78 protein-coding genes, 8 tRNA genes, 2 rRNA genes and 1 pseudogene (1 of these 89 cut by a window edge) are annotated in these 94,464 nt (G+C 59.2%); 54 read left to right on the top strand and 35 right to left on the bottom strand.

What is annotated here, in order from left to right:
- Nucleotides 1–74: 74 nt before the first annotated feature.
- The 4 genes from CLU80_RS05730 to rrf all read left to right on the top strand — a co-directional run bounded on the left by CLU80_RS05730 (nucleotide 75) and on the right by rrf (nucleotide 3,665).
- Nucleotides 75–151, top strand: a tRNA-Ile gene (locus tag CLU80_RS05730).
- 30 nt (nucleotides 152–181) lie between these two features.
- Nucleotides 182–257 (top strand) — tRNA-Ala (locus CLU80_RS05725).
- A gap of 246 nt (nucleotides 258–503) precedes the next feature.
- A 23S ribosomal RNA gene (locus CLU80_RS05720) occupies nucleotides 504–3,397 on the top strand.
- Between the two features lie 152 nt (nucleotides 3,398–3,549).
- Nucleotides 3,550–3,665: ribosomal RNA gene (rrf, locus tag CLU80_RS05715) — 5S ribosomal RNA — on the top strand.
- Nucleotides 3,666–3,839: 174 nt separating this feature from the next.
- Here rrf and CLU80_RS05710 read toward each other — a convergent pair.
- Nucleotides 3,840–5,189, bottom strand: coding sequence for a lysozyme inhibitor LprI family protein (locus CLU80_RS05710; protein WP_099756944.1), 1,350 nt, complete (start codon nucleotides 5,187–5,189; stop codon nucleotides 3,840–3,842).
- Nucleotides 5,190–5,399: 210 nt separating this feature from the next.
- Between CLU80_RS05710 and CLU80_RS05705 the strand changes: the two genes are divergently transcribed.
- The 4 genes from CLU80_RS05705 (at nucleotide 5,400) to CLU80_RS05690 (ending at nucleotide 10,584) form a co-directional block, all read left to right on the top strand.
- A complete protein-coding gene (locus CLU80_RS05705) occupies nucleotides 5,400–7,004 on the top strand; it encodes a tetratricopeptide repeat-containing response regulator (protein ID WP_093442081.1) in 1,605 nt (534 codons plus the stop codon).
- The gene (locus CLU80_RS05700) at nucleotides 7,001–7,693 is read left to right on the top strand and encodes a sensor histidine kinase (protein WP_093442086.1); all 693 of its coding nucleotides are present in this window, start codon (nucleotides 7,001–7,003) and stop codon (nucleotides 7,691–7,693) included. Before CLU80_RS05705 ends, CLU80_RS05700 begins: the two co-directional genes overlap by 4 nt.
- Nucleotides 7,694–7,893: 200 nt before the next feature.
- A complete protein-coding gene (locus CLU80_RS05695) occupies nucleotides 7,894–9,135 on the top strand; it encodes a glutamine synthetase family protein (RefSeq protein ID WP_286079814.1) in 1,242 nt (413 codons plus the stop codon).
- A 69-nt stretch (nucleotides 9,136–9,204) separates the two neighbouring features.
- A complete protein-coding gene (locus CLU80_RS05690) occupies nucleotides 9,205–10,584 on the top strand; it encodes an MFS transporter (RefSeq protein WP_099756942.1) in 1,380 nt (459 codons plus the stop codon).
- Nucleotides 10,585–10,657: 73 nt separating this feature from the next.
- Here the strand turns inward: CLU80_RS05690 and CLU80_RS05685 are convergent, their stop codons facing one another.
- The 4 genes from CLU80_RS05685 to flgA form a co-directional block, all read right to left on the bottom strand.
- The gene (locus CLU80_RS05685) at nucleotides 10,658–11,404 is read right to left on the bottom strand and encodes a flagellar brake protein (protein ID WP_093442101.1); all 747 of its coding nucleotides are present in this window, start codon (nucleotides 11,402–11,404) and stop codon (nucleotides 10,658–10,660) included.
- 88 nt (nucleotides 11,405–11,492) lie between these two features.
- Nucleotides 11,493–11,960, bottom strand: a complete 468-nt coding sequence (locus CLU80_RS05680; protein ID WP_099756941.1) for a flagella synthesis protein FlgN — start codon at nucleotides 11,958–11,960, stop codon at nucleotides 11,493–11,495.
- Between the two features lie 48 nt (nucleotides 11,961–12,008).
- Nucleotides 12,009–12,335, bottom strand: coding sequence for a flagellar biosynthesis anti-sigma factor FlgM (gene flgM, locus CLU80_RS05675; protein ID WP_077574151.1), 327 nt, complete (start codon nucleotides 12,333–12,335; stop codon nucleotides 12,009–12,011).
- Between the two features lie 148 nt (nucleotides 12,336–12,483).
- Nucleotides 12,484–13,245 (bottom strand): flagellar basal body P-ring formation chaperone FlgA, encoded by a 762-nt coding sequence (gene flgA / locus CLU80_RS05670; RefSeq protein ID WP_099756940.1) that lies wholly within the window; start codon nucleotides 13,243–13,245, stop codon nucleotides 12,484–12,486.
- Nucleotides 13,246–13,327: 82 nt separating this feature from the next.
- Between flgA and CLU80_RS05665 the strand changes: the two genes are divergently transcribed.
- The 7 genes from CLU80_RS05665 to CLU80_RS30135 all read left to right on the top strand — a co-directional run bounded on the left by CLU80_RS05665 (nucleotide 13,328) and on the right by CLU80_RS30135 (nucleotide 24,213).
- Nucleotides 13,328–14,260, top strand: coding sequence for a chemotaxis protein CheV (locus CLU80_RS05665; protein ID WP_007917585.1), 933 nt, complete (start codon nucleotides 13,328–13,330; stop codon nucleotides 14,258–14,260).
- Between the two features lie 46 nt (nucleotides 14,261–14,306).
- Nucleotides 14,307–15,134 (top strand): protein-glutamate O-methyltransferase CheR, encoded by an 828-nt coding sequence (gene cheR / locus CLU80_RS05660; RefSeq protein WP_016983976.1) that lies wholly within the window; start codon nucleotides 14,307–14,309, stop codon nucleotides 15,132–15,134.
- A 372-nt stretch (nucleotides 15,135–15,506) separates the two neighbouring features.
- The gene (flgB, locus tag CLU80_RS05655; RefSeq protein WP_007917581.1) at nucleotides 15,507–15,914 is read left to right on the top strand and encodes a flagellar basal body rod protein FlgB; all 408 of its coding nucleotides are present in this window, start codon (nucleotides 15,507–15,509) and stop codon (nucleotides 15,912–15,914) included.
- 3 nt (nucleotides 15,915–15,917) lie between these two features.
- Nucleotides 15,918–16,361, top strand: a complete 444-nt coding sequence (gene flgC / locus CLU80_RS05650; RefSeq protein ID WP_099756939.1) for a flagellar basal body rod protein FlgC — start codon at nucleotides 15,918–15,920, stop codon at nucleotides 16,359–16,361.
- 15 nt (nucleotides 16,362–16,376) lie between these two features.
- Nucleotides 16,377–17,102: a flagellar hook assembly protein FlgD gene (gene flgD, locus CLU80_RS05645; protein ID WP_093442110.1), complete on the top strand. Its 726-nt coding sequence runs from the start codon at nucleotides 16,377–16,379 to the stop codon at nucleotides 17,100–17,102.
- A gap of 30 nt (nucleotides 17,103–17,132) precedes the next feature.
- Complete coding sequence (flgE, locus tag CLU80_RS05640; protein ID WP_093442114.1) at nucleotides 17,133–18,464, top strand: flagellar hook protein FlgE; 1,332 nt, start codon at nucleotides 17,133–17,135, stop codon at nucleotides 18,462–18,464.
- Nucleotides 18,465–19,068: 604 nt separating this feature from the next.
- Nucleotides 19,069–24,213: a beta strand repeat-containing protein gene (locus tag CLU80_RS30135; protein ID WP_286079701.1), complete on the top strand. Its 5,145-nt coding sequence runs from the start codon at nucleotides 19,069–19,071 to the stop codon at nucleotides 24,211–24,213.
- Between the two features lie 169 nt (nucleotides 24,214–24,382).
- Here CLU80_RS30135 and CLU80_RS05625 read toward each other — a convergent pair whose 3' ends face one another.
- On the bottom strand, nucleotides 24,383–27,277 hold the full coding sequence (locus CLU80_RS05625) for a ribonucleoside-diphosphate reductase subunit alpha (RefSeq protein WP_093442118.1): 2,895 nt from the start codon (nucleotides 27,275–27,277) through the stop codon (nucleotides 24,383–24,385).
- 856 nt (nucleotides 27,278–28,133) lie between these two features.
- Between CLU80_RS05625 and CLU80_RS05620 the strand changes: the two genes are divergently transcribed.
- Nucleotides 28,134–28,856: a response regulator gene (locus CLU80_RS05620; RefSeq protein WP_099756938.1), complete on the top strand. Its 723-nt coding sequence runs from the start codon at nucleotides 28,134–28,136 to the stop codon at nucleotides 28,854–28,856.
- Complete coding sequence (locus tag CLU80_RS05615) at nucleotides 28,853–30,463, top strand: ATP-binding protein (protein ID WP_099756937.1); 1,611 nt, start codon at nucleotides 28,853–28,855, stop codon at nucleotides 30,461–30,463. The genes CLU80_RS05620 and CLU80_RS05615 overlap by 4 nt, the downstream gene beginning before the upstream one ends.
- A gap of 116 nt (nucleotides 30,464–30,579) precedes the next feature.
- Here the strand turns inward: CLU80_RS05615 and CLU80_RS05610 are convergent, their stop codons facing one another.
- Nucleotides 30,580–31,305 (bottom strand): 4'-phosphopantetheinyl transferase family protein, encoded by a 726-nt coding sequence (locus CLU80_RS05610; protein WP_099756936.1) that lies wholly within the window; start codon nucleotides 31,303–31,305, stop codon nucleotides 30,580–30,582.
- Nucleotides 31,306–31,454: 149 nt separating this feature from the next.
- Nucleotides 31,455–32,246 carry a dienelactone hydrolase family protein gene (locus tag CLU80_RS05605; RefSeq protein WP_093442135.1) on the bottom strand — a complete coding sequence of 264 codons (792 nt, stop codon included), beginning with the start codon at nucleotides 32,244–32,246 and terminating at the stop codon, nucleotides 31,455–31,457.
- 143 nt (nucleotides 32,247–32,389) lie between these two features.
- Between CLU80_RS05605 and CLU80_RS05600 the strand changes: the two genes are divergently transcribed.
- The 3 genes from CLU80_RS05600 to CLU80_RS05590 all read left to right on the top strand — a co-directional run bounded on the left by CLU80_RS05600 (nucleotide 32,390) and on the right by CLU80_RS05590 (nucleotide 35,162).
- The gene (locus CLU80_RS05600) at nucleotides 32,390–32,992 is read left to right on the top strand and encodes a putative outer membrane beta-barrel protein (RefSeq protein WP_095051104.1); all 603 of its coding nucleotides are present in this window, start codon (nucleotides 32,390–32,392) and stop codon (nucleotides 32,990–32,992) included.
- A 149-nt stretch (nucleotides 32,993–33,141) separates the two neighbouring features.
- Complete coding sequence (locus tag CLU80_RS05595; protein ID WP_093442145.1) at nucleotides 33,142–33,819, top strand: response regulator transcription factor; 678 nt, start codon at nucleotides 33,142–33,144, stop codon at nucleotides 33,817–33,819.
- Complete coding sequence (locus CLU80_RS05590) at nucleotides 33,816–35,162, top strand: ATP-binding protein (protein WP_095051103.1); 1,347 nt, start codon at nucleotides 33,816–33,818, stop codon at nucleotides 35,160–35,162. The genes CLU80_RS05595 and CLU80_RS05590 overlap by 4 nt, the downstream gene beginning before the upstream one ends.
- A 234-nt stretch (nucleotides 35,163–35,396) precedes the next feature.
- Here CLU80_RS05590 and CLU80_RS05585 read toward each other — a convergent pair whose 3' ends face one another.
- Nucleotides 35,397–36,395: an AraC family transcriptional regulator gene (locus tag CLU80_RS05585; RefSeq protein ID WP_099756935.1), complete on the bottom strand. Its 999-nt coding sequence runs from the start codon at nucleotides 36,393–36,395 to the stop codon at nucleotides 35,397–35,399.
- 352 nt (nucleotides 36,396–36,747) lie between these two features.
- Between CLU80_RS05585 and CLU80_RS05580 the strand changes: the two genes are divergently transcribed.
- Together CLU80_RS05580 and CLU80_RS05575 are read left to right on the top strand one after the other, a co-directional pair.
- Nucleotides 36,748–38,082, top strand: a complete 1,335-nt coding sequence (locus tag CLU80_RS05580; RefSeq protein ID WP_016987435.1) for a dicarboxylate/amino acid:cation symporter — start codon at nucleotides 36,748–36,750, stop codon at nucleotides 38,080–38,082.
- A 145-nt stretch (nucleotides 38,083–38,227) separates the two neighbouring features.
- Nucleotides 38,228–39,409 (top strand): CaiB/BaiF CoA transferase family protein, encoded by a 1,182-nt coding sequence (locus CLU80_RS05575; protein ID WP_099756934.1) that lies wholly within the window; start codon nucleotides 38,228–38,230, stop codon nucleotides 39,407–39,409.
- Between the two features lie 109 nt (nucleotides 39,410–39,518).
- On the opposite strand, the gene CLU80_RS05570 is transcribed toward CLU80_RS05575, so the two are convergent.
- Nucleotides 39,519–40,013: a SprT family zinc-dependent metalloprotease gene (locus CLU80_RS05570; protein WP_007917517.1), complete on the bottom strand. Its 495-nt coding sequence runs from the start codon at nucleotides 40,011–40,013 to the stop codon at nucleotides 39,519–39,521.
- A gap of 127 nt (nucleotides 40,014–40,140) precedes the next feature.
- Nucleotides 40,141–40,743, bottom strand: a complete 603-nt coding sequence (locus CLU80_RS05565) for a Yip1 family protein (protein WP_007917515.1) — start codon at nucleotides 40,741–40,743, stop codon at nucleotides 40,141–40,143.
- Nucleotides 40,744–41,031: 288 nt separating this feature from the next.
- On the opposite strand from CLU80_RS05565, the gene ttcA reads away from it, so the two are divergent.
- Both ttcA and CLU80_RS05550 read left to right on the top strand, forming a co-directional pair.
- The gene (ttcA, locus tag CLU80_RS05560; RefSeq protein ID WP_093442168.1) at nucleotides 41,032–41,856 is read left to right on the top strand and encodes a tRNA 2-thiocytidine(32) synthetase TtcA; all 825 of its coding nucleotides are present in this window, start codon (nucleotides 41,032–41,034) and stop codon (nucleotides 41,854–41,856) included.
- A gap of 150 nt (nucleotides 41,857–42,006) precedes the next feature.
- Entirely contained in the window at nucleotides 42,007–42,681 is a 675-nt protein-coding gene (locus CLU80_RS05550; RefSeq protein ID WP_093442173.1) for a DNA-3-methyladenine glycosylase I, read from the top strand.
- A gap of 99 nt (nucleotides 42,682–42,780) precedes the next feature.
- Here CLU80_RS05550 and CLU80_RS05545 read toward each other — a convergent pair whose 3' ends face one another.
- The 3 genes from CLU80_RS05545 to arsC are packed head-to-tail and all read right to left on the bottom strand — an operon-like array spanning nucleotide 42,781 to nucleotide 44,154.
- Nucleotides 42,781–43,206: a DUF2069 domain-containing protein gene (locus CLU80_RS05545; RefSeq protein WP_093442178.1), complete on the bottom strand. Its 426-nt coding sequence runs from the start codon at nucleotides 43,204–43,206 to the stop codon at nucleotides 42,781–42,783.
- A gap of 1 nt (nucleotide 43,207) precedes the next feature.
- Complete coding sequence (gene wrbA / locus CLU80_RS05540; RefSeq protein ID WP_093442184.1) at nucleotides 43,208–43,804, bottom strand: NAD(P)H:quinone oxidoreductase; 597 nt, start codon at nucleotides 43,802–43,804, stop codon at nucleotides 43,208–43,210.
- Entirely contained in the window at nucleotides 43,801–44,154 is a 354-nt protein-coding gene (gene arsC, locus CLU80_RS05535) for an arsenate reductase (glutaredoxin) (RefSeq protein ID WP_093442189.1), read from the bottom strand. The genes wrbA and arsC overlap by 4 nt, the downstream gene beginning before the upstream one ends.
- 113 nt (nucleotides 44,155–44,267) lie before the next feature.
- On the opposite strand from arsC, the gene CLU80_RS05530 reads away from it, so the two are divergent.
- Nucleotides 44,268–44,735 (top strand): TlpA disulfide reductase family protein, encoded by a 468-nt coding sequence (locus CLU80_RS05530; protein ID WP_007917494.1) that lies wholly within the window; start codon nucleotides 44,268–44,270, stop codon nucleotides 44,733–44,735.
- Between the two features lie 403 nt (nucleotides 44,736–45,138).
- Here CLU80_RS05530 and CLU80_RS05525 read toward each other — a convergent pair whose 3' ends face one another.
- Together CLU80_RS05525 and CLU80_RS05520 are read right to left on the bottom strand one after the other, a co-directional pair.
- The gene (locus tag CLU80_RS05525; protein WP_093442194.1) at nucleotides 45,139–45,543 is read right to left on the bottom strand and encodes an META domain-containing protein; all 405 of its coding nucleotides are present in this window, start codon (nucleotides 45,541–45,543) and stop codon (nucleotides 45,139–45,141) included.
- Nucleotides 45,543–45,977 carry a hypothetical protein gene (locus tag CLU80_RS05520; RefSeq protein ID WP_099756932.1) on the bottom strand — a complete coding sequence of 145 codons (435 nt, stop codon included), beginning with the start codon at nucleotides 45,975–45,977 and terminating at the stop codon, nucleotides 45,543–45,545. Before CLU80_RS05520 ends, CLU80_RS05525 begins: the two co-directional genes overlap by 1 nt.
- A 133-nt stretch (nucleotides 45,978–46,110) precedes the next feature.
- Between CLU80_RS05520 and CLU80_RS05515 the strand changes: the two genes are divergently transcribed.
- Nucleotides 46,111–46,569, top strand: coding sequence for a hypothetical protein (locus CLU80_RS05515; RefSeq protein ID WP_099759342.1), 459 nt, complete (start codon nucleotides 46,111–46,113; stop codon nucleotides 46,567–46,569).
- 12 nt (nucleotides 46,570–46,581) lie between these two features.
- Here CLU80_RS05515 and CLU80_RS05510 read toward each other — a convergent pair whose 3' ends face one another.
- Both CLU80_RS05510 and CLU80_RS05505 read right to left on the bottom strand, forming a co-directional pair.
- Nucleotides 46,582–47,571, bottom strand: coding sequence for a 2-hydroxyacid dehydrogenase (locus tag CLU80_RS05510; protein WP_099756931.1), 990 nt, complete (start codon nucleotides 47,569–47,571; stop codon nucleotides 46,582–46,584).
- Between the two features lie 82 nt (nucleotides 47,572–47,653).
- On the bottom strand, nucleotides 47,654–50,407 hold the full coding sequence (locus CLU80_RS05505) for a response regulator (RefSeq protein ID WP_093442290.1): 2,754 nt from the start codon (nucleotides 50,405–50,407) through the stop codon (nucleotides 47,654–47,656).
- Between the two features lie 219 nt (nucleotides 50,408–50,626).
- Between CLU80_RS05505 and CLU80_RS05500 the strand changes: the two genes are divergently transcribed.
- The 7 genes from CLU80_RS05500 (at nucleotide 50,627) to CLU80_RS05470 (ending at nucleotide 59,169) form a co-directional block, all read left to right on the top strand.
- A complete protein-coding gene (locus CLU80_RS05500) occupies nucleotides 50,627–51,349 on the top strand; it encodes a response regulator transcription factor (protein ID WP_099756930.1) in 723 nt (240 codons plus the stop codon).
- Entirely contained in the window at nucleotides 51,336–52,760 is a 1,425-nt protein-coding gene (locus CLU80_RS05495) for a sensor histidine kinase (RefSeq protein ID WP_099756929.1), read from the top strand. The genes CLU80_RS05500 and CLU80_RS05495 overlap by 14 nt, the downstream gene beginning before the upstream one ends.
- Nucleotides 52,761–52,996: 236 nt before the next feature.
- A complete protein-coding gene (gene cysM, locus CLU80_RS05490; RefSeq protein WP_175559687.1) occupies nucleotides 52,997–53,899 on the top strand; it encodes a cysteine synthase CysM in 903 nt (300 codons plus the stop codon).
- Nucleotides 53,899–55,275: a 23S rRNA (uracil(1939)-C(5))-methyltransferase RlmD gene (rlmD, locus tag CLU80_RS05485; protein WP_093442221.1), complete on the top strand. Its 1,377-nt coding sequence runs from the start codon at nucleotides 53,899–53,901 to the stop codon at nucleotides 55,273–55,275. The genes cysM and rlmD overlap by 1 nt, the downstream gene beginning before the upstream one ends.
- 101 nt (nucleotides 55,276–55,376) lie before the next feature.
- Nucleotides 55,377–57,620: a GTP diphosphokinase gene (gene relA, locus CLU80_RS05480; RefSeq protein WP_099756928.1), complete on the top strand. Its 2,244-nt coding sequence runs from the start codon at nucleotides 55,377–55,379 to the stop codon at nucleotides 57,618–57,620.
- Between the two features lie 147 nt (nucleotides 57,621–57,767).
- Nucleotides 57,768–58,601: a nucleoside triphosphate pyrophosphohydrolase gene (gene mazG / locus CLU80_RS05475; protein ID WP_007917475.1), complete on the top strand. Its 834-nt coding sequence runs from the start codon at nucleotides 57,768–57,770 to the stop codon at nucleotides 58,599–58,601.
- 25 nt (nucleotides 58,602–58,626) lie between these two features.
- A complete protein-coding gene (locus tag CLU80_RS05470) occupies nucleotides 58,627–59,169 on the top strand; it encodes a DUF2058 domain-containing protein (protein WP_016987455.1) in 543 nt (180 codons plus the stop codon).
- A 70-nt stretch (nucleotides 59,170–59,239) separates the two neighbouring features.
- Here the strand turns inward: CLU80_RS05470 and CLU80_RS05465 are convergent, their stop codons facing one another.
- The 6 genes from CLU80_RS05465 to CLU80_RS05440 form a co-directional block, all read right to left on the bottom strand.
- On the bottom strand, nucleotides 59,240–59,428 hold the full coding sequence (locus CLU80_RS05465) for a hypothetical protein (RefSeq protein WP_077574113.1): 189 nt from the start codon (nucleotides 59,426–59,428) through the stop codon (nucleotides 59,240–59,242).
- A 389-nt stretch (nucleotides 59,429–59,817) separates the two neighbouring features.
- Nucleotides 59,818–61,038 carry a beta-ketoacyl-ACP synthase I gene (fabB, locus tag CLU80_RS05460; RefSeq protein WP_007968959.1) on the bottom strand — a complete coding sequence of 407 codons (1,221 nt, stop codon included), beginning with the start codon at nucleotides 61,036–61,038 and terminating at the stop codon, nucleotides 59,818–59,820.
- A gap of 11 nt (nucleotides 61,039–61,049) precedes the next feature.
- A complete protein-coding gene (gene fabA / locus CLU80_RS05455) occupies nucleotides 61,050–61,565 on the bottom strand; it encodes a 3-hydroxyacyl-[acyl-carrier-protein] dehydratase FabA (RefSeq protein WP_003227150.1) in 516 nt (171 codons plus the stop codon).
- A gap of 247 nt (nucleotides 61,566–61,812) precedes the next feature.
- Nucleotides 61,813–63,717, bottom strand: a complete 1,905-nt coding sequence (locus tag CLU80_RS05450; protein WP_093442229.1) for an ATP-binding protein — start codon at nucleotides 63,715–63,717, stop codon at nucleotides 61,813–61,815.
- Nucleotides 63,714–64,646, bottom strand: coding sequence for an ABC transporter substrate-binding protein (locus tag CLU80_RS05445; RefSeq protein WP_099756927.1), 933 nt, complete (start codon nucleotides 64,644–64,646; stop codon nucleotides 63,714–63,716). Before CLU80_RS05445 ends, CLU80_RS05450 begins: the two co-directional genes overlap by 4 nt.
- Nucleotide 64,647: 1 nt before the next feature.
- The gene (locus CLU80_RS05440) at nucleotides 64,648–66,771 is read right to left on the bottom strand and encodes a TonB-dependent receptor plug domain-containing protein (protein ID WP_099756926.1); all 2,124 of its coding nucleotides are present in this window, start codon (nucleotides 66,769–66,771) and stop codon (nucleotides 64,648–64,650) included.
- A 196-nt stretch (nucleotides 66,772–66,967) separates the two neighbouring features.
- Here CLU80_RS05440 and CLU80_RS05435 point away from each other — a divergent pair, with 196 nt between their 5' ends.
- From CLU80_RS05435 to CLU80_RS05395, 9 genes are all read left to right on the top strand, one after another.
- Complete coding sequence (locus CLU80_RS05435; RefSeq protein ID WP_090285290.1) at nucleotides 66,968–67,993, top strand: NAD(P)H-dependent glycerol-3-phosphate dehydrogenase; 1,026 nt, start codon at nucleotides 66,968–66,970, stop codon at nucleotides 67,991–67,993.
- 18 nt (nucleotides 67,994–68,011) lie between these two features.
- Nucleotides 68,012–68,359: a DUF4389 domain-containing protein gene (locus CLU80_RS05430; protein WP_008087808.1), complete on the top strand. Its 348-nt coding sequence runs from the start codon at nucleotides 68,012–68,014 to the stop codon at nucleotides 68,357–68,359.
- Nucleotides 68,356–68,808 (top strand): phosphohistidine phosphatase SixA, encoded by a 453-nt coding sequence (sixA, locus tag CLU80_RS05425; protein WP_099756925.1) that lies wholly within the window; start codon nucleotides 68,356–68,358, stop codon nucleotides 68,806–68,808. Before CLU80_RS05430 ends, sixA begins: the two co-directional genes overlap by 4 nt.
- A gap of 204 nt (nucleotides 68,809–69,012) precedes the next feature.
- Nucleotides 69,013–70,668, top strand: coding sequence for an AMP-binding protein (locus tag CLU80_RS05420; RefSeq protein ID WP_099756924.1), 1,656 nt, complete (start codon nucleotides 69,013–69,015; stop codon nucleotides 70,666–70,668).
- Nucleotides 70,669–70,699: 31 nt separating this feature from the next.
- The gene (locus tag CLU80_RS05415; RefSeq protein WP_093442258.1) at nucleotides 70,700–71,143 is read left to right on the top strand and encodes a hotdog fold thioesterase; all 444 of its coding nucleotides are present in this window, start codon (nucleotides 70,700–70,702) and stop codon (nucleotides 71,141–71,143) included.
- Nucleotides 71,144–71,418: 275 nt separating this feature from the next.
- Nucleotides 71,419–72,225, top strand: a complete 807-nt coding sequence (locus tag CLU80_RS05410) for an alpha/beta fold hydrolase (protein WP_095051071.1) — start codon at nucleotides 71,419–71,421, stop codon at nucleotides 72,223–72,225.
- Nucleotides 72,222–73,076: an alpha/beta hydrolase gene (locus CLU80_RS05405; RefSeq protein ID WP_093442267.1), complete on the top strand. Its 855-nt coding sequence runs from the start codon at nucleotides 72,222–72,224 to the stop codon at nucleotides 73,074–73,076. Before CLU80_RS05410 ends, CLU80_RS05405 begins: the two co-directional genes overlap by 4 nt.
- Before the next feature lie 115 nt (nucleotides 73,077–73,191).
- Nucleotides 73,192–73,998: a DUF4892 domain-containing protein gene (locus tag CLU80_RS05400; protein WP_099756923.1), complete on the top strand. Its 807-nt coding sequence runs from the start codon at nucleotides 73,192–73,194 to the stop codon at nucleotides 73,996–73,998.
- A 69-nt stretch (nucleotides 73,999–74,067) separates the two neighbouring features.
- Entirely contained in the window at nucleotides 74,068–75,120 is a 1,053-nt protein-coding gene (locus CLU80_RS05395) for an AI-2E family transporter (protein ID WP_099756922.1), read from the top strand.
- A gap of 679 nt (nucleotides 75,121–75,799) precedes the next feature.
- Here the strand turns inward: CLU80_RS05395 and xopAW are convergent.
- The 3 genes from xopAW to CLU80_RS05380 form a co-directional block, all read right to left on the bottom strand.
- Nucleotides 75,800–76,498, bottom strand: a complete 699-nt coding sequence (xopAW, locus tag CLU80_RS05390) for an EF-hand domain-containing protein (protein ID WP_099756921.1) — start codon at nucleotides 76,496–76,498, stop codon at nucleotides 75,800–75,802.
- A gap of 233 nt (nucleotides 76,499–76,731) precedes the next feature.
- Nucleotides 76,732–77,781: a sensor histidine kinase gene (locus CLU80_RS05385; protein WP_099756920.1), complete on the bottom strand. Its 1,050-nt coding sequence runs from the start codon at nucleotides 77,779–77,781 to the stop codon at nucleotides 76,732–76,734.
- Nucleotides 77,781–78,530, bottom strand: coding sequence for a response regulator (locus tag CLU80_RS05380; RefSeq protein ID WP_016983639.1), 750 nt, complete (start codon nucleotides 78,528–78,530; stop codon nucleotides 77,781–77,783). Before CLU80_RS05380 ends, CLU80_RS05385 begins: the two co-directional genes overlap by 1 nt.
- A gap of 296 nt (nucleotides 78,531–78,826) precedes the next feature.
- On the opposite strand from CLU80_RS05380, the gene pyrF reads away from it, so the two are divergent.
- Entirely contained in the window at nucleotides 78,827–79,525 is a 699-nt protein-coding gene (gene pyrF, locus CLU80_RS05375; protein ID WP_175559628.1) for an orotidine-5'-phosphate decarboxylase, read from the top strand.
- A 125-nt stretch (nucleotides 79,526–79,650) separates the two neighbouring features.
- Here pyrF and CLU80_RS05370 read toward each other — a convergent pair whose 3' ends face one another.
- Complete coding sequence (locus CLU80_RS05370; RefSeq protein WP_099756919.1) at nucleotides 79,651–80,655, bottom strand: NADP-dependent oxidoreductase; 1,005 nt, start codon at nucleotides 80,653–80,655, stop codon at nucleotides 79,651–79,653.
- Nucleotides 80,652–80,789, bottom strand: coding sequence for a hypothetical protein (locus CLU80_RS30125; protein ID WP_158561679.1), 138 nt, complete (start codon nucleotides 80,787–80,789; stop codon nucleotides 80,652–80,654). Before CLU80_RS30125 ends, CLU80_RS05370 begins: the two co-directional genes overlap by 4 nt.
- 103 nt (nucleotides 80,790–80,892) lie before the next feature.
- Here CLU80_RS30125 and CLU80_RS05365 point away from each other — a divergent pair, with 103 nt between their 5' ends.
- From CLU80_RS05365 to CLU80_RS30570, 4 genes and pseudogenes are all read left to right on the top strand, one after another.
- Complete coding sequence (locus CLU80_RS05365) at nucleotides 80,893–81,654, top strand: SDR family oxidoreductase (protein ID WP_007917441.1); 762 nt, start codon at nucleotides 80,893–80,895, stop codon at nucleotides 81,652–81,654.
- 190 nt (nucleotides 81,655–81,844) lie between these two features.
- Nucleotides 81,845–83,245, top strand: a complete 1,401-nt coding sequence (locus CLU80_RS05360; protein ID WP_099756918.1) for an aminotransferase-like domain-containing protein — start codon at nucleotides 81,845–81,847, stop codon at nucleotides 83,243–83,245.
- Nucleotides 83,139–84,461: pseudogene (locus tag CLU80_RS30575) on the top strand (HAMP domain-containing protein); the annotation flags it as partial. The gene CLU80_RS05360 and the pseudogene CLU80_RS30575, both read left to right, overlap by 107 nt.
- Complete coding sequence (locus CLU80_RS30570) at nucleotides 84,441–85,322, top strand: methyl-accepting chemotaxis protein (protein WP_371748316.1); 882 nt, start codon at nucleotides 84,441–84,443, stop codon at nucleotides 85,320–85,322. The pseudogene CLU80_RS30575 and the gene CLU80_RS30570, both read left to right, overlap by 21 nt.
- A 1,115-nt stretch (nucleotides 85,323–86,437) precedes the next feature.
- On the opposite strand, the gene CLU80_RS05350 is transcribed toward CLU80_RS30570, so the two are convergent.
- Nucleotides 86,438–87,196, bottom strand: coding sequence for a hypothetical protein (locus tag CLU80_RS05350; protein WP_016986536.1), 759 nt, complete (start codon nucleotides 87,194–87,196; stop codon nucleotides 86,438–86,440).
- A gap of 383 nt (nucleotides 87,197–87,579) precedes the next feature.
- On the opposite strand from CLU80_RS05350, the gene CLU80_RS05345 reads away from it, so the two are divergent.
- From CLU80_RS05345 to CLU80_RS05320, 6 genes are all read left to right on the top strand, one after another.
- Nucleotides 87,580–87,655: transfer RNA gene (locus CLU80_RS05345), tRNA-Glu, on the top strand.
- A 2-nt stretch (nucleotides 87,656–87,657) separates the two neighbouring features.
- A tRNA-Gly gene (locus CLU80_RS05340) sits at nucleotides 87,658–87,733 on the top strand.
- Nucleotides 87,734–87,837: 104 nt separating this feature from the next.
- A tRNA-Glu gene (locus CLU80_RS05335) sits at nucleotides 87,838–87,913 on the top strand.
- Nucleotides 87,914–87,916: 3 nt separating this feature from the next.
- Nucleotides 87,917–87,992 (top strand) — tRNA-Gly (locus tag CLU80_RS05330).
- A 57-nt stretch (nucleotides 87,993–88,049) separates the two neighbouring features.
- Nucleotides 88,050–88,125, top strand: a tRNA-Glu gene (locus tag CLU80_RS05325).
- 2 nt (nucleotides 88,126–88,127) lie between these two features.
- Nucleotides 88,128–88,203, top strand: a tRNA-Gly gene (locus tag CLU80_RS05320).
- A 125-nt stretch (nucleotides 88,204–88,328) separates the two neighbouring features.
- Here the strand turns inward: CLU80_RS05320 and CLU80_RS05315 are convergent.
- From CLU80_RS05315 to CLU80_RS05305, 3 genes are all read right to left on the bottom strand, one after another.
- The gene (locus tag CLU80_RS05315; RefSeq protein ID WP_093435497.1) at nucleotides 88,329–88,967 is read right to left on the bottom strand and encodes a LysE family translocator; all 639 of its coding nucleotides are present in this window, start codon (nucleotides 88,965–88,967) and stop codon (nucleotides 88,329–88,331) included.
- A 1-nt stretch (nucleotide 88,968) separates the two neighbouring features.
- Complete coding sequence (locus tag CLU80_RS05310; protein WP_093435492.1) at nucleotides 88,969–89,739, bottom strand: 2OG-Fe(II) oxygenase; 771 nt, start codon at nucleotides 89,737–89,739, stop codon at nucleotides 88,969–88,971.
- An 88-nt stretch (nucleotides 89,740–89,827) separates the two neighbouring features.
- The gene (locus CLU80_RS05305) at nucleotides 89,828–90,454 is read right to left on the bottom strand and encodes an alanyl-tRNA editing protein (protein ID WP_093435488.1); all 627 of its coding nucleotides are present in this window, start codon (nucleotides 90,452–90,454) and stop codon (nucleotides 89,828–89,830) included.
- Between the two features lie 90 nt (nucleotides 90,455–90,544).
- Between CLU80_RS05305 and CLU80_RS05300 the strand changes: the two genes are divergently transcribed.
- The gene (locus CLU80_RS05300; protein ID WP_093435485.1) at nucleotides 90,545–91,543 is read left to right on the top strand and encodes a LysR family transcriptional regulator; all 999 of its coding nucleotides are present in this window, start codon (nucleotides 90,545–90,547) and stop codon (nucleotides 91,541–91,543) included.
- A 108-nt stretch (nucleotides 91,544–91,651) separates the two neighbouring features.
- Here the strand turns inward: CLU80_RS05300 and CLU80_RS05295 are convergent, their stop codons facing one another.
- Together CLU80_RS05295 and CLU80_RS05290 are read right to left on the bottom strand one after the other, a co-directional pair.
- Nucleotides 91,652–92,059 carry a PA2817 family protein gene (locus CLU80_RS05295; RefSeq protein ID WP_093435483.1) on the bottom strand — a complete coding sequence of 136 codons (408 nt, stop codon included), beginning with the start codon at nucleotides 92,057–92,059 and terminating at the stop codon, nucleotides 91,652–91,654.
- Between the two features lie 74 nt (nucleotides 92,060–92,133).
- Nucleotides 92,134–94,464, bottom strand: partial view of an acyl-CoA dehydrogenase gene (locus CLU80_RS05290; RefSeq protein WP_093435481.1) — the 3' portion only. The gene runs 117 nt beyond the window's last position; 2,331 of the gene's 2,448 nt are visible here — the last part of the coding sequence; its start codon lies beyond the right edge, outside the window — the gene reads right to left on this strand; the stop codon is at nucleotides 92,134–92,136.

The raw sequence follows: 94,464 nt of genomic DNA, 5'->3' as shown, positions 1-94,464 counted from the left end.
ACATCAGCTGCTCCATAAGTTCCCACACGAATTGCTTGATTCATTGAAGAAGACGAAAGAAGCAGCCCGAAATTGGGTCTGTAGCTCAGTTGGTTAGAGCGCACCCCTGATAAGGGTGAGGTCGGCAGTTCGAATCTGCCCAGACCCACCAATTTTGTGTGGGAAACGCCTGTAGAAATACGGGGCCATAGCTCAGCTGGGAGAGCGCCTGCCTTGCACGCAGGAGGTCAACGGTTCGATCCCGTTTGGCTCCACCACTACTGCTTCTCTTGTATAAAGCTTAGAAATGAGCATTCCATCAAGATGATGATGAATGTTGATTTCTAGTCTTTGACTAGTTCGTTCTTTAAAAATTTGGGTATGTGATAGAAAGATAGACTGAACGTTACTTTCACTGGTAACGGATCAGGCTAAGGTAAAATTTGTGAGTTCTCTTAATTGAGAAATTCGAATTTTCGGCGAATGTCGTCTTCACAGTATAACCAGATTGCTTGGGGTTATATGGTCAAGTGAAGAAGCGCATACGGTGGATGCCTTGGCAGTCAGAGGCGATGAAAGACGTGGTAGCCTGCGAAAAGCTTCGGGGAGTCGGCAAACAGACTTTGATCCGGAGATGTCTGAATGGGGGAACCCAGCCATCATAAGATGGTTATCTTGTACTGAATACATAGGTGCAAGAGGCGAACCAGGGGAACTGAAACATCTAAGTACCCTGAGGAAAAGAAATCAACCGAGATTCCCTTAGTAGTGGCGAGCGAACGGGGACTAGCCCTTAAGTGGCTTTGAGATTAGCGGAACGCTCTGGAAAGTGCGGCCATAGTGGGTGATAGCCCTGTACGCGAAAATCTCTTAGTCATGAAATCGAGTAGGACGGAGCACGAGAAACTTTGTCTGAATATGGGGGGACCATCCTCCAAGGCTAAATACTACTGACTGACCGATAGTGAACTAGTACCGTGAGGGAAAGGCGAAAAGAACCCCGGAGAGGGGAGTGAAATAGATCCTGAAACCGTATGCGTACAAGCAGTGGGAGCAGACTTTGTTCTGTGACTGCGTACCTTTTGTATAATGGGTCAGCGACTTATTTTCAGTGGCGAGCTTAACCGAATAGGGGAGGCGTAGCGAAAGCGAGTCTTAATAGGGCGTCTAGTCGCTGGGAATAGACCCGAAACCGGGCGATCTATCCATGGGCAGGTTGAAGGTTGGGTAACACTAACTGGAGGACCGAACCGACTACCGTTGAAAAGTTAGCGGATGACCTGTGGATCGGAGTGAAAGGCTAATCAAGCTCGGAGATAGCTGGTTCTCCTCGAAAGCTATTTAGGTAGCGCCTCATGTATCACTGTAGGGGGTAGAGCACTGTTTCGGCTAGGGGGTCATCCCGACTTACCAAACCGATGCAAACTCCGAATACCTACAAGTGCCGAGCATGGGAGACACACGGCGGGTGCTAACGTCCGTCGTGAAAAGGGAAACAACCCAGACCGTCAGCTAAGGTCCCAAAGTTATGGTTAAGTGGGAAACGATGTGGGAAGGCTTAGACAGCTAGGAGGTTGGCTTAGAAGCAGCCACCCTTTAAAGAAAGCGTAATAGCTCACTAGTCGAGTCGGCCTGCGCGGAAGATGTAACGGGGCTCAAACCATACACCGAAGCTACGGGTATCATCTTCGGATGATGCGGTAGAGGAGCGTTCTGTAAGCCTGTGAAGGTGAGTTGAGAAGCTTGCTGGAGGTATCAGAAGTGCGAATGCTGACATGAGTAACGACAATGGGTGTGAAAAACACCCACGCCGAAAGACCAAGGTTTCCTGCGCAACGTTAATCGACGCAGGGTTAGTCGGTCCCTAAGGCGAGGCTGAAAAGCGTAGTCGATGGAAAACAGGTTAATATTCCTGTACTTCTGGTTATTGCGATGGAGGGACGGAGAAGGCTAGGCCAGCTTGGCGTTGGTTGTCCAAGTTTAAGGTGGTAGGCTGAGATCTTAGGTAAATCCGGGATCTTAAGGCCGAGAGCTGATGACGAGTGTTCTTTTAGAACACGAAGTGGTTGATGCCATGCTTCCAAGAAAAGCTTCTAAGCTTCAGGTAACCAGGAACCGTACCCCAAACCGACACAGGTGGTTGGGTAGAGAATACCAAGGCGCTTGAGAGAACTCGGGTGAAGGAACTAGGCAAAATGGCACCGTAACTTCGGGAGAAGGTGCGCCGGTGAGGGTGAAGGACTTGCTCCGTAAGCTCATGCCGGTCGAAGATACCAGGCCGCTGCGACTGTTTATTAAAAACACAGCACTCTGCAAACACGAAAGTGGACGTATAGGGTGTGACGCCTGCCCGGTGCCGGAAGGTTAATTGATGGGGTTAGCTAACGCGAAGCTCTTGATCGAAGCCCCGGTAAACGGCGGCCGTAACTATAACGGTCCTAAGGTAGCGAAATTCCTTGTCGGGTAAGTTCCGACCTGCACGAATGGCGTAACGATGGCGGCGCTGTCTCCACCCGAGACTCAGTGAAATTGAAATCGCTGTGAAGATGCAGTGTATCCGCGGCTAGACGGAAAGACCCCGTGAACCTTTACTATAGCTTTGCACTGGACTTTGAATTTGCTTGTGTAGGATAGGTGGGAGGCTTTGAAGCGTGGACGCCAGTTCGCGTGGAGCCATCCTTGAAATACCACCCTGGCAACTTTGAGGTTCTAACTCAGGTCCGTTATCCGGATCGAGGACAGTGTATGGTGGGTAGTTTGACTGGGGCGGTCTCCTCCTAAAGAGTAACGGAGGAGTACGAAGGTGCGCTCAGACCGGTCGGAAATCGGTCGTAGAGTATAAAGGCAAAAGCGCGCTTGACTGCGAGACAGACACGTCGAGCAGGTACGAAAGTAGGTCTTAGTGATCCGGTGGTTCTGTATGGAAGGGCCATCGCTCAACGGATAAAAGGTACTCCGGGGATAACAGGCTGATACCGCCCAAGAGTTCATATCGACGGCGGTGTTTGGCACCTCGATGTCGGCTCATCACATCCTGGGGCTGAAGCCGGTCCCAAGGGTATGGCTGTTCGCCATTTAAAGTGGTACGCGAGCTGGGTTTAGAACGTCGTGAGACAGTTCGGTCCCTATCTGCCGTGGACGTTTGAGATTTGAGAGGGGCTGCTCCTAGTACGAGAGGACCGGAGTGGACGAACCTCTGGTGTTCCGGTTGTCACGCCAGTGGCATTGCCGGGTAGCTATGTTCGGGAAAGATAACCGCTGAAAGCATCTAAGCGGGAAACTTGCCTCAAGATGAGATCTCACTGGAACCTTGAGTTCCCTGAAGGGCCGTCGAAGACTACGACGTTGATAGGTTGGGTGTGTAAGCGCTGTGAGGCGTTGAGCTAACCAATACTAATTGCCCGTGAGGCTTGACCATATAACACCCAAGCAATTTGCGTCGAAGAGACCAGATTGCGGTGTGTGAAGACGAAACGAACCGAAAGTTCGATGTTCACAAAACACCGAAAGCTGTCACATACCCAATTTGCTGAAGCGAGACCACAAGGTCACGAGTCAGTACCCGAATTTCTTGACGACCATAGAGCGTTGGAACCACCTGATCCCATCCCGAACTCAGCAGTGAAACGATGCATCGCCGATGGTAGTGTGGGGTTTCCCCATGTGAGAGTAGGTCATCGTCAAGATTAAATTCCGAAACCCCAATTGCGAAAGCAGTTGGGGTTTTGTTTTGCCCGCAGGAAAGTTTATCAGGGATAAAAAGTTCGGGAAGACTATCAAGTTCAAATACAAAAGCCGACGAATTGCCACAACGTGCCGCGACTGCATCATTGATCTTCAACATCAGACTGGATACGCGGTTAACCCTCGTTCAGCTCAATTTTACCCATTGAGGTACTGACTTCGGTTATGTGTCGGCGACCGTAGACTTCGTATGTGCGGCTGCCGTCATCGCTGTCCGGTTTACGCAATGCCAGTTGCGCGAACAAACCATTCTTTTCGCTGTAACTGCCGAACCAGTCGATCAAGGCGCCGATGTAACAATCATTGCCAATGAAGACTGGCAGGTCGGCTACTTTTTCAATGCTGTAATGCGCCGGGCCAAAGCTGTAGTAATCGTTTTCACCGGCGCCGGTAGCCGGAATAGGGCAGAGCGGTTCTTTTGAAGGGATAGCAGCGGTTTCATTTACTTTCGCCACTGCCAGATTGAGCGCTCGGTGCAGATCGGGTTCGAGTTCAAACGTGCTGTTGCCGTCATCTTTGTGTTGAAGAACGGGCGCGTCGAGGTCGTAGTGATAACGGATCGTCACCGTAGGCACCTGGACGTTGATTTGCAGCGGGTTGAGCAAGTAGATCCGATCAACGCCGTACTCGCTGTTTCGATAAGCCGCGTAAGTTTTGCCACGCAGGTTTATCCAGTCTACCGACTGATTGGCACCGCGATCGTTGATGTAGAACAGCGAACTTCCGGGCTCAACAGAGCGTTTGACGAACCGTTCTCCATCGCGACGCCAGGTTTCCACATAGGTGAACAGACCTGTGCCCCCAGCGTAGGTATTCACAATCAGATCGCGCTGCCCGTCGCCATCCAGATCCTGCAAAGTGTAAGAGGTCAGGCCGGTTTCGGCAGCGTCAGTGATCCGCGAAGCGGTCAAGGCTCGCCATTCATTTGCAGTAACGCCTTTGGGTTGTGCAGTCGGAAAGTGCGTTATCGACGAATCCTCTTCACTGGCATCGCCGTGAAAACCGCCGGCAGTTGTTTTCACGGCGAGCGCGGCGAGTGCTCGGTCCAGCGCAAATTCGGGATCATCTTTACTGGCGGCTTGAATGCTCTTTTGCAGGTCGTCCAGCGCCTGTTCATCGAGGTCATCCGGTTGATAGGCAACGGCTGCCTGCCACTGTGCCAGCAGCACTTGCAGGCGCTCGCGATAGTGCTGATCCAGGCACGAAATGTCTTCGGCGCATTCGTTGCGGGCTTTCAGCCACAGTCGTTGAGTGCGCCTGAGCTCAGGTTGTGCGGGAGCAGAAACCTTGAATAAATCCCGATAAACCACCTCCATCTGCGCATCCAGTTCATACAGCGACTTGTTCGCGCAAACAGTGTTTTCGACGGCATTCGCCGCTTTTGTGCAATCCATTCCAGCCGCCATTGCCTGCTGAACAAACAGCAGAGCGCAGGCGGACACGATGTAGCGTCCTTTGATGTCCACGATGTAAGCCTTGTAGTGGGAAGTTGTCCTGGTGCGCAGGGTAAATGCTCGCAGAGGAATCTTGAAGCGCTGGCTTCAGGGAACCGCACTTCTGGCCGATAACCCATTCGGTGACTTAAAAGTCGCGCGAAATCGCTTGATAGCATTTTGCCGCCAGCTATCATCTGCGCGCCTGAAATTGCCCTCACTTCAATTGCCTGGAAATCTTCGATGCTGTCGTATCACCAAAAAAGCTTTCTGATCGTCGATGATTTCTCGGATTTCCGCAGTTCCGTGCGTTCGATGCTGCGTGAGCTCGGGGTCAAGGACGTCGACACGGCCGACACCGGTGAGCAGGCGCTGAAGATGTGCGCGCAAAAGTCCTATGATTTCATCCTGCAGGATTTCCATCTCGGCGATGGCAAGAAGAATGGCCAGCAGGTGCTCGAAGATCTGATGTCGGAAAAGCTCATCAGCCATGAAGCGGTGTTTGTCATGGTGACGGCCGAGACCAGTCAGGCGATGGTGCTCAGTGCTCTGGAGCACGAACCGGATGCGTACCTGACCAAGCCGTTCAACCGCTCCGGCCTGGCCCAGCGCCTGGAGCGTCTGGAACAGCGCAAGACGTTGCTCAAGCCGATTCTACAAGCCCTCGATCGCGGCAAACCGGTCGAGGTGCTTAATGCCTGCATCGCCCTGTGCAAGCAGGACATTCGCTATTCACCGCTGTGCCTGCGTTATCGCGCCGATGCGCTGCGCGAGATGAATCAGAACGAAGCGCTGGAACGTCTCTATGACAGCATCATTGCTGACCGGCCGTTGCCATGGGCATTTGCCGGACTTGGCAAATTGCTGTTCAAGCGTGGCCAGGTGGCGCAAGCCAAGGGCGTTTATGAAAAGGCCCTGAAGGTGTTCCCGATGATGCCGGCGCTGTACGACGGCATGGCCGATGTACTGGTCGCCGAAGGCGATAGCAAAGGTGCGCAACGGGTGCTGGAGGAGGCGATTCGCCTGTCTCCCTTGGCGGTGCGTCGGCAGGCGTTGCTGGGCAAACTGGCGATGGCCAACGAAGACTTCGACACCGCGTCTCGCGCCTATCGTCAGGCCGTAGCGCAAGGCGCGCAGTCGCGCTTCAAGGATCCGGAAAGTAATCTCGGCCTGGCTCACGCGCTGATCAGCAAAGGCAGTGAGCGCGGTCTCGACACGCGCACACGCCTGGAGATCAACACCACGCTCAGTGCGGTGGCCAAAGAAAACCCGAGCGACCCCGGCCTGCAGATTCGTGCGCGTCTGATGAAAGCCACCAGTCTGTTGCTCAACGATGCCGAGACCGCTGACAAGCTCACCGAGCAAGCGCTGATGCGCCTCGACGGCATGGAGCAGTTCATGAGTCCGGAAGCTGCGCTGTTGGTCGCCAAGCAATTGCAGATGCTCGGACAGGCCGAGGCGGGCACCTCGATGCTCAAGAGCTGCGCAGAGATCTACGGTGACGATCCGGCAGTAATGAAAGACATCGCCAAGCTCACTGATGACCCGACCATCCTCAGTTCCAGCAACGCCGCTGCTGACCTCAACCGTCAGGGCGTGCGCGTGTACAAGACCGGCAACCTGGTGGAGGCCCGTGAGGTGTTCCGCAAGGCGCTGAAGATGCAACCGAAGAACATCAGTATCGCGCTGAACATGGCCCAGTCGCTGCTCCACGGCACCGACACCAGTGTGCCGTCGGCGGAACTGGAAGAATGTCGGGCCTGCCTGAAAATGGTTGGCCTGATGCCCGACACCGACGCGCGTTTTGCGCGTTATCAGAAGCTGAAAAGCAAGGCGTTTGGCGAATGAACCACGACGAGCAAGCTCTGGATTTTTCTACGGTGATCGCCTCCACCGTCCACGACATGAAGAACTCGCTGGCCATGCTCATGCAGGCCCACAGCCAATGGCTGGCGCGGTTGCCTGAGGCGCAACGGCTAGGCGCGGAACAGGGTGTGATCGACTTCGAGTTTGCCCATCTCAACGGCATGCTGGTGCAACTGCTCGGGCTGTACAAGCTCGGCGTCAACCAGATGCCGCTGCAACCGGCGTATCACGAACTCGATGACTTTATCGAGGCGCAACTGGCGGCGCATCAGGAAGTGTTTGCCAGTCGCGGGATCATCGCCACCTATGAAGTCGATCCGCTGAGTCCGTTGGGTTTCTTCGACCGTGAGCTGATTGCCTCGGTGCTGGGCAACTGCATCAATAACGCCATTCGTTACGCCCGCGAATCGCTGCTGATCACCGTCAGTGACGAGGCCGGGCAACTGGTGCTGAGTATCAACGACGACGGCGACGGTTATCCGGCCGAGATGCTCGAGCGCCAGGCCGATTATGTACAGGGCATCAATCACAGCAGTGGCAGCACCGGGCTCGGTTTGTATTTCGCCAATCGTATCGCGGCGCTGCATCAGCGCAATGGTGTCGAAGGGCGCACCGAAATCCGCAACGGCGGACCGCTTGGCGGCGGGGTGTTCAGCCTTTATCTGCCGTGACACAGGTTTTTGTTTGACGCTGCTTGATATTCCGAACAGCCGGAGCCTATTTTGTGCGGGTCGCCGTTCGCGGCTCGCACAATAACAAGGATTGCGTCATGACAACCGATGGCCAGGGTTCACTCGCGCAGCGATTGACCGGCATTGATGAGATTGAATGTGTTACGCCGGATCTGAATGGCGTGCCGCGCGGCAAAGTGATGACCGCTGAGGGTTTCCTCGAAGGGCGGCGTCTGCAACTGGCCCGTGGCGTGCTGTTGCAATGCATCATGGGCGGTTACCCGGCAGCACGGTTTTACGGCAGCGACGACGGCGATCTCGCCCTGATTACCGACCCGACCCAGATCCATCGATTGCCATGGAGTGACGACCCGCGTGCCCTGGCGATTTGCGATGCCGATGAGTTGAGCGGCGAAAGCTCCAACCTGTCGACTCGCGGTCAGCTCAAGAAAGTCATTGCCCGTTATGCCGCGCGCGGCCTGGCGCCGGTGGTGGCGACCGAGCTGGAATTCTTTGTCTTCGCGCCGAATGCCGATCCGACCCAGCCATTCCGTCCGCCAGTAGGCCTTGACGGGCGTCGCGAGGATGGCCAATCGGCGTTCAGCGTCAGTTCCAATAACGGTCTGCGGCCGTTCTTCAACGAAGTCTATAAGTGCATGGCGGCACTCGGTCTGCCGCGCGATACCTTCATGCACGAGATGGGCGTCAGCCAGTTCGAGATCAATCTGCTGCACGGTGATCCACTGCTGCTGGCCGATCAGACGTTCCTGTTCAAGCACCTGCTCAAGGAAGTCGCGCTTAAACACGGCTTGACCGTGGTGTGCATGGCCAAGCCGCTGGCACACACGCCAGGCAGTTCGATGCACATTCATCAGAGCATCGTCGAGACCGCTAGCGGCAAGAATGTCTTCAGTGATGCGCACGGTGAGCCGACCGCGATGTTCCGTCACTTCATCGGTGGCCAGCAGGCGGGCATGGCTGATTTCACCGCACTGTTTGCACCTAATGTGAATTCCTATCAGCGCCTGTGCCATCCGTACGCATCACCGAACAACGCCTGCTGGTCGCACGACAACCGGGCGGCCGGCCTGCGAATTCCGGCCAGCTCGCCGGTTGCCCGTCGGGTGGAAAACCGTTTGCCGGGCGCCGATGCGAATCCGTATCTGGCGATCGCCGCCAGTCTGGCTGCCGGTTTGCACGGGATCGAGAATGAGCTGGAACCGAGCGAAGCGATTCAGGGCGAGTTCGCGGTGCCGGACAATCTTGCGCTGCCGTGTACCTTGCACGCCGCGCTCGAACGTCTGAAACGTAGCCAATTGGCGAGGGAACTGTTCGGACCGGAGTTCATCGAAGGCTACATCGCTTCGAAGACCATGGAGTTGACCAGCTTCTTTGATGAAATCACTCCCTGGGAACGACGTGTTCTAGCAGCCCAGGCCTGACGTACCGCCGCCATCGGGCTATCGTTCTGGTAGCCCGATATTTACTGCAAGGAGCCGCTCGGAACGCCGATGCGCCAAATCTGGAAATCCTTTCGAGCACTGTATTTCGCCTCGCTGATGATGTTGATCGGCTCGGGCCTTCTATCCACTTATCTGGCATTGCGACTGGCCGCTGACAATGTCGACGGCCTCTGGGTCGGCGCGTTGATGGCGGCCAACTATTTCGGTCTGGTGCTGGGCGGCAAGATCGGTCACCGACTGATTGCCCGGGTCGGGCACATCCGTGCTTATTCGGCCTGTGCCGGGATCGTTGGGGCGGCTGTGCTTGGCCACGGTCTGGTCGATTGGCTGCCGGCGTGGCTGGTGCTGCGGACCATCGTCGGTCTGGGCATGATGTGCCAGTACATGGTGATCGAGAGCTGGCTCAACGAACAGGCGGACGTCAATCAGCGTGGCCTGGTGTTCAGCGGCTACATGATCGCTTCGTACCTGGGCCTGGTCCTCGGCCAACTGATTCTGGTCATGCACCCGGGCCTGGGGCTGGAACTGCTGATGCTGGTCGCGCTGTGTTTCGCCCTGTGTCTGGTGCCCGTGGCATTGACGCGGCGGATTCACCCGGCGCCACTGCATCCGGCGCCGATGGAGCCACGCTTCTTTATCAAGCGCGTACCGCAGTCGTTGAGTACGGTGCTGGGTGCCGGTTTGATCATCGGCTCGTTTTACGGTCTGGCGCCGCTGTATGCCTCGCAGCAAGGGCTTTCGACCGAGCAGGTCGGTCTGTTCATGGGTAGCTGCATCTTTGCAGGTTTGCTGGTGCAGTGGCCGTTGGGCTGGTTGTCCGATCGTTATGACCGGGCGCTGTTGATTCGCTGCTTTGCCGGGTTTCTGGCGGTGGCGGCGTTGCCGTTGGCCGTGCTGCCGCAGGTTCCGCTGGAGGTGTTGTTCGGGGTTGGTTTCCTGTGTTCACTGGTGCAGTTCTGTCTGTACCCACTGGCGGTGGCATTCTCCAATGACCATGTGGAAGGCGATCGTCGCGTGTCGCTGACGGCGATGCTGCTGGTGACTTATGGTGTCGGTGCGAGCATCGGGCCGTTGCTTGCGGGCGTGTTGATGAAGCTGTTTGGCAGCCAGAGCCTGTATGCGTTCTTCAGCTTCTTCGCGTTGGTGCTGGTGTGGCGGATCCGGCCGAAAGCGGTGACCAATCTGCATCAGGTCGACGACGCGCCGCTGCATCACGTGGCCATGCCGGACAGCATGTCCAGCTCACCGCTGGTGGCGGCCCTCGATCCTCGGGTAGACGAGCAGGTGGTGCAGGAGCAGATGGTGCAAGACCCTGTGCAGGCGCCGGCAAGTCCCGAGCCTGAAGCTGATACTCCGTCAGAGCCTGCGGCAGAAGTCGAATCGGATACCGATAAACCCGCGCCTGATCTCAGCGGCGGTAGACCCTGAACTGAACAAAAAACATCGCGCATAAAAAAGGGCAGTCCCGCCAAGGACTGCCCTTTTTATTGGCCGCAACGAATCAGAGATCGTCTTTGTCGAAACGGCGTGCTTCACGTTGCAACTGATACACGAAACGCTCAACGTTGCGCGCAGCCTGGCCACTGATGTTGTGGAAGCGCAGACCGGCAAAGGTAATGTTGAGTTTTTCTTCGAAATGCAGATAGCGCAATTCGACGGAGATCGGCTGGTTGCCGAACAGTGGCGGGGCGATCAAGCGGTCATAAACCTGGCCCAATTGCAGGCGGTCGGTGATATCACCTTCGAAACGCAGTTTGCAGCCGGTCGCGGAGATATCCAGCAGTTTGCCGTTGATTGGCGCCTTGAGTTTTTCGCCGCCCAGTTCAACGCTGACCAGATCGGTCAGTTTCAGTGCCGCGCGGAAGGCATTGCGGCGCTGGTGGTAAACCACTTCAGTCGGCAGTGCGCCGGTGTAGAAACGATCACCCTCGGATTCTTCGATATTCAGCGTGCCGGTGCATTCCCAGGCGATGCGCACGCCTTCATGAAAACCTTCAACCTTGAATGGCTCACCGGCCTGCAGGAAGCGTTCGCCATCACGCGGGATCATCTCGTCCAGTGCGATCGTAGCGCTGTCGCGGTCGACTTTGATCAGATAGCTCTGGAAGCGCTGGCTGCGCTCATGAAAGGTGATGATCAGCGGATCGTGGCTTTCTTGCAGCTGGCGCAGGTTGCTGGAGATTTCCAGTGGCGTGGTAAGCACCTTAGGGGGCTGCGGAGCATCATCCGCGCTGAGGGCGTTGGACACGGTTTATCAATCTCCAGACAAAATATGACGACTAGCCAGCATTTTGCCAGCATGTTTCGCGGGTTGATAGAGCTGGCGCATCAACGGCTCATGCCTGGCTGAGCGGACGCGGTGTGGCGGGTTTGGCAAATGTACCGCTGGCGTTATAAAGCGCTGGCGCTTCACCGCCGGTGAGGATCTTCAGCTGATTGGCCGTGGCGGCCTGCTGGATCTGGATCGACTGGCCGTTCTTGAGGTTGGCGGCCTGGCATTGAGCGATCAGATCGGTCAATGCATCGCCTTGCGCCAACAACTGCTCACCAATGCTCGACTGGCCAGCCAGTTGCTCCAGACCGCTGCGGTCTGTCGGCAAGTTGAGGCTGGCGAGGATTTCACTGCGCTTGCGGCCATGCTGTTCAAGCAGAATGATCAATGCCTGTTTATGCGCCAGAATGTTTTCCAGCAAGGGCATGTCGCGACCGTGCAACGCGAGGGATTCGGTTTGCAGCAACTCCAGCAATTGTTGAGCTGGAGCAAAGTCGTCGTTGATCAATTGCAATAAATTAGTGTCGTGCATGGCTGGCCTTGGGTTTTAAGCGTCCAAAAGCCTGGCGCCGGCAAAAGCCTAGCGCTGGGCTTCGAAGTTGAGCAGTTTGCTGGCTACACGGTTGCTGTCGACTTTATAGCTGCCATCGGCAATCGCGGCTTTCAACTCGGCCACACGGGCTTTGTCGACAGCAGGTTGATCGCGCAGCTTGTCAGTGACCTTCTGCAACTGTTGAGCCTCATTGCTGAGGTGTACCGATTCCCCGCTTTTTGCGGTACTGGCCGGTTCGGCCTGGGTATTCAGCGGCGCAGAGGTACCGGTTTCGGCGGTTTCCTTGGCGTTGCTGGTACGTGTACTGCCCGTAAGTGACGAGGAGCTGTTCAAACGGCTGAAATCGATGACCATGATAAAAACCTCTGGGAATTTGGACGCTTGCCATGTTTTCGGCCATCCCCTGGAAAACTTTAGGCACATTTACAATGAGCCTTGCATGCGCCGGCGCGTGTCCTGCTGCGGCACAGTTTAGGGAACAGCCGGGGTCAGCGCCAGTTTTCTACATCGCCACTTCCACTTGGCCGGGCGCGGTGACTTGCGCCTTGATGACCCGTTGCGAGTTGAGGTTTTTCACCCGGATCTGTTCTTTCAAACCGCCATTGGCCAGCGCTTCACCGGGCATGCGCACGGCGAGTGTGCCGCTGCGGGCAGTGATGACCACTTGATCACCCTTGCGAATGACTTCCGCCTGTTCCAGATGGACCAGAGTAATGACCTGATCGGCTACCGTTGGTCGGGTTAATTTCTGCCCGATCGCTTCGTCTACCGAGGTCAGAAAGCCTTGGTTGATCGTGCTCACGTCGCGTTCACGCAGGGTCACGTCCTGTGGTTCGATGATCCCTGCACGTTTCAGCGGTCGGGTGGTTGTCACAATCTCGCGAAACAGGCGGACTTGAGCGGGCACGAACACAGTCCAGGGCGAGGCGCCCTCACAACGGACCTTCACGGTAACCCGGCCCAGCGGACGTGCCGGACTCTCCAAAGTCGCTGTCAATTCCTTGTCGCACATAGGCATGCGCATACGGGGGTCGAGCTGGTTTACTTCGATCTCGTAGCGGCCTTCCGTTTGACTGGTGGCCAGATAGTCTTCTACGGTGAACTCAAGAAAGCCCTGAGTGACGCCGATAAGCATGTCAGGCAAGGTAACCGCATCAGCAATGGCAGGGCTGCCAGCGAAAAAGCAGCAAATGGCGCACGCAGCACAAAGCCCTCTGCGGAGGGGCGATGTCAGGCGTCGAAAAAATGTCGTTTGAGCGTTCATACGAGTTAAAAAGCAAGCGCCGTGCCGTTTAGCAATGAATGTGCGTCGCAACAACACTTGGCGTTGGTGTAGGAGTCTGGGCATGGCTGGTGTAATGGATTCGGTGAACCAGCGCACGCAACTGGTGGGGCAGAATCGCCTGGAGCTGTTGTTGTTCCGTCTTGACGGTCAGCAGCTCTACGGAATCAACGTGTTCAAGGTGCGGGAAGTGTTGCAGTGCCCGTCGCTGACGTTGATGCCCAAGTCCAGTCCTGTCGTGTGCGGGGTGGCAAATATCCGGGGGGCGACCATTCCGATCCTTGATCTGGCAATGGCCACCGGTTCCGGAGCGTTGAAGGACAAGAACAACCCGTTCGTGATCATCACGGAGTACAACACCAAGACCCAGGGTTTCCTGGTCCGCTCGGTGGAGCGCATCGTCAACATGAACTGGGAAGAGATTCATCCACCGCCCAAGGGCACGGGTCGCGATCACTACCTGACCGCTGTGACTCGGGTGGACAATCAGTTAGTCGAAATCATCGACGTCGAGAAAGTGCTGGCGGAAGTTGCGCCGACACCGGAAGCGATTTCGGTGGGCGTGGTCGATGTCGAGACCCAGACCAAGGCACTGTCATTGCGTGTCTTGACGGTCGATGACTCGTCGGTGGCGCGCAAGCAGGTCACGCGTTGTCTGCAGACAATCGGGGTCGAAGTGGTGGCGCTGAACGACGGTAAACAGGCGCTGGATTACCTGCGCAAGCTGGTCGATGAGGGCAAGAAGCCGGAAGAAGAGTTCCTGATGATGATTTCCGACATCGAGATGCCGGAGATGGACGGGTACACCCTGACGGCGGAAATCCGCGGCGACGCACGCATGCAAAAGCTTCATATCATCCTGCATACTTCGTTGTCGGGGGTATTCAACCAGGCGATGGTCAAGAAAGTCGGTGCAGATGACTTTTTGGCCAAATTCCGTCCTGATGACCTCGCATCCCGGGTAGTCGACCGGATCAAAGCAGCAGATATCAGCTAGGAGCGTTTTGCTCCTGGCGGTCAACACGATTTAAGAGGCGGCATCATTGTCTACGGGTAATTTGGATTTCGAACAGTTCCGGGTCTTCCTGGAAAAAGCCTGTGGCATTCTGCTCGGTGAAAACAAGCAGTACCTGGTCTCGAGCCGTCTCAACAAACTGATGGAGCAGCAAGGCATCAAATCCCTGGGTGAGCTGGTTCAGCGCATCCAGACCCAGCCGCGCAGCGGTTTGCGCGAGCAGGTGGTCGATGCCATGACGACCAACGAAACCCTGTGGTTTCGTGACACCTATCCGTTTGAAGTCTTGAAGAACAAGGTGCTGCCTGAAGCGATCAAGGCCAGCCCCAATCAGCGTCTGCGGATCTGGTCGGCCGCCTGCTCGTCGGGCCAGGAACCGTACTCGCTGTCGATGTCGATCGACGAGTTCGAGCGGACCAACCTTGGTCAGTTGAAGATGGGCGTGCAGATTGTTGCCACCGATCTGTCCGGTCTTATGCTGACCAACTGCAAGACCGGCGAGTACGACAGCCTGGCCATCGGTCGTGGTTTGTCGCCGGAACGCCTGCAGCGTTACTTCGACCCGAAAGGGCCGGGCCGCTGGGTGATCAAGGCGCCGATCAAGAACCGGGTAGAGTTCCGTTCGTTCAACCTGCTCGACAGCTATGCCGCGCTGGGCAAGTTCGACATCGTGTTCTGCCGCAACGTGTTGATCTACTTCTCTGCCGAAGTGAAGAAAGACATCCTGTTGCGCATTCACAGCACGTTGAAGCCGGGCGGTTATCTGTTCCTTGGCGCTTCCGAAGCGTTGAACGGTTTGCCGGATCATTACCAGATGGTGCAGTGCAGCCCGGGGATTATTTACCAGGCGAAATAACCGTATCGGCAACACCAAAAAACGGCAGGTCCCAAAAAGACCTGCCGTTTTTTATGCCCAAAGAAATTCTCCCTGACACCATAAACCCCCTGTAGGAGTGAGCCTGCTCGCGATAGCGGTAGCACATTCAGCAGCATCGGTACCTGACACACCGCTATCGCGAGCAGGCTCACTCCTACAGGGGATCGTGGTGTGTATGAGATGGACGGCAAGCGGCAGAAAAGCGGCATCCGGCGGAAACCGGTTGCCGCTTTTCTGGCATTGCCGCTTTGCCGACTCCCTGCAAAGCCCCGGTTTATGCGGCTTTTGTGGTTTGGCACGGCGCTTGCTAAAGCTCAGTTACGAAAAACCGGTCACCTGAAGGTTCCCGACATGAGCATCAGCTTCGATAAAGCGCTCGGCATTCACGAAAAGGCATTGGGCTTCCGCGCCCAGCGTGCCGAAGTGCTGGCCAACAACATCGCCAACGCCGACACCCCGAACTACAAGGCTCGGGATCTGGATTTCTCCAAAGTGCTTGAAGCACAGACCCAGAAAAATGCGAACGGCACCATCGCCCTGAACATGACCAACAGCCGTCACATCGAAGCTGAAGGCCTGGGCAACGGCGACGAATCGCTGATGTATCGCACGCCGATGCAACCGTCGATCGACCAGAACACCGTGGACGCTCAACTGGAACAGTCGAACTACGCGGAAAACGCCGTCGGCTTCCAGGCCAGCTTCACCCTGCTCAACAGCAAATTCAAAGGGCTGGTGTCAGCCCTGCGCGGAGAGTAATCCATGTCCCTGTCCAGCGTTTTCAACATTGCCGGCAGCGGCATGAGCGCACAAACCACGCGTCTGAACACCGTGGCGTCGAACATCGCCAACGCCGAAACCGTCTCGTCGAGCATCGACCAGACCTATCGCGCCCGTCACCCGGTATTCGCCACCATGTTCCAGGGCGGCCAGAGCAGCGGCAGCAACTCGCTGTTCCAGAGCCAGGACGCGGCCGGTCAGGGCGTACAGGTGCTCGGTGTGGTCGAAGACCAGAGCAACCTCGAAGCGCGTTACGAGCCGAACCATCCGGCGGCCGACGCCAAAGGCTACGTCTACTACCCGAACGTCAACGTGGTGGAAGAAATGGCTGACATGATTTCCGCGAGCCGCTCGTTCCAGACCAACGCCGAAATGATGAACACCGCCAAAACCATGATGCAGAAGGTACTGACCCTCGGTCAGTAATAAGGGGCGACTGCCATGAGTGTTTCCGATACCACCAGCAGCCTGAGCATGAATGACATCCTGGCGAACTCGTCGAAAAAGACCAGTTCGACCACCGGTGGCATTGCTTCGGCGACCAACAGCGCCACTGGCGGCCAGGCACTGGGCAAGGATGCGTTCCTGCAATTGCTGGTCACCCAGCTGAAAAACCAGAACCCGCTTGATCCGCAGGACAACAGTGCCTTCGTTGCGCAGTTGGCACAGTTCAGCAGCCTTGAGGGGATCACCACCCTCAACAGCACTGTCAGCTCGCTGGCTGGCAACTACAACTCCTCGCAGGCGTTGCAGGCTTCGTCGCTGGTGGGCCGCAATGTGATCGTGCAGACCAACTCGGTTCAGCTCGACGATCCGAGCAAAGGCATGACCGGCTCGGTCAGCGTTCCGTCGTCGATTGCCGGCGGCACCGTCAGCATCACCGACAGCAGCGGCACGGTCGTTCGCACCATCGATCTGGGCAGTCGCGCGGCAGGCAGTGCGAGCTTCACCTGGGACGGCAAGGACAAGGACGGCAACGTGGTCAAGACCGGTACCTATACCGTCAAGGCCAACGCATCGATCAATGGCACCTCGACCGATATGGCGACCTACCTGCCGGCCACCGTCACCAGCGTGACGATCAGCCAGACCGGCGGCGAGCTGATGCTCAACCTGTCCGGCAAGGGCACTGTTGCCCTGTCCAAAGTACAAACCATTGGTATATAGAGCCGACTAACCGGCACAAAGGAGTGGAATATGTCTTTCAATATCGGCCTTAGCGGTCTCTATGCAGCCAACAAGCAACTGGACGTGACCGGCAACAACATCGCCAACGTCGCGACCGCCGGTTTCAAATCGTCCCGTGCAGAATTCGAAGACGTCTACTCGGCCACTCGCCTGGGTAGCGGCAGCAAAGTGATCGGCAACGGCGTGCGCCTGGCCAATGTTTCCCAGCAGTTCACCCAGGGTGACATCAACAACACCGGTAACGTGCTGGACATGGGCATCAACGGTTCGGGCTTCTTCACCATGAGCAACAACGGCTCGGTGTCCTACACCCGTGCCGGTACGTTCAAGGTCGACAACGCCGGTTACATCACCAACACCGACTACACCTCGCGCCTGCAGGGTTACGGCGTGGACGCCAATGGCAAGATCATCAACGGTGTGTTGACCGACCTGAAGATCGATACCTCGAACCTGGCGCCGAAATCGACTTCCCTGGTGACGTCGAGCATCAACTTGAACTCGACTGCGCCGGTGATCAACGACACAGTGGCGGCCGGCAAGTTTGATCCGAGCAAGCTTGAGACGTACACGAAGAGCTTCAGCACTCCGATCTACGACTCGCAGGGCAACTCGCACGTCATGGATCAGTACATGGTGAAAACCGGCCAAAACACTTGGAAGGTTTACACCCTGGTGGACGGGCGTAATCCGGATGCAACCGGTAGCAATCCACTCACGACGCCTCCAACTGCTTCGACACTGACGTTTGACAGTTCGGGCAATCTGACTCAGGTCAGCACACCTAATCCGGCGGATCCGGCCAATCCGATCATCAGCAGCGACTTGAAGCTGGCCAATTGGAAGCCGGGCAACGTGGTCAACGGTAACTTTGTACCTAACGGCGCAGCAGCCAACACGGCTGGCGTGACCATCTCCATGTCCAAGACCACTCAGTACAACGCTGACACCGCGCGTTCGATTCCGACTCAGGACGGTTACGCCACTGGCCAGATCACCAACCTGACCATCGACGGCACCGGTACTTTGTTCGCCAACTTCAGCAACAACCAGAGCAAGGCCATCGGCCAGGTTGCGCTGGCCAGCTTCACCAACGAACAAGGCCTGCAGGCTATCGGTGGCACCAGCTGGAAAGAGACGTTTGCTTCGGGTATCCCGGGCTACGATGCACCGGAAACCGGTACCTTGGGTTCGATCGCTTCCAACTCGCTGGAAGAGTCGAACGTTAACCTGACCAACGAACTGGTAGACCTGATCAAGGGCCAGAGCAACTATCAGGCGAACGCCAAGACCATTTCCACTCAGAGCACCATCATGCAGACCATCATTCAGATGACCTGATGTGATCTGAGAGCTGCACTGAAAACCGACGCGCCAATGCGTCGGTTTTTTTTGGCGTAGTATTTGGGACGTGTGTTCAGCTATCTACCGTTTGTCGGTCGCTGTGGTGTGGAACTTGCACTCTCGGGAAGCGGTGGCGGTGCGCGTCAAACTTTCATTCACTCCGCCTGTTTGCAAGCCGGGCCTAAGGTCCGGTGGCTTGGAAGCCATCAGTAGTCACCAGGGATGCGACACTTTGAACAGTCATGATTACGTCAGTGCGCCGATTGCGGTGCCAGCGCTCGACGGCCTCCGGCCGGGCCGTATATGCCCGCACTGCCCGGGCATTGCCGGTTGCCCTGTCAGTGCCCCCTCATCCAAACCGATTGAAATCAATTCTCCTGTTGTCGGGTTCACACAGCAACGTTTGCGCGGCCGATGTCGTGCGCGGTGATTTTTCTGATCGTGTCGAGCATCACCGCCCCCAGCCCAAAGCGGTCGGATTTTTCAAAATGCTCAAGCCTTTTTGCAATCAAGCCTTACGTGCATCAGAGAGGGTGAGTCCTCAGCGCCAGGCGATTTGACGCAGTTTCCAACACAAGCACACTCACACAAGGAAGATGTAATGGCGGTAATTTATGGGTCCAATGGTGCAGATTCGCTGGTAGGTACCATCGGCGATGATCAAATACGTGGTTTGGCGGGCGATGACGTTTTGAATGGTGGGGATGGCAACGACCTTCTCATTGGTGGCGAAGGGGCTGATCAGCTCATTGGTGGCGCAGGTTTCGACACCGCCAGCTACGAAGACGCCAATCAGGGAGTCGGCGTGACGATCAACCTGAAAACCGGCGTTAACTCCGGTCTTGCGGCGGGCGATACGTTCAACGGTATTGAGGCGTTTCGCGGTACCAGTTACACCGACAACTTTGTCGCCGACGCTTCGGCCAACACGTTTGATGGTGTGATCGGCTACGACACCTTGAGCTACGCCACCTCCGAGCAGGCGATCAACCTGACGTTGACCGGCGTCAATGGTACCGGTCTGGGCGGCGATGCGCAGGGTGATGCCTTCAGTAACATGGACGTGGTTATCGGTACCGCGTTCGATGACGTCTTTACCCTGAACTCTGGCAGCACGAGCGTCTATGGTGGCGCCGGTAACGACGTCTACATCATCAATGGTCCCTGGACTGGTGGCATCGGTGAAGGCGCCGGTGGCGGCGATGATGAGATTCGTACCAATCAGATCAAAATAAGCATGAGTGGCGAAATCGAGCGCCTGACGTATACCGGCACCGGCAACTTCACCGGTATAGGCAGTGCAGGCAACAACGTCATCACCGGCGGTGTCGGCAACGATGTGCTGATCGGTGGTGCGGGTGCCGACCAGTTGATTGGCGGCGCAGGTTTCGACACGGCCAGCTACGAAGACGCCAACCAGGGTATCGGTGTGACGATCAACCTGAAAACCGGGGTTCACACCAGTCTGGCTGCGGGTGATACGTTCAACGGTATCGAGGCGTTTCGCGGCACCAGTTACACCGACAATTTTGTCGCCGACGCCACGGCCACCTCTTTTGATGGTGCGGGCGGCTACGACACCTTGAGCTATGCCACCTCCGAGCAGGCGATCAACCTGACGCTGACCGGCGTCAATGGCACCGGTCTGGGCGGTGATGCGCAGGGTGATAGTTTCAGCAACCTGGAAGCAGTTGTCGGCACTGCATTCGATGATGTTTTTACCCTTAACTCTGGTAGCACAAGCGTCAGTGGTGGCGCCGGTAACGACGTCTATATCATCAATGGTCCCTGGGCGGGCGGGATAGGTGAAGGCGCCGGTGGCGGCGATGATGAGATTCGTACCAACCAGCTCAAAATGGGCATGAGTGGCGACATCGAGCGCCTGACGTATACCGGCACCGGTAACTTCACTGGCATCGGCAGTACAGGCAACAACATCATCACCGGCGGCGTTGGCAACGACGTGTTGATCGGTGGTGCGGGTGCCGACCAGTTGATTGGCGGCGCGGGTTTTGACACGGCCAGCTACGAAGACGCCAACCAGGGTGTCGGCGTGACGATCAACCTGAAAACCGGGATTCACACCAGTCTGGCGGCGGGTGATACGTTCAACGGTATCGAGGCATTTCGTGGTACCAGTTACACCGACAATTTTGTCGCCGACGCCACGGCCACCTCGTTTGATGGTGCGGGCGGTTATGACACCTTGAGCTACGCCAGCTCCGAGCAGGCGATCAACCTGACGTTGACCGGCGTCAACGGCACCGGTCTGGGCGGCGATGCGCAGGGTGATACCTTCAGCAACATGGAAGCGGTTATCGGCACGGCGTTCGATGACGTCTTTACCCTGAACTCCGGCAGCGCGAGCGTCGGTGGTGGCGCCGGCAACGATGTCTACATCATCAATGGTCCTTGGACAGGTGGCATCGGTGAAGCCGCCGGTGGTGGTGATGATGAAATCCGTACCAACCAGACCAGTATGGGCATGAGCGGCGAAGTCGAGCGCTTGACCTATACCGGGACGGGTAACTTCACCGGTACTGGCAACGCTGGCGACAACATCATCACCGGCGGCGCTGGCAACGATGTGCTCCTCGGCGGTGCAGGTGCCGACAAATTGATTGGCGGCGCCGGTATCGACGTTGCCAGCTATGAGGACAGCCTTGCTGCGGGTGTCACGGTCAACCTGAAAACCGGTGTACACACAGGCTTCGCTGCAGGCGATACTTTCTCCGGTATCGAAATCATTCGTGGCAGCAAGAACGGTGACACGTTCTTCGGTGACGCGCAGGCCAACATTTTTGATGGCGGCACCGCGGGGGGCGTCGATACCGTCGATTACTCGTTGTCGGCGCAGGCCGTGAACATCACGCTTACCACGCTCGGCGCCGGCAGTGGTCAGGGCGGCGACGCGCAGGGCGATACCTTTACCAATATCGAGAAAGTCGTCGGTTCGGACTTCGACGATGTGTTTGTCAGCGGCTCCGCAGCCTCCCTGTTCCAGGGCGGGGCGGGTAACGATCTGTACATCATCAACGGCTCGCCCAATCAGTCGGTCATTGAATTGGCGGGTGGAGGTGACGACGAAATACGCACCTCGCTGAGCAGCATGACCTTGAGTCCTGAAGTCGAACGCCTGACCTATACCGGCACCGGTAACTTCACCGGTACAGGCAATGCGGGCAACAACATCATCACCGGTGGCGTTGGCAACGACGTACTAATGGGGGGTGCGGGTGCGGACCTCTTCATCGGTGGCGCGGGCCTCGATACCGTCTCCTACGACGACTCCACCGTAGGCGTGACGATCAACCAGAAAACCGGTATTCACACGGGCATTGCTGCTGGCGATACCTTTGAGGGTATCGAAGTCATTCGCGGCTCCAAATACAGTGACACGTTCATGGCCGGCGCCGCTGCCGACAAGTTCGACGGCGGTACGGCCGGCCCGGACAACATGGACGTCATCGACTATTCGCAGTCTGGCGCGGCCATCAACCTGACGTTGGTTTCCGGAGCTGGCACCGGGACCGGTGGTGATGCCGAGGGCGATTCGTTCTCTGGAATCGAAAAGGTGATCGGTTCGGGGTATGACGATGTGTTCACCACTTCCACGTCCGGCTCCTTCACCCTACAGGGTGGTGCGGGCAACGACGTCTACATCGTCAACGCCGGTGCCTCGGCGGTGATCGTCGAAGCGCAGGGCGGCGGCGACGACGAAGTGCGTACCAACCAGCTCAGCATGGGGCTGCACAATAACGTCGAGCGCCTGACTTACACCGGCACGGGCAACTTCACCGGTCGCGGTAATGCCAGCGACAACATCATCACCGGTGGCGCTGGCAACGATACCTTGCTGGGCGGTGCGGGTGCCGACAGCTTTATCGGTGGTGCCGGTACGGACACCGTCAGTTATGACGACAGCACGGTGGCGGTGACGCTCAATTTCAAGACGGGCGTATACAGCGGCATCGCCGCAGGTGACACCTTCACCGATATCGAACTGATTCGCGGCACGCAGTACGCCGATACATTTATCGCCGGCGCGGGTGCCGACAAGTTCGACGGTGCTACGGGCATTGATGTGGCGGATTACTCGCAATCCACTCAGGGCGTGACGCTGACATTGGGTGCTGCCGGTGTCGGCTCTGGCACGGGCACGGGTGGCGATGCCGAGGGAGACAGTTTTTACGGTATCGAATCCATCATCGGCTCGGCTTACAACGACGTCTTTATCGCCAATGCCAACTCGACCGGTTTCACTGTGCAAGGTGGTTTGGGCGACGATGTTTACGTCCTCAACAACGCAAACTATGGCGCTATCATCGAACTGGCTGGCGGCGGTAATGATGAAGTGCGCACCAATCAGTCTTACTACCTCATGAATGCCGGGATCGAGCGCTTGACCTATACCGGTACCGGGATGTTCCAGGCGCGAGGCAATGCGCTCGATAACGTCATCACGGGCGGGGCCGGGGACGACATTTTGATGGGGGGCGATGGCGGCGACACGTTTATCGGTGGCGATGGTTTCGATACGGTCAGCTATAACGACGTCGGGCCGGTAGGCGTGGTCATCAATCTCAAAACTGGCGAGCACACCGCTATAGCCAAGGGCGATACCTTCCAGAGCATCGAGAAGTTCGTCGGCTCGGGACGCGACGACACTTTCATCGGTAATGATCAAATCAACAATTTTGACGGTGCTTTCGGGCGCGACACGGTGAGCTTCGCCTTTGAAAGCTCAGCCATCACGCTTGACCTCACTCAGCCATTGACCGGTGCCGCAGCAGGCGACACCTACACCAACATCGAAAACTGGGAAGGCACTGCATTCAATGACACGTTGATCGGTGGTGCCGGCGCCGAGACGTTTATTGGTGGCAAGGGCGCTGACTTTATCGATGGCGGTGCAGGTGTTTCCGATGAAGCCTGGTACATCGGCAGCTCGGCTGCGGTGCAAATCGACTTGCTGGCCAATACAGTCACCGGCGGTGATGCGAGCGGCGATGTACTGGTCAATATTGAGGGGCTGCACGGCTCGTCATTCAACGACACCCTGACCGGGAACGCTGCCTGGAACACCCTCTATGGTGGCGCAGGGAATGACCTGATCTACGGCGGGGACGGCAACGACTCGATTTATGGCGGCAACTACGAGCCTTACGCGATCAACGGTCCGGATCGCAGCGGTCCGGCCGAGGCGGATCAGCTGTTTGGCGGCAATGGCAACGACAGCATGTTCAGCGCCAACAACGATGTCGGCAGCATCCTGCACGGTGATGCCGGTAACGACGATATTAACGTTTACGCCGGTATTGCCTATGGTGATGACGGCAGTGACTCGCTGGTGGGCAATGGGCCTGAATATCAGCTGTTTGGCGGCGCGGGTTCCGACACCTTGATCATGTTCGGCGGTGGGTATGCCTACGGCGGTGAGGGCAGCGATACCTACAAGGTGTATTCGTCGACCAATGTGATGATCAAGGACGATGGTCTTCAAGGCGGCGATAGAGTCGAGCTGCAGAATATCAAGTCGTATGCCGATGTGATCATCAAGACCGACGGCACCAATGCCTACATCTTCAATGCTGTGGAGTGGAATGCCGGTAAGCAGAGCAACGCGGTGATTCTTGCGGACTGGTATGCAGGCTCGAACACCATCGAAACCTTCGCTACTGCCAATGGTGATACGTTCACCATTCCAGTAGTGGGGCAGGCGATGGCCGAGTCCTTTATGGTCTGATGAGGTACTGAAAGCACAATGAGCGGCGAAACCTGTAACCGGGTTTCGCCGTTTTTTTGCTTCAATATTTACTCCAGCCAAAAGAAAACCCCCGACACACCAGAAGTCTGTCGGGGGTTTCTTTTGCCTGGAAGAATCAGACGTCTCGCAACGCCTGACTCAGCTCAGCTTATTGGCAAGCTTCGCAATCCGGCTCGTCAATCGCGCAAGCCTTTGGCACTGGCGCAGGACCGGCAGGAGCTGCCAGAACCGAATCGTCGCCGTGGTTGCCGCCGCTGGAAACAGCGTTCAGCTTGCCGGTGTTGATGGTCGACTTCTCGGTGCTGGTCGCGGCCAGGGCACGGAGGTAGTAAGTGGTTTTCAGACCACGGTACCAGGCCATGCGGTAGGTCACATCGAGCTTCTTGCCCGATGCGCCAGCGATGTACAGGTTCAGCGACTGGGCCTGGTCGATCCACTTCTGACGACGGCTGGCGGCGTCAACGATCCACTTGGTGTCCACTTCGAACGCGGTCGCATAAAGCTCTTTGAGTTCTTGCGGGATGCGCTCGATCTGCTGAACCGAACCGTCGTAGTACTTCAGGTCGTTGATCATGACCGAGTCCCACAGACCGCGAGCCTTGAGGTCGCGAACCAGGTACGGGTTGATCACGGTGAATTCGCCCGACAGGTTCGATTTCACATACAGGTTCTGGTAGGTCGGTTCGATCGACTGCGATACGCCGGTGATGTTGGCGATGGTCGCGGTCGGTGCGATGGCCATGATGTTGGAGTTACGAATGCCTTTCTGTACACGGGCGCGAACCGGTGCCCAGTCGAGGGTTTCGTTCAGGTCGACATCGATGTACTTCTGACCACGGGCTTCGATCAGGATCTGTTGCGAATCCAGCGGCAGGATGCCTTTGGACCACAGCGAACCCTGGAACGTCTCGTACGCGCCACGCTCGTCAGCCAGGTCGCAGGACGCCTGGATCGCGTAGTAGCTGACCGCTTCCATCGACTTGTCGGCGAACTCGACGGCAGCGTCGGAACCGTAAGGGATGTGCTGCAGGTACAGCGCGTCCTGGAAGCCCATGATGCCCAGACCGACCGGACGGTGCTTGAAGTTGGAGTTCTTCGCTTGTGGCACCGAGTAGTAGTTGATGTCGATCACGTTATCGAGCATGCGTACAGCGGTGTTCACGGTACGTTCCAGCTTGGCGGTGTCCAGCTTGCCATCCACAATGTGGTTCGGCAGGTTGATCGAGCCCAGGTTGCAAACAGCGATCTCGTCCTTGTTGGTGTTCAAGGTGATCTCGGTGCACAGGTTCGAGCTGTGAACCACGCCGACGTGCTGCTGCGGGCTGCGCAGGTTGCACGGGTCTTTGAAGGTCAGCCATGGGTGGCCGGTTTCAAACAGCATGGAGAGCATTTTGCGCCACAGGTCTTTGGCCTGGATGGTCTTGAACAGTTTGACCTTGCCTGGGTATTCGGTCAGGGCTTCGTAGTACTCGTAGCGCTCTTCGAAGGCTTTGCCGGTCAGGTCGTGCAGGTCCGGTACTTCGGATGGCGAGAACAGGGTCCACTTGCCGTCATCGAAGACACGCTTCATGAACAGGTCAGGGATCCAGTTGGCGGTGTTCATGTCGTGGGTACGACGACGATCATCACCGGTGTTCTTGCGCAGTTCGATGAACTCTTCGATGTCCATGTGCCAGGTTTCCAGGTAGGCACAGACAGCGCCTTTGCGCTTGCCACCCTGGTTAACGGCTACAGCGGTGTCGTTCACCACTTTGAGGAACGGCACAACGCCTTGCGACTTGCCGTTGGTGCCCTTGATGTACGAACCCAGAGCGCGAACAGGCGTCCAGTCGTTGCCCAGGCCGCCGGCGAATTTCGACAACATGGCGTTGTCGTGGATCGCGTGGTAGATGCCCGACAGGTCATCCGGCACGGTGGTCAGGTAGCAGCTCGACAGCTGTGGACGCAGGGTACCGGCGTTGAACAGGGTCGGGGTCGACGACATGTAGTCGAAGGACGACAGCAGGTTGTAGAACTCGATCGCACGGTCTTCTTTCTGCTTCTCTTCGATCGCCAGGCCCATGGCCACGCGCATGAAGAAGATCTGCGGCAGTTCGAAACGCACGCCATCCTTGTGGATGAAGTAACGGTCGTACAGGGTCTGCAGGCCCAGGTAGGTGAATTGCTGATCACGCTCGTGGTTGATCGCCTTGCCCAGTTTTTCCAGGTCGAAGGAAGCCAGCACAGGGTTCAGCAGTTCGAACTCGATACCTTTGGCGATGTAAGCCGGCAGTGCCTTGGCGTACAGGTCGGCCATTTCGTGGTGAGTGGCGCTTTCGGCCACACCGAGGAAACCCAGACCTTCGGCACGCAGGGTGTCCATCAGCAGGCGGGCGGTCACGAACGAGTAGTTCGGCTCACGCTCGACCAGGGTACGGGCGGTCATCACCAGGGCGGTGTTGACGTCGGTCAGGGCCACGCCGTCGTACAGGTTTTTCAGGGTTTCGCGCTGGATCAGGTCGCCGTCGACTTCTTCCAGACCTTCGCAGGCCTCGGTGACGATGGTGTTCAGGCGGCCCATGTCGAGCGGCGCCAGGCTGCCGTCGGTACGGGTGATGCGGATCGACGGGTGAGCGTTGACCGCTTCTTCGGCCGGCGCGTGGGCAGCGCGTTCTTTCGAACGACCGTCACGGTAGATCACGTAGTCGCGAGCGACTTTCTGCTCACCGGCACGCATCAGGGCCAGTTCGACCTGGTCCTGGATTTCTTCGATGTGGATGGTGCCACCCGACGGCATGCGACGCTTGAAGGTCGCGGTGACCTGTTCGGTCAGACGGGCAACGGTGTCATGGATTCGCGACGAAGCGGCAGCGGTGCCGCCTTCAACTGCGAGGAACGCTTTGGTGATAGCGACGGTGATCTTGTCATCGGTGTAAGGAACGACAGTGCCATTGCGCTTGATCACGCGCAGTTGACCAGGCGCGGTGGCTGCCAGATCCGAATTCGAATCAGCGGCCTGCGGCAAGGTGCCCTGCGGGTTCTCGCGAGTTGTGTCGGTTTGCATGGGGGGTGGTCTCCACATTCTCTATGTTTGTTTGGGCACCATCATGGTGCCCACCGTTCTGTCCAGAAGCACTACAGCCGACGGGCGTCGGGTATAACAACTTCGGGACAGTAGGAAAAAAGGCTGATGAAGCCGCATCCTTGCCGAAGTTTTTGGCTACGAGCCAGGGCTCGAGCCGGATTCCTTCCCGGGTGACAGTAATGACTGCAACACCCGTACCGTTCTCGCCGCTGCGAGCTAAAAAACGGTGCCATCCGCAAGTGCGGTTTGGGCTTTGAAAAACTTGCTTGGTTCAACCGGAAACAGGCAATAAATCGCTTGAGTTTCAGGTCTGAAATGTGGTTGGGCGTTTAAGCGGAAAACCCTATATGTAGGGTCTCTCCCTGCGCCGTGCTACAAGATAATGCGTTTTACGGGTGCTTGCAACGTACTAGCTGTGGATAAACCTGTGCGTAAATTGTGTAAGAAATCCGGAATTCGCGTGTAGGCCGCGAACCTGCTGAGCTAGACCGTCTGTCACTGTTTTTTCACCGGGAAAAACGCTTCAGCGGATTTTTAAGGGCGCGAACCCTATCACAAAAAACGGCCTTGTCCGAACGCATTTACCGACTTGTGTTCTGGCTGTACGCCGTTTATACAATCGGCCCATGCGCAGGCATTCTTATCCTCCTCAAACATGACAAAAGGTCGGGAGGATCTGAAGCTGTGGGAGCGAGCCTGCTCGCGAATGCGCTATGTCAGCTGACTCAGATGTTGGCTGATACGACGCCTTCGCGAGCAGGCTCGCTCCCACAGGGAATTGTGTTGAGGCAGACGTTCCTCCTTTATTAATAACAATAGAAAGCAGAGGTCAGCGGTGGAGCAACAAGCCTTTGAGGTATTGATCGTCGAGGATGACCAGCGGCTGGCCGAATTGACGCGCGACTACCTGCAAGCCAATGGACTGCGCGTGGATATCGAAGGCAACGGGGCGCTGGCGGCTGCGCGGATCATCCAGGAGCAGCCGGATCTGGTGATCCTTGATCTGATGCTGCCGGGCGAGGATGGCCTGAGCATCTGTCGCAAGGTGCGCAATCAGTATGACGGGCCGATTCTGATGCTCACCGCGCGCACCGACGATGCCGATCAGATCCACGGGCTCGATCTCGGTGCCGACGATTACGTGTGCAAACCGGTGCGCCCACGGCTGTTGCTGGCACGAATCCAGGCGTTGCTGCGCCGTAGCGATACACCTGAACCGCTCGCCGAAAAATCCCGCCGTCTGCAATTCGGCCCGTTGGTGGTCGACAACGCCTTGCGCGAAGCGTGGCTGAGCGACAACGGCATCGAGCTGACCAGCGCCGAGTTCGATCTGCTCTGGCTGTTGGTGTCCAACGCCGGACGGATTCTGTCCCGCGAAGAAATCTTCACCGCACTGCGCGGCATCGGCTATGACGGTCAGGACCGTTCGATTGATGTGCGCATCTCGCGCATCCGCCCGAAAATCGGCGACGACCCCGACCATCCACGCCTGATCAAGACCATTCGCAGCAAAGGTTATCTGTTCGTTCCTGAAGCCTGCGTAGACCTGCCTCTGTGAACTCGATCTTCCTGCGCATCTACGGCGGCATGTGCGCAGCGCTGATTCTGGTGGCGGTGCTCGGCGTGCTGGCGCTGAATCTGCTCAATCAGGTGCGCAGCGAGCAGTATCGCGAGCGGCTGGCCCACGGTACGTTCTCGCTGATGGCCGACAACCTGCAACCGATGAATGAAACCGAGCGCCATCGCGCGTTGCTGGTGTGGGAGCGTTTGCTGGGGATCCCGCTGGCGCTGAAGAAGTCCGCCGAGACCGATCTCGATCTGACCCAGCGCACCCGCGTGCAACGGGGGCAGGCGTTGGTCGAGCAGACCGGTCCGCACGCGGCGAAGGTTTACCGGATGGTCAGCGACAAAGAACAGCTCGTACTGGTGGGTGAAGTTCAGCAGATCAGCGAGCAACTGGCCCGCGCAACCATTTACCTGCTGGCCGATGAACTGGTGCGCGTGCCGGTCGCCGAGCAACCCAAGCGCCTCGCACAGATAAAGGAAGAGAAGGGCTTCGGTTTCGATCTGCGCCTGGTCACGGTGAATGACGCCGACATGGACGAAGACCAGAGCCGCCGCGTGGCCGAAGGCGACACGGTGATGGCGCTGGGCAAGGGCGGCGATTCGATCCGCGTGTTTGCCGGCATGGTCGGCACGCCGTGGGTGCTGGAAATCGGGCCGCTGTATCAGATGAACCCGTACCCGCCGGAATGGCTGGTGCTGATTGCGGCACTCGGTCTGAGCCTGATCGGCCTCATTGTTTATCTGTTGGTGCGCCAGCTCGAACGCCGTTTACGCGGCCTCGAAGCTGCGGCCACGCGGATTGCCAAGGGCAGCCTGGAAACCCGTGTGCCGGCGCGCGGTGCCGACTCGGTCGGGCGTCTGGCGGCGGCGTTCAACGGCATGGCCGAGCACTTGCAGCAGCTACTGGCAATCCAGCGCGAACTGGTGCGTGCGGTCTCTCATGAACTTCGCACGCCGGTGGCGCGTCTGCGTTTCGGTCTGGAAATGATTGGCTCGGCGACCACCCCGCAAGCGCTGGAGAAATACCGCGAAGGCATGGATCACGACATCGAAGACCTCGATAAGCTGGTCGATGAAATGCTCACCTATGCGCGACTGGAGCAGGGTTCACCGGCGCTGACGTTCCAGCGCATCGATCTGGATGCGCTGGTCAATCAGGTGATTGAAGAGCTGGCGCCGCTGCGTGCCGAGGTCACGGTGCAACGTGGTTTGTGCCTGTCTGCGGCGGATAACGATGATGCCTGGGTCGAAGCCGAGCCGCGTTATCTGCATCGGGCGCTACAGAACCTGGTGAGCAACGCCATGCGCCATGCACGCTCGAAGGTGACGGTGAGTTATCAGGTCGGGCAATTGCGCTGTCGCGTGGATGTCGAAGATGACGGCCCGGGCGTGCCGGAAGTAGCGTGGGAGCGGATTTTCACGCCGTTTCTACGCCTGGATGACAGCCGTACGCGGGCGTCGGGCGGGCATGGCCTGGGCTTGTCGATTGTGCGACGGATCATTCACTGGCATGACGGCCGGGCGATCATTGGCAAGAGCAAGAGTCTGGGTGGGGCTTGCTTTAGCCTGAGTTGGCCGCGCAATCAGGAACGCCGGTAATTCTTGTGGTGGCCGCGATGCCGCCTTCGCGAGCAAGCTCGCTCCCACATTTGAAATGCGGTTTCCTGTGGGAGCGAGCTTGCTCGCGAAGAGGCCCTTGCAGGCACCGAAAGATTTCAGGCCTTGATGCTGACCAGACTCAGCAACTGCCCATCCTGCACCCCGAACTGCGCCTCCAGTTCAGTACCGTTGCGCCATTCAGCGGACAAGTCTGTCAACAAGCGCAAATGCACCTGACCCGCCTCCGTCCATTCCAGCACTTCTGCATGCTCGAAATAAAAGCGCTTCTGCACAATCGGGTACAGCGCTTTGAACAGACTTTCCTTCACCGAAAACGTCAGCGTCACCCACAGCGCCAACTGATCCCGCGAGGCGGCCGTCATGCGCTGCATTTCAGGTGGCGTCAGAATCTCCCCAGCCAAGCGCTCGGCCCGTTCGGTGTTGAGCAGATTTTCCAGGTCCATGCCCAAACCGCGCCAGTGCTGTTTGTTGGCGACTATCGCCGCGGCACGACCGGTGCTGTGGGTGATCGAGCCGCAGATATGTGCCGGCCACACCGGCGCGCGGTCTTCACCAATCGCTGGCACCACGCTGCTGCCTTCTAATTGCTGCAACGCCGCGCGGGCGCAAATCCGTCCGGCGAGAAATTCCGCCTGACGTTTGGCCACTGAACGTTGAATGCTTGGCGGTGCAACGACGGCGCTGCGCTGGAAATCATCGCCGAGCAGTTGTGCCGGATCGAAATGGGTGCTGAGCAGCACGGTATCAGGCAACACCGTCGGCAACGGCCAGTGGCTGTTGAGCGCGGTGCAGCAGGCGGGGAAGGCGGGGGTGAGATTCATGGCGGGCATTTTGCCGGTTAGTCGGGCCGAGGTCGAGATAGCGGTGAAGCTATCGCGAGCAGGCTCGCTCCCACAGGGGATCTTCTGGGCGGCATAGATCCGGTGTGGGAGCGAGCCTGCTCGCGAAGGCCGCGGCGCGGTGTCTTTGATCAGCTGAAGATTTTCTGCAAGAACGCTTTCATGTCCGCCCAGGATATTTCGTCTGCTGCTTTGTTGTACCCGATGTCCGGGCCACCGTGCTCGCCATGGCTCAGGCGATCGGCATCCGGATTGGTGAAACCATGCTTGGCACCCTTCAGGCTGACAAACTTGTAGTCAGCCCCGGCATTGTCCATTTCTGACTTGAAGGCAGTGACGTTGTCGGCAGTGACCATGCTATCCAGCGCACCGTGTTCGACCAGAATCTTCGCCTTCACACTGCCGGGTGTCGCCGGGGTCTTGGTCGCCAGCGCACCGTGGAAACTCACCACCCCTGCCAGCGGCTCTCCTTGTCGCGCGGCGTTGAGCACCACGCCGCCGCCGAAGCAGTAACCGATGGCGGCGATTTTGTTGACGTCGGTCTGCGGCTGCTTCTTCAGCAAATTCAGCCCGGCCTCAAAGCGCTTGCTGGAAGCCGCCGCATCCTGAGTCGCCGCCTGCATGAACGCCATCGCGTCTTTCGGGTGCTCGGTGTTCTTGCCTTCGCCGTACATGTCGATCGCCAACGCGCTGTAGCCAAGTGCGGCGAGATCGCGTGCGCGGCGTTTGGCGTAATCGTTCAGGCCCCACCATTCGTGCACCACGACGACACCCGGGCGTTTGCCTTTGATGGCGTCGTCGTAGGCGTAGTAGCCGATCAGTTTCGTGCCGTCGGCGCTCTGATAGGGAATTTCTTCAGTCTTGATCGCAGCGTGAGTGAGGCTGCTGACAGCCAGCAAAGTAAGGGCGAGGAACAGGCGCATGGTCGGGTCTCCTGACAATAAAGGGTCAAAACAGCCTAGTTCATTTGGTTCAGGTCAGGTTCAGAGACGGTTCAGGGGCGGTACAGGGGGCGGTCAGTAACCTTGCGCCATACCCAAACAGCACTGTGAAAGAGGAAATACCCATGACTTTTAACAAACTGTTGCTGGCATTGACCGTAATGAGCGCCAGTATCGCGGCCCAGGCTGACACCACTTCGAACTTCGCCGGCCTGTCCTTTGGCCAGACCAGCGACAAGATTGACAAGTCCCACGCACTGAACAACAACCTCGACCACCCGAACGCCACCGGCGCGATCGACGGTAACAACACCTACGGCGTACGCCTCGGTCAGCAAAACAGCCAGGGTCGCTACTACGCCACCTACGACAACGTGTCGGGCTCGCACAATGGCATTAAACTGCGTCAGGAAAACCTGCTGGGCAGCTACGATCTGTTCTACCCGGTAGGCGGCAGCACCAAGTTGTTCGGTGGCGCGACGGCGGGTTTGACCAAGCTGACTCAGGAATCGCCAGGCTTTAGCCGCGACAGTGATATCGGTTACGCCGTCGGCGGTCAGCTCGGTGTGTTGCAACAAGTATCGCAAAACACTTCGGTCGAACTCGGTTACCGTTACCTGCGCAGCAATGCCAGCACCGAGATGAGCGAACGCGGTGGCAGCAAGCAAGGTTCGCTGGATTTGACCAGCAGCGCGCAGACTTACCTGTCGGCTAACTACAATTTCTAAGGAGTTGCCAGCAGGTTCAGTGTGGGAGCGAGCCTGCTCGCGAAAGTGCCGGTTCAGTCGATGAGATGTCGACTGAACCATCGCCTTCGCGAGCAGGCTCGCTCCCACAGGTGTGTGACTGGAGATTCTGATTTATCCGGGAGAGTTTTATGAAACTGTTGGTCGTCGAAGATGAAGCGCTGTTGCGCCATCACCTGCAAACCCGCCTGACAGAAAGTGGTCACGTGGTCGAGTCCGTGGCCAATGCCGAAGAGGCGCTGTACCAGACCGGACAGTTCAACTTCGACCTGGCGGTGATTGATCTCGGCCTGCCGGGCATGGGCGGTCTCGACCTGATTCGCCAATTGCGCGCGGCTGGCAAGACCTTCCCGATCTTGATCCTCACCGCGCGCGGCAACTGGCAGGACAAGGTCGAAGGACTCGCCGCCGGCGCCGACGATTACGTGGTCAAGCCGTTCCAGTTCGAAGAACTCGACGCGCGCCTGAACGCCTTGCTGCGCCGCTCCAGCGGTTTCACCCAGTCGACCATCGTCGCCGGGCCGCTGCTGCTCGACCTCAATCGCAAACAGGCGAGCCTCGACGAGCAACCGCTGGCGCTGACCGCCTACGAGTACCGCATCCTCGAATACCTCATGCGCCATCACCAGCAAGTGGTGCCCAAGGATCGCTTGATGGAGCAGCTCTACCCGGACGACGACGAGCGCGATCCGAATGTCATCGAAGTGCTGGTCGGTCGTCTGCGGCGCAAACTCGAAGGCCCGGCCGGGTTCAAGCCGATCGACACCGTGCGCGGCCTCGGCTACCTGTTCAATGAGCGCTGCACTTGATTCGTTCCCTTCGCGTTCGCTTGATGCTCGCCGCCACCACGTTGGCGGTGTTGTTCATGCTTGCCTTGCTGCCGGCGATGCAAGGCGCGTTCAGCCTCGCCTTGCAGGATTCCATTGAGCAGCGGCTGGCTTCGGATGTCACCACGCTGATCTCGGCCGCGCGCATTGAAAACGGTCGGCTGGTGATGCCGACGCAACTGCCGGATGAGCGCTTCAATCTCACCGACTTCCGTTTGCTCGGCTACATCTACGACCGCGAAGGGCATCTGGTGTGGCGCTCGAAAGCCACCCAGGAAGAGCAGATCAACTACAAACCGCGTTATGACGGCCTCGGTAACGAGTTCGCGCGGATCCGTGAAACCAACGGCCAGGAATTCTTCGTCTACGACGTCGAAGTCAAACTGCTCGGCGGCAAAAGCGCGGCGTTCAGCATCGTCGCCCTGCAACCGGTGCGCGAGTACGAAACCACCCTCGAAGGCCTGCGTGAAAATCTCTATCTGGGCTTCGGCGCTGCGTTACTCGTGTTGCTGGCGCTGCTGTGGATCGGCCTGACCTGGGGTCTCAAAGCCTTGCGCCGGCTCAGTCAGGAACTCGACGAAATCGAAGGTGGAACCCGTGAGAGCCTCACCGAACAACATCCACGCGAACTGCTGCGCCTGACCGGCTCGCTCAACCGTTTGCTGCACAGCGAGCGTCAGCAGCGCAGTCGTTATCGCGACTCTCTCGATGACTTGGCGCACAGCCTGAAAACCCCGTTGGCGGTGTTGCAAGGTGTCAGCGAAGACATGGCCCAGCGTCCTGAAGAGCGCGATCAGGCCTGGGTGCTGCAAAGCCAGATCGAACGCATGAGCCAGCAGATCAGCTACCAACTGCAACGGGCGAGTTTGCGCAAAAGCGGACTGGTGCGGCACCAGGTGCGCCTGCAACCGGTGCTCAAAAGCCTCTGCGACACGCTGGACAAGGTTTATCGCGATAAACATGTGCGGGTGGCGTTTGATTTACCCGAGCATTGCTATGTGCCGATCGAGCAGGGTGCCTTGCTGGAGATGATGGGCAACTTGCTGGAAAACGCTTATCGCCTGTGTCTGGGCGAGGTGCGCATCAGCGTGCGCGAGACCCTCGCCGGGATCGAACTGTGCGTCGAAGATGACGGCCCGGGCGTGCCGCCGGATCAGCGTGCGCGGATTCTCGAGCGTGGCGAGCGGCTGGATGCCCAGCATCCGGGGCAGGGGATCGGGTTGGCGGTGGTCAAGGACATTATTGAAAGCTACAACGCCAAATTGGCCCTGGGGGATTCGCCGATGGGTGGGGCGGCGTTCAGGATCCATTTTCCGGCGGTGTGATCGGGAGTTGCCCTCACCCCAGCCCTCCCGAAACGTCGGACCGCCCAGAGGGAGAGGGGGCCGACCGAGGTGTCTGGCGTTATACATCGACCTGAAATAGCCAGTCGATTATGGATTCAAACGCGAAGTTTCAGGCAGGCGTACTTCTTGAGCATCCCCCAATCAGTCCCCTCTCCCTCCGGGCGGTCCGACGTTTCGGGAGGGTTAGGGTGAGGGGCTTTTGATTTTTGTGCCTCACTGCTCCTGCGCCCGATAAGCCCCCGGCGTCAGCCCGGTCCACTTCTTGAACGCCCGATGAAACGCCGACGGTTCGGAAAACCCCAACTGCTCGGCAATCTGCTGCAACGACAGATCCGCACGGCCCAAATGATAAATGGCGATATCCCGCCGCAACTGATCCTTCAACTCCTGAAAACTGCTGCCTTCCTCGCGCAAGTGCCGGCGTAGCGTCTGCGGGCTGATGTGCAGATGCGCCGCCACTGCCTCAAGATCCGGCCAGCGTGCCGTGTCGCGACTGAGCAAACGGCGCAGACGGCTACTCAGGCTGTCGCCGTCGTCCGGGCGTGAGAGCAGGTCGGCGGGGGAGCGTTCGAGAAAATGTTTGAGCGTGCGTTCGTCCTGCAACAGCGGCATAGACAGATAGCGGCTGTGGAATAAAAGGCTGCTTTGCTCGGTGCCGAAAGTCAGCGGGCAGGGGAACAACAAGTCATATTCAGCGCCGTGTTCGGGCCGGGAATAGCTGAAAGTCGCCTGTTCGAGGCGAATCCGCTGGCCAATCAGCCAACTGCCCAGACGATGCCAGATCACCAGCAAACTCTCGGTGAGAAAGTGATCCGGGTCCCACATTTGCGAATCATCGAGGTTCAAACGCACCCATTCGTCTTCGCGCGTCAGGCTCAGGCGCGGGGCTTCGGGGAATAGGCTATAAAACAATAAACCCCGTTGCAGCGCTTTCTCCAGATTGCGGCAGTGGATCGAGGCGTGGCACATCATGGCGAAACTGCCGGGTTTGCTCGGGGCGTTGCCGAAACCCAGGTATTCGTCATCCAGCGCCAGCCACAGGCCCTGAATCAACCGGGTGAATTGTTCCGGAGCGATGCGTGCGCGCGGCTCGTCGAGCAGTTCCGGGCTGATGCCCAGTTGCAGCAGCAGGCCCGAGTAATCGAACCCCTGGCGGCGCGCGCCACCGAGGGCGGCACGGGCGAAATGGCTGGCGATGGTGCGTTCGCGCATAAGCGGCAGATCCTTTCTCAGGCGCCGGATGGTAGCCGGCGGCTGGGCGCGCCTACAAGGCGGATTTCCGCCAAATTGTAGGACGAGAAGCGGCGAGTTGGCGGAAATCCGCCACACTTGAGTAACGGGACGGTGACATCCATGCACCTGTAATCCCTGATATCAAAAGGCTTGCAGGCAATTGCACCAAAGTGGCACGAGGTTTGCGATAACAGCGACAGAAGCGTGCATCTATCCCGCCCGGAGAGGCGCCGCTCGAACAACAAATCCCTCCAGTGCAGGAGGGTTCGCAATTCAGGTTTCGCGGCCAACAGATGGATGTTGCCACGCGGGACGCTTGAGGACACTTGCAATGACGACTCGTCAGCCACTGTACAAATCCCTGTATTTCCAGGTGATCATCGCAATCATCATCGGTATTGCGCTCGGTCACTACTACCCGCAGTTCGGTGTCGCGGTAAAGCCGCTGGGTGACGGGTTCATCAAGCTGATCAAAATGATCATCGCCCCGATCATCTTCTGCACCGTGGTCAGCGGTATCGCTGGCATGCAGAACATGAAATCGGTCGGCAAGACCGGCGGTTACGCACTCCTGTACTTCGAAATCGTTTCGACCATCGCTTTGCTGGTTGGTCTGGTCGTGGTCAACGTGGTGCAACCGGGCGCCGGCATGCACATTGACGTCGCCACCCTCGACGCTTCGAAAGTCGCCACCTACGTAGCCCAAGGTGCTGACCAAAGCGTTGTCGGTTTCCTGCTCAACGTGATCCCGACCACCATCGTCGGCGCGTTTGCCACCGGTGACATTCTGCAAGTGCTGATGTTCTCGGTGATCTTCGGTTTCGCCCTGCATCGCCTGGGTGCCTACGGCAAGCCGATCCTCGACTTCATCGATCGCTTCGCCCACGTGATGTTCAACATCATCAACATGATCATGAAGCTTGCGCCGATTGGTGCCTTCGGTGCGATGGCCTTCACCATCGGTGCCTACGGTGTCGGCTCGCTGGTGCAGCTGGGTCAACTGATGATCTGCTTCTACATCACCTGCCTGGCGTTCATCCTCATCGTCCTCGGCGGTATCGCCCGCATGCACGGTTTCAGCGTGCTGAAGATGATTCGTTACATCCGTGAAGAGCTGCTGATCGTCCTCGGCACTTCCTCGTCGGAATCGGTACTGCCACGCATGCTGATCAAGATGGAGCGTCTGGGCGCGAAGAAATCGGTAGTGGGTCTGGTGATCCCGACCGGTTACTCGTTCAACCTCGACGGCACCGCGATCTACCTGACCATGGCTGCCGTGTTCATTGCCCAGGCCACCGACACGCACATGGACATCACCCATCAGATCACCCTGCTGGTGGTGTTGCTGCTGTCCTCCAAAGGTGCGGCTGGCGTGACCGGTTCGGGCTTCATCGTGCTGGCTGCCACCCTGTCGGCGGTCGGTCACCTGCCGGTAGCCGGTCTGGCGCTGATCCTCGGTATTGACCGCTTCATGTCCGAAGCTCGCGCATTGACCAACCTGGTGGGTAACGCTGTTGCGACCATCGTGGTTGCCAAGTGGGTGAAAGAGCTGGACACCGACACGCTGCAAACCGAGTTGGCCTCGGGCGGTCGTGGTATCGCTGATACCCGTCCTGAAGATGATCTGGGTGTGGCTGAAGGCCCAACCCCAAGCAATGTGAAGTAAGCACTGCTTGCCTGGAAAAACCCGCTTCGGCGGGTTTTTTCTTGCCTGCGATTTGAGCGTAACGGTCACACCCGCTGACATTTCCGGTGATTGCCGTAGGCGGTATCGCTGCCTAGGCTGAGTGCATCGCCCAAGGAGTTCGCCCATGTCCGCACCGCTGGCCTCACTGAAGATCCTCGATTTCTCTACATTGCTGCCGGGGCCGTTCGCCTCGCTGTTGCTGGCGGATATGGGCGCTGAAGTGCTGCGCATCGAATCACCAACGCGCATGGACCTGCTGCGGGTATTGCCGCCGCATGATGGCGGAGTTTCGGCCAGTCATGCCTACCTCAATCGCAACAAGCGCAGCCTGGCCCTGGACCTCAAACAGCCCGAGGCGCTGGACGTGGTCAAGCAATTGCTGACCGATTACGACATCGTCCTCGAGCAGTTTCGCCCCGGTGTCATGGAGCGTTTGGGCCTGGGCTATGAAGCGCTGAAGGCGATCAACCCGAAGCTGATCTACGTGTCGATCACCGGTTACGGCCAGACCGGGCCGTACAAGGATCGCGCCGGGCATGACATCAACTATTTGGCGCTGGCGGGGCTGGCCAGTTACACCGGCCGCGCCGATAGCGGTCCGTTGCCATTGGGTATGCAAGTGGCGGATGTCGCCGGTGGTTCGTTGCACGGGGTGATCGGCTTGTTGGCGGCGGTGATTGCGCGGCAGCAAACCGGGCAGGGCACGCACCTGGATGTAAGCATGACCGACTGCGCGTTCAGCCTGAATGCAATGGCCGGTGCCGGCTATCTGGCTTGCGGCGAAGAGCCAGAGTGGGAAGAGCAGATGCTCAACGGCGGCAGCTTCTACGATTATTACCGTTCTCGCGATGGACGCTGGATGTCGGTGGGCAGTCTGGAGCCGGGGTTCATGCAGCAATTGTGTGCGGCGCTGGGGCGGCCGGAGTTGGCCGCGCAGGGCCTGTCGCCCAAGCCTGAACAACAGCGGGCGTTGAAATACGCGCTGACGGTCGAGTTTGAAAAACATGACTTTGCCGAGCTGTGCGAGATGTTTGCCGGGATCGATGCGTGCGTCGAGCCGGTGTTGAGTCTGGGTGAGGCGGTGCGCCACCCACAATTGCAGGCGCGGAAACTGGTGACGCAGGTGCCGCGTGGGGATGGCTCGACGCAGGCGCAGATGGCCTGTCCGTTGAAGTTTTCCGAGGCGTTGTCGGCGCCGCGGCATGTTGGCGCGGCGTTGGGGCAGCATACGGATCAGGTGTTGGGGGAATTGGGGTTTAGTGCTGAGCGGATTGCTGAATTGCGGCGTGCCAAAGTCATTATCTAGTGCCCGTTTGGGCCCCATCGCGAGCAGGCTCACTCCTACAGGGGAATGCATTCCAAATGTAGGAGTGAGCCTGCTCGCGATGGGGCCATTCAGGGCAACACAACACTGACTATTCGACGCGCATCTCGCCACTGAACACCAAGGTGTTGCGGCATCGGCGACACAAATACCGCCGCCCCTGCCGCACCAGACTATGGCGCTGCGCCGAGAACGGGAAATCACTGTCGGCGCAGGGGCATTTGTAGATATAGCGGGTCACGCTGCGGCGCTTGATTGCATAGGTGTGGCAGCGATCCGGCGGCAGTTCGTAAACGCCGCGCATGATCAGTTGCCATTCCTCGCCATGCGGCTGGATACGCTCGCCAAACAACTGATGGGCGATCAGGTGTGCGACTTCGTGGGCCACGGTCTGCTTGAGGAAATGTTCGGTGTTTTCCCGGTACAGCTGAGGATTGAAGCGCAGCAGGTTCTCGTGCAGATGCGCGACACCGGCTTTTTGCCCGCGCAGCTTGAGGCTGACAACAGGGCGAGGGAAGGAGCGTTTGAAAAAGGATTCAGCGAGTTGGTAACAGTCTTCGACGCGGGTATTGAGTTGCTCGGGCATGCTTGATGGATCTCCAGAGGCGTCGAGTATGCCGCAACCCTGTGCACTTGCGAATCGCCAAGCTGCCGAATGGTCATCGCGCAAACGACAAGGCCGCCTTGCGGCGGCCTCTGATTGGCTTATCGAGTCAGTTGGTATAGACGGGACCAACGCCCAGCCCCCAGACAATCACGGTAAACGCCATGATGGCGACCAGTACCACCAGACCCACCGCCAGCACCGAGCTCGAGAACAGAAAACCTTCGTCCGACGGAATATTCATGAACGTCGGCAGCCCCACATACAACAGGTAAACCGTGTAGCAGATGGCCGCCGTGCCGACGATCATCCCCAGCCACATATGCGGATACAGCGCCGCCAGCCCGCCGACAAACAACGGTGTTGCGGTGTAGGTGGCAAATGCCACGCAACGGGCCAGGCTCGGATTGGCGTCATAGGTGCGGGCCATCCAGTGCACAAAAGCACCCATGACCGCGACCCCACCGAGCATGGCCAGATACGACATGACCGTCATCCAGATCGCGCTTTCAACGGTGAGCATCACCGGTGCGCGATTGCCGATTACCCAGCCGACCTGAGTGGTGCCGATAAACGCCGAGACAGCGGGGATCGCCGCCAGAATCAGCGTGTGAGTGAGATACATGTGGCTGATGCTTTCCTCTTGGTCGCCACGGATTTCCTTCCATTCCTGATCGGGGTGGGTAAAAAGTCCCACTACGTGATGGATCATGCCAGTCACTCCTCTTGTTATTGCCATCGCCCCCCAACGGAGCGCCTACGGGCCAAGGTGGCCGAGCAAATTCAGGTCTTCAGATGTGTGCGACCTTATGTCGCAGTATAGAAAGGTCTTACCCGCACAGGTATTAGGGGCTTAGAGCAAATCGCGCTGTAAACAGGGCGGGTAATCGCCTCGGGGTCTGTTAACGCGCCGTCGGCTGGCCGCGACAACCTGTGCCCACAACCCCGGGGTTTTTGCGTAAAATGCCGGCCTTTCGTCACACCTCACGGATTTCGCGTCATGGGCACTCTTACGGTCAACCAGAACAAACTGCAAAAGCGCCTGCGCCGTCTGGCCGGCGAAGCGGTCGCCGATTTCAACATGATTGAAGATGGCGACAAGGTCATGGTCTGCCTGTCCGGCGGCAAAGACAGCTACACCATGCTCGACGTGCTGCTGCACCTGCAAAAGGTTGCCCCGATCAAGTTCGAGATCGTTGCCGTGAACATGGACCAGAAGCAGCCGGGCTTCCCCGAGCATGTGCTGCCGGCCTATCTGAAAGAGCTGGGCGTCGAGTACCACATCGTCGAGAAAGACACCTACTCGGTGGTCAAGGAACTGATCCCGGAAGGCAAGACCACTTGCTCGCTGTGCTCGCGCCTGCGTCGCGGCACGCTGTACACCTTTGCCGATGAGATCGGCGCGACGAAAATGGCTCTCGGTCACCACCGTGACGACATCGTCGAGACGTTCTTCCTCAACATGTTCTTCAACGGCAGCCTCAAGGCCATGCCGCCGAAGCTGCGCGCCGATGACGGCCGCAACGTGGTGATTCGTCCGCTGGCCTACTGCAACGAGAAAGACATTCAGGCGTACTCGGACTTCAAGGAATTCCCGATCATCCCGTGCAACCTCTGCGGTTCGCAGGAAAACCTGCAGCGTCAGGTAGTCAAGGAAATGCTTCAGGACTGGGAACGCAAGACCCCGGGCCGTACCGAAAGCATCTTCCGCAGCCTGCAGAACGTGATTCCGTCGCAACTGGCCGACCGCAACCTGTTCGACTTCACCAGCCTGAAGATCGACGAGACCGCGGCTTCGCGCTTCGTCAACGTCGTCAATCTGTAAACCCATTCCCTGTGGGAGCGAGCTTGCTCGCGAAGGCGTCGTGTCAGCCGGCATCAATGTTGAATGACATGCCGCTTTCGCGAGCAAGCTCGCTCCCACAGTGTTTTGTGTTCAAAGGTAGAATTTCATTTTCAATTCCCAGGAGAGGGCATGCGCGATTACAAGTGGCTGCACGAATACTGTCTGAACCGCTTCGGTTCGGCGGCTGAACTGGAAGCCCATCTGCCCGTTCCCAAGACCCCTGCGCAATTGCGCAAGATCAGCGACGACCGTTACCTCTCGACCATGGCCCTGCGCGTGTTCCGTGCCGGCCTCAAGCACAGTCTGGTCGACGCCAAGTGGCCGGCCTTCGAAGAAGTGTTCTTCAAGTTCGACCCGGAAAAAGTCGTGCTGATGAGCGCCGAACATCTTGAACGCCTGATGCAGGATGCGCGGATTATCCGTCACCTGGGCAAGCTCAAGAGCGTGCCGCGCAATGCGCAGTTCATCCTCGATGTCGAGAAAGACAAGGGCAGTTTTGGCGCGTTGATTGCCGACTGGCCGGTGACCGATATCGTCGGCCTGTGGACGTACCTGAAAAAGCACGGCCATCAATTGGGCGGGCTGTCGGCGCCACGCTTTTTGCGCATGGTCGGCAAGGATACGTTCGTGCCGAGCTACGACGTGGTTGCGGCGCTGAATGCACAGAAGATCGTCGACAAGGTGCCGACCAGTCTGCGCGATCTGGCGATCGTGCAGGATGTGTTCAACCAGTGGCACGAACAGAGTGGCGGGCGGGCCATGAGCCAGATTTCGATGATGCTCGCGTACACCGTCAACCATTAAGACCGCGTCGCCCCATTCGCGAACAGGCTCGCTCCCACAGGGGACTTGTGAACGCCACAGATCCCCTGTAGGAGTGACCCTGCTCGCGATAGCTATTCGTCAGGCGACGCTGATCTCGCCCTCGCCAGCCAGTTTACGATTCAACTGATACCGCCACCGCACATACAGCAGCGCCGAGCAGAACACCGCCAGGCTCGCGATCATCTCCAGCACCCCAAACCAATGTCGGCTCGGGTCATACGCCGCCAGTGCGCCTTTGATGAAATACAGATTCACCACAAAGCACATCCACGAATGCCCACGGGCGCTGCCCATGATCATCGCCGGGGCGAGGACGATCCACGGGATCAGCTCGACCAGCAGAATCACCCATGGCCGCGCGCCGTGCAGGTCGGCGAACAGCAGATAGTAGGCCGCGAGCAGACCGGCGAGGGCGAAAAAGCTCAGCAGGCTGAGCACCCGCATCGCCTTCACCCGTGGCTCAAGCCACTCGACACTCGGCAGAATCTTCGGCTTCTTCGCCATCTCAGCCCACCAGTTTCTGAGCGGTTTTGGCCAGCCGCAGACCCAACGCACGGCACAGCGCCACTTCGTGCTGATCAAGGCCTTTTTTGCCGTCCGCTCCGGCGTGATGACTGGCACCGTAAGGCGTGCCGCCACCCTGGGTTTCCAGCAGCGCCGACTCGCTGTACGGCAGGCCGGTAATGAGCATGCCGTGGTGCAGCAGCGGCAACATCATCGACAGCAGGGTGGTTTCCTGACCGCCGTGCAGGCTGGCGGTGGAGGTGAACACGCCAGCCGGTTTGCCGACGAGGGCGCCGGTCAGCCACAGGTTGCTGGTGCCGTCGAGGAAGTACTTCAGTGGCGCAGCCATGTTGCCGAAACGCGTCGGGCTACCGAGGGCGAGACCGGCGCAGTTCTTCAAATCATCCAGCGTTGCGTACAGCGCGCCTTCGTCCGGGATGGCCGGGGCCACGGCTTCGCACTCGGTGGAGATTGCCGGCACGGTGCGCAGGCGCGCTTCGAGACCGGCCTGCTCGACGCCGCGGGCAATCTGCCGGGCCATCTCGTTGGTCGAGCCGTTGCGGCTGTAATACAGCACCAGAATGTACGGCGCGCTCACGGCAGCAACTCCAGGATATTCTCGGGTGGGCGACCGATCACCGCTTTGTCGCCAACCTCGAGAATCGGTCGCTCCATCAGTTTTGGATGCTGGGCAATAGCGTCGATCAATTGCGCTTCGCTGAGGCTTTCGTCAGCCAGTTGAAGCATTTTGTATTCATCTTCCCCGGTGCGCAGCAACTGACGTGCGCTGATCCCGAGCTTGCCGAGCAGGGCCTTGATTTGCGCTGCATTCAGCGGGGTTTCGAGGTACCGCACGACGTTCGGGGTCAGGCCGCGGGCTTCAAGAAGTTCCAGCGCGCCGCGGGATTTCGAGCAGCGCGGATTGTGATAAAGCGTCAGATCGGTCATGGCGGGTCGCTTCTGGCGTAAAGTGGCGGCTATTCTAACTGTGCAGCGCGCAATCCAGAACCTTCGGAGGCAATGGGTCGCAGGCGCCTTCAAATTTTCACAAGGAACACGACATGACACGGCGATTGGCAGCGGCATTGACGATAATCGGGGCGTTGATGCTGGGGGGCTGCGGCAATGATTACGGGATCGACCAGAACGGTCAGAAGGTCGCGTCCGAACGTCTCGACAAGCAATGGGTGGTGCTCAACTACTGGGCCGAATGGTGCGGCCCGTGCCGCACCGAGATCCCGGAGCTCAACCATCTGGCTGACGAGCTGAAGAGCAAGAACGTCGGCGTGTTCGGGGTCAACTTTGACAATGTGCAAGGTGTGGAGCTGAAAGACGCCAGTGAAAAACTGGGCATCAAGTTCACCGTGCTGGCGCAGGATCCGGCGGAGTTGTTTGAGTTGCCGCGCAGTGAGGCGCTGCCGGTGACGTACATCATCGACAACAAAGGCAAGGTGCGTGAGCAGTTGATGGGCGAGCAGACGGCGGCGGGGGTGATGGCGAAGCTGGAGGCGTTGCAGGCAACCAAGTGAGTTGCCGCTAAAGAGCAACCCTCACCCCAGCCCTCTCCCAGAGGGAGAGGGAACCGACCGAGGTGTCTGGCCAGGTACATCGACCTGAGAGATCGAGTCGATTGTAGATTCGCCAAGGCAAGATCAGGTCGATTATGGGGTCGCCAAAGCAAAATCCGGTCGATTATGGATTCGGCATAGGCCTTTCAGGTCGGCGTAGCTCTCCAATATCCCCCAATCAGTCCCCTCTCCCCCTGGGAGAGGGCTAGGGTGAGGGCATCGGCCGACTCACCGACCTAAAAGACCCAGTCGATTATGGATTCGATGAAGACCTTTCAGGTCGGCGTAGCTCTCCAATATCCCCCATTCAGTCCCCTCTCCCCCTGGGAGAGGGTTAGGGTGAGGGCATCGGCGGACTAGTCAATCAACCCTCTTCCAACCACCAACGCAACGGCTTGCCTTCAGCCGGCCAGAAGCGCATCTGCTCGATCGGCGAGATGTCCCAGCGCTCGACGTGTTCCAGCGCCTGCAGGAAGCGTTGTTCCTGCTCCATCAACGCCGGTGCACAGAGTTTGCGGGTCTTGCCGATCTTGCCGAAGGTCAGCTTGTCGCCGTCCAGCGTATACGGCGCAAACCAATGGTTGCAGCCGCCGTTGCCGTAGGCGCGGCCATCATCGCCCAGGGTCACGGTCAGATGGCTGTAATCCATCAGCGGGCGCTCGCCGATCCACTCCAGAATGTAGCTGCGGTTCTGTTGCAGTTGCACAGGCTCTGCCGCGCAACCCACCAGACCCACACCGACCATAGCGGTCAGGGCAAGCCGTTTCATCACGCAGGCTCCTGGCATTTCGGGCACAGGTGCTTGTCGCCAACGGCTTTCCAGCCCAGCTCGGCGATGCGCGCGGTGGCCGCCGGTTTCTCGGCGGCCTTACCGAGTTTGGCGTCCACGGCAAATTCGAAGCTCAGCTCTTTGGCGCAGCTGTCGCAATTGACCTGCCAGGTGTGGATCGCCAGTTCGCCGAACACCGGGCCAGTGGTCATCGCGGTCCATTGGCCCGGCGGGTTGATCAGGTGGCGGACGGTTTCAACGGTCAGGTGCATGGACAAGTCCTTGCTGCCTTTGAGGGTGACCAACAGCGCGTCACCGATGCGAATCGAGCCACCATTGCCGGTGACCTGATAGCGGCCCGGAACGAGGGCGCGGCATTCGGTGAGGGTGTGTTGCGGGTTCATCAGGGTATAGCGGAAATCGTGTTCGACCATGGGTCCTCCAAATATGCGCGACATGCTAGCACGGGGTTGATTGCAGAATGATGCGCGCGTGCGACCTTCGATCCGGTTCAAATACCGCGACACTCATGGCAAACTGCCGGCCTCGAATCTGAAGGAACGGAACATGGCGCTGATCGAATGTTATGAATGCAAAAAGAGCATCAGCTCCGAAGCCTCGGCCTGCATTCATTGTGGAGCTCCGATAGCGGAGCAAACCGCTCACGCCCAGGCGCAGACAGCCGCGGCCCCGGTTCAGCCTTCGACGATTTCTTTTGGCAGTCTGCCGCGTAACAAGGCTGTGCCCGAAGTCACTGCACCAGCGCCTGAACCGCAACCTTTACCGAAAGTCATGCCGGCCGCCGCGCGGCGTCGACGCCAGCAGCCAACCGAGCAACCGGCCACTGAGCAGGCCAATGCCGATGGCAGTCGTCCGGTGGAAGGCTGGCTGAAAATCATGATCTTCCTGCTGCCGATGGTTTTCGTCTGGTTCCTGCTGCGCTACGGCCACTCGATGAAACAGCGCTTTTTTGGTTTCGGCTGGCTGGCGCTGCTGATTCTGGCGTCTTCGCTTTCACCGAAATAAGCGCAAAAAATCTCAGCCCTCGACCTGGTTCTGTGGCGTTCCCGCCGCCCAGGTCGCGATGTTGTGCAGGGTGGTTGCGGCAATGGCGCCCAGTGCTTCGCGGGTCAGAAAGGCCTGATGCGCGGTAATGATCACGTTGGGAAAGGTCAGCAATCGCGCCAGCACATCGTCCTGCAAAGGCAGGTCGGAGCGATCCTCGAAAAACAGTTGTGCCTCTTCCTCATAGACATCCAGCCCCAGATAGCCGAGTTGGCCGTCCTTCAAGGCATCGATCAGTGCCGGTGTGTCGACCAGCCCACCACGGCCGGTATTGATCAGCATGGCGCCCGCCTGCATGTGCGCCAGTGAGTCGCGGTTGATCAGGTGTTTGCTTTGCTCGTTGAGCGGGCAGTGCAGGCTGATGATCCGCGACTGCGCGAGCAGTTCCGGCAGGCTCAGATAGCGTGCGCCCAACGCCAGCACATCCGGATTCGGGAATGGATCGTAGGCCAGCAACTCACAGCCGAAGCCGTGCATGATTTTCGCGAATGTGGCGCCGATCTGTCCGGTGCCGACAATCCCCACGGTTTTGCCGACCAGGTCGAAACCGGTCAGGCCATGCAGGCTGAAATCGCCTTCACGGGTGCGGTTATAGGCACGGTGCAGGCGACGGTTGAGGGCCAGGATCAGCGCCACGGCGTGTTCGGCCACCGCATGCGGCGAGTAGGCCGGCACGCGCACCACGGCCAGTCCGAGACGTTTCGCTGCGGCCAGATCGACATGGTTGTAGCCCGCCGAGCGCAGGGCAATCAGGCGCGTGCCGCCCGCAGCCAGGCGCTCCAGCACGGGAGCGCTGAGATCATCATTGATGAACGCACAGACCACTTCATGTTTATCGGCCAGCGCTGCCGTATCGAGGCTGAGCCGGGCCGCTTGAAAATGCAGCTCGATACCTGTCGGGCAAGCGGCGGCGAGAAAGCTGTCGCGGTCATAGGTCTGGCTACTGAAAACGAGCGTGCGCATGAAATCCTCCTGGAACATCGACACGGATTGAATCACCCGAACCCACTTTAGCGCTGCCGGTGTTGGCCGGCATTGCCGTGGATCAGGCGCTGATCTTCGCTTGTGCCGCGAGCCGGTTGATCGCGCGCTCCAGTTCTTCCAGCGCTGCCACGGCCTTGGGGTCGTCCTGCTTGAGCAGGGTTTCGCTGCGCTGGCAGGCCGCGCGCAATTGCGGTACGCCGCAATAACGGGTGGCACCGTGCAGGCGATGGACGCGTTCGATCAATGCATTCTGGTCGCGGTTTTCGCACGCCGCGCGGATGGCCTCGCGGTCGGCTTCCAGTGAGGCGAGCAACATGGCCAGCATGTCTGCCGCCAGATCAGCCTTGCCGGCGGCCAGGCGCAAACCTTCCTCATGATCGAGCACCGGCAGTTCATTATTGCCCGCCGCGCTGTCGCTGATCCGCTCCGGCCCTTGATTGCGCAAGGCCAGGCCGGTCCATTTCAGCACCACCTGCGCCAGTTGCCGTTCGCTGATCGGTTTGGTCAGGTAATCGTCCATGCCGCTTTGCAGCAACGCGCGTTTTTCGTTGGCCATGGCGTGGGCGGTGAGGGCGACGATCGGCAGCGGCGTGCAGTGCCGCTCGCTTTCCCACTGGCGAATGGTTTCGGTGCTCTGACGGCCGTCCATGCCCGGCATCTGCACGTCCATCAACACCAGATCGAAGGACTCGCTTTGTACGGCTTTGACCGCCGCGTAGCCGCTTTCCACCGCGAGCACCTTGGCGCCCATGTCTTCGAGCAGGGTTTGCACCAGCAGCAGGTTGGCCGGGTTGTCGTCGACACAGAGCACTTTCGGCGCGCGGCTCGACAGCGGTTCCCCCGGCTCATTGCGCGGCTGGCGCGGGTTGACCAGATCGGCCAGCGCGCGACGCAGTTTGCGTGTGCAGGCCGGCTTGGCTTGCAACTGACTGTGCGGGTTCGGCACCGACAGATGGAACAGCGTCTGTTCGGTGGTCGGGCACAGCACCAGCACTTTGCAGCCCAGATGTTCGAGGTCCCAGATGTGCTGATTCAAACGCTCGGGCAGCATGTCGTTGCTGGTGATGCCAATGACCGCCAGATCAATCGCCTGATCGGTCTGGTGCGCACCGGTGACGCCATTGGTCAAGGTTTCCAGCGTATTGAACGGCGTGACATCGAGGCCGCAATCTTCCAGTTGATGTTGCAAGGCCTGACGCGCCAGTTCATGACTTTCCAGTACCGCCACGCGGCGCCCGAGTAGCGGCGCGGCCGGCAAGTCTTCGGCGTCGTCACGGGTTTTTGGCAGGCTCAGGCTGATCCAGAATTCCGAGCCTTCGCCCGGTGTGCTGTCGACGCCGATTTCGCCACCCATCTGCTCAATCAGACGCTTGGAAATCACCAGCCCGAGGCCGGTGCCGCCCGGTTGCCGCGACAGCGAGTTGTCGGCCTGACTGAAGGCCTGGAACAACGCGCGCACGTCCTGATTCGACAGGCCGATGCCGGTGTCCTGAATGCTGATGCGCAACTGCACGCTGTCCTCGTGCTCATCTTCAAGCATCGCGCGGGCAACGATGGTGCCCTCGCGGGTGAACTTGATCGCGTTGCTGACCAGGTTGGTGAGGATCTGCTTGAGGCGTAACGGGTCACCGACCAGCGACAGCGGCGTGTCGCGGTAGACCAGACTGACCAGCTCCAATTGCTTGGCGTGTGCGGCAGGGGCGAGGATGGTCAGGGTGTCCTGCAACAGATCGCGCAGGTTGAACGGAATATGGTCGAGTACCAGTTTGCCAGCCTCGATTTTCGAGAAGTCGAGGATCTCGTTGATGATCCCCAGCAAGCTGTCGGCAGACTTTTCGATAGTGCCCAGATAATCGAGCTGGCGCGGGGTCAGTTCGCTTTTCTGCAACAGATGCGTGAAGCCGAGAATGCCGTTGAGCGGCGTGCGGATTTCGTGGCTCATGTTGGCGAGGAATTCGGATTTGATCCGGCTCGCCTCCAGCGCTTCTTTGCGCGCCAGGTCCAGTTCGATGTTCTGGATCTCGATGGTTTCCAGATTCTGGCGCACGTCTTCGGTGGCCTGATCGACACTGTGTTGCAGTTCTTCGCGGGCGTTTTGCAAGGTACCGGCCATGCGATTGATCCCGGAGGCCAGTTCATCCAGTTCTTGGCTGCCCAGTGGCGGCAAACGCGTTTCCAGATGGCCATCCTTGAGTTGCGCGACGGCTTGTTTGATCTGGCTCAGCGGCCGGTTGATGGTGCGGCCCATGCGCAATGCCAGCAGTGCGGCCCCCGCCAGGCCCGCGGCAATCAGCAGCAGACTGGCAAACAGGCTGCGATAACCGCGCAGCAACATACCGTTGTGCGACAGCTCCAGTTCGACCCAGCCAAGCAGTCGCTCGGATTCTTCCGGGATCAGTTCGCCGGCGAGGTTGCGATGTTTGCCGAACACCGGCATCAGGTAACGCGTCGCGTCATTGCCGCTGCGCCGTTGCAAATGCGCGCTGTCGCCGCTCGGTGCCTGATTGAGCATGGTCGGGCCGGCATGCGCCAGCGGTGAGCGGTCCGGGGCGAGGAAGGTCACCGCGCGCACGTCCGGCTGTTCAAGGGATTGCGTGGCGATGCGCTCCAGCAATTCGCTGTTGCCATGGCCCATGGCGGGTGCCACCAGCGGGGCCAGTTGCTCGGCAATCATTTCGCCGCGCTGCATCAATTGGGTCTGCAAGTCGGCCTGCTGCGTCCAGGTGAAATAACCACCCAGCACCAGCGCCATCAGGCTGGTCGGCAACAAGGTCAGCAATAACACGCGACCTTTGATTCCCAGTTTCTTGAGCACGCCTATCTCCTGCATCCCGCTGATCTGTTGACTCATGCGTGCATCCGGCACGCGACATTGGCGCAGTGTAGCGATTTGCTCGCGGGCAATCTCCGGAAAAATGCGCTCGCGTCGGGGCAGGGCGTCGCTGCTCGTTGGTCAGCTCGGTCAACCTTGAGTTGCCCGATGCCCGGCAATCTTGAATAATCAGTCTCAACTGAGAATTACTTGCAGATACTCATGACTCCTGTTTCCGCTGGCCAGCCACGCATTCTCTCCATCGAAGACGATCCGGTACTCGGCGCCTATGTTCACGAACATCTGGGCCGCATCGGCTTTCAGGTGACGTGGTGCCAGAACGGCCAGGAGGGCCTGAGCATCGCCACGCGCCAGCCGTTCGACGTGGTGCTGATGGATATCCTGTTGCCGGGCCTGGACGGTTTGCAGGTGTTGACGCAATTGCGCCAGAGCCACACGACGCCAGTGCTGCTGATGTCGGCCCTCGGCGCCGAGGCGGATCGCATCAGCGGTTTCCGTCTCGGTGCTGACGATTATTTGCCCAAGCCGTTCAGCATGGCCGAGTTGCATGTGCGCATCGAAGCGATCCTGCGCCGGGTTGCGCTGGATCGGCGCCCGGCAGCGCTGGCGACGCCAGTGGCGGTCGGTACGCTGCGCTTCGATGACCAACAGTGCGATGTGTTTTTCCGCGAACAACCCGCCGGGCTGACCCGCAGCGAATTCCGTTTGCTCGAAACCCTCAATCGCAACGAAGAGGAAGTGCTGAGCAAAGCCTTCCTTTATCAGCACGTTTTGCAGCGCGGCTACGCGGCCCACGATCGCAGCCTCGACATGCACATCAGCCAGATCCGCCGCAAACTGAAAGCCATCGGTTACACCGAGCGGGAAGTGCGTACGGTCTGGGGCAAGGGTTACGTTCTGAGCGCCGCCGATGAAACGCTCTGAACTGCCGGGGCGGCATTCACTGTTCTGGAAACTGGCGTTTCTGCTGGTCGCATTTTGTCTGCTGATGATCTGGCTGAGCTGGTCGTGGGGACGTTATATGGAGGAGCGCAACCAGTTCCTCTCCGACGACGCGCGCGGCACTCTGACGCGTTACGCCGCGCAAGCGGAACAGGCCTGGCAGCACGGCGGCCGCAGCGGGGTCGATGACTGGTTGCAGAGCATGGAGTTGCGCGAAGCCAGTTGGGTCGGTGTGATCGGTGGCAACTTACAGTCGCTGAGCAATGATCCGCTGAATGATCAGGAAATTCAGCACCTGACCTTCTTGCGCGGTCTCGACTGGCCGATCCACAAGAAAGGCCGGCCGTGGTTGCGCATTCCTTTCCCCAAAGAGCCGTCTGCCGGCAGCCTGGTGATCGAATTGCCCGAACGATTTGTTCCGGGCAAGTACCGGGTGTTCTGGCGCGTCATCACCAACGGCGTGATTCCCGGGTTGTTCACTTTGCTGCTGTGTGTCGGTCTCTATCGTCTTCTGGTAGTGCCGCTGAACAACTTGCGCGAACAGGCCAACGCCTGGCGCGCAGACCAGTTGAATGTGCGGTTGTCGAGCGGCATCACCCAGCGCCCAGATGAACTCGGCGAGCTGGCGCGAGCGTTCGACTCCATGTCCGAGCGCCTGCAATCCACCGTCGCCCTGCAACAGCAATTGCTCCGCGATCTGTCCCATGAATTGCGCACGCCGCTGAGCCGTCTGCGCGTGGCCAGCGAGAGTGAGCAAGATTTGGTGCAGCTACGCGAGCGCATCGGTCGTGAAGTCGACGGTATGCAAAGACTGGTCGAAGACACCTTGCAACTGGCCTGGCTCGATACCGACCGCACGCCGCTGCCGGATGAAGCCATTCAAATTCAGGCCCTGTGGGAAATGCTCACGGACAACGCCTGTTATGAAAGCGGCTGGCCGAGTCTGCAGCTGCAGTGTTCGGTCGAAGCGTCGTGCTGGGTGCGTGGCAACCTGAATACCCTGGCGCAGGCTTTGGAGAACATTTTGCGCAACGCCATTCGGCATTCACCGCCGGGTGGGATCGTGCGACTGGATGGACGGCGCGATGGCGATTTCTGGCACCTGTGGCTGGAAGATCAGGGCGGCGGCGTAGCGGAAGGGGATCTGGAACGGATCTTTTCGCCGTTCACTCGGCTCGACGGCTCGCGGCCCGGTGATGGTGGGTTTGGCTTGGGGCTGAGCATCGCGCGCAATGCCGTGCAGCGTCAGGGCGGAAGGATTTGGGCGGAGAATAGCGGGGCGGGGTTGCGGTTGAATTTGCGCTTGGTCGCTGAGGGTGATTTCGCGCCGCCTGACGCATTCGCGAGCAGGCTCGCTCCCACATTGGATCTCGGTTCGCCGCAGATTGTGTGATCAACAGTTAATAGTGTCATCACTGCTGACACTACTCCCTGTGGGAGCGAGCCTGCTCGCGAAGAGGCCATACGCATCACCGCCAATTAAGATGACCCACCGCAAAAGTCGCACCACTGGTGCGACTTTCAATCCCTTATTCCCATAAACCATAAGCACCGCACTTTGCGTGATATGGCCTGCGCGGGTTTGCCGGTATGATAGGCGCCCCCGCACGTCTGGATTGCGAATACGCCATGACCTTGCAGTACCCAACCATCGCCGATTGCGTCGGCAACACGCCGCTGGTGCGTTTGCAGCGCCTGCCCGGTGCTACCAGCAACACCCTATTGCTCAAGCTCGAAGGGAATAACCCGGCAGGTTCGGTCAAGGACCGTCCGGCGTTGTCGATGATCACTCGCGCCGAGTTGCGCGGGCAGATCCACGCCGGCGATACGCTGATCGAAGCGACCTCGGGTAACACCGGGATCGCGCTGGCCATGGCCGCTGCGATCAAGGGTTACAAGATGATCCTGATCATGCCGGACAACTCCAGCGCCGAGCGTAAAGCGGCGATGACCGCGTACGGTGCCGAGCTGATTCTGGTCAGCCAGGAAGAAGGCATGGAAGGCGCCCGCGACCTCGCCCAGCGGATGGAAGCCGAAGGCCGTGGCAAGGTGCTCGATCAGTTCGCCAATGGCGACAATCCTGAGGCGCACTACACCACCACAGGTCCGGAAATCTGGCGTCAGACCCAGGGCACCATTACCCATTTCGTCAGTTCGATGGGCACCACCGGCACCATCATGGGCGTGTCGCGCTACTTGAAAGAGCAGAGCGACAGCGTGCAGATCGTCGGTCTGCAACCGATGGAAGGCTCGGCCATTCCCGGCATCCGCCGCTGGCCGCAGGAATACCTGCCGAAGATTTACCAGGCCGACCGCGTCGACCGTATCGTCGACATGGCGCAAAGCGAGGCCGAGGACGTCACCCGTCGTCTGGCCCGCGAAGAAGGCATCTTCTGCGGCGTGTCCTCGGGCGGTGCGGTGGCAGCGATGCTGCGCCTGTCCCAAGAAGTTGAAAACGCGGTGATCGTCGCGATCATCTGCGACCGTGGCGACCGTTACCTGTCGACCGGCATTTTCGACGCGCCTAACTGATGGCCAAGCACGAGAGAGGCCTGCGCTTCCAGCCCACGGGCGGGAGCAAGGCCGCGCAAATTCCGACCGGCAAAAAGCAGCGCTTGACCATTGAGCGCCTGGCCAATGATGGTCGCGGTATTGCGTTTTTCGAAGGTAAAACCTGGTTCGTCCTCGGCGCCCTCGCCGGCGAAGAGGTCGAAGCGCGGGTGCTCGGCGCCCACGGCAAAGTGGTCGAGGCGCGCACCGAGCGCGTGTTCAAGGCCAGCGAACTGCGTCGCCCGGCACCGTGTCAGCACGCCGGTCGTTGCGGCGGTTGCAGCGTCCAGCACTTGCCCCACAGCGAACAGCTTGCCCTGAAACAGCGCATGCTCGCCGAGCAATTGTCGCGTGTCGCCGGTGTCGAACCTGACGCGTGGGCAGCGCCGCTGACCGGTCCCGAATTTGGCTATCGCCGTCGTGCCCGCATCGCGGTGCGTTGGGACATGAAGGCGAAGAAACTCGAAGTCGGTTTCCGTGCCGCCGGCAGCCAGGACATCGTCGCGATCAACGAATGCCCGGTGCTGGTACAGCCCTTGCAACCGATCATGACCCGTTTGCCGGAGATGCTCCGTCGTTTGAGCAAACCGCAAGCATTGGGCCATGTCGAGTTGTTCAGTGGCTCGTCACTGGCGGTGCTGCTGCGGCACATGGCGCCGTTGTCGGAAGCGGATCTGACCATTCTCAAGGAATTCTGCCAGTTCCATGAAGCGCAATTATGGCTGCATGGCGAAGGCGAGCCGCAACCGGTCGATGCGACCCAGGCGCTGGGCTATCGCCTGGAACAGTGGGATCTGGATCTGGCGTACCGCCCGGGTGACTTCATCCAGGTCAACGCCGGTGTCAACGAAGCCATGGTTGCGCAAGCGCTGGACTGGCTGAAACCCGGTAGCGACGAGCGCGTGCTGGATCTGTTCTGCGGCCTGGGCAACTTTGCCTTGCCGCTGGCCAAAACCGTTCGGGAAGTGGTGGCGGTCGAAGGCGTGCAGACCATGGTCGATCGCGCCGAAGCCAATGCGGCTAGTAACAATTTGCATAACACAAAGTTTTTTCAAGCCGATTTATCCCAGCCTTTGACCGATGCCCAGTGGATCGGAAACGGCTTTTCTGCGGTACTCTTGGACCCACCGCGTGACGGTGCTTTCGAGGTGGTTCGCAAGCTGGCGACCCTGGGTGCCAAACGGTTGGTGTATGTGTCGTGCAACCCTGCAACTCTGGCGCGCGATACGGTCGAATTGATCAAGCAGGGCTACCGGTTAAAACGTGCCGGGATTCTCGATATGTTTCCTCAGACGGCACATGTCGAGGCCATGGCGTTATTTGAAGCGAGCCAGGATGGCTCGTCTGAATCCGCCTGATCTGTCCGTGCAGCGCTCGCTTTAGCCCCGCGAGCGCAAACGGGCAACAAGGGTCAGCGATTTGACGCATTGAATCTGCGTCGTAGGGAAGGTAAAGCAAGATGGTACAGGTGAGAGCACACCAGCCGATCAACACTGACGGCAGTATCAATCTCGAGGCTTGGCTCGATCACGCGGTCAGTGTCGATCTGGCACTGGATCGCGAAGCCTTGAAAGAAGCCTGCGAGTTCGCTCGCGAGGCCGAACAACAGTCCAATGCCAGGAAGAATCTGTGGGCCGAAGGCTCCGGCAGTTTCAGTACGGGCCTGGAAATCGCCGAGATTCTCGCCGACCTCAAGCTCGATCAGGATTCGCTGGTCGCAGCGGTTTTGTATCGCGGCGTGCGCGAAGGCCAGATCGAACTCGCGGCTGTCGGCCAGCGCTTCGGTCCGGTGGTGGCCAAGCTGATCGACGGCGTGCAGCGCATGGCCGCCATCAGTGCCAGCCTCAGCCCGCGTCAGTCGATGGTCATGGGCACGCAAGGGCAGGTGGAAAACCTGCGCAAGATGCTGGTGGCGATGGTCGATGACGTTCGCGTTGCCCTGATCAAACTCGCCGAACGCACCTGCGCCATTCGTGCGGTGAAAACCGCCGACGACGAAAAGCGTAACCGCGTCGCCCGCGAAGTCTTCGACATTTATGCGCCGCTCGCGCACCGCCTCGGCATCGGTCATATCAAATGGGAACTGGAGGACTTGTCCTTCCGTTATCTCGAGCCGGATCAATACAAGCAGATTGCCAAGTTGCTCCACGAGCGACGGCTGGACCGTGAGCGTTTCATCGCCGATGTGATGACCCAGCTCAAGGATGAATTGCATGCCACCGGCGTCGATGCCGACATCAGCGGCCGGGCCAAACACATCTATTCGATCTGGCGCAAAATGCAGCGCAAGGGTCTGGAATTCAGCCAGATCTACGACGTGCGTGCGGTGCGCGTGCTGGTCCCGGAAATGCGCGACTGCTACACCGCGCTCGGCATCGTCCACACCTTGTGGCGGCACATCCCGAAAGAATTCGACGACTACATCGCCAACCCGAAAGAGAACGGCTACCGCTCGCTGCACACGGCGGTGATCGGCCCTGAGGGTAAAGTGCTCGAGGTGCAGATCCGTACGCACTCGATGCATGAAGAGGCTGAGCTCGGTGTCTGCGCGCACTGGCGCTACAAGGGCACCGACGTCAAATCAGGCTCCAACCACTACGAAGAGAAAATCTCCTGGCTGCGACAGGTCCTCGAGTGGCACGAAGAGCTGGGCGATATCGGTGGTCTGGCCGAACAACTGCGCGTCGATATCGAGCCGGATCGGGTCTACATCTTCACTCCCGATGGCCACGCCATCGACTTGCCGAAAGGCGCGACGCCGCTGGACTTCGCTTATCGCGTGCACACCGAGATCGGCCACAACTGCCGTGGCGCGAAGATCAATGGGCGCATCGTGCCGCTCAACTACAGCCTGCAGACCGGTGAGCAGGTCGAGATCATCACCAGCAAGCACGGTACGCCGAGCCGCGACTGGCTGAACTCGAACCTCGGTTACGTCACCACCTCGCGGGCGCGGGCGAAGATCGTTCACTGGTTCAAATTGCAGGCGCGCGACCAGAACGTTGCCGCCGGTAAAACCCTGATCGAGCGCGAACTGACGCGCCTCGGTCTGCCTGCGGTGGACTTCGACAAGCTGGCCGACAAGGCCAACATGAAAACCGCCGAAGACATGTTTGCCGCCCTCGGTGCCGGCGACCTGCGTCTGGCGCAACTGGTCAACCTCGCGCAGCAACTGGTCGAACCGGAACGCGGCAACGAGCAGCTGGAACTGATTCCACGCAAAGCCACCGGTTACAAACCGGGCAAGCGCGGCGACATTCAGATTCAGGGCGTCGGCAACCTGATGACGCAGATGGCCGGTTGCTGCCAGCCGCTGCCGGGCGATGCGATCGTCGGCTATATCACTCAGGGCCGTGGCGTGAGCATTCACCGTCAGGACTGCGCCTCGGTGCTGCAACTGGGTGGGCGCGAACCGGAGCGGATCATCCAGGTCAGTTGGGGCCCGGTGCCGGTGCTCACCTATCCGGTCGATATCGTCATCCGCGCCTACGACCGTTCCGGTCTGCTGCGTGACGTCTCGCAGGTATTGCTCAACGAGCGCATCAACGTGCTGGCGGTCAACACCCGCTCGAACAAGGAAGACAACACCGCGCTGATGTCCCTGACGATCGAGATCCCGGGGCTGGATGCGCTGGGGCGGTTGCTCGGGCGGATTTCGCAGTTGCCGAACATCATCGAAACGCGGCGTAACCGTACGCCTTGAACATCGACGATTTCGAATGTGAACGCCGATCCAATGTGGGAGCGAGCTTGCTCGCGAAGACGGTATCGCATCCAGCATTGATGTGATTGAAAGTCCGCCTTCGCGAGCAAGCTCGCTCCCACAGGGATCTATGTAGTGAGTGAAATGATGTACAGCCTTGAAGACCTGCTCCACCTGATGAACCGTCTGCGCGATCCGCAATACGGTTGCCCGTGGGACATCAAGCAAACCTACGCGACCATCGTTCCGCACACCCTCGAAGAAGCCTACGAAGTGGCCGACGCCATCGAACGCGGCGACTTTGATCATTTGCAGGGCGAGCTCGGCGATCTGCTGTTTCAGGTCGTGTATTACAGCCAGTTGGCCAAGGAAGAAGGGCGCTTCGAATTTGCCGGGGTGATCGACAGCATCACCCGCAAGCTGATCCGTCGTCACCCGCACGTGTTTCCCACCGGCGATCTCTACGCGCCGCTGGATGTGCCGCGCTTGAGCGAAGAACAGGTCAAGCAGCGCTGGGAAGAGATCAAGGCTGAAGAGCGCGCGGAGAAATCTGCCGCGCCCGAGCAACTGTCACTGCTCGATGACGTGCCGGCAACGTTGCCGGCATTATCGCGTTCGGCCAAGTTGCAGAAGCGCGCAGGCCAGGTCGGTTTCGACTGGCCGGACGCCTTGCCGGTGCTCGACAAGGTGCGCGAAGAACTTGATGAAGTCCTCGAAGCCATGTCCGAAAACGATCCTGTAGCCGTGGCTGACGAGATCGGCGATCTGCTGTTTTCCGTGGTCAATCTGGCCCGGCATCTGAAGGTTGACCCGGAAACGGCATTGCGTGGCGCCAACGGCAAGTTCGAAAGACGTTTCCGATTTATCGAACAGGCATTGCGCGACACCCACCGTCCCATAGAAGATTGCACCCTCGAAGAGTTGGACGCCCTGTGGGGTGAAGCCAAACGTCAGGAAAAGAATTTGCCCGGCTGCGGCTGAGCCACTGCCCAAGTGAGTAAGCACCATGAGTATTTCCCTTCGCGACCAGTTGCTCAAAGCAGGCCTGGTCAACCAAAAGCAGGCCAAGCAAGTCAGCAAGGACAAGCAAAAGCAGCAACGTCTGGCGCACAAAGGTCAGATCGAGCTGGATGACTCGCAGCAGCGTGCCGCCCAGGAAGCCATGGCCGAGAAGGTCAAGCGTGACCAGGAGCTGAACCGTCAGCAGAAAGAGAAAGCCGAAGCCAAGGCGCGTGCCGCTCAGGTCAAACAACTGATCGAAGTCTCGCGTCTGCCGAAGCTGACCACCGAGGACTACTACAACTTCGTCGATGACAAGAAGGTCAAGCGTATCTCGGTCAACACACTGATGCGCAACAAGCTCAGCAGCGGTTCGCTGGCGATCGTGCACCATGCCGGCGGCTACGAAGTGATCCCGCGTGAAGCGGCCCTGAAGATCCAGGAGCGCGATCCACAGCGCATCGTCCAGCTCAACGTGCAGACCGAAGAGGTCAGCACCGAGGACGATCCGTACGCGGCGTATCAGATCCCTGATGACCTGATGTGGTAAATCGATAAAGCTGTAATAACGACAAACCCCGCTCATGGCGGGGTTTGTCGTTTTCAATGCTGTGGTTGAATCAGGAGGAGCGGGTTTCGCGTTGTTGCTCTTGCACTTCGAGTTCGGCCTTGTAGTTGTGGGCATCGATCTCGTTGTGGAACATGCCGACCAGCAAGTCTTGTTGATGCACGTCCCAGATGCGGATACCGGCGGCTACGCCTTCGTGGGACATGTGTGAATCGTCGCGTTCAGTTACTTTTACAGTCATCTGCTAGCTCCAAATCTCAAGTTATCTGCAGCAAGGCGTGTGCAGGACTCTTTTATATGATTTGTTAGCTTGCTAAGTAAACGCTTGATTTGCGCAAGGTGTTATTGCGTTTTTTGCAACAGTGCTGCAGCCCGCGTAATCCGCGACATTCGGTCGCAGGGGGCAAAGTTTCATGACAGAAGTTTCATTTTCAGAAGCGCCGAAACCCATTGTGGGAGCGAGCCTGCTCGCAAATTCAGTGGGTCAGACGACGATAGGATGACTGGAATATCGCATTCGCGAGCAGGCTCGCTCCCACAGGGTTTTGCGGTGTACCTGCTATTTTCTTCGGGCAAAAAAACGCCCCGAACCAGTCGGGGCGTTTTCATGTGTGGCTCAAGCGGGGGGAATTACTTGCCTTCCCAGCGCTTCAGTACCAGCGTGGCGTTGGTGCCGCCGAAGCCGAAGCTGTTGCTCATCACAGTGTTGATGGTGGCGTTTTCGCGGGTCTTGGTCAGCACCGGCAGGTCGGCCACTTCAGGGTCCAGCTCGTCGATGTTGGCGGAACCGGCAATGAAGTTGCCTTCCATCATCAGCATGCAGTAGATCGCTTCGTGAACGCCGGCGGCGCCCAGGGAGTGACCGGACAGGCTCTTGGTCGAGCTGATCGCTGGTGCCTTGTCGCCGAACACTTCACGCACACCTTTCATTTCCGCGACGTCGCCGACCGGAGTCGAGGTGCCGTGGGTGTTCAGGTAGTCGATCGGCGTATCAACGGTGGACATCGCCATCTGCATGCAGCGGATCGCGCCTTCGCCACTTGGGGCAACCATGTCGTAGCCGTCGGACGTTGCGCCGTAGCCAACGATTTCGGCGTAGATCTTCGCGCCACGGGCCAGAGCGTGTTCCAGTTCTTCAACCACGACCATACCGCCACCGCCGGCAATGACGAAACCGTCACGGTCAGCGTCGTAGGCACGGGAAGCTTGTTCCGGGGTGTCGTTACGCTTGCTGGACAGAGCGCCCATCGCGTCGAACAGGAACGACTGGCTCCAGTGCTCTTCTTCACCGCCACCGGCGAAAACGATGTCCTGTTTGCCCATCTGGATCTGTTCCATGGCGGTACCGATGCAGTGAGCACTGGTGGCGCAGGCAGATGCGATGGAGTAGTTCAGGCCTTTGATCTTGAATGGCGTGGCCAGACAAGCGGAAACGGTGCTGCTCATGGTCCGCGTTACACGGTACGGGCCAACGCGCTTGACGCCTTTCTCGCGCAGGATGTCCAGCGCTTCCATCTGGTTCAGCGTGGAAGCACCACCGGAACCAGCGATCAGGCCGGTACGCGGGTTGGACACTTGCTCTTCGGTCAGGCCGGAGTCAGTGATGGCGTCTTTCATGGCCAGGTAGGCGTACGCGGCTGCGTGGCCGACGAAGCGATAGATCTTGCGATCGATCAGTTCTTCAAGGTTGAGGTCGATGGAGCCGGAAACCTGGCTACGCAGACCCATTTCAGCATATTCCGGGTTGAACCGGATGCCAGGGCGGCTTGCACGCAGGTTAGCGGAGACGGTCTCTTTGTCATTGCCCAGGCACGAAACGATGCCCAGACCAGTGATAACGACGCGGCGCATGCGAATAACCCTTAGAAGTTGTCAGTGGAGGTGAACACGCCGACGCGAAGGCCTTCGGCGGTGTAGATTTCGCGACCGTCGACAGTCACCGAACCATCGGCGATGGCCAGGTTCAGCTTGCCCTTGAGGACGCGTTTGATATGAATGTTGTAGGTGACTTTCTTGGCGGTCGGCAGCACCTGACCGAAGAACTTCACTTCGCCTGAACCCAGCGCACGGCCACGGCCCGGCAGGCCTTGCCAGCCCAGGAAGAAACCGACCAGTTGCCACATGGCATCCAGACCCAGGCAGCCCGGCATCACCGGATCGCCTTCGAAGTGGCACGCGAAGAACCACAGGTCAGGGTTGATATCCAGCTCGGCGACCAATTCACCTTTGCCGTACTTGCCGCCTTCTTCGCTGATCAGGGTGATGCGATCGACCATCAGCATGTTCGGGGCGGGCAGTTGCGCGTTACCTGGGCCGAACAGCTCACCGCGACTGCAGCGCAGCAGATCTTCCCGAGTAAAGGCGTTTTGTTTGGTCATGCGAGCTCCTCAATAATCCCATGCGGCAGGTGGGGCAAATCTTCCCGACCGTTCGAAGCGTTCATGCCTCGAACCGGCAGCCTACTCATAGACTATTGCGTTGTGGTGAAAGTCACAGCACCAAGGACATGAATGTACACTTGTGCACTGAAATTTTTATTCAAGCCTCTTTTGAGGCTCGTTCGGGTGCCTAAGACTGCCGCACTTTCGCTTTTCACGCCAGTCGCAGATGGTCGAAAGGCCCACACTACGACACCCAGCGCTGCAGAATCTGCTGCAGATCATTACGTTTGAACGGCTTCGCCAGATAATCGTTCATCCCCGCCGACAGGCAGGTTTCCCGGTCGCCCTGCAAGGCGTTGGCGGTCAGCGCGATGATCGGCACTTCGCTGCGTCCGGGTAGGCAACGGATCTGTCGGGTGGCCTCATAGCCATCGATGATCGGCAAACGGCAATCCATCAGAATCACTTCAAAGTCGCTGCCCTCGGCGCTGCGCACGGCTTGTGCGCCATCGGTAGCAACACTGACAGTAAAGCCCAGACTGCGCAGCATCGCTTCAATAACGGTCTGGTTCACTGGATTGTCTTCGACCAGCAAGACATTGCGCCCTTCACCATGCTCTTTGCCGTTCAGTGCACGCGGCGCAGCCAGGGGCGGCAGCGCCTGCTTATAGAGTGCCAGGGGAATTTCCAGAGTGAATACCGAACCGCGACCTTCCTCGCTCTGCGCGCGCAAGGTGCCGCCCATGCGTTCGGCCAATGTACGTGCGATCGGCAGACCGAGACCGGTGCCGCCATAGCGCCGTGAAATCGAACTGTCGGCCTGCTGGAAGGCGTTGAACATCAGCTCCAGACTTTCAGAAGAAATACCGATGCCGCTGTCACGCACCGAACAGGTGAACCACAGCAATTCGTGATCCAGCGACTGCCACTGCGCCTCGATGCTGACCCGGCCCTGTTCGGTGAACTTCAGTGCATTGCCGACGAGGTTGACCAGAATCTGCCGGATCCGCGTCGGATCGCCCTGCACCTGCAAACCGCGCATGTCGTCCGGGATGCGCAAGTTCAGCGCCAGACCCCGCTGCACCGCGCTGTGCTGGAACGACTGGGCGCAGGCGCCGATCAGTTCGGCGAGGTTGAACGGGATGTGCTCCAGTTCCAGCTCGGAACGTTCGATGCGCGAGAAGTCGAGAATATCGTTGATGACTTTCAGCAGGTGTTCGGTGGACTCCGAGGCAAGGGCGGCGTATTCGACCTGCTCCTCGGTCATCTCGGTGGTTTCCAGCAGTTGCAGCATGCCCAGCACGCCGTTCATGGGCGTGCGCAGTTCGTGGCTCATCATCGCCAGAAAGTCCGACTTGGCGTTGTTGGCCTTTTCCGCCTCTTCGCGGGTCTGAATCAGTTGCGCCATGGCTTGATGCTGCTCACGGCTGGCCTGTTCCAGCGCTTGGGCGAGGTTGTTGATGTGCTGCGACAGCGCGCCCAGTTCGGTGTCATCGACAATCGGCAGCGGGGTTTTGTAATCGCCGTCCTGAATCGCCTTGACCGCATCGCCGATGTCGCGGATCGGCTGCGACAGGCTGCCGGCCAGGCGTCGTGCCAATACGAAGGTGAAGAGCAGGGCGAACAGCGCGAGAATCCCGGCCTTGAACAGAATCTCCTGCTGGCGCTGGCTGAAGGCATCGTTGGATAAGCCAACGATCACTCGGCCCAGATAGTCCTCGCTGGCCCCGCCGTTGCTGACCTTGCCGTCCTGGAAGAAATCATTGTGCAGGGCGATGCGTTGCAGGCGCACCGGTGCCTGAAACACTTCAACCTGATGCGGGCGACTGTGCGCGGCGGCGGGCTGTTCGACGTACACCAGAATCCGGTTGGCGCTGTCCTGTATTTCGAGAAAGCGCACGTTGGGCGTGGCCAGTGTCGCTTTGAGCAGGCTTTCCAGCACTTCGTTATTGCCGGAAATCACCCCGTATTCAGTGGCGGGTGCCAGTTGGTTGGCGATCAGTTGGCCGGTGTGGTTCAGCTCCTGGCGCAGATCCTGAATGCGCACAAAGGTAAAGAAGCTGATCAGCAACAAGGTCAACAACAGCGCCGGGCCCAGACTGATCAACTGGGTGCGGGTGTTGATGTCCCAACGGCGACGAAAACTCATGGACGGCGTTCTCCTTCAGCCAGCGCTTGGGCGACAGACGCTTCATTTAGCGGCTCGATCCCTAGGGAACGAGCGACCTGCGCATTACTTGAGACTTTAAAGCGTGCGGGGTAGAGCGTTCGCGGCCAACTGGCCGGCGATTGGTCGAGCAAATGATCGAGCACGGCCAGCCAGTCGTTCTGATCGCTGTAGGTACTCGCCAGGCTGCCGGCGCGGACGAACGCCACGTTGGGACCGACCAGCGCGACTTGCCGTGAATAGCTGCTGAGCAGCAGGTTTTTCGCGGTTTTCGGGTTGTAAAGATCGGGGTCGTCGAGGCCGAGTAACACATCGCTGTTCTTCAGCACGGTTTGCAGCGGGCGGCTGTCGTGGATGTTGTCCCAGCGCTGGCTGACGATTTGCAGGTTCAGTGGTTCGGCGGCGAGATTGAGTTCCTTGAGGAGGAATTCGCTGTGTTGATCGAAGAGCACGCCGATCCGCTGGGCCTGGGGCAGAATGCGTCGGATCAACTGCAACTGGCGGCTCAGCGGTGGATCACTCCACAGCAAACTCAGGTGCGCCGGTTGCGCGCTGCCGAGGCGCTGGCGCGCTTGCAGACGACTGATGCGCAGCACCAGCGTTGCCGGGCCTTGGGGGTCTTGCAGGCGCCAGTCGAGGCTCGGCAGGTCGAGCAGAATCAGGCGCAGACTGGCAGGCAGTTTTCCCGGTGCCGGCAGACTGGCCAGCGGCTGGAAACGCACGTTGTCAGTCGGACGCAGTTCGCTGAGTGCCTGGACGAATGCTTGCACGCCGGGACTTTCCTCGGCACCGGTCAACAGAATATCGGCGGCTTGCACCGCCATGCCATGAAGCCATGCGGTCAGAAACAGGCAAACCCCGGCCAGCCAGTGGCCAAGGGTTGGCAGCTTCCGTGACGGCCGGTAGCGCATCCTAGAACTCCAGCTCAGCGCTGAAATACATCACCCGACGCTCGTCGTAATTATTGTCGACGAAGGTGGTCGGCTCATGGTCGAGGCGCTGTTGCAGCACGCCGGCCAGTTGCAGCTGGGCTTTGCCCAGCGGGATGCGTTTGGCGATGCGCGTGTCGACCCGCTCGAAACGGTAGCCATTGAGCGCGTTGTCGCCGTAATAGAAGAGGGCGCTGTTCCAGCCATGGCCCCAATCGCGCAGCCAACCGGCCGAACCGCTATTGCGTGAGGTGAATTGTTGATCCAGCGGATTGCTCGCTTCGGCATCGACGAAGGCGTAGGTGAACCGCAAGCGGTCGGCCAGGCTCACGCGCCAGTCGAGCTGGGTTTCGGTGCCACGAAACCGCGAGCTGTTGGCGTTGCTGGCGATGTATTGGTTGTTACGCAGCGGCTCACTGATCATTCCGGTGATCTCGTCGTAGAACAGCTTCACATCCAGGGCCAGGCCCAGCTCGGCGAAGTAGCCGTTGTAGCCCAGCTCCCGCGAGCGCATGTGCTCCTGATCGAGATCGCCCGGGCCGCGCGTCTTGACGAAGTACCGCGCCGACGACTGGCCGTAAGCCGAAGGCCGCAGGTTGCTGACCTGATAGCTCCAGTTGACGTTGTTCTCGAACATGTCCGGCGAGCGGATCGCTTCCGAGTAAACCGCGCGCAGGCCGTGGCGCGGGTTGATCAGGTAATTGACGGCGAAGCGCGGCGTCAGCGAACTGCCGATCAGTTGCGTGTCTTCAAACATCGCACCGCCCTGCAACAACCAGTGTTCAGTGGCACGCCATTCCAGTTGGCCGAACGCGCGCCACGTGGTGTCGTCCAGTGTGCCGTTGAAGTAGGTTTCGGAGTCGGCGCGGTCGTAACGATAGTTCATACCGCTGACCAGACGCAGGCTGTCGGACAGGCTGAGGGTGTCCTGCACTTCGAGGTCGTAACGCGATTCCCGTGCGCTCTGGTCGATGTCGCCGCACAGGGTGCGGCTGGCGCCGTTACGCCATTGCTCGAGCACCTGATTGGCCAGAGCCATTTCCTGCGGGGTGCCGGGCGCAGCGCCGGGGCCGGTGAAACGGGTGATGTTGCGCGCCAGGCGTTCGGTGTAATTCGGGTTGAGTTGCCACAGTTGCGTCAGTTCGGGGCTGAACGACACCTCGGCATCGCAGGCGCGCCAGGTTTGCTGACGATCCCAGTGTTGCGCCGAGCCTTGTATATAAAGGCTGTGTTCGGGGTTGATGTCGAGGTTCCAGCGCACCGAGCCGGCGTAATCCTTGGCGACCACGTCGGAGTTGTTCCCGGCGGCAGTAATCCCGGAAAACACCGGACGATAGGTGTACGGCCGCTGGTTGCTGCCGTCCTTGGCGTTGACCTGCCAGTCGAGGCTCTGGTTATCGCTGAGGGTGTGGCTGACCGCGAGACTGAAACGGTTCAAGCGCCGGCTGTCACGGTAATCGGCGCCGCTGCGATCGCTGTCGAAGCCGTCGTCTTCTTGCCCGGACAACGACAGACGCAAGTCGCCGCCATTCCAGCCGGTGCCCTGGCTGGCGTAGAAATCGTTGATGCCGCGCTGACCACGGGTGTACTTCAGCCGCGTACCGTGGCTGTCCATCGGGTTTCGCGTGATGATGTTGACCACCGCCATCAGCGCGTTGGCGCTGTAGCTGACAGTGTTGGGGCCGCGAAAAACTTCGATGCGCTCGATGTCTTCCATGGCCACCGGAATATCGCTCCAGTCCACCGTGGACAAACCGGCGCGGTACACCGAGCGACCGTCGATCAGCACCTGCATGCGCCGCGCTTCGCTGGCGTTGGTGCCGTGGTAATTGACCGCCGCTTGATTGCCGCTGATGTTGCCGACCATCATCCCCGGCACCAGTCGCAGCAGTTCGCTGATATCGCGGGCACCGCTGGCGTGGATCAGTTCGTTGTCAATTACGGTCATGCTTCCCGGCACTTCCGCCGGTGTCTGCTTCAGGCGCGTGGCGGTCAGCACCTGGGGCAGTGCTTCGTTGTCCATGAACAGGTCGTCCGCCATTAATACCGGGCTGAACAGCAGCGCCAGTAAGACGGACGAACGCGGGGACGCAGAGCCAAAAGACACGACACAACCTTGATAGCGAAGAATTGGCGCGCATGTTAACCGAGGGCAGCGACATTTCCAGTCACGTTGCAGGCATTTTCCTAGGTTTTATTGGTCTTCTTCCTACAAGTGTCGGTAATTGTTGCTGGGGCTGGCCGCGCGTTGGCCGCCCCGTATAATGCCGGCATCGCCACTGGTATGGATTAACGGATTGCATATGACTGAACAGCGCCCGATTGCGGTCCTGGGAGGCGGAAGTTTTGGTACCGCCGTGGCCAATCTTTTGGCCGAGAACGGCCATCAAGTCCGGCAGTGGATGCGTGACCCCGAGCAGGCCGAGGCCATCCGGGTCAATCGCGAAAACCCGCGTTACCTCAAAGGCATCAAGATTCTGCCGGGGGTGACTGCCGTCACCGACCTGCAGGAAACCCTCGACGCCTGCGATCTGTGCTTTGTCGCGCTGCCGTCCAGCGCGTTGCGCACGGTGCTTGCCGCTCACGCCGAGCGGTTGAGCGGCAAGATGCTGGTCAGCCTGACCAAAGGCATCGAAGCCCAGACCTTCAAACTGATGAGCCAGATTCTCGAAGAAATCGCCCCGCAGGCGCGCATCGGCGTGTTGTCCGGGCCGAACCTGGCGCGCGAGATTGCCGAACACGCACTGACCGCCACCGTGGTCGCCAGCGAAGACGAAGAACTGTGTAAAGCCGTGCAAGCCGCGCTGCACGGTCGTACCTTCCGCGTTTACGCCAGTGCTGACCGTTTCGGTGTCGAGTTGGGCGGAGCGTTGAAAAACGTTTACGCGATCATCGCCGGCATGGCGGTGGCGCTGGAGATGGGCGAGAACACCAAGAGCATGCTGATCACCCGGGCACTGGCGGAAATGACCCGTTTTGCCGTGAATCAGGGCGCTAATCCCATGACCTTCCTCGGTCTGGCCGGTGTCGGCGATCTGATCGTGACCTGTTCGTCGCCGAAGAGTCGCAACTATCAAGTCGGTTTTGCGCTGGGTCAGGGCTTGAGTCTCGACGAAGCGGTGTCGCGACTTGGTGAAGTCGCTGAAGGGGTCAACACCTTGAAGGTGCTCAAGGCCAAGTCTCAGGAAGTCGGCGTGTACATGCCACTGGTCGCCGGGCTGCATGCGATCCTCTTTGAAGGACGCACGCTGGAGCAGGTGATCGGTCTACTGATGCGGGCCGAGCCGAAAACCGACGTCGATTTTATTTCCACCAGTGGTTTCAACTGATTCAGCACGGAGCAAGTCATGAACGATCCGAAAACCGAAGCCAAGTACGAATCCATCCTTCTGCGTGTGTTGTGGATGATCGTCTACGTGCTGGTCTGGCAAGTGGCACAGTTCATCCTCGGCGCGGTGGTGCTGGTGCAACTGATCTATCGTTTGATCTATGGCGCCCCGAGCGCCAGCCTGATGAATTTCGGCGACAGCCTGAGCCAGTTTCTGGCGCAGATCGGCCGTTTCGGCAGTTTCCACAGCGACCAGAAACCGTGGCCGTTCGCCGACTGGCCAACCCCGCGTACTCCGGAAGGTGAAGCGCCGCACGCCGTCGCACCGGCACCGCATCCGGTCCGAGATGAGGAACCCAAGCTATGAAACTCTGGGTATTACGTCACGGTGAAGCCGTGCCTTACGGCTCGTGCCCCGACTCCGAACGGGAACTGACCGATCACGGCCGTAAAGAAGTCTTGAACAGCGCGGCCCATTTGATCGGCCAACCGCTGACGGCGATCTACGCCAGTCCTTATCTGCGCGCGCAACAGACTGCGCAGATTGTTCGTGAGGCGCTGGGTTTCGAGCCGGAGATTCGCACGGTCGATTGGCTGACGCCGGAGACCGACCCGGACAAGGTCACCGATCAACTGGTGTCGGTGAGCAACGTCCTGCTGGTCAGTCACAACCCGCTGGTGGGCAATCTGCTGAGTTATCTGCAACATGGCGCCGGGTATCCGCCGGAGAAGGTCAGTACTGCCGGGTTGGCTGAGCTTGAAAGCGCAGAGCTGCTGATCGGCTCGATGACCCTCAACAGCCTCAAACATCCATAACGCTGGTTCCTTGTGGGAGCGAGCCTGCTCGCGAAAGCGGCGTGTCATTCATCATTTATGTGTCTGACAGCCTGCATTCGCGAGCAGGCTCGCTCCCACATTGGTTTCTGCGTAAACCATGAAATTATTTGTGTGAATTTTCCAACCAAGCACTTGCTTGGTTGACTACGCTTGCTCCAGACCCAAAAAACAGGAGCGAGTCGCATGTCTGCCGCCTTCCGTTTGCCGCTGGACGTGTTCTACGAACGTGAAGCCCGGCACCCGCGCCAGCGCTTCCTCGTGCAGCCCATTGGCGGCGGCCAGGTCGAGACGCTGAGCTGGGCCGACGTCGGCCATCAGGCCCGCTGCGCCGCACATTGGTTGCGTGCGCGGGAGTTGCCGCAGGGCAGCCATATCGCCCTGATCTCGAAAAACTGCGCGCACTGGATCATCGCCGACCTGGCGATCTGGATGGCCGGGCACGTCTCCGTTCCGCTGTATCCCAACCTCACCGCCGACTCTGTCGCGCAAGTGCTCAATCACTCGGAAAGCGTCCTGGCATTCATCGGCAAGCTCGACGACTGGCCGGGCATGTCCAAAGGCGTGCCGGCGGATCTGCCGACCATCAGCCTGCCACTGCACCCGCCCGGGGATTTCGATTTTACTTGGGCCGACTTGCAGCGCAGTTCGCCGATTCAGGATGATCCCCGTCCGGCGGCCGAGCAATTGGCGACGATCATTTACACCTCCGGCACCACCGGCCTGCCCAAAGGCGTGATGCACAGTTTTGCCAATCTCGGTTTCGCCACGACGCGCGGCACGCAACTGTTCGGGCTTAACGAGAACGATCGATTGCTCTCGTACTTGCCGCTGTGCCACGTCGCCGAGCGCATGTTCGTAGAACTGGCGTCGATCTACACAGGGCAGACGGTTTTCTTCGCCGAGAGCCTTGAGACCTTCATCACTGACCTGCAGCGAGCGCGGCCGACCGCGATGTTCGGTGTGCCGCGCATCTGGACCAAATTCCAGATGGGCGTGTACAGCAAGATCCCGGCAAAACGTCTGGATTTTCTTCTCGGTCTGCCATTCATTGGCAAGCGCGTTGGTCACAAGGTACTGGCAGGCCTGGGGCTGGATGCTTTGCGCGTGGCGTTATCCGGTGCCGCGCCGGTGCCGCAGACCTTGCTCGCCTGGTATCAGAAACTTGGCCTGGATGTGCTGGAGGTCTACGGCATGACCGAGAGTTGCGGCTACTCGCACATCTGCCTGCCGGGGCAATACAAGCAGGGTTGGATCGGCAAGCCGTGCCCGGCTGTCGAAGTACGCATCGATGAGTCGGGCGAGGTGCAGGTGCGCAGTCAGGCGAACATGCTCGGCTATTTCAAGGAACCGCAGAAGACCGCCGAAACGTTGACCGAGGACGGCTTTCTGCGCACCGGTGACAAGGGCGAACAGGATGCTGAAGGGCGCCTGCGCCTGACTGGCCGACTCAAGGAGATCTTCAAGACCAGCAAGGGCAAATATGTTGCCCCGGCACCGATCGAAAATCGCTTGGCCGTGCATTCGCGGATTGAACAGGTGTGTGTGGTAGGGGACGGCCTAAGCGCGCCACTCGGCTTGTGCGTCTTGTCGACGGTCAATCAAGAGGAGGGCCGGGCGAGCCTGCATTCGAGCCTGGAAAAACTCCTCGAAGAGGTCAACGCCGTGCTCGACAAGCACGAACGCCTGCGTCGACTGGTGGTGGTCAAGGACAGTTGGGCGGTGGAAAACGGCTTCCTCACGCCTACCCTGAAGATCAAGCGCAACGTCATCGAAGACACCTATGGCGCGCGTTTCGAAGAATGGAGCGAGCGCAGCGAGGCGGTGCTGTGGCAGGATTGAGCGCCCACTAAAACAACAAAGGAAGTCTGCGATGAGCTTGTGGCGTACCACTCCGAACATCGAGCAGTTGAACGCAATCCAGAAGAACACCATTGGCGAAGTGCTGGACATCCGCTTCGAAGCGTTCGACGAAGAATCGCTGACTGCAAGCATGGCCATCGACCATCGCACCCATCAGCCCTACGGTTTGCTGCACGGCGGCGCCTCGGTGGTACTGGCAGAAACCGTCGGTTCGATGGCCAGCTATCTGTGCATCGATGCCAGCAAGTTTTACTGCGTGGGACTTGAGATCAACGCCAACCATCTGCGCGGCTTGCGCAGTGGGCGGGTGACGGCGGTGGCTAAGCCGATTCACATTGGTCGCACCACGCATGTGTGGGACATTCGCTTGACCAGTGATGAAGGCAAGGCCAGTTGTGTGTCGCGGTTGACCATGGCGGTGGTGCCGTTGGGTGAGCAGCCACCCTCACCCTAACCCTCTCCCAGAGGGAGAGGGGACTGACCGAGTGGTTTATTCGAAGTACATCGACCTGAGATACCGAGCCGAACTCAGGTTTTGAAATTCATGCAGATCGGCTCCCTTTCCCCCTCGCCCCCTGGGGGAGAGGGCTGGGGTGAGGGGGACGCGATCTCTCTGACACACCATCACGCTGACCGGACTGTCATCATTCCTGGCAGTTACGGTCATTGCTGTAAGCCGCGGTCTTACGGACAATCAACGCCACGTTTCCCGCTCATGGATTTGCCAGCATGTCGCAACCGATCTTTTTCGCCCACGCCAACGGTTTCCCTTCGGGCACCTATGGCAAATTGTTCGCGGCGCTGGCGCCCGAGTACCGGGTTGCGCATCTGGAGCAGCATGCCCATGACCCGCGTTTTCCGGCGGATGACAACTGGTACAACCTCGTCGACGAGTTGATCCACCATTTGCAGCAGCAGGATCAGCCGGTGTGGGGCGTCGGCCATTCGTTCGGCGGCGTACTGCACTTGCACGCGGCGCTGCGTTGCCCTGAGCTGTATCGCGGCGTGGTGATGCTCGATTCGCCGGTGCTGACCCGCACTGATCAGTGGGTAATCCGCGCGGCCAAGCGCTTTGGCTTCATCGACAGACTGACCCCGGCCGGACGGACGCTGGGGCGCCGTGAAGAGTTCGCCGACCTCGACAGTGCGCGCAGCTATTTTGCTGGCAAGACACTGTTCCGTGGTTTCGATCCGGAATGCTTCGATGCCTACCTGCAGCACGGTTTGCACCAGGTCGGCGACAAGCTGCGCCTGCGCTTCGATCCGGCCACCGAGATCAGTATCTATCGCGGTGTGCCCCACACCAGCCCCGGACGCACCCGGCAATTGCAGGTGCCGCTGGCGGTGGTGCGCGGGCACAAGAGCCGTGTGGTCATGCGCCATCACACCCGTTTCGTTTCGCGTCTGGCCCAGGGCGAGGCGCTGAGCATGCCTGGCGGCCACATGTTCCCGCTTGAGCGGCCACAGGACACCGCACGGTTGTTGAAGAATCTGTTTACTCGCTGGGAAAACCGTCAGGACAAGGATTGCGCATGAGTCCGACCTTCGAAGAAGTGCGCCTGAGCCTGCCGCATATCGAGCTGGCCGCGCATTTGTTCGGCCCCGAGGACGGTCTGCCGGTGATTGCACTGCATGGCTGGCTCGACAATGCCAACAGCTTTGCCCGATTGGCGCCCAAACTCAAAGGCTTGCGCATCATTGCGTTGGACATGGCCGGGCACGGGCACTCCGGGCATCGGCCGAACGGCGCCGGCTATGCGCTGTGGGATTACGCCCATGACGTGCTGCAAGTCGCCGAACAACTGGGCTGGAAGCGTTTCGGCCTGCTCGGGCATTCGATGGGTGCCATCGTTTCCATGGTGCTGGCGGGTTCGCTGCCGGAACGCATCAGCCATCTGGCGCTGATCGACGGCGTCATTCCTCCTACAGACAAAGGCGAAAACGCCGCCGAGCGCATGGGCATGGCGCTGCAAGCGCAACTGGATCTGCGCGAGAAGCGCAAACCGGTTTACAACACCCTCGACCGTGCCATCGAAGCGCGCATGAAAGGTCTGGTGGCGGTCAGCCGTGAGGCGGCTGAATTGTTGGCCCAGCGCGGTCTGATGCCGGTGCCCGGCGGTTACACCTGGCGCACCGACAATCGCCTGACCCTGCCATCGCCGCTGCGTCTGACCCAGGAACAGGCAATGGCTTTCGCACTTCGGGTCAGTTGTCCGGCGCAGTTGGTGGTCGCGGCTGACGGCATGCTCGCCAAACATCCGGAGCTGCTGGAGCGTCTACCCTTTAGCCGGGAACAGTTGGCGGGCGGGCACCATTTGCACCTGAACGACGAGGCGGGTGCCGGCCTTGTAGCAGACTGTTTCAATCGGTTCTTCGCCATTCCTTGACTTGCTGCGGGCAACTGTCGAGGCTGGGCGGGTTGAAATGGGAGACAACTACGATGGATTTCTATACCGCTGCGACCTCGAATCATCCAGCATTGCCGATCCGATGAGCCTGACTATGCGGTCACTCAGTCTGTTGGCACTGTGCTGTTTCAGTACCGTTTCGTTCGCCGCCGATGTGCCGGGCAGTCAGGATCTGCAGATCGTGCCGCGTCTGGCCGATGCACAGATCGTCGACTACCGCCCGCCTGTGGAGCTTGAGCGGATCTATCCGCTGGGCTCGATCCGCAAGATCAGCGGGCAGCTGCGTTTCGACGGCCAGGTCACCGCCCGTGGCCAGACCACTTCGGTGACCTACGAGTTGCCCCCCGAACACTCCGCCACCGAAGCCTTTACTGCCGCTCGTGAAGCCCTGCAAAAGCAGGACGCCGAATTGCTGTTCTGGTGTCAGGCGCGTGATTGCGGTGAAAGCAGCCTGTGGGCCAACGAGGTGTTCGGCAACGCCAAGTTGTACGGTGCTGACGAACAACAGGCGTATCTGTTGTTGAGACTGGCCGCACCGCGTGACAACACGCTGGTGGCGCTTTACAGCATCACGCGCGGCAATCGCAAAGCCTATCTGCATGTCGAACAGTTCGAGGCGGCTGCACCGTTGGGTGAGCTGCTGCCGACCTCGGCGACCCTGTTGCGTCAGTTGAAAAGCACCGGTGAACTGGATTTTCCTGATCGCGTGAATGATCCGGACGATACATGGCTACGCCTGATTTCCCGTGGCCTTAATCTCGATACGACGTTGCGCGTGACGGTGTCCGGGCCGAAAGCCGAGGCATGGCGACAGGCCCTGATCAATCAGGGCGTGCGGGCGGCACGCATGGAGACCGGCAGTGTTGAAGGCCCTGGCCTGCGCATCGATCTGTTGCGTTAAGCTGTTTCGGGCGAGCACGAACTGCGTGTTCGCCTACTCTTTGCCTGACTGACTTTTTCGAGACCTTACATGCTCAATAACGATCGCCTGCTGGTGCAGATCCTGCTGCTGGTGTTGTTTGGTGCCAGCCTGTGGGTGATGGCGCCGTTCTGGTCGGCCCTGTTCTGGGGCGCGGTGCTGGCATTCGCCAGTTGGCCGCTGATGCGTCTGTTGACCCGCTGGCTCAATGGCCGTGAGTCGCTGGCTGCGGGGATTCTGACGCTGGGCTGGATGCTGCTGGTGGCCGCGCCGCTGGTCTGGCTAGGGTTCAACGTGGGGGATCATGTGCGTGATGCCACGGCGTTCATCAAGGATGTGCAGGTCGACGGTCTGCCGGAAGCGCCGGTGTGGCTGGGGACTTTGCCGTTTGTGGGCGAGCGCCTGGTCGGGCTGTGGAACAGCATCGATCAGCAGGGCGCCGCGCTGATGGTGTCGATCAAACCTTATCTGGGGCAGGTCGGTAACTGGCTGCTGGCGCGCAGTGCGCAGATTGGTGGCGGGATTCTCGAGCTGACGTTGAGCATTGTCTTTGTGTTCTTTTTCTATCGTGACGGGCCGCGACTGGCGGCGTTTGTGCACAGTCTGCTGGAGCGCTTGATCGGGGATCGTGCCGGGTATTACATCGAGTTGGTGGCGGGTACGGTGCAGCGGGTGGTCAACGGGGTGATCGGCACGGCGGCGGCGCAGGCGGTTCTGGCGTTGATCGGGTTTTTGATTGCCGGGGTGCCGGGGGCGCTGGTGCTCGGGATTGTCACCTTCCTGTTGAGTCTGATTCCGATGGGGCCGCCGTTGGTGTGGGTGCCGGCCACTGCCTGGCTGGCGTGGAAGGGTGAGTACGGGATGGCGGTGTTTCTCGGGATCTGGGGGACGTTCATCATCAGTGGGGTGGATAACGTGCTCAAGCCGTATTTGATCAGCCGCGGGGGGAATTTGCCGTTGGTGATTGTGTTGCTTGGGGTGTTTGGCGGGTTGATTGCGTTTGGGTTTATCGGGTTGTTTATCGGGCCTACGTTGTTGGCGGTGGCTTATAGTTTGTTGACGGATTGGAGCAAGAGTCAGTCTCGGGTTGAGGATCGGCGGTAGCTGTTTTGGGTTTTGGGTTTGGGTGTATATCCATTGCTGCGGTAACGGCTGCTTAGGGTTCCGCCCTTACGGCGGGTCACCTTTTCCAAACGCCGAAAAGGTAACCCAAAAGGCTTGCTCCTGCGTGCGGCCCGCTCGCTGGGGCTCGGGGGTTCCTTCGCTGCGGGATCGATCCGGGCGCAGCGCCTACGGTTTGCTTCGCTGCACCTCCTCTCGCTGTGTTTGGCTGCGCCAAACGGTCGCTGCGCTCCCACGCCCGGATCAATCCCTCCACTCAGCCTTCCGACGTCGCCAGTGGATCAAGATCAAGAGCAGGCGAGCTGACACTCGGCCTATTGAGTGGTGAAGAGCGCGGGTGTTCGGCTTTTGATTTGCGTTGTTGCTGCCCCTCACCCCAGCCCTCTCCCGAGGGAGAGGGGGCTGAAATGTGTGCTTTTCAAAGCCTCAGTTCGACGCGGTATCGCACGTCGGCGTACCTCTCCCAAACACCTCGATCAGTCCCCTCTCCCTCTGGGAGAGGGTTAGGGTGAGGGGCTTTTGATCTGTTCCAGAATCTGAGTTCGACTCGGTATTTCAAGTCGGCGTAGCTCTCCCAAACACCTCGGTCAGTCCCCTCTCCCTCCGGGAGAGGGCTAGGGTGAGGGGCTTTTGATTGTCCGCGGCAAATAGTGTCTTCGACTCAAGTCGCCACATTCAAATACTTGCCCACCGACGCCGTTTTCTCCAGCGAGTACTGTTTGCTCAGATTGGCAATCATGCGGTTCAGGGCTTCGGTGGTGCTCTGGGTAGAAGCGGTCTGTTCTTCATCCGGCCGTTCTCGCCCTGCCTGTAAAGCCGCTTTCAGCTCGTCGCTGCTTACACCGCCGCTGCTGTCGCTATCGAGCACCTTGAGCAGCGCGGCACTGGTGTCAGTGCTGGTGGTTGAAGTCGCGCTGTCGCTGGCTTGCAGTGCGCTGCCGAGTTCTGTCGAGGTCACGCTGCCGTCGCCATCCGCATCAAGTTGGCTGAACAGTTCGTCGCTGCTGATGGCGCCGTCACCGTCGCTGTCGAGGGCGCTAATCAGGGCGTCGGCGAGGTCGGTGTCCGGTGCTTGATCGTGTGGTGGCGGCGGGGGCGCCATGGCGGTCAATTCTTCGGCGCTGAGGCTGCCGCTGGCATCGCTGTCCAGATCACCGAATTGTTTACTCAGTTTGACCAGCAGACCGTCGTCGTTCTTCTGCGACAGGGCGCTTTTCAGTTCGTCCTGATCCACTGCGCCGTCGCCGTTGTTGTCGAGTTTGGCGAACAGTTCTTTTTGCAGTTGCTGGCTGTGGGCGTTTTGCGTGGAGGTACTGCTGGTGCTGGTATAGCTCGTGTAGTTGCTGACGCTACCAATCATCGGATTCACTCCCTGGAATGGAAAACCGGTGGGTGTACCGGCTTATGCAGCGTCGGGGCGCAAGTTGTCGGGGGTATGTGGGATTTGTACCGGTGGGTACACACGATGGAATGAACACCAAATACCTTGTAGGAGTGAGCCTGCTCGCGATAGCGGTTTATCAGTGACATTTACTGTGACTGACACTCCGCTATCGCGAGCAGGCTCACTCCTACAGGTGGATTGTGTGTTTCTCAGGTGCGCGGCAGGCGAATGATGGCGGTGAGGCCGCCGCCGGGGGTTTCTTCGAGGTTGAGCTGGCCACCCAGACGCTGGGCCGCTTCGCGGGCAATCGTCATACCCAGCCCGACGCCGCCTGAGTTGCGATTGCGCGAGCCTTCCAGCCGATAAAACGGTTCAAACACCGCTTCACGCTTGTCCTCGGCAATCCCCGGGCCGTGATCGATTACGCGGATCAGCAGTTGCTCGCGTTGATCCTGCAATTCGATGCGTGCCTGGCCGGCATAACGCAGGGCATTGTCCATGAGGTTGTTGAGGCACGAACGCAGCGCCATCGGCTGTACCGGCAACGGTGCGCAATGGCCGCTGACCTGTACGTCGGCGCCTTGATCCTGCGCGTTTTCGCACAGTGATTCGACCAGCGCCTGCACATCCATCAATTGCAAGGCTTCGCTGGTGCGCTGTTCGTGCAGGTAGGTGAGGGTGGCGTCGAGCATGCCGATCATGTCGTCGAGGTCCTGGCGCATCTGGCCTTGCAGCTTTTCATCGCTGATGTTTTCCAGGCGCAGTTTCAGGCGTGACAACGGTGTGCGCAGATCATGGGAAACCGCGCCCAGCATCCGTGCGCGCTGCTGCACCTGTTCGCGAATGCGTTGCTGCATCAGGTTGAAGGTGTAGGCGGCTTGTCGCGATTCCCGCGGGCCGGACTCGTCGAGCGGCGGGCTGTCGAGGTCTTCGCTGAGGCGTTCGGCGGCGTCGCTCAGGCGCTGGATCGGGCGACTGAGCAGTTTGGCGCCGTACCAGGCCGCGATCATCAGCGTGATGAATTGAAAGGTCAGCGGCACCACCGGGCCACCGAACCACGGACGCGGTGGCCGTGGCGGGTAGCGCGGATCATGTGCCATCGGTTGCCCTTCGGCGCCTTGAGAGAACTCCGGTGGCGGTGGGGGCGGCGGTGGCCCGTAGTGGTGGAACCAGGCGAACGCCAGCAGGTGCGCCAGGACAATCGCCACGAACAGCACGCCAAACAGGCGCCCGAACAGCGTGTCGAAGCGCGCCCGCATCAGCCGATGTCCCGCGCGTCGAACAGGTAACCCTCACCGCGCACGGTTTTGATCAACTGCGGAGCTTTCGGGTCGTCGCCGAGTTTCTGCCGCAGACGCGAGACCAGCAAATCGATGCTGCGGTCGAAGGCTTCGATCGAGCGGCCACGGGCAGCATCGAGCAGTTGCTCGCGGCTGAGTACCCGACGCGGACGTTCGATAAACACCCACAGCAGGCGGAATTCGGCGTTGGACAGCGGCACCACCAGACCATCGTCGGCGATCAGCTGGCGCAGGACGCTGTTCAGACGCCAGTTGTCGAAACGAATGTTCGCCCGCTGTTCGGTTCGATCGTCGCGCACCCGGCGCAGAATGGTTTGAATGCGCGCGACCAGTTCGCGTGGCTCGAACGGTTTGGCCATATAGTCATCGGCGCCCAGTTCCAGGCCGATGATGCGGTCGGTCGGTTCGCAACGGGCGGTGAGCATCAGGATCGGGATGTCCGATTCGGCGCGCAGCCAGCGGCACAGCGACAAGCCGTCTTCGCCGGGCAGCATCAGGTCCAGCACGACAACGTCGAAATGTTCGGCGAGCAGCGCCTGACGCATCGCCGCGCCGTCGGTGACGCCGCTGGCGTGGATATTGAAGCGCGCGAGGTAGTCAATCATCAGCTCGCGGATCGGCACGTCATCATCGACGATCAGCGCGCGAATGCTCCAGCGCTTGTCGTCTTTAGGCTCATCCGTCGCGGTCATTTGGGTGTTGTGCATGAGGCTGTTCATCTGCCAGTAGGCCGCCAACCACAAAAGATGGGCTGCGAGGTTGTGGTTTCAGCATAGGCGTCCGGCCGTGAGGCGGGAAGTGCTGATGTAAGGACGTATTGCGGCTGGCGAGGCTAGCGCGGGTGCTTGTTGCTGGCGTGTCGGTTGTGTATCGGAGTCGACACAATAGCAGCGAGCGCTATGCTGATCACGGCCAGCGCGACGATTTACCGATCATCGGGTGCCGCGCTGCCGCCGGTTCCGCTACAATGCGCGCCGATTTCGACCTGCCTGAGAGCCCATTCATGTCCGCCTGCCAGACTCCTATCATCGTCGCCCTGGATTTCCCTACCCGTGACGCCGCACTGAAGCTGGCCGACCAGTTGGACCCGAAGCTGTGCCGGGTCAAAGTGGGCAAGGAACTGTTCACCAGTTGCGCCGCCGAAATTGTCGGTACCCTGCGTGACAAGGGTTTTGAAGTATTCCTCGACCTGAAATTCCACGACATTCCCAACACCACCGCGATGGCCGTGAAAGCGGCTGCCGAGATGGGCGTGTGGATGGTCAACGTGCATTGCTCCGGTGGTATGCGCATGATGGCCGCTTGCCGTGAAGAGCTGGATAAACGCAGCGGCCCGCAGCCGTTGCTGATCGGCGTGACCGTGCTGACCAGCATGGAGCGCGAAGACTTGGCCGGTATCGGTCTGGATATCGAGCCGCAAGAGCAAGTGCTGCGTCTGGCCGCGCTGGCCGAAAAGGCTGGCATGGACGGTCTGGTGTGCTCGGCGCTGGAAGCCTCGGCACTGAAAACTGCGCACCCTTCGCTGCAACTGGTGACCCCGGGAATTCGTCCGGCGGGCAGCGCGCAGGACGATCAGCGCCGCATTCTGACTCCGCGTCAGGCGCTGGATGCCGGTTCCGATTATCTGGTGATTGGCCGTCCGATCAGCCAGGCGGCGGATCCGGCGCAGGCGCTGGCTTCGGTCGTAGCCGAAATCGCCTGATCAGGCACCGCAAAACCCTGTAGGAGTGAGCCTGCTCGCGATAGCGGTGTGTCAAACAACGGTAATGTTGACTGACACACCGCTATCGCGAGCAGGCTCACTCCTACATTTTTTTTGTGGTGGTTTTAGATTTTCAACACCAACTTGCCGAAGTTCTCACCGCTGAACAATTTCATCAGCGTTTCCGGGAAGGTCTCCAGCCCTTCGACGATATCTTCCTTGCTCTTGAGCTGCCCCTTGGCCATCCAGCCGGCCATTTCCTGCGCGGCGCTGGCGTATTGCGCCGCGTAATCCATCACCACAAAACCTTCCATCCGCGCACGGTTGACCAGCAACGACAGGTAGTTGGCTGGCCCCTTGACCGCTTCCTTGTTGTTGTACTGGCTGATCGCGCCGCAGATAACCACCCGCGCCTTTATGTTCAAACGGCTCAACACCGCATCGAGGATGTCGCCGCCAACGTTATCGAAATACACATCGACGCCTTTCGGGCATTCGCGTTTAAGCCCGGCCACGACATCTTCGGACTTGTAGTCGATGGCACCGTCAAAACCCAACTCATCAATAAGGAATTTGCACTTGTCGGCGCCGCCGGCAATGCCAACCACGCGGCAGCCTTTGAGCTTGGCAATCTGCCCGGCGATGCTGCCCACTGCGCCCGCTGCACCGGACAACACCACGGTGTCGCCGGCCTTCGGTGCGCCGACATCCAGCAGGGCGAAGTAGGCGGTCATGCCGGTCATGCCCAGCGCTGACAGGTACACCGGCAGCGGTGCCAGTTTCGGATCGACTTTGTAGAAACCTCTTGGCTCGCCGAGGAAATAATCCTGCACGCCAATGGCGCCGTTGACGTAGTTCCCGACCGCAAAGCCAGGGTTGTTCGAAGCAATGACTTTGCCTACGCCCAGCGCGCGCATGACTTCACCGATACCGACCGGCGGGATGTAGGACTTGCCTTCGTTCATCCAGCCACGCATCGCCGGGTCGAGAGACAGGTACTCGTTCTTGACCAGAATCTGGCCCGCCGCCGGTTCGCCGACCGGTACTTCCTGATAGGTGAAGGTCTCGCGGTTGGCCGCTCCCACCGGGCGTTTGGCGAGCAGGAACTGGCGATTGGTCTGGTTGGTCATGGCAGGCACTCGAACGGAATGAAGCCTTGTTGATAGACCTTCGCCGGCATTGGCGCAAGGTTGGCTGATGCGGCGAATGCACGCCGATCCAGTGCAGTGATGATCACCTGGCTGGTTTTATCACTGCGACGCATGGGCACATAAACAGCCATTGGATAGTGCTGACGCTCGGCAGACCTCAATGGCTATGCTGCCATTCCATACATCCCCTGCATCTATCCCTTCGAGGACATAACAATGAGCATGACGTTTTCCGGTCAGGTTGCTGTAGTCACTGGCGCGGCCAACGGCATCGGCCGTGCGACCGCCCAGGCGTTCGCCGCCGAAGGCCTGAAAGTGGTGGTCGCCGATCTGGACGCGGCAGGGGGCGAGGGCACGGTGGCGCTGATTCGTACAGCCGGCGGCGAAGCGACCTTCGTGCGCTGCAACGTGACCGTCGAAAGCGAAGTGAAGAATCTGATGGACGAGGTCATCAATACCTACGGCCGTCTCGACTACGCCTTCAACAATGCCGGCATCGAAATTGAAAAAGGCAAACTGGCCGAAGGCTCGATGGATGAGTTCGACGCAATCATGGGCGTCAACGTCAAAGGCGTCTGGCTATGTATGAAGTATCAACTGCCACTGCTGCTGGCGCAGGGTGGCGGGGCGATCGTCAATACCGCCTCGGTGGCGGGACTGGGCGCGGCGCCGAAGATGAGTATCTACGCGGCGTCGAAGCACGCGGTGATCGGTCTGACCAAATCGGCAGCCATCGAATACGCGAAGAAGAAAATCCGTGTCAACGCTGTGTGTCCGGCGGTGATCGATACCGACATGTTCCGCCGTGCTTACGAGGCCGACCCGAAGAAGGGTGAGTTCGCCAACGCCATGCACCCGGTCGGGCGCATCGGCAAAGTCGAGGAAATCGCCAGTGCCGTGTTGTACCTGTGCAGCGACGGTGCGGCATTCACCACCGGCCACTCGCTGGCAGTGGATGGTGGCGTCACCGCTTTCTGAATCACGCCCAAGAACAACAGCCCGCATTCGTTGCGGGCTTTTTTGTGGGCAGCGGTCAGTTCCGTGAAGCCTCTTAAACAATGTGTATCAAACGGTTAGAACGGTCGCTTTTGGCGGCGTTGTCGCACAGCCTGTCCGGCGCGGCTGTGATTTACTGCCGCCAGCAAAACGGACAGGAGTTTGCTTGCTCATGGAATTGAGAATTGATCGACAGGCAATGGTGCCGGTCGTGCAGCAGATTGTTGACGGACTGACCGAGTGGATCCTGCAAAGTGGCGTACCGCCGGCCACCCGTTTGCCGTCCGTGCGGCAAATCGCCCGGGGCAATCTGCTCAGCCAGTCGTGCGTGGTCGAGGCGTGTGAACGGTTGGTATCGCAGGGCGTTCTGAACTCATGCCAAGGCACCGGTTTCGTTGTCGCCGCCTCGCCATCGACACCCAGCGCAGAGGACGAACTGGCGCCATTCGAGGGCCGGTTTGCCTGGTGCGATGCCGTGTGCGAGGCCGCGGGCGGCTTGAAACTTGGCGCGGGCGGACTGCCGCATAGCTGGCGTGAACCTGACGACCTCAGTTATGCCCTGCGCGAGGTGGCTCGCACCGACATGGCCAGCCTGTTCAACTACAGCACGCCCTTGGGGCTTCCAGCGTTGCGCGAGCAAATCGCCAAGCGCCTGAAACTGTTCGGTATCGAGGCCCGCAGTGCGCAGTTGCTGAGTACCTGCGGCGCCAGCCATGCGCTTGATCTGATCGTGCGCACCTTGTTCAAGGCTGGAGACTGCGTGGTGGTCGAGACGCCCGGTTACGCGCCGTTGTTCGATCTCCTGCGGATGCACGGCGTGCGCATGCTCGAGGTGCGTCGCACCCCGAACGGGCCGGATATCGACGCGCTGGAAGCGTTGCTGCAACAGTTTCGCCCCGGCGCGTTATTCATCAACAGCCATCATCACAACCCCACCGGCAGTTGCCTGTCGCCGAGCGTAGCGCAACGCATCCTGCAACTGAGCAAGACCTACGATTTGCGCGTGATCGAAGACGATGTCTACGCAGACTTGCACACCGGCAACGGCACGCGCCTGGCGGCTCTGGATGATGATGGGCGAGTCCTTTACGTGGGCAGTTTTTCCAAGACGCTGAGCAGCTCGTTGCGGGTCGGTTTCGTTTTTGCCGACAGCGACATGGTCAGACGGCTGGCGCAGGTCAAGATGATCAGCGGTCTGGGGGCGTCAAGGTTTACCGAAGCGGTGCTGGCCAGCCTGATGGTGAGCGGCGCTTACCGCAAACTGGTGCAGCGCCAGCGTCAACGCCTGAATGCCGATCGCGCGGCCGCATTGCAGGCGCTGGAGGACGCCGACTGGGAGGTTTTCGGCAAGCCTGCGGGTGGCTTGTTCATCTGGGCGCGCTCGCGCATGACCGATCAGATTCGGCTGCGTCGGCAGGCTCAACGTTGCGGCGTGTTGCTGTCAGCGCCTGATGCATTCAGTCCCAATGGCGAGTCGGGCGATTGGCTGCGCATCAACGTCGCCTATGCCTGTGATCCGCGCGCCCGGCAGTTTTTTCGCTACACCGGTTCGGATCGACCTCAAGTGTTCTGAAAACGACGTAGGCGTAGCTTTTTGCCATTATTCCGACGCCAGAGACTTGTGCTGCTTCATGGCCGTTGCGACTCTTCGCTCTACTGACAATGGCAGGGGACTACGCGCAATGATTTCGGCCATGCAAGGACGTTTTGCCAACCTCGGTATGGCGAAAAAACTGGGTATCGGGTTTGTGCTGGTTTTGCTTCTGACCGCGCTGGTGGCGGCCATCGGCGTCTGGTCCCTGCAAACCATCAGTCAGCGTTTCGACGGGCTGAAACAGATGTCTTCGCTCAACAGCGGCTTGCTCAAGGTGCGCCTGCTTGAGCAGGAATATGCCTTGCGGGGCGATCCGAAGACGGCCGATGCCCTGCGTAAGGGCGTCGACGGACTGGTTGCTCTGGCTGATCAGCTCAAAGCGCAGTCGGCGGCGAATGTGCCGGTCATGAATGATGTGCAGCAGTCGCTGGGCGCTTATCGTAAGGCGTTCGACGAGTTTGTGTCGTTGACTCAGGCCAAGGACCTGGCGCTGGAAATGGCCAGTTGGTCGGTGTCCAGTGTGGCCAACAATCTTGACGTATTGCAGGCCGGACTTGCCGACGACGGTGCTTATACCTTGAAGGACACCGAGGGTAAGGATGGCGCACAGTTCATCGAGCAGGCCAGTCAGGTCAGCCAGGTTTCGCGGTTGATGCTGCAAGCAATGAACGAAGCGCGGATTCGTCTCGATCAAAGCCGCAAGGGCGATGCCGACAGTGCCGGCAAGGGCAATATCGAACAGGCCGCGCAGGCGCAGGCGCAGGCCGAAGAATTGAAAACTACGGTCAAGGACGAGGGCTATCTGACCGTGCTCAATGAAGTGTCCGGGCACATCGCCGGTTTCAACGACAAACTGGCCGAGTACACCGGGTTGCTCGCGCAGGAAAAAACCGTCTACGAGCAATTGCACCAGCGTGCCAACGAAGTGGTCGAGCGGGTGAATCAGGCGTATGTCGCTGAAGACGGCGCGATGCAGGCAGAACTGAAGAAAAACTCGCTGCTGATCATCGGCTCATCGGCGCTGGCATTGCTGGTGGGATTACTCGCCGCGTGGCTGATCACCCGACTTATCGTCGCGCCATTGCGCAGTGTGATTCAGGTCGCGCAGCAGATTGCCGCCGGTGACTTGAGTGCGACTGTGGCAGTGACCCGTCGCGACGAGATTGGCCAGTTGATGCTGGCGATGCAACAGATGGGCGCGGGTCTGAGTACCATCGTCAGTGGTTTGCAGGCGGGGATCGAGCAACTGGCCAGTTCGGCGCAATCGTTGTCGGCAGTCACTGAGCAGACCAACCTTGAGGTCAGCAGCCAGAAGGAAGAAACCGAGCAGGTTGCCACGGCGATGAACCAGATGACCGCCACCGTTCACGACGTTGCACGCAACGCCGAAGAAGCGGCGCTGGCCGCGCAGACGGCGGATGACAAAGTCGAGAGTGGGCAGCAGGTGGTGCGCCAGAGTATGGCGCGCATCGAGCAACTTGCTGATTCGGCGACTTCGGCCAGTTCGAGCATCGAAAGCCTCAGTGCTGAAATCCAGAATATCGGCACGGTACTCGGGGTGATCAAAAGTGTTGCCGAACAGACCAATCTATTGGCGCTGAATGCCGCCATCGAGGCGGCGCGGGCCGGGGAGCAGGGCAGGGGCTTTGCGGTGGTGGCCGATGAGGTGCGCGCACTGGCTCGGCGCACGCAGCAATCGACTGAGGAGATTGAACGGCTGGTCAGTGCTTTGCGCTTGGCGGCGCATTCGTCGGTGCAGCAGATTCAGAGCAGCGGCGAGTTGGTGAAGCTGGCGGTGAGTGATGCGTTGCAGACTGAGAGTGCGCTGGGGAGTATTGCGGCGGCGGTGTCGTTGATTCAGCAGATGAATCAGCAGATTGCGGCGGCGGCGGAGGAGCAGAGTTCGGTGGCGGAGGAGATCAATCGCAGTGTGACGAGTATTCGTGCGAGTGCGGATCAGTCGTCGATCGCGATGCGTGGAAATGCGGCTTCGAGTGTTGAGCTGGCGCAGTTGGGGGGGGAGTTGCGCGGGATGGTTGGGCATTTTCGGCTTTGACGCTTTGACGCTTTGACGCTTGGCGGCCTTTGGGCCGACCAGGCTCTTGGGGTTTTGGGGGGATATCCGTTGCTGCGGGTGTTGCTGATTAGGGTTCCGCCCTTACGGCGGGTCACTTTTTACAAACGCCTAAAAAGTAACCAAAAACGCTTGCTCCTACGTGCGGCCCGCTCGCTGGGGCTCGGGGTTCCTTCGCTCCGGGATCGATCCGGGCGCAGCGCCTACGGTTTGCTTCGCTGCACCTCCTCTCGCTGTGTTTGGCTGCGCCAAACGGTCGCTGCGCTCCCCCGCCCGGATCAATCCCTCCGCTCAGCCTTCCGACGTCGCCCGTGGATCAAGATCAAGAGCGGCAGCCGAGCTAACGCTCATCCTGTTGAGTGGTGAGAAGCTGATGCGGTTGCGAGGAGGGTGTTGCTTTTGCTTTTCTGTGGGAGCGAGCTTGCTCGCGAAGGCGGCCGGATAGCCGACCAACCTCTGTCAGATGTACTCAGCCCCCTTGTGGGAGCGAGCTTGCTCGCGAAGGCGGCCTGACAGCCGACCAATTTTCTATCTGATGTACTCAGCCCCAATGTAGGAGTGAGCCTGCTCGCGATGGCGGCCGGATAGCCGACCAACCCGCTATCGGATGTACTCAGTCCCAATGTAGGAGTGAGCCTGCTCGCCATGGCGGCGGATAGCCGACCAACCTCTGTCAGATGTACTCAGCGCCCCTTGTGGGAGCGAGCTTGCTCGCGAAGGCGGCCGGATAGCCGACCAATCCGCTATCGGATGTACTCAGCCCCAATGTAGGAGTGAGCCTGCTCGCGATGGCGGCCGGATAGCCGACCAACCTCTGTCAGATGTACTCAGCCCCCTTGTGGGAGCGAGCTTGCTCGCGAAGGCGGCCTGACAGCCGACCAATTTTCTATCTGATGTACTCAGTCCCAATGTGGGAGTGAGCCTGCTCGCGATGGCGGCCGGATAGCCGACCAACCTCTGTCAGATGTACTCAGCCCCCTTGTAGGAGCGAGCCTGCTCGCGAAAGCGGCCTCACATTCACCGGTTTTCTATCAGGTTCACTCCCGCGAGCCCACAAAAAAGCCACCTTTCGGTGGCTTCTCTTCCAGCATCTGCAATCAGTCGTAAATCACTTTCTTCTTCCAGTCCGCGTCTGCCTCTACATCTTTGAGGCCGGCGGTCAGTTGGTTTTCTTCACCTTCAACCGGTGCAATCTTGTCCATGACCTGGGCGTTCGCGCGGGCCAGGAGTTTTTCCAGGTATTGCAGTTGTTCTGCGTACATCTGCGGATCCTGCTGTTTGCGCAGGTATTGCACGCCGCGTTCGAAGGCGAGGCGGGCCTGGCCGGGCTGGTTTTGTTGCAGGGACTGTTGGCCGAGGTTGTTGAAGAATTCGATGTGCAGCAGCACCAGAATGTGGCGGACTTCGCGGATCCAGTGTTTGGCTTCATTCGGTGGCAGGAAACCATCGTGGGCGGCGCGGGTGATCTGGCCGTGGAGGGCTTCGAGCAGGAAGCGCACGTCTTTGGCTTTGGCTTCGGTCAGGATCGGTGCCGGTGGGTTGTTGACCGGGATCGATTCGCCTTGGGCGACCAGGGCGCTCAGTTCGGTGATGCGTGCTTTGGTGGTGGCGCTGGTTTTTTCCAGGTTCAGCAGGCGCTGGCAGACGTTCAGTTCCAGACGGGTCAGCAGCAGCTTGAGCGCCGGGGTCATGAACTGGCCGGGGAAGGTTTCGGTCAGTTCGCCGCAACGGCGCAGGCGGTCGTTGAGTTCGACCTTGGTGCGGGCCTTCTCCAGTTTGTTGTTTTCCACCACATGGTTCATGTAGCCAATGGCGATCAGAATTGCGATCCCGGCTATGACAAGCAGGGTGATCATGAGTGGTGTCACCGGTAAGACCTCTTTATAGGGTTCGCATGCGAGTGTAGTGGCTGGGCATTTAGTCGCCTAGCGCCGCTCGACGAGTTGGATCGGCAGGTTCAATCTGTATCGGCCGCACGCTGCTTATATGAATGCTGGCGCTGCGAGTGCAGATTGCCATCACTGTGGGTGGACTATAGCGTCTTGGCGGGTGGCGGAATATAGGCGTCAATCGTCGGGCGACGGAAAACCCCGATTGCCGCCGTAAAGCAGGTCGAAGTCATTGATTTAAATAAATTTATATCAGGGGGTTGACGACCTCTCAATCCATCCATAGAATGCGCGCCACTTGCAGCGTAAAGCACACAGCGAAGCGCGGCAGGGAGTGAATGTTGTAGTGTGTCCCCTTCGTCTAGTGGCCTAGGACACCGCCCTTTCACGGCGGTAACAGGGGTTCGAGTCCCCTAGGGGACGCCAATGCGGGAATAGCTCAGTTGGTAGAGCACGACCTTGCCAAGGTCGGGGTCGCGAGTTCGAGTCTCGTTTCCCGCTCCAATTTTAAACAGCAGTGCTTTCGGGCGGTGCTGAGTGAAACCAGAACCAAGTCTTCGGGCAAGGATCTGGACACCGAAACACACACCATGTGTTCCGGGTAGCGTGTCCCCTTCGTCTAGTGGCCTAGGACACCGCCCTTTCACGGCGGTAACAGGGGTTCGAGTCCCCTAGGGGACGCCATTTGCGGGAATAGCTCAGTTGGTAGAGCACGACCTTGCCAAGGTCGGGGTCGCGAGTTCGAGTCTCGTTTCCCGCTCCAAATTCTAAAAACGCCGCTCAGTGAGCGGCGTTTTTATTAGTGAAAGTTGTAGCCTGTGTCCCCTTCGTCTAGTGGCCTAGGACACCGCCCTTTCACGGCGGTAACAGGGGTTCGAGTCCCCTAGGGGACGCCATTGCGGGAATAGCTCAGTTGGTAGAGCACGACCTTGCCAAGGTCGGGGTCGCGAGTTCGAGTCTCGTTTCCCGCTCCATATTCACAAAAACGCCGCTCAACAGAGCGGCGTTTTTGTATGCGCGATTTGTGGCTGTGTCATCAGCCATAAAGAAAAAGGCCCGCCGAAGCGATTCGGCGGGCCTTTTTGCGTTGTGCGTTTGCTTACCAGGACAGCATCAGTCGGCCAGCAAACAGAATAAGCACCACGCCCATCGTGCGTTCAAACCAATGGCCCATGCGCATGAACAGCAGGCGAACCCGATTGCTTGAGAAGAACAGCGCGACCACGACAAACCACAGCGCATTCACAAAGCACATCCACAGCCCGTAAAAGGCCTGGATCTGCAAGGGTGTGCTGGCGCTGATGATCGTGGTGAAGATGGCCAGGAAAAACAGTGTGGCCTTGGGGTTGGTTGCATTGGTCAGAAAACCGGTGCTGAAGGCTTTGAACAGGGTTTGTTCGACCACGGGCTCGTCCGCGATTTTTTCACCTTCAACGGCCGATTTGGGTTTGCTGCGCAACAGGCTGACGCCCAGATACAGGATGTAAGCACCACCAACCACCTTGGCGACAGTCAGCAGCCACGGGGTGGTGTGCATCAATGCCCCGACACCCAGCAACGTGTAGAGCACGTGCACGGAAATCCCCGCGCCGATACCTAGCGCCGTGCAGATCCCTACCAATCGGCCGAACCGTACGCTTTGGCGAATGGTGACTGCGAAGTCCGGGCCGGGAGCAACCACGGCCAGAAAGTGAATGGTTGCCAGCGCCAGAAACTCGCCCAGATAATTCGAATACATCTCAGCTCCAATAGGTCAGGGGTGAAGCATTGCCGCGATAGCCGACAAAAAAGGAAAGGCTCAAACGCGGATCGGCCACGCCCGGGGTCACCGAGTGCATGCGCCGCGAGTTGAACATGATGAAATCACCGGGTTGCGGTCGGACTTCGAGCGCAGGTGGGCCGAGCAGCGCTGGTTCAATGCCATAACTGTCGCCACGCATCTCGTCGAATTGATCCGGGGTGATGTCGTCGTCCCATATCTGCAACGCACCGCCCTCGGTCGGCATATTCAGATAGACGTTGCAGGCGAACTGCGCCTCCAGACTGCGGGCCTGGAAGCTGTCCGGAGCATCCTTGGCGAAGATGTCGTGATGGGCGAGGAAGCACACCCCGGGTTTCACCACGCGCGAAAGGCCGACATACATTTTTCGGCCGTAGAGGTTTTCCAGGTGTGCGCCGGCCGGCCAGGATTCGTCGAGCATGCAGCGCAAGGTGTCGATCGGTGAGGAGTAGGGCGCGCAGCGATTGCGCAGTTCAGCGATGTTGCTGGTGGCGCGTTCGAAGTAGTCCTCAATCAGCAGCGGCTGGTTTTCCGCCTCGTAAAATGCCATGCCGATGCGGCCGATACTCGGTGCGTTGATGTAACCCTCGAAGCCTGGAGCGAGAATCTTGTCGCCAATCTGAATGGCCAGCGGCTCAGGCAAAAAGCCTTTGACGCGGATGGCGAGGACTTCTTCGTTGGCCAGTTTTTTTATGCACGTCTCATCGAGACGCTCGACGTCTAGCATCATTTTTTTAGGTCCATCTATCGATAGTCAACGGAACCTGCGAATGCGGTTCCCCGGCGTCGGACGCTGCGTGAAGCAGCGCCCGAAATGCTCAATCCACGTTGTAGTGGACGGATAACGTGCCTTTCTTCTGCGAAAGGGACGCGATCGTGACTGTGCCCAGGTCCTTCAGGCTGCGTACGTGGGTGCCACCGCAGCCATAGGCGGGCAGTTCACCAAAACCGATTTCCCGCGCACCTTCGCGTAGCGAGGTCAGGCGGGGCAGGTCGTGTTCGATCCACTGGTCGATCCCGTGTTGAACGGTCTCTGCATCGACTTCCTGCGCGGTGTCGCCGGGTTTGAATTGCACTCGGCCTTCATCCGGCCAGTGATGGGCTTTGATCGGCATCCAGCCCAGCGCCTGGACGAAATGCCCGATCAGGTGCCCGGCCGAATGCATGCGCGTATTGAAGTGGCGGCGCTGTTCGTCGATGCGGATGCAGGTCATGCCCAGTTCCACCGGCCGGTCGACAAAATGAATGATCCGGTCCGGCTCCTGCACCACACGCAATACCTGGCTTTCACCGATCCAACCGGTATCACACGGCTGTCCGCCGCCTTGCGGATGAAACAGCGTGGCGCGCAAGACCACGGCGAATTCGTTCTCTTGGGGCGTGCAGTCGAGGACTTCCACATTGGCCTTGAGGTCATCACTATGGAAAAAGAGGCGAAGCGTCATATTCCATGCCCTTATTAAAGTTTCTTTTTTTATTATATGAATCGTGCAATAACGTGATAATCCGTTCAAACATCAAAGGACTTGTGCGCTGTGAGCATCAATCTGCCGCTACCGCTGCTTGGTGAAATGGCGATTTTCGTCAAGGTCGTCGAGACCGGTAGCTTCTCTGAAGCGGCTCGGCAGTTGGGTTCATCGCCGTCAGCGGTGAGTCGTAGTATTTCGCGTCTGGAAAAAGCCTTGGCCACGCGCCTGCTGCAGCGCACTACACGCAAACTGCGCTTGAGTGACGGTGGCGAAGAGGTGTTCAAACGCTGCCAGGAGATGGTCAGCGCGGCCAAGTCGGTGATGGAAATCAGCGGCCAGTTCACCCATGAAGCGGAAGGACTGGTGCGCGTCAGCGTGCCGAAAGCGGTGGGGCGCTTCGTGATTCATCCGCACATGCCCGAGTTCCTGCGGCGTTATCCCAAGGTCGATGTCGAGTTGTTGCTGGAGGATCGCCAGGTCGATTTGATCGACGACCATGTCGATCTGGCCATTCGCATCACCGATCGACCGCCGGCCGGGCTGGTTGGCCGGCAGTTACTGACCATCGACCATTTGCTCTGTGCCACGCCGCAGTACCTGGCCGAGCACGGCGTACCGACTCATCCGCATGATCTGCTCAATCACAGTTGTATTTATCTGGGGGAAACCCCGAGTGATGCGCGCTGGAAATTCAAGAAGGGCAGTAAGGCGGTGACGGTAGGCGTCCGCGGTCGGTATGCCGCCAATCACACAGGCGTGCGGCTGGGCGCGGTGTTGCAGCACATCGGCATCGGCAGCCTGCCGTATTTCACCGCCCGTTACGCGCTTGAGCAAAAGTTGGTGGTGCAGGTGTTGCCGGACTGGACGTTCCTCGCGTCCTATCACGGCGGATTGTGGCTGCTGCATTCGCCGACGCGCTATCTGCCACCCAAGTTGCGGGTGTTCATCGACTATCTGGTGGAGTGCCTGCAGAAAGAGCCGACCTTGAGCAAGCCCGGCAAATCAGTGGGGGAAAGCAATGCGGCGATGGCGTATGAATTGCCCGAAAGTGAAGGGTTGTTGTAGCGCAAAGCAAAAGATCGCAGCCTTCGGCAGCTCCTACAGAGGATTGCGTGAGTCCACTGTAGGAGCTGCCGAAGGCTGCGATCTTTTGATCTTCAACCCACTGTTAATTCAGTGCTTGCTGTCCTGAGCGGACATCGCCAGCAGCTGTTTTTCCTGATTCCAGTCGAACGGTTCATCGTTCTGTTCGGCTTCGTAGCGACGTTCTTCCAGTGCCTGATACAGGTCGATCTCTTCATCGGACAAGTAATGCAGGCAGTCGCCGGCGAAGAACCACAACAGATCGCGGGGGATCAGGTGGGCGATTTGCGGATAACGGCTAATCACTTGAGTCAGGATGTCCTGGCCCAGGTACTGGCTTTCGATCGGATCGATCGGCAGCGATGCCAGCAGTTCGTCGAAGCGCTCCAGGAACAAGGCATGGCTTTCTTCGGGAACCTGATCGGCCTCACCTACGGCGACCAGGATACTGCGCAGGTGGTCGAGCAAAACAAGATGATCGGCAACGACGTTGGACACGAGATAAGTCCTCAAGAGCAAAACGGGCGCGGGAGTATAAAGCTCCCGCGCCCTCTTGGACATGGTTGTCAGGATCAGCGGACTTTGCCCTCTGCCAGTTTCAGTTCCTCTTTGTCGAAGTCATCGACGTCGATCACCTTGCGTCGTGCGGCTTCGGCATCGCGCAGGCTCTGTGCTTCTCCCGGTTGCAACACCCCGGCCTCCAGCGCCGCATCGATGGCGTGTTCGCCCGCTACCGGTTTGACCTGACCGCTTTTCAGCGACGTGTGCAGTTTTTTGTGCAGTGGCTGCGCGGCATTCAGTAAATCACTGGCGTGTTGCAGCGCGCCGACGGCATCGTCTGCCGACTGCGGGCGATAGCAACCGGCAAGCAGTTCTTCCAGCGCCGGATCACCTTTGGCGCGACCAATCACGCCTGCCACCTCGGCACCGAGTTTGTCCGACGGGCCTTTGTGACGACGACCGAACGGGAACACGATGGCTCGCAGCAGGCAACCGAATACCTTGTTCGGGAAGTTGCGCAGCAATTCATCCAGCGCCCGTTCCGATTGGCCGAGGCTTTCTTCCATCGCCCAACGGAACAGTGGCTCCATGTACGCTGGCGAATCCAGATCGTGATAACGCTTGAGCGCGGCGGAGGCCAGATACAGGTTGCTCAACACATCACCCAGACGTGCCGACAGACGCTCGCGACGTTTCAGTTCGCCGCCCAGCAACATCATGCTGAAGTCGGCGAGCATGGCGAACGCCGCTGCCTGGCGGTTGAGTGCGCGGAAGTAGCCTTGGCTGATCTTGTCGCCCGGCGCATGCTCGAAGTGGCCGAAACCGAGGTTCAACACCAGCGTACTGGCCGCATTGCTTACGGCGAAACCGATGTGTTTGAGCAGCAAACCATCGAACTCTTTCAGCGCCTGATCCTTGTCCTCACGACCGGCGAGGGCCATCTCCTTCAGCACGAATGGATGGCAACGAATCGCGCCCTGACCGAAGATCATCAGGTTGCGCGACAGGATGTTTGCACCTTCCACGGTGATGAAGATCGGCGCGCCGTTCCAGCTACGCCCGAGGTAGTTGTTCGGGCCCATGATGATCGCCTTGCCACCGTGCACATCCATGGCGTGGCTGATGCACTCGCGGCCGCGCTCGGTGAGGTGATACTTGAGGATCGCCGACAGCACCGAGGGTTTTTCGCCCAGATCCACTGCGTTGGCAGTGAGCATGCGCGCCGCGTCCATCATCCAGGCGTTGCCGCCGATGCGCGCCATGGCTTCCTGAATACCTTCGAAAGCCGACAGCGGTACATTGAACTGCTCGCGAATCTGCGCGTACTGACCGGTGACCAGGCTGGTGAATTTGGCCGCGCCAGTGCCGACTGCCGGCAACGAGATCGAACGGCCGACCGACAGGCAGTTCATCAGCATCATCCAGCCCTTGCCGAGCATCTCCTGACCGCCGATGAGGAAGTCCAGCGGAATAAACACGTCTTTGCCCGAGTTCGGGCCGTTCATGAACGCCGCGCCGAGTGGCAGGTGACGACGACCGATTTCCACCCCAGCGGTATCGGTCGGAATCAACGCGAGGCTGATGCCAAGGTCTTCCTTGTCGCCCAGCAGATGCTCCGGGTCGTAGGCCTTGAAAGCCAGGCCGAGGAGGGTCGCGACAGGACCGAGGGTGATGTAGCGTTTTTCCCAGTTCAGGCGCAGGCCGATGACTTCCTGACCTTCCCATTGGCCTTTGCAGATGATCCCGGTGTCGGGCATCGCACCGGCATCGGACCCGGCGAGCGGACCGGTGAGGGCGAAGCACGGGATGTCATCGCCCCGAGCCAGCCGTGGCAGGTAGTGATTGCGTTGTTCGTCGGTGCCGTAATGCAGCAGCAGTTCGGCCGGGCCGAGGGAGTTGGGCACCATCACGGTGGAGGCGAGGTCACCGCTACGGGTAGCGAGTTTCATCGCCACCTGCGAGTGGGCGTAAGCCGAGAAGCCTTTGCCGCCAAATTCTTTCGGGATGATCAGGGCGAAGAAACCGTGTTCCTTGATATGCGCCCAGGCTTCGGGTGGCAGGTCCATCGACTGGCCGATCTGCCAGTCAGTGACCATCGCGCAGAGTTCCTCGGTCGGGCCGTCAATGAACGCCTGTTCTTCCTCACTCAATTGCGCCTTGGGATAGGCCAGCAGCTTGTCCCAGTCCGGGCGGCCGCTGAACAGCTCACCGTCCCACCACACGGTGCCGGCGTCGATTGCGTCGCGTTCGGTCTGCGACATGGGTGGCAGGGTTTTCTGGAACCAGTTGAACAACGGCGCAGTGAAATGCTTGCGACGCAGGTCGGGCAGCAGCAGCGGGGCAGCGACCACCGCCAGCAGCACCCAGAACACCAGCAACAACCAGCCCGGCGCATGACTGAA

This window comes from Pseudomonas sp. 29 (genome assembly GCF_002754355.1).
Taxonomy (GTDB): Bacteria; Pseudomonadota; Gammaproteobacteria; order Pseudomonadales; family Pseudomonadaceae; genus Aquipseudomonas; species Aquipseudomonas neuropathica.
Note: the sequence above shows the minus strand (reverse complement) of the source record. Positions and strands in the feature narration are given on the sequence as shown.

Excerpts from the sequence above, each read along its gene's own strand:
- CLU80_RS05705 (WP_093442081.1), top strand. The coding sequence starts at position 5,400 with ATGCTGTCGTATCACCAAAAAAGCTTTCTGATCGTCGATGATTTCTCG.
- CLU80_RS05700 (WP_093442086.1), top strand. The coding sequence starts at position 7,001 with ATGAACCACGACGAGCAAGCTCTGGATTTTTCTACGGTGATCGCCTCC.
- CLU80_RS05695 (WP_286079814.1), top strand. The coding sequence starts at position 7,894 with ATGACCGCTGAGGGTTTCCTCGAAGGGCGGCGTCTGCAACTGGCCCGT.
- CLU80_RS05690 (WP_099756942.1), top strand. The coding sequence starts at position 9,205 with ATGCGCCAAATCTGGAAATCCTTTCGAGCACTGTATTTCGCCTCGCTG.
- CLU80_RS05680 (WP_099756941.1), bottom strand. The coding sequence starts at position 11,960 with ATGCACGACACTAATTTATTGCAATTGATCAACGACGACTTTGCTCCA.
- flgM (WP_077574151.1), bottom strand. The coding sequence starts at position 12,335 with ATGGTCATCGATTTCAGCCGTTTGAACAGCTCCTCGTCACTTACGGGC.
- flgA (WP_099756940.1), bottom strand. The coding sequence starts at position 13,245 with ATGAACGCTCAAACGACATTTTTTCGACGCCTGACATCGCCCCTCCGC.
- CLU80_RS05665 (WP_007917585.1), top strand. The coding sequence starts at position 13,328 with ATGGCTGGTGTAATGGATTCGGTGAACCAGCGCACGCAACTGGTGGGG.
- flgB (WP_007917581.1), top strand. The coding sequence starts at position 15,507 with ATGAGCATCAGCTTCGATAAAGCGCTCGGCATTCACGAAAAGGCATTG.
- flgC (WP_099756939.1), top strand. The coding sequence starts at position 15,918 with ATGTCCCTGTCCAGCGTTTTCAACATTGCCGGCAGCGGCATGAGCGCA.
- flgD (WP_093442110.1), top strand. The coding sequence starts at position 16,377 with ATGAGTGTTTCCGATACCACCAGCAGCCTGAGCATGAATGACATCCTG.
- flgE (WP_093442114.1), top strand. The coding sequence starts at position 17,133 with ATGTCTTTCAATATCGGCCTTAGCGGTCTCTATGCAGCCAACAAGCAA.
- CLU80_RS30135 (WP_286079701.1), top strand. The coding sequence starts at position 19,069 with ATGGCGGTAATTTATGGGTCCAATGGTGCAGATTCGCTGGTAGGTACC.
- CLU80_RS05625 (WP_093442118.1), bottom strand. The coding sequence starts at position 27,277 with ATGCAAACCGACACAACTCGCGAGAACCCGCAGGGCACCTTGCCGCAG.
- CLU80_RS05610 (WP_099756936.1), bottom strand. The coding sequence starts at position 31,305 with ATGAATCTCACCCCCGCCTTCCCCGCCTGCTGCACCGCGCTCAACAGC.
- CLU80_RS05605 (WP_093442135.1), bottom strand. The coding sequence starts at position 32,246 with ATGCGCCTGTTCCTCGCCCTTACTTTGCTGGCTGTCAGCAGCCTCACT.
- CLU80_RS05600 (WP_095051104.1), top strand. The coding sequence starts at position 32,390 with ATGACTTTTAACAAACTGTTGCTGGCATTGACCGTAATGAGCGCCAGT.
- CLU80_RS05595 (WP_093442145.1), top strand. The coding sequence starts at position 33,142 with ATGAAACTGTTGGTCGTCGAAGATGAAGCGCTGTTGCGCCATCACCTG.
- CLU80_RS05585 (WP_099756935.1), bottom strand. The coding sequence starts at position 36,395 with ATGCGCGAACGCACCATCGCCAGCCATTTCGCCCGTGCCGCCCTCGGT.
- CLU80_RS05580 (WP_016987435.1), top strand. The coding sequence starts at position 36,748 with ATGACGACTCGTCAGCCACTGTACAAATCCCTGTATTTCCAGGTGATC.
- CLU80_RS05575 (WP_099756934.1), top strand. The coding sequence starts at position 38,228 with ATGTCCGCACCGCTGGCCTCACTGAAGATCCTCGATTTCTCTACATTG.
- CLU80_RS05570 (WP_007917517.1), bottom strand. The coding sequence starts at position 40,013 with ATGCCCGAGCAACTCAATACCCGCGTCGAAGACTGTTACCAACTCGCT.
- CLU80_RS05565 (WP_007917515.1), bottom strand. The coding sequence starts at position 40,743 with ATGATCCATCACGTAGTGGGACTTTTTACCCACCCCGATCAGGAATGG.
- ttcA (WP_093442168.1), top strand. The coding sequence starts at position 41,032 with ATGGGCACTCTTACGGTCAACCAGAACAAACTGCAAAAGCGCCTGCGC.
- CLU80_RS05550 (WP_093442173.1), top strand. The coding sequence starts at position 42,007 with ATGCGCGATTACAAGTGGCTGCACGAATACTGTCTGAACCGCTTCGGT.
- CLU80_RS05545 (WP_093442178.1), bottom strand. The coding sequence starts at position 43,206 with ATGGCGAAGAAGCCGAAGATTCTGCCGAGTGTCGAGTGGCTTGAGCCA.
- arsC (WP_093442189.1), bottom strand. The coding sequence starts at position 44,154 with ATGACCGATCTGACGCTTTATCACAATCCGCGCTGCTCGAAATCCCGC.
- CLU80_RS05530 (WP_007917494.1), top strand. The coding sequence starts at position 44,268 with ATGACACGGCGATTGGCAGCGGCATTGACGATAATCGGGGCGTTGATG.
- CLU80_RS05525 (WP_093442194.1), bottom strand. The coding sequence starts at position 45,543 with ATGAAACGGCTTGCCCTGACCGCTATGGTCGGTGTGGGTCTGGTGGGT.
- CLU80_RS05520 (WP_099756932.1), bottom strand. The coding sequence starts at position 45,977 with ATGGTCGAACACGATTTCCGCTATACCCTGATGAACCCGCAACACACC.
- CLU80_RS05515 (WP_099759342.1), top strand. The coding sequence starts at position 46,111 with ATGGCGCTGATCGAATGTTATGAATGCAAAAAGAGCATCAGCTCCGAA.
- CLU80_RS05510 (WP_099756931.1), bottom strand. The coding sequence starts at position 47,571 with ATGCGCACGCTCGTTTTCAGTAGCCAGACCTATGACCGCGACAGCTTT.
- CLU80_RS05500 (WP_099756930.1), top strand. The coding sequence starts at position 50,627 with ATGACTCCTGTTTCCGCTGGCCAGCCACGCATTCTCTCCATCGAAGAC.
- CLU80_RS05495 (WP_099756929.1), top strand. The coding sequence starts at position 51,336 with ATGAAACGCTCTGAACTGCCGGGGCGGCATTCACTGTTCTGGAAACTG.
- cysM (WP_175559687.1), top strand. The coding sequence starts at position 52,997 with ATGACCTTGCAGTACCCAACCATCGCCGATTGCGTCGGCAACACGCCG.
- rlmD (WP_093442221.1), top strand. The coding sequence starts at position 53,899 with ATGGCCAAGCACGAGAGAGGCCTGCGCTTCCAGCCCACGGGCGGGAGC.
- relA (WP_099756928.1), top strand. The coding sequence starts at position 55,377 with ATGGTACAGGTGAGAGCACACCAGCCGATCAACACTGACGGCAGTATC.
- mazG (WP_007917475.1), top strand. The coding sequence starts at position 57,768 with ATGTACAGCCTTGAAGACCTGCTCCACCTGATGAACCGTCTGCGCGAT.
- CLU80_RS05470 (WP_016987455.1), top strand. The coding sequence starts at position 58,627 with ATGAGTATTTCCCTTCGCGACCAGTTGCTCAAAGCAGGCCTGGTCAAC.
- CLU80_RS05465 (WP_077574113.1), bottom strand. The coding sequence starts at position 59,428 with ATGACTGTAAAAGTAACTGAACGCGACGATTCACACATGTCCCACGAA.
- fabB (WP_007968959.1), bottom strand. The coding sequence starts at position 61,038 with ATGCGCCGCGTCGTTATCACTGGTCTGGGCATCGTTTCGTGCCTGGGC.
- fabA (WP_003227150.1), bottom strand. The coding sequence starts at position 61,565 with ATGACCAAACAAAACGCCTTTACTCGGGAAGATCTGCTGCGCTGCAGT.
- CLU80_RS05450 (WP_093442229.1), bottom strand. The coding sequence starts at position 63,717 with ATGAGTTTTCGTCGCCGTTGGGACATCAACACCCGCACCCAGTTGATC.
- CLU80_RS05445 (WP_099756927.1), bottom strand. The coding sequence starts at position 64,646 with ATGCGCTACCGGCCGTCACGGAAGCTGCCAACCCTTGGCCACTGGCTG.
- CLU80_RS05435 (WP_090285290.1), top strand. The coding sequence starts at position 66,968 with ATGACTGAACAGCGCCCGATTGCGGTCCTGGGAGGCGGAAGTTTTGGT.
- CLU80_RS05430 (WP_008087808.1), top strand. The coding sequence starts at position 68,012 with ATGAACGATCCGAAAACCGAAGCCAAGTACGAATCCATCCTTCTGCGT.
- sixA (WP_099756925.1), top strand. The coding sequence starts at position 68,356 with ATGAAACTCTGGGTATTACGTCACGGTGAAGCCGTGCCTTACGGCTCG.
- CLU80_RS05420 (WP_099756924.1), top strand. The coding sequence starts at position 69,013 with ATGTCTGCCGCCTTCCGTTTGCCGCTGGACGTGTTCTACGAACGTGAA.
- CLU80_RS05415 (WP_093442258.1), top strand. The coding sequence starts at position 70,700 with ATGAGCTTGTGGCGTACCACTCCGAACATCGAGCAGTTGAACGCAATC.
- CLU80_RS05410 (WP_095051071.1), top strand. The coding sequence starts at position 71,419 with ATGTCGCAACCGATCTTTTTCGCCCACGCCAACGGTTTCCCTTCGGGC.
- CLU80_RS05405 (WP_093442267.1), top strand. The coding sequence starts at position 72,222 with ATGAGTCCGACCTTCGAAGAAGTGCGCCTGAGCCTGCCGCATATCGAG.
- CLU80_RS05400 (WP_099756923.1), top strand. The coding sequence starts at position 73,192 with ATGCGGTCACTCAGTCTGTTGGCACTGTGCTGTTTCAGTACCGTTTCG.
- CLU80_RS05395 (WP_099756922.1), top strand. The coding sequence starts at position 74,068 with ATGCTCAATAACGATCGCCTGCTGGTGCAGATCCTGCTGCTGGTGTTG.
- xopAW (WP_099756921.1), bottom strand. The coding sequence starts at position 76,498 with ATGATTGGTAGCGTCAGCAACTACACGAGCTATACCAGCACCAGCAGT.
- CLU80_RS05385 (WP_099756920.1), bottom strand. The coding sequence starts at position 77,781 with ATGCGGGCGCGCTTCGACACGCTGTTCGGGCGCCTGTTTGGCGTGCTG.
- CLU80_RS05380 (WP_016983639.1), bottom strand. The coding sequence starts at position 78,530 with ATGCACAACACCCAAATGACCGCGACGGATGAGCCTAAAGACGACAAG.
- pyrF (WP_175559628.1), top strand. The coding sequence starts at position 78,827 with ATGTCCGCCTGCCAGACTCCTATCATCGTCGCCCTGGATTTCCCTACC.
- CLU80_RS05370 (WP_099756919.1), bottom strand. The coding sequence starts at position 80,655 with ATGACCAACCAGACCAATCGCCAGTTCCTGCTCGCCAAACGCCCGGTG.
- CLU80_RS30125 (WP_158561679.1), bottom strand. The coding sequence starts at position 80,789 with ATGCGTCGCAGTGATAAAACCAGCCAGGTGATCATCACTGCACTGGAT.
- CLU80_RS05365 (WP_007917441.1), top strand. The coding sequence starts at position 80,893 with ATGAGCATGACGTTTTCCGGTCAGGTTGCTGTAGTCACTGGCGCGGCC.
- CLU80_RS05360 (WP_099756918.1), top strand. The coding sequence starts at position 81,845 with ATGGAATTGAGAATTGATCGACAGGCAATGGTGCCGGTCGTGCAGCAG.
- CLU80_RS30570 (WP_371748316.1), top strand. The coding sequence starts at position 84,441 with ATGCTGGCGATGCAACAGATGGGCGCGGGTCTGAGTACCATCGTCAGT.
- CLU80_RS05350 (WP_016986536.1), bottom strand. The coding sequence starts at position 87,196 with ATGATCACCCTGCTTGTCATAGCCGGGATCGCAATTCTGATCGCCATT.
- CLU80_RS05315 (WP_093435497.1), bottom strand. The coding sequence starts at position 88,967 with ATGTATTCGAATTATCTGGGCGAGTTTCTGGCGCTGGCAACCATTCAC.
- CLU80_RS05310 (WP_093435492.1), bottom strand. The coding sequence starts at position 89,739 with ATGATGCTAGACGTCGAGCGTCTCGATGAGACGTGCATAAAAAAACTG.
- CLU80_RS05305 (WP_093435488.1), bottom strand. The coding sequence starts at position 90,454 with ATGACGCTTCGCCTCTTTTTCCATAGTGATGACCTCAAGGCCAATGTG.